104 protein-coding genes and 1 riboswitch are annotated in these 115,343 nt (G+C 50.1%); of the genes, 89 read left to right on the plus strand and 15 right to left on the minus strand.

Annotated features, from left to right (window positions below):
• The first annotated feature begins 290 nt into the window (after positions 1–290).
• The 39 genes from OLM33_01415 to OLM33_01605 all read left to right on the plus strand — a co-directional run bounded on the left by OLM33_01415 (position 291) and on the right by OLM33_01605 (position 40,046).
• Positions 291–1,442 carry an ABC transporter substrate-binding protein gene (locus OLM33_01415; GenBank protein ID MCW1712333.1) on the plus strand — a complete coding sequence of 384 codons (1,152 nt, stop codon included), beginning with the start codon at positions 291–293 and terminating at the stop codon, positions 1,440–1,442.
• Positions 1,443–1,556: 114 nt separating this feature from the next.
• A complete protein-coding gene (locus OLM33_01420) occupies positions 1,557–2,438 on the plus strand; it encodes a branched-chain amino acid ABC transporter permease (GenBank protein ID MCW1712334.1) in 882 nt (293 codons plus the stop codon).
• Between the two features lie 10 nt (positions 2,439–2,448).
• A complete protein-coding gene (locus OLM33_01425; GenBank protein ID MCW1712335.1) occupies positions 2,449–3,333 on the plus strand; it encodes a branched-chain amino acid ABC transporter permease in 885 nt (294 codons plus the stop codon).
• Positions 3,333–4,100, plus strand: a complete 768-nt coding sequence (locus tag OLM33_01430) for an ABC transporter ATP-binding protein (GenBank protein MCW1712336.1) — start codon at positions 3,333–3,335, stop codon at positions 4,098–4,100. The genes OLM33_01425 and OLM33_01430 overlap by 1 nt, the downstream gene beginning before the upstream one ends.
• Positions 4,101–4,104: 4 nt before the next feature.
• Positions 4,105–4,836, plus strand: a complete 732-nt coding sequence (locus OLM33_01435; GenBank protein MCW1712337.1) for an ABC transporter ATP-binding protein — start codon at positions 4,105–4,107, stop codon at positions 4,834–4,836.
• A 153-nt stretch (positions 4,837–4,989) separates the two neighbouring features.
• Positions 4,990–5,862, plus strand: coding sequence for a 50S ribosomal protein L11 methyltransferase (locus tag OLM33_01440; protein ID MCW1712338.1), 873 nt, complete (start codon positions 4,990–4,992; stop codon positions 5,860–5,862).
• A complete protein-coding gene (locus tag OLM33_01445) occupies positions 5,837–6,544 on the plus strand; it encodes a 16S rRNA (uracil(1498)-N(3))-methyltransferase (protein MCW1712339.1) in 708 nt (235 codons plus the stop codon). The genes OLM33_01440 and OLM33_01445 overlap by 26 nt, the downstream gene beginning before the upstream one ends.
• Positions 6,541–7,896, plus strand: coding sequence for a tRNA (N(6)-L-threonylcarbamoyladenosine(37)-C(2))-methylthiotransferase MtaB (mtaB, locus tag OLM33_01450; GenBank protein ID MCW1712340.1), 1,356 nt, complete (start codon positions 6,541–6,543; stop codon positions 7,894–7,896). Before OLM33_01445 ends, mtaB begins: the two co-directional genes overlap by 4 nt.
• Positions 7,897–8,005: 109 nt before the next feature.
• Complete coding sequence (gene rpsU / locus OLM33_01455) at positions 8,006–8,194, plus strand: 30S ribosomal protein S21 (GenBank protein ID MCW1712341.1); 189 nt, start codon at positions 8,006–8,008, stop codon at positions 8,192–8,194.
• Between the two features lie 2 nt (positions 8,195–8,196).
• Positions 8,197–8,658: a GatB/YqeY domain-containing protein gene (locus OLM33_01460; protein ID MCW1712342.1), complete on the plus strand. Its 462-nt coding sequence runs from the start codon at positions 8,197–8,199 to the stop codon at positions 8,656–8,658.
• 123 nt (positions 8,659–8,781) lie between these two features.
• Positions 8,782–9,864 (plus strand): aminotransferase class V-fold PLP-dependent enzyme, encoded by a 1,083-nt coding sequence (locus OLM33_01465; GenBank protein ID MCW1712343.1) that lies wholly within the window; start codon positions 8,782–8,784, stop codon positions 9,862–9,864.
• A gap of 198 nt (positions 9,865–10,062) precedes the next feature.
• On the plus strand, positions 10,063–10,542 hold the full coding sequence (gene nrdR, locus OLM33_01470) for a transcriptional regulator NrdR (GenBank protein ID MCW1712344.1): 480 nt from the start codon (positions 10,063–10,065) through the stop codon (positions 10,540–10,542).
• On the plus strand, positions 10,532–12,667 hold the full coding sequence (gene nrdD, locus OLM33_01475) for an anaerobic ribonucleoside-triphosphate reductase (GenBank protein MCW1712345.1): 2,136 nt from the start codon (positions 10,532–10,534) through the stop codon (positions 12,665–12,667). The genes nrdR and nrdD overlap by 11 nt, the downstream gene beginning before the upstream one ends.
• Positions 12,664–13,362 carry an anaerobic ribonucleoside-triphosphate reductase activating protein gene (locus OLM33_01480; GenBank protein ID MCW1712346.1) on the plus strand — a complete coding sequence of 233 codons (699 nt, stop codon included), beginning with the start codon at positions 12,664–12,666 and terminating at the stop codon, positions 13,360–13,362. Before nrdD ends, OLM33_01480 begins: the two co-directional genes overlap by 4 nt.
• A 144-nt stretch (positions 13,363–13,506) precedes the next feature.
• Positions 13,507–14,640 (plus strand): ABC transporter substrate-binding protein, encoded by a 1,134-nt coding sequence (locus tag OLM33_01485; GenBank protein MCW1712347.1) that lies wholly within the window; start codon positions 13,507–13,509, stop codon positions 14,638–14,640.
• A 75-nt stretch (positions 14,641–14,715) separates the two neighbouring features.
• A complete protein-coding gene (locus tag OLM33_01490; protein MCW1712348.1) occupies positions 14,716–15,609 on the plus strand; it encodes a branched-chain amino acid ABC transporter permease in 894 nt (297 codons plus the stop codon).
• Entirely contained in the window at positions 15,606–16,652 is a 1,047-nt protein-coding gene (locus OLM33_01495; protein MCW1712349.1) for a branched-chain amino acid ABC transporter permease, read from the plus strand. Before OLM33_01490 ends, OLM33_01495 begins: the two co-directional genes overlap by 4 nt.
• Positions 16,653–17,441, plus strand: coding sequence for an ABC transporter ATP-binding protein (locus tag OLM33_01500; GenBank protein ID MCW1712350.1), 789 nt, complete (start codon positions 16,653–16,655; stop codon positions 17,439–17,441).
• Entirely contained in the window at positions 17,428–18,132 is a 705-nt protein-coding gene (locus OLM33_01505) for an ABC transporter ATP-binding protein (protein ID MCW1712351.1), read from the plus strand. The genes OLM33_01500 and OLM33_01505 overlap by 14 nt, the downstream gene beginning before the upstream one ends.
• A 206-nt stretch (positions 18,133–18,338) precedes the next feature.
• The gene (gene pgsA / locus OLM33_01510) at positions 18,339–18,890 is read left to right on the plus strand and encodes a CDP-diacylglycerol--glycerol-3-phosphate 3-phosphatidyltransferase (GenBank protein MCW1712352.1); all 552 of its coding nucleotides are present in this window, start codon (positions 18,339–18,341) and stop codon (positions 18,888–18,890) included.
• Between the two features lie 85 nt (positions 18,891–18,975).
• Entirely contained in the window at positions 18,976–20,199 is a 1,224-nt protein-coding gene (locus OLM33_01515; GenBank protein MCW1712353.1) for a M20 family metallo-hydrolase, read from the plus strand.
• Between the two features lie 194 nt (positions 20,200–20,393).
• The gene (gene secA / locus OLM33_01520) at positions 20,394–23,087 is read left to right on the plus strand and encodes a preprotein translocase subunit SecA (GenBank protein ID MCW1712354.1); all 2,694 of its coding nucleotides are present in this window, start codon (positions 20,394–20,396) and stop codon (positions 23,085–23,087) included.
• A 14-nt stretch (positions 23,088–23,101) separates the two neighbouring features.
• A complete protein-coding gene (locus OLM33_01525; GenBank protein ID MCW1712355.1) occupies positions 23,102–24,928 on the plus strand; it encodes a hypothetical protein in 1,827 nt (608 codons plus the stop codon).
• Between the two features lie 39 nt (positions 24,929–24,967).
• On the plus strand, positions 24,968–26,635 hold the full coding sequence (argS, locus tag OLM33_01530) for an arginine--tRNA ligase (protein MCW1712356.1): 1,668 nt from the start codon (positions 24,968–24,970) through the stop codon (positions 26,633–26,635).
• A gap of 32 nt (positions 26,636–26,667) precedes the next feature.
• Positions 26,668–26,967 carry a septum formation initiator family protein gene (locus tag OLM33_01535; protein ID MCW1712357.1) on the plus strand — a complete coding sequence of 100 codons (300 nt, stop codon included), beginning with the start codon at positions 26,668–26,670 and terminating at the stop codon, positions 26,965–26,967.
• Positions 26,968–27,054: 87 nt separating this feature from the next.
• The gene (rpsF, locus tag OLM33_01540; protein ID MCW1712358.1) at positions 27,055–27,339 is read left to right on the plus strand and encodes a 30S ribosomal protein S6; all 285 of its coding nucleotides are present in this window, start codon (positions 27,055–27,057) and stop codon (positions 27,337–27,339) included.
• Positions 27,340–27,344: 5 nt separating this feature from the next.
• The gene (gene ssb, locus OLM33_01545) at positions 27,345–27,884 is read left to right on the plus strand and encodes a single-stranded DNA-binding protein (GenBank protein MCW1712359.1); all 540 of its coding nucleotides are present in this window, start codon (positions 27,345–27,347) and stop codon (positions 27,882–27,884) included.
• Between the two features lie 18 nt (positions 27,885–27,902).
• A complete protein-coding gene (gene rpsR / locus OLM33_01550; GenBank protein ID MCW1712360.1) occupies positions 27,903–28,148 on the plus strand; it encodes a 30S ribosomal protein S18 in 246 nt (81 codons plus the stop codon).
• Positions 28,149–28,225: 77 nt separating this feature from the next.
• Positions 28,226–29,191, plus strand: a complete 966-nt coding sequence (locus OLM33_01555) for a YybS family protein (protein ID MCW1712361.1) — start codon at positions 28,226–28,228, stop codon at positions 29,189–29,191.
• Positions 29,175–29,621: a 50S ribosomal protein L9 gene (rplI, locus tag OLM33_01560; GenBank protein MCW1712362.1), complete on the plus strand. Its 447-nt coding sequence runs from the start codon at positions 29,175–29,177 to the stop codon at positions 29,619–29,621. Before OLM33_01555 ends, rplI begins: the two co-directional genes overlap by 17 nt.
• Position 29,622: 1 nt before the next feature.
• Positions 29,623–30,978 (plus strand): replicative DNA helicase, encoded by a 1,356-nt coding sequence (gene dnaB / locus OLM33_01565; GenBank protein ID MCW1712363.1) that lies wholly within the window; start codon positions 29,623–29,625, stop codon positions 30,976–30,978.
• 90 nt (positions 30,979–31,068) lie between these two features.
• A complete protein-coding gene (locus OLM33_01570; GenBank protein MCW1712364.1) occupies positions 31,069–32,895 on the plus strand; it encodes an O-antigen ligase family protein in 1,827 nt (608 codons plus the stop codon).
• Between the two features lie 39 nt (positions 32,896–32,934).
• Positions 32,935–33,930: a glycosyltransferase family 4 protein gene (locus tag OLM33_01575; GenBank protein ID MCW1712365.1), complete on the plus strand. Its 996-nt coding sequence runs from the start codon at positions 32,935–32,937 to the stop codon at positions 33,928–33,930.
• 40 nt (positions 33,931–33,970) lie between these two features.
• Positions 33,971–34,918, plus strand: a complete 948-nt coding sequence (locus OLM33_01580; GenBank protein MCW1712366.1) for a glycosyltransferase family 9 protein — start codon at positions 33,971–33,973, stop codon at positions 34,916–34,918.
• Between the two features lie 123 nt (positions 34,919–35,041).
• Complete coding sequence (gene rfaE2, locus OLM33_01585; GenBank protein ID MCW1712367.1) at positions 35,042–36,556, plus strand: D-glycero-beta-D-manno-heptose 1-phosphate adenylyltransferase; 1,515 nt, start codon at positions 35,042–35,044, stop codon at positions 36,554–36,556.
• Positions 36,543–37,097 (plus strand): HAD family hydrolase, encoded by a 555-nt coding sequence (locus tag OLM33_01590; GenBank protein ID MCW1712368.1) that lies wholly within the window; start codon positions 36,543–36,545, stop codon positions 37,095–37,097. Before rfaE2 ends, OLM33_01590 begins: the two co-directional genes overlap by 14 nt.
• A 15-nt stretch (positions 37,098–37,112) precedes the next feature.
• Positions 37,113–37,685 (plus strand): D-sedoheptulose 7-phosphate isomerase, encoded by a 573-nt coding sequence (gmhA, locus tag OLM33_01595; GenBank protein MCW1712369.1) that lies wholly within the window; start codon positions 37,113–37,115, stop codon positions 37,683–37,685.
• Positions 37,682–38,986: an O-antigen ligase family protein gene (locus OLM33_01600; protein ID MCW1712370.1), complete on the plus strand. Its 1,305-nt coding sequence runs from the start codon at positions 37,682–37,684 to the stop codon at positions 38,984–38,986. The genes gmhA and OLM33_01600 overlap by 4 nt, the downstream gene beginning before the upstream one ends.
• On the plus strand, positions 38,964–40,046 hold the full coding sequence (locus OLM33_01605; GenBank protein MCW1712371.1) for a glycosyltransferase family 4 protein: 1,083 nt from the start codon (positions 38,964–38,966) through the stop codon (positions 40,044–40,046). Before OLM33_01600 ends, OLM33_01605 begins: the two co-directional genes overlap by 23 nt.
• 92 nt (positions 40,047–40,138) lie before the next feature.
• On the opposite strand, the gene OLM33_01610 is transcribed toward OLM33_01605, so the two are convergent.
• Genes OLM33_01610 through OLM33_01620 form a run of 3 tightly spaced genes read right to left on the minus strand, consistent with a single transcriptional unit; the run spans position 40,139 to position 42,623 of the window.
• Entirely contained in the window at positions 40,139–40,702 is a 564-nt protein-coding gene (locus tag OLM33_01610) for a flavodoxin family protein (protein ID MCW1712372.1), read from the minus strand.
• 40 nt (positions 40,703–40,742) lie between these two features.
• Positions 40,743–41,717 (minus strand): UDP-glucose 4-epimerase GalE, encoded by a 975-nt coding sequence (gene galE, locus OLM33_01615; GenBank protein ID MCW1712373.1) that lies wholly within the window; start codon positions 41,715–41,717, stop codon positions 40,743–40,745.
• 6 nt (positions 41,718–41,723) lie between these two features.
• Positions 41,724–42,623, minus strand: a complete 900-nt coding sequence (locus OLM33_01620) for a dihydrodipicolinate synthase family protein (GenBank protein ID MCW1712374.1) — start codon at positions 42,621–42,623, stop codon at positions 41,724–41,726.
• Between the two features lie 103 nt (positions 42,624–42,726).
• Between OLM33_01620 and queD the strand changes: the two genes are divergently transcribed.
• The 16 genes from queD to grdD all read left to right on the plus strand — a co-directional run bounded on the left by queD (position 42,727) and on the right by grdD (position 60,665).
• Entirely contained in the window at positions 42,727–43,089 is a 363-nt protein-coding gene (gene queD / locus OLM33_01625; GenBank protein ID MCW1712375.1) for a 6-carboxytetrahydropterin synthase QueD, read from the plus strand.
• A gap of 2 nt (positions 43,090–43,091) precedes the next feature.
• On the plus strand, positions 43,092–43,865 hold the full coding sequence (gene folE2 / locus OLM33_01630) for a GTP cyclohydrolase FolE2 (protein MCW1712376.1): 774 nt from the start codon (positions 43,092–43,094) through the stop codon (positions 43,863–43,865).
• Positions 43,865–45,064 carry a class I SAM-dependent rRNA methyltransferase gene (locus OLM33_01635; GenBank protein MCW1712377.1) on the plus strand — a complete coding sequence of 400 codons (1,200 nt, stop codon included), beginning with the start codon at positions 43,865–43,867 and terminating at the stop codon, positions 45,062–45,064. Before folE2 ends, OLM33_01635 begins: the two co-directional genes overlap by 1 nt.
• Complete coding sequence (locus OLM33_01640) at positions 45,061–45,705, plus strand: HAD hydrolase-like protein (protein ID MCW1712378.1); 645 nt, start codon at positions 45,061–45,063, stop codon at positions 45,703–45,705. The genes OLM33_01635 and OLM33_01640 overlap by 4 nt, the downstream gene beginning before the upstream one ends.
• A 16-nt stretch (positions 45,706–45,721) precedes the next feature.
• The gene (locus OLM33_01645) at positions 45,722–46,663 is read left to right on the plus strand and encodes an efflux RND transporter periplasmic adaptor subunit (protein ID MCW1712379.1); all 942 of its coding nucleotides are present in this window, start codon (positions 45,722–45,724) and stop codon (positions 46,661–46,663) included.
• Positions 46,657–47,358, plus strand: a complete 702-nt coding sequence (locus OLM33_01650; GenBank protein MCW1712380.1) for a YggS family pyridoxal phosphate-dependent enzyme — start codon at positions 46,657–46,659, stop codon at positions 47,356–47,358. Before OLM33_01645 ends, OLM33_01650 begins: the two co-directional genes overlap by 7 nt.
• Before the next feature lie 126 nt (positions 47,359–47,484).
• Complete coding sequence (locus OLM33_01655) at positions 47,485–48,117, plus strand: DivIVA domain-containing protein (protein ID MCW1712381.1); 633 nt, start codon at positions 47,485–47,487, stop codon at positions 48,115–48,117.
• Positions 48,095–50,191 carry an ATP-dependent DNA helicase RecG gene (gene recG, locus OLM33_01660; GenBank protein ID MCW1712382.1) on the plus strand — a complete coding sequence of 699 codons (2,097 nt, stop codon included), beginning with the start codon at positions 48,095–48,097 and terminating at the stop codon, positions 50,189–50,191. The genes OLM33_01655 and recG overlap by 23 nt, the downstream gene beginning before the upstream one ends.
• A 164-nt stretch (positions 50,192–50,355) precedes the next feature.
• Entirely contained in the window at positions 50,356–51,894 is a 1,539-nt protein-coding gene (gene rny / locus OLM33_01665; protein MCW1712383.1) for a ribonuclease Y, read from the plus strand.
• Between the two features lie 9 nt (positions 51,895–51,903).
• Positions 51,904–52,683, plus strand: a complete 780-nt coding sequence (locus OLM33_01670) for a TIGR00282 family metallophosphoesterase (GenBank protein ID MCW1712384.1) — start codon at positions 51,904–51,906, stop codon at positions 52,681–52,683.
• Between the two features lie 296 nt (positions 52,684–52,979).
• Positions 52,980–54,314, plus strand: coding sequence for a sodium-dependent transporter (locus tag OLM33_01675; protein MCW1712385.1), 1,335 nt, complete (start codon positions 52,980–52,982; stop codon positions 54,312–54,314).
• A 92-nt stretch (positions 54,315–54,406) separates the two neighbouring features.
• Positions 54,407–54,505, plus strand: a riboswitch (glycine riboswitch).
• 83 nt (positions 54,506–54,588) lie between these two features.
• Positions 54,589–55,020, plus strand: coding sequence for a GrdX family protein (locus OLM33_01680; protein MCW1712386.1), 432 nt, complete (start codon positions 54,589–54,591; stop codon positions 55,018–55,020).
• Between the two features lie 63 nt (positions 55,021–55,083).
• Positions 55,084–56,379, plus strand: coding sequence for a glycine/sarcosine/betaine reductase component B subunit (locus OLM33_01685; protein MCW1712387.1), 1,296 nt, complete (start codon positions 55,084–55,086; stop codon positions 56,377–56,379).
• A gap of 13 nt (positions 56,380–56,392) precedes the next feature.
• A complete protein-coding gene (grdB, locus tag OLM33_01690; protein ID MCW1712388.1) occupies positions 56,393–57,697 on the plus strand; it encodes a glycine reductase complex selenoprotein B in 1,305 nt (434 codons plus the stop codon).
• Positions 57,698–57,950: 253 nt separating this feature from the next.
• Positions 57,951–59,489: a glycine/sarcosine/betaine reductase complex component C subunit beta gene (gene grdC / locus OLM33_01695; protein MCW1712389.1), complete on the plus strand. Its 1,539-nt coding sequence runs from the start codon at positions 57,951–57,953 to the stop codon at positions 59,487–59,489.
• A gap of 12 nt (positions 59,490–59,501) precedes the next feature.
• A complete protein-coding gene (gene grdD / locus OLM33_01700; protein ID MCW1712390.1) occupies positions 59,502–60,665 on the plus strand; it encodes a glycine/sarcosine/betaine reductase complex component C subunit alpha in 1,164 nt (387 codons plus the stop codon).
• Between the two features lie 89 nt (positions 60,666–60,754).
• Here grdD and OLM33_01705 read toward each other — a convergent pair whose 3' ends face one another.
• From OLM33_01705 to OLM33_01720, 4 genes are all read right to left on the minus strand, one after another.
• Complete coding sequence (locus OLM33_01705) at positions 60,755–61,540, minus strand: MetQ/NlpA family ABC transporter substrate-binding protein (protein MCW1712391.1); 786 nt, start codon at positions 61,538–61,540, stop codon at positions 60,755–60,757.
• 250 nt (positions 61,541–61,790) lie between these two features.
• Positions 61,791–63,224, minus strand: coding sequence for an FAD-binding oxidoreductase (locus OLM33_01710; protein MCW1712392.1), 1,434 nt, complete (start codon positions 63,222–63,224; stop codon positions 61,791–61,793).
• Between the two features lie 2 nt (positions 63,225–63,226).
• Positions 63,227–64,228 (minus strand): electron transfer flavoprotein subunit alpha/FixB family protein, encoded by a 1,002-nt coding sequence (locus OLM33_01715; protein ID MCW1712393.1) that lies wholly within the window; start codon positions 64,226–64,228, stop codon positions 63,227–63,229.
• Positions 64,225–65,037: an electron transfer flavoprotein subunit beta/FixA family protein gene (locus tag OLM33_01720; protein ID MCW1712394.1), complete on the minus strand. Its 813-nt coding sequence runs from the start codon at positions 65,035–65,037 to the stop codon at positions 64,225–64,227. Before OLM33_01720 ends, OLM33_01715 begins: the two co-directional genes overlap by 4 nt.
• Positions 65,038–65,211: 174 nt before the next feature.
• On the opposite strand from OLM33_01720, the gene OLM33_01725 reads away from it, so the two are divergent.
• The 6 genes from OLM33_01725 (at position 65,212) to OLM33_01750 (ending at position 70,888) form a co-directional block, all read left to right on the plus strand.
• Positions 65,212–67,146, plus strand: coding sequence for a transketolase (locus tag OLM33_01725; GenBank protein MCW1712395.1), 1,935 nt, complete (start codon positions 65,212–65,214; stop codon positions 67,144–67,146).
• On the plus strand, positions 67,147–67,998 hold the full coding sequence (locus tag OLM33_01730; protein ID MCW1712396.1) for a tRNA (adenine-N1)-methyltransferase: 852 nt from the start codon (positions 67,147–67,149) through the stop codon (positions 67,996–67,998).
• A 20-nt stretch (positions 67,999–68,018) separates the two neighbouring features.
• Positions 68,019–68,567: an epoxyqueuosine reductase QueH gene (locus OLM33_01735; GenBank protein MCW1712397.1), complete on the plus strand. Its 549-nt coding sequence runs from the start codon at positions 68,019–68,021 to the stop codon at positions 68,565–68,567.
• A gap of 6 nt (positions 68,568–68,573) precedes the next feature.
• Positions 68,574–69,566: an AIR synthase-related protein gene (locus OLM33_01740; protein MCW1712398.1), complete on the plus strand. Its 993-nt coding sequence runs from the start codon at positions 68,574–68,576 to the stop codon at positions 69,564–69,566.
• A complete protein-coding gene (locus OLM33_01745) occupies positions 69,559–70,650 on the plus strand; it encodes a Xaa-Pro peptidase family protein (GenBank protein ID MCW1712399.1) in 1,092 nt (363 codons plus the stop codon). The genes OLM33_01740 and OLM33_01745 overlap by 8 nt, the downstream gene beginning before the upstream one ends.
• Before the next feature lie 79 nt (positions 70,651–70,729).
• Positions 70,730–70,888 carry a rubredoxin gene (locus tag OLM33_01750; protein MCW1712400.1) on the plus strand — a complete coding sequence of 53 codons (159 nt, stop codon included), beginning with the start codon at positions 70,730–70,732 and terminating at the stop codon, positions 70,886–70,888.
• Positions 70,889–70,961: 73 nt separating this feature from the next.
• On the opposite strand, the gene OLM33_01755 is transcribed toward OLM33_01750, so the two are convergent.
• Entirely contained in the window at positions 70,962–71,723 is a 762-nt protein-coding gene (locus OLM33_01755) for an HD domain-containing protein (GenBank protein ID MCW1712401.1), read from the minus strand.
• Positions 71,724–71,877: 154 nt separating this feature from the next.
• Here OLM33_01755 and OLM33_01760 point away from each other — a divergent pair, with 154 nt between their 5' ends.
• The 12 genes from OLM33_01760 to OLM33_01815 all read left to right on the plus strand — a co-directional run bounded on the left by OLM33_01760 (position 71,878) and on the right by OLM33_01815 (position 86,411).
• A complete protein-coding gene (locus OLM33_01760) occupies positions 71,878–72,684 on the plus strand; it encodes a ZIP family metal transporter (GenBank protein ID MCW1712402.1) in 807 nt (268 codons plus the stop codon).
• Between the two features lie 182 nt (positions 72,685–72,866).
• Complete coding sequence (gene lpxI, locus OLM33_01765; protein ID MCW1712403.1) at positions 72,867–73,682, plus strand: UDP-2,3-diacylglucosamine diphosphatase LpxI; 816 nt, start codon at positions 72,867–72,869, stop codon at positions 73,680–73,682.
• Positions 73,667–74,794, plus strand: a complete 1,128-nt coding sequence (gene lpxB, locus OLM33_01770) for a lipid-A-disaccharide synthase (GenBank protein ID MCW1712404.1) — start codon at positions 73,667–73,669, stop codon at positions 74,792–74,794. Before lpxI ends, lpxB begins: the two co-directional genes overlap by 16 nt.
• 1 nt (position 74,795) lies before the next feature.
• Complete coding sequence (locus tag OLM33_01775; protein MCW1712405.1) at positions 74,796–76,583, plus strand: ABC transporter ATP-binding protein/permease; 1,788 nt, start codon at positions 74,796–74,798, stop codon at positions 76,581–76,583.
• Complete coding sequence (lpxK, locus tag OLM33_01780) at positions 76,555–78,843, plus strand: tetraacyldisaccharide 4'-kinase (GenBank protein ID MCW1712406.1); 2,289 nt, start codon at positions 76,555–76,557, stop codon at positions 78,841–78,843. The genes OLM33_01775 and lpxK overlap by 29 nt, the downstream gene beginning before the upstream one ends.
• A 3-nt stretch (positions 78,844–78,846) precedes the next feature.
• Positions 78,847–79,722, plus strand: coding sequence for a 3-deoxy-8-phosphooctulonate synthase (gene kdsA, locus OLM33_01785; protein MCW1712407.1), 876 nt, complete (start codon positions 78,847–78,849; stop codon positions 79,720–79,722).
• Between the two features lie 2 nt (positions 79,723–79,724).
• Positions 79,725–80,729, plus strand: a complete 1,005-nt coding sequence (locus OLM33_01790) for a KpsF/GutQ family sugar-phosphate isomerase (protein ID MCW1712408.1) — start codon at positions 79,725–79,727, stop codon at positions 80,727–80,729.
• Between the two features lie 66 nt (positions 80,730–80,795).
• On the plus strand, positions 80,796–82,010 hold the full coding sequence (locus tag OLM33_01795) for a 3-deoxy-D-manno-octulosonic acid transferase (GenBank protein MCW1712409.1): 1,215 nt from the start codon (positions 80,796–80,798) through the stop codon (positions 82,008–82,010).
• Between the two features lie 64 nt (positions 82,011–82,074).
• A complete protein-coding gene (locus tag OLM33_01800) occupies positions 82,075–83,286 on the plus strand; it encodes a hypothetical protein (protein ID MCW1712410.1) in 1,212 nt (403 codons plus the stop codon).
• Positions 83,283–84,044: a 3-deoxy-manno-octulosonate cytidylyltransferase gene (kdsB, locus tag OLM33_01805; protein MCW1712411.1), complete on the plus strand. Its 762-nt coding sequence runs from the start codon at positions 83,283–83,285 to the stop codon at positions 84,042–84,044. The genes OLM33_01800 and kdsB overlap by 4 nt, the downstream gene beginning before the upstream one ends.
• Complete coding sequence (locus OLM33_01810; GenBank protein ID MCW1712412.1) at positions 84,041–85,222, plus strand: mitochondrial fission ELM1 family protein; 1,182 nt, start codon at positions 84,041–84,043, stop codon at positions 85,220–85,222. Before kdsB ends, OLM33_01810 begins: the two co-directional genes overlap by 4 nt.
• A gap of 115 nt (positions 85,223–85,337) precedes the next feature.
• The gene (locus tag OLM33_01815; protein MCW1712413.1) at positions 85,338–86,411 is read left to right on the plus strand and encodes a rhodanese-like domain-containing protein; all 1,074 of its coding nucleotides are present in this window, start codon (positions 85,338–85,340) and stop codon (positions 86,409–86,411) included.
• Positions 86,412–86,507: 96 nt separating this feature from the next.
• Here the strand turns inward: OLM33_01815 and OLM33_01820 are convergent, their stop codons facing one another.
• Positions 86,508–87,488 carry a threonine/serine dehydratase gene (locus tag OLM33_01820; GenBank protein MCW1712414.1) on the minus strand — a complete coding sequence of 327 codons (981 nt, stop codon included), beginning with the start codon at positions 87,486–87,488 and terminating at the stop codon, positions 86,508–86,510.
• A 174-nt stretch (positions 87,489–87,662) separates the two neighbouring features.
• Here OLM33_01820 and OLM33_01825 point away from each other — a divergent pair, with 174 nt between their 5' ends.
• The 6 genes from OLM33_01825 to OLM33_01850 all read left to right on the plus strand — a co-directional run bounded on the left by OLM33_01825 (position 87,663) and on the right by OLM33_01850 (position 94,420).
• Positions 87,663–88,709: a homoserine dehydrogenase gene (locus OLM33_01825; GenBank protein MCW1712415.1), complete on the plus strand. Its 1,047-nt coding sequence runs from the start codon at positions 87,663–87,665 to the stop codon at positions 88,707–88,709.
• Between the two features lie 130 nt (positions 88,710–88,839).
• Positions 88,840–89,916 carry an alanine/ornithine racemase family PLP-dependent enzyme gene (locus OLM33_01830; protein MCW1712416.1) on the plus strand — a complete coding sequence of 359 codons (1,077 nt, stop codon included), beginning with the start codon at positions 88,840–88,842 and terminating at the stop codon, positions 89,914–89,916.
• Positions 89,917–89,924: 8 nt separating this feature from the next.
• Positions 89,925–90,899 carry a threonine/serine dehydratase gene (locus OLM33_01835; protein MCW1712417.1) on the plus strand — a complete coding sequence of 325 codons (975 nt, stop codon included), beginning with the start codon at positions 89,925–89,927 and terminating at the stop codon, positions 90,897–90,899.
• Between the two features lie 9 nt (positions 90,900–90,908).
• A complete protein-coding gene (locus tag OLM33_01840; protein MCW1712418.1) occupies positions 90,909–91,910 on the plus strand; it encodes an ornithine cyclodeaminase family protein in 1,002 nt (333 codons plus the stop codon).
• A 76-nt stretch (positions 91,911–91,986) separates the two neighbouring features.
• Entirely contained in the window at positions 91,987–92,892 is a 906-nt protein-coding gene (locus tag OLM33_01845) for a DMT family transporter (GenBank protein MCW1712419.1), read from the plus strand.
• A 115-nt stretch (positions 92,893–93,007) separates the two neighbouring features.
• Positions 93,008–94,420, plus strand: a complete 1,413-nt coding sequence (locus OLM33_01850) for a sodium-dependent transporter (protein ID MCW1712420.1) — start codon at positions 93,008–93,010, stop codon at positions 94,418–94,420.
• A 174-nt stretch (positions 94,421–94,594) separates the two neighbouring features.
• On the opposite strand, the gene OLM33_01855 is transcribed toward OLM33_01850, so the two are convergent.
• Complete coding sequence (locus OLM33_01855; protein MCW1712421.1) at positions 94,595–95,986, minus strand: FAD-binding protein; 1,392 nt, start codon at positions 95,984–95,986, stop codon at positions 94,595–94,597.
• Between the two features lie 152 nt (positions 95,987–96,138).
• Here OLM33_01855 and OLM33_01860 point away from each other — a divergent pair, with 152 nt between their 5' ends.
• From OLM33_01860 to OLM33_01875, 4 genes are read left to right on the plus strand one after another with little or no spacing between them, the layout of a single operon-like run.
• Complete coding sequence (locus OLM33_01860) at positions 96,139–97,602, plus strand: leucyl aminopeptidase (GenBank protein ID MCW1712422.1); 1,464 nt, start codon at positions 96,139–96,141, stop codon at positions 97,600–97,602.
• 14 nt (positions 97,603–97,616) lie between these two features.
• Positions 97,617–99,254: an amidohydrolase gene (locus OLM33_01865; protein MCW1712423.1), complete on the plus strand. Its 1,638-nt coding sequence runs from the start codon at positions 97,617–97,619 to the stop codon at positions 99,252–99,254.
• A 13-nt stretch (positions 99,255–99,267) separates the two neighbouring features.
• Positions 99,268–100,602 (plus strand): L-serine ammonia-lyase, iron-sulfur-dependent, subunit alpha, encoded by a 1,335-nt coding sequence (locus OLM33_01870; GenBank protein ID MCW1712424.1) that lies wholly within the window; start codon positions 99,268–99,270, stop codon positions 100,600–100,602.
• A gap of 3 nt (positions 100,603–100,605) precedes the next feature.
• On the plus strand, positions 100,606–102,837 hold the full coding sequence (locus OLM33_01875) for an ATP-dependent RecD-like DNA helicase (GenBank protein MCW1712425.1): 2,232 nt from the start codon (positions 100,606–100,608) through the stop codon (positions 102,835–102,837).
• Between the two features lie 105 nt (positions 102,838–102,942).
• Here OLM33_01875 and OLM33_01880 read toward each other — a convergent pair whose 3' ends face one another.
• From OLM33_01880 to OLM33_01895, 4 genes are all read right to left on the minus strand, one after another.
• A complete protein-coding gene (locus OLM33_01880) occupies positions 102,943–104,499 on the minus strand; it encodes an ABC transporter substrate-binding protein/permease (GenBank protein MCW1712426.1) in 1,557 nt (518 codons plus the stop codon).
• Position 104,500: 1 nt separating this feature from the next.
• Positions 104,501–105,280: an amino acid ABC transporter ATP-binding protein gene (locus tag OLM33_01885; protein MCW1712427.1), complete on the minus strand. Its 780-nt coding sequence runs from the start codon at positions 105,278–105,280 to the stop codon at positions 104,501–104,503.
• 350 nt (positions 105,281–105,630) lie between these two features.
• Positions 105,631–105,861, minus strand: a complete 231-nt coding sequence (locus OLM33_01890) for a hypothetical protein (protein MCW1712428.1) — start codon at positions 105,859–105,861, stop codon at positions 105,631–105,633.
• A 63-nt stretch (positions 105,862–105,924) separates the two neighbouring features.
• The gene (locus OLM33_01895) at positions 105,925–106,470 is read right to left on the minus strand and encodes a L,D-transpeptidase (GenBank protein MCW1712429.1); all 546 of its coding nucleotides are present in this window, start codon (positions 106,468–106,470) and stop codon (positions 105,925–105,927) included.
• 142 nt (positions 106,471–106,612) lie between these two features.
• Between OLM33_01895 and hisS the strand changes: the two genes are divergently transcribed.
• The 5 genes from hisS (at position 106,613) to ald (ending at position 113,579) form a co-directional block, all read left to right on the plus strand.
• Positions 106,613–107,863, plus strand: a complete 1,251-nt coding sequence (gene hisS / locus OLM33_01900; GenBank protein MCW1712430.1) for a histidine--tRNA ligase — start codon at positions 106,613–106,615, stop codon at positions 107,861–107,863.
• Between the two features lie 104 nt (positions 107,864–107,967).
• Positions 107,968–109,758, plus strand: coding sequence for an aspartate--tRNA ligase (gene aspS / locus OLM33_01905; GenBank protein MCW1712431.1), 1,791 nt, complete (start codon positions 107,968–107,970; stop codon positions 109,756–109,758).
• A gap of 352 nt (positions 109,759–110,110) precedes the next feature.
• Positions 110,111–110,797 carry a metal-dependent hydrolase gene (locus OLM33_01910; protein ID MCW1712432.1) on the plus strand — a complete coding sequence of 229 codons (687 nt, stop codon included), beginning with the start codon at positions 110,111–110,113 and terminating at the stop codon, positions 110,795–110,797.
• Between the two features lie 110 nt (positions 110,798–110,907).
• Entirely contained in the window at positions 110,908–112,170 is a 1,263-nt protein-coding gene (locus OLM33_01915; protein MCW1712433.1) for a class II fructose-bisphosphate aldolase, read from the plus strand.
• Between the two features lie 284 nt (positions 112,171–112,454).
• Entirely contained in the window at positions 112,455–113,579 is a 1,125-nt protein-coding gene (ald, locus tag OLM33_01920; protein ID MCW1712434.1) for an alanine dehydrogenase, read from the plus strand.
• 99 nt (positions 113,580–113,678) lie between these two features.
• Here the strand turns inward: ald and OLM33_01925 are convergent, their stop codons facing one another.
• Positions 113,679–114,530, minus strand: a complete 852-nt coding sequence (locus OLM33_01925; GenBank protein ID MCW1712435.1) for an aminotransferase class IV — start codon at positions 114,528–114,530, stop codon at positions 113,679–113,681.
• Positions 114,531–114,647: 117 nt separating this feature from the next.
• Between OLM33_01925 and OLM33_01930 the strand changes: the two genes are divergently transcribed.
• Positions 114,648–115,337 (plus strand): amino acid racemase, encoded by a 690-nt coding sequence (locus OLM33_01930; protein ID MCW1712436.1) that lies wholly within the window; start codon positions 114,648–114,650, stop codon positions 115,335–115,337.
• Positions 115,338–115,343 lie beyond the last annotated feature (6 nt).

The raw sequence follows: 115,343 nt of genomic DNA on the forward strand, positions 1-115,343 counted from the left end.
TAGTTTTGGGTTTCATTTCTGCAAGGTTTCTCCTCGTTTTATATAGATTTCTTGCAGATATTATATCTTATAATTACTCATAAATATAGTCTGTGACTGTATTATCCACGTTATTCAGTGACGACTAGAATAATCGAAGCAGACACGAGACCTTCTTAGTATTTTTTCCATTCTTGTATTATTACTGTGCAGCTGACTGGAGGTGAGGCTCAGGAGTTAGGTTCCCGAATCACACAGCGGTCCTGAAAGTATCTGAAATATTTCCACAATATTATTGGAGGTGCAGTATATTGAAGAAGATCCTTGCGGTTATGGCAGTCATTTTTATTCTTTGTTCAGCAGGCGCGGCACTCGCAGCCGATCCCATCAAAGTCGGATATCTCGCAGCCCTCACCGGCGACTACGCAGCTTACGGAATCACTGAAGTAAACATGGCCAAAATGGTGGTCGGTGATGTCAACGCAAAGGGCGGAGTTCTCGGCCGCCCTATCGAACTTGTCATTTATGATACAAAGACACGCAACGAAGACGCAGTCAACGCTGTCCGCCGTATGATAGAGAGCGACAAGGTCGTAGCCATCATCGGAGCGAACTCGAGCGGGATCAACATCGCAACCGCTCCCATCGTTGACAAGGGCAAGACCCCGCAGATCTCAACAGTAGGGACCAACCCGCTCGTAACAGTCGACAACAAGGGAAAGGTCCGCCCTTACTCTTTCCGTATATGCTTCACCGACCCCTATCAGGGAGCTCTTGCTGCGGAACTTGCAATGACGACCCTCAAAAAGGACAAGGCAGCTATCCTTTACAACGTAGGTTCAGACTATGCACAGGGACTCAGGGAATTCTTCGTTAAAAGCTATACAGCCCTTAAAGGCAAAGTTGTTGCCGATGAGGGTTACCGTGAGACAGACGTCGACTTCCGCGCACAGCTGACGAAGGTAAAGAGCTCCGGGGCAAACGCCCTCTTCCTGCCGGGAATGGGTAAGGACATGGCCCTCATAATCAAACAGGCCCGGGAACTCGGACTCAATGACATCACCATCATCGGCGGCGACGGATACGGCGAGTTCATGAACGAGATCGCCGGGGACTCAATGAAGGGTACCTACTGGGTCAACCACACATACCTCGAAGATCCCGGCATGTCACCGATCTTTGCACGCTACAAGGAAGTCTACAAGGATGACTGTAAGGAATTCGTAAACGGAACAATGGCATATGACGCGACATACTGGCTCGTAGACGCGATCAAGCGCGCAGGCAAGGCTGAAGGCCCCGCGATAGCTAAGGCTCTCGAAGCAACAAAGGGACTCAAGCTCAACCATGCGACGCTGACGATCAATCCCAAGGATCACAACCCGCTCAACAAGGCAGGAATAATCCTCAAGGTCGGAGATGACCTTAAGGCCAAATTCTTCCAGAAAGTCGAACCCAAATAATTTCACTGAATGCTATTCCACGAGGGCTTGGGGAATCACTCCCCAAGCCCGTTCAGATCCTTGCTTCAGGTTCTGAGGACTGGTTAGGCACCAGAAAGGCAGAGGTGTTTTAAATTGGATATGATAATCCAGCAGGTCATCAACGGCCTCTCTCTCGGGTCGGTATACGCCTTGATAGCAGTTGGTTACTCACTCGTATACTCTATCCTTCTCTTTTCAAATTTTGCACATGGTGGTTTTCTCGTGATCGGCGGTTACATTTGCTATTTTGCACTGAGGGGTGCCGGGATGGGTATATTGGCAGCCTCTTTCGCCGCGTTGATCGGAGCGGGGATCTCAGCTGTCATAGTTGAGCGCCTGGCATACAAGCCGATCCGCGAGCGTACTCCCATCACACTTTATATGCTTATCGCATCGATGGGTATGAGCATCGTTATCGAGAATATTTTCGTAGTTACCGTCGGAGGCCGTTTCAGGGCGCTTCCTCCGGTGATTCCGACGCAACCGGTAAATGTCTTTGGCCTGGCAACGACCAGCGCTTTTGACCTTCTGTCGCTGGCAACCGCGGTAGTATTCCTTGTCGGCCTGCAGCTTTTCCTTTCAAAGACCAAATGGGGGCTCGCGATCAGGGCTGCATCTTACAATCTCCGTATAGCGGGGCTGATGGGGGTAAATGTAAACAGGCTGATCTCAATAGTCTTCTTCGTGGCCGGGCTCCTCGCGGGAGTCGGGGGCATATTTTTATCTGTTAGGTACACACTCTATCCGCAGCTTGGCATGATAACGACAAAAGCTTTTGTCGCAGCCGTTATCGGCGGGCTGGGTTCCCTTCCCGGGGCTGTTGTCGGGAGCCTGATCCTGGGTTTGGCAGAAATGCTGACGGCAGGTTTCATTTCCAGCCAGTTCAGGGACCTGGTGGTATTCGGCCTTCTCATCGTTACTCTCATTGTACGGCCCACGGGACTTTTCGGAAAATCCGTGGGCGAGAAAGTGTAGGTATCTGAAAATGGATGGTTACACTACCGGGATAATCACACTGCTTGCAATAAACTGCATAGCGGCATTGGGAGTATCACTCTTCACGGGCTTTACGGGAGTCTTTACGCTCGGTCATGCCGGATATATGGCGATAGGCGCATACACGGCAGCCATACTTACCGTGCAGTATGAGGTCCACTTCATCGGAGCCATAATTGCAGGGGGGATAGTTGCCATGATTTTTGCCTATCTCATAGGCATACCGACGCTCAAACTGGTCGGCGACTACTATACGATAGCCTCTCTGGGCCTTGGTGAAGCGATAAGGCTGGTCATAGAGAACTGGGAAAGCGTGACAAGGGGAGCCAGAGGCTATCCCGGAATAGAAAACTATTCCTCAATGTCTGTGGCTGTGGGCTTTCTGCTGGTGATGGGGGCAGGGATGTTCTTCCTGGTGAACAGCAACTACGGGAGGGCTTTCAAAGCATGCAGGGACGACTACGTGGCCGCTTCGCTGCTCGGTTTCAACACTGCAAGGTTCAGGGTCTTCAGTCTTGCCATCTCAGGCTTTTACTGCGGGGTCTCAGGCGCGTTGCTCGGAGGGTTCATGTCCTTTATCCAGCCTGTCATGTTCGACATGGCCAAATCCACAGAACTGGTCTCCATAGTCGTATTCGGAGGCCTGGGCTCAATGAGCGGATGCCTGATCGGAACGACCATACTGACACTGGTGACGGAGCTGTTCAGGCCGATATCGCAGTACCGCATGCTTGTCTACGGCCTGGTCCTTGTTCTGGTAATGGTCCTGAGACCTGAAGGGATCATGGGTACCAACGAGCTTACCAAAGATTACATCAAGGGCATCTTTTCCCGCAGGAAGAAGATCACTGCCGCCGACGGAGGTGTCCGCTGATGTCCGCCATGCTTGAACTTAAGGAAGTCAACAAGGCTTTCGGAGGCGTCCAGGCCGTCAAAGATATGTCATTCGTCATCGAAAATGGCGAACTTGCAGGGCTTATAGGCCCCAACGGCGCGGGCAAGACGACCATATTCAACCTTGTTACCGGTGTTTATGACGTAACGGGCGGAGAGATAGAATTCAAGGGGAAAAACATAAACAGGCTCAAGACCTTCCAGGTCATTTCGCTTGGCGTGGCAAGGACATTCCAGAACCTGAGGCTATTTACCGCATCTTCAGTCCTGGACAACGTTATGACAGCAGCCCAGCAGCATTATAGCTACAGCTTTTTCGAGGCTGTCAGCCATCTGGGAAGGTGGAAAAAGATGGAGAAGGCAGCCAGGGACGAAAGTATGGAACTGCTTGAGAGGGTAGGGCTCGCAGACCGCGCAGACCAGGCGGCAGGAACACTCCCTTACGGCATGCAGCGCCGCCTTGAGATCGCAAGGGCCATATCCCTCAGGCCCGAGCTGCTTCTGCTGGATGAGCCGGCTGCAGGAATGAACGCAGAAGAGGTCGAGCAGCTCAATGAACTCATCAGGCTCATCCATGCCGATTTCAAGCTTACGATACTGCTGATCGAGCACCACATGGACATGGTCATGGCCATATGCCCGCACATAGTCTGCATGAACTTCGGGGCTAAAATAGCTGAAGGATCTCCTGATGAGATACAGAGCCACCCTGAAGTCCTGAAGGCATATCTTGGAGAGGAGGAATAAGACTATGGAAAATGTCACCCCGATCCTCTCTGTAAAAAACCTCTCCGTGAACTACGGGGCCATCCGGGCGCTCAAAGGTGTCGATCTTGATGTATATTCCGGTGAAATAGTCGCCGTTATCGGAGCTAACGGAGCAGGGAAGTCGACCATGATGAGCGCGATAATGGGCGATGTGCCAAAGGCAGGAGGAGAGATCCTGATCGACGGGCATCCGCTCCCGTCAAGAAGTTTTCAGGTCGTTGCAGCGGGAGTGAGCCTCTCTCCCGAGGGGAGGAAAGTCTTTGCCCCGCTTACCGTCTATGAAAACCTCCAGATGGGCGCGTTCCCTCTGAAGGACCGCAGTATCGTCTCGGAACAGATCAAAAAAGTCTATCACCTCTTCCCGCGTCTGGAAGAGAGGCAGAGCCAGTATGCGGGGACACTGTCGGGAGGAGAGCAGCAGATGCTTGCCATCGGAAGGGCTCTTATGGCGATGCCCAGGGTCCTGCTCCTCGACGAGCCATCGCTGGGCCTTGCTCCGATAATAATCAGTGAGATATTCAAAGAACTTACAGAGGTCAACAGACAGCTGGGCATGACTATCCTCATAGTAGAACAGAATGCAAGGAAAGCCCTACTGCTCTCACACAGGGCATATGTACTCCAGACAGGAAAGATTGTAATGGAGGGGGATTCAAAGGAACTGCTGCATAATCCTGAGATAGAAGAGGCCTACCTGGGAGGGAAAAAGAAGTAGAAAAAGATTGCAGACGGTATATTTTTATTGAGGATCCTGCCCCATTGAGGACGGGATCCTCTTCTTTTATAGAGTCCGGATGTTTTCTTGTTCGGGAAGGTCTTAATAGAGTACAATAAAGTGCACCTTGAGCCGTGAAAGGAGTTGGGTCTGGTGGGGAAGAACGACAGCTATTGGTGGTATATAACTTTATCAGCAGAAGAGGGGCTGGAGGAAGTGCTTTTTTCCTTAGCCGACATTTCAGGAAGCATTGGGACTGAACTCCAGGAGCTTCCGCTCGGAGGGATAAGACTCAGGTCTTATTACAGAAGCAGCGAAGACCTTCACTTCTGGAAATCAAAACTTCTCGGTGCGATGCGGGAATGGGAGAACATTAAAATAGATGATTTCGGTAAAATCGAAAATCAGCCATGGAACGTAGCCTCAGAGGAGGCCTTTCCTCCTCTGTCGGTGGGGAAAAAAATGGTCGTCCTTGCCCCATGGCACAAAGGTACCGAACCGGAAGGACTCATACCCCTTTACATAAATCCGGGAAGCGCTTTTGGCACGGGGTATCATGAGAGCACACAGATCGTCCTCGAACTTATGGAGGATTTTGTAAAGCCGGGAATGACTACCGCCGACATAGGCACAGGCTCGGGGATACTGACCATATGCGCCGTCAAACTGGGAGCGGAAAAGGTGTATGCCCGTGACATAGATCCCGCTGTGATCGAAGAGGTCAGGAAAAATTTTGAACTCAACGGACTGGATCAGGACAAGATCGATCTTGCAACAGGCGATCTTCTTAAAGGATTCAGACACAGGGTGGACATACTCACTGCAAATATACTTCTCGAGCCGCTGATCACGATGGTCGGCCAGGTCCCCAAAATAATAGGAAAAGAAGGAATGGCCATTTTTTCTGGTATGCTCCTGACTGAGAGAGCGCGTTTTGTTGAAGCTATGGAAAATGCCGGACTGTCCATATTAAGGGAGCATGAGAAAGGAGAATGGTGGGGTGTCGCTGCCAAGGCTGCGTCTTGAAAAATGCATCCTAAAGGAAGGGCGCTGGCTTATTGACCGAGAACAGGCACACCATCTGATAAGAGTAAGGCGCTGCAGCACAGGTTCCCTGGCAGAGGGCCTTGCATACGGAGAAAAGATCAGCCTGCGGCTGTCATGCGAGGGTGAGGCAGTCTATGCTGAGGAATTGTCGAGGACTTCGGAGGACGGGCCGTCAACAGAGCTGCATCTTCTGCTTGCGATCCTCAAGAACGATCAGTTTGACCAGGCGCTCAGGTTCGCGGCTGAGACCGGTGTGCATACGATAAGGCTCCTCTCATGCGAAAGAAGCGTTCCAAGATACGCAGGAATCAAACTGGCTGAAAAAATGTCCCGGTGGGAGAAGATCTTGGATGAGGCGACCAAGCAGGCAGGAGCCGGATCTCCGCCACTGATAGTGCCGCCTGCAGCGCTCAGGGATCTGGATCCCGAATATTTGCCTGATCGCAGGTTTGCGGCGATGCTTTCCTTAGAGGCAGAACCTCTTTCAGAACAGGAGACAGGAGATGCTGCCGCGATCGCGATAGGACCGGAAGGAGACTGGTCTCCTTCCGAAGCGGGACTATTGCTTGAAAAAGGTTTCAGGCCGGTCAGTCTGGGAAGCAGGATACTAAGGGCAAGCACAGCTGTTGCGGTGGCGTGCGGCTGGTTCTCAATGAGATGAAGGATGATCTGAAATTGCTCTCATTATGCGACAGGACGTACTCGGTACATATTCAGGGCTGCCGGACCAACCAGTATGAGGGAGAGGCAATAGCCGCCCTGCTGGAAAAGGCGGGCGGTATCCATTCCCAGGATATGCCCGACATAACGGTTATTGTGAGCTGCACCATTACTGCGGCCGCAGACAGAAAGTGCCGTAAACTGATACGCAGGCTAAGGCGGGAAAACCCCCGTTCCCTTATCATTCTTTGCGGGTGCTATGCCCAGCGGATGTCCGATGCTGAAAGGGAGGCACTGGGAGTTGACGTTCTTGTCGGAAACCGCGTGAAGCACATGATCCCGGAGATAGCTTCTGACTGGCTCGAAAAAAAGGAAGGCAGATCGTCTCTTTCCCTTTTCAAGGAAGATATCATGACCGGCGGATCATGGGACGAACTGCTTCTCGACAGGCCCAGACTTCATACGAGAGCGTTCCTTAAGGTCCAGGACGGGTGCAGCCATTTCTGCAGCTATTGTATCGTACCCTATGTCAGGGGAAGGCCCGTGTCCAGGAATGTGAATGATGCGGTCGAAGAGGCAGAGAGGATCGTACGATCCGGCTGTCCGGAGATAGTTCTCACGGGAGTCCATCTGGGACTGCACGAAGACCTGCCGGTACTGGTAAGAAGGATCGGATCCATAGAGGGACTTAAAAGGCTGAGGTTCGGGTCGATAGAACCATTTGCTGTGGACGGTGAACTCCTGGATGCGATCGCCAAAACAGAAACATTCTGCAGACATCTGCATCTCCCTCTTCAGAGCGGCGATGACAGCGTTCTCGCTGCGATGAGAAGGGGCTATACAACAGGAGGATTCCGTGAGATCACAGACAACATCAGAGATAAGCTGGGAAATGAGATCCACCTGAGTACTGATCTTATGGTCGGATTTCCCGGTGAAGATGAAGAGGCATTTGAAAAGAGCATCAAATTTATAAAGGACATCGGCTTTGGAAAAGTGCACGTATTCAATTATTCACCAAGGGAAGGTACTGATGCTGCACTTATGCAGTGTCCCCCGGAAAAAGACGTCAGAAAAAGGATGGAAAGAGCTCTCAGTACAGCGGAGACCCTTCACAGGGATTACTGTTCCCGGTGGATCGGGAAAGAGGTCGAGATCCTTGTCGAGGAAAAAACAGAAGGCATAGTCCGCGGACTTACCAGGAACTATATAAGGGCTGACACGTTTTCAGAAAAAGCCGGAACAGGCAAAGAGGTCAGATTTATCCCTGAAAGATATGTTAAGGGTGTTTTGGCATCCGGCACTGTGGAAGGCTGCGATGGAGAATATTCCGATTTTCCAGAGTTTTTGTAACTGACCGCTTGTATCGAATTCAATAGTACGATACAATAACATGGTGTTTATCCCCCACTGCACATTTGTCTTTATGTTTTGTGAGTGGCCGAGAAAGGGGGGAATGTAGGTGACCACCGTAACGAGACGAGATAACGAGTCGATCGAAGACGCGCTCAAGCGTTTTAAGCGCGAACTTCGGAAGGTGGGAGTGCTTCGTGAAGCAAAAAAGCACGAGCATTACGAAAAACCCAGCGAGATCAAGAAACGTAAGAAGGCTGAAATGGCCCGAAACAGAGGCAGGAAGGCTGATTACTAGACATGTCGGACCTTTTGCTCAGGATCCAGAATGATCTGGTAGATGCAATGAAAAAGAGGGATGATCTCAGACTCTCGGTCCTAAGGATGCTTAAATCTGCCGCACAGATGGCCCAGATCGAAAAAGGCAAAGATATTCCGCTTACAGATGATGAAGTTCTTGTGCTGGTAAGGAGACTCATCAAGCAGCGGAACGAAGCGGCTGAAATGTACAGGTCCGGCGGAGCCCCAGACAGAGCTCAAACGGAACTCGATGAGATAAAGGTGCTTGATTCTTACCAACCGGAGCAGCTGCCGGAGGAAGAGATCATAAGGATCGTCGCAGAGATCTCTTCACAGGTCGGAGCCTCAGGCCCGAAGGATATGGGCAAAGTCATGGGCAAGGCAATGGCCGAGGTCAAAGGCCGCGCGGACGGCGGAAAAGTAAAAGATCTGGTCCTTAAACATCTTTCATCAATGTTGTAAACCAGGGAAACAAAATTAAAATGCCGGACTTGTGTTCGGCATTTTTTTCGTTCTGAGGCTCTCGGGCCATGATGATCACAGTTAAGTATCCGATACATCAATTTATCGAAAGGGGCGATCAGGATGAAGACATACGAAGTACCGCTTGTCCCGGGTCCGGTATCAGTTCCGGTAAAATTCAGGGAGGCTTATATGACTGATTTCGGAAGTTCTGACCTGGAAAAAGACTTCTATGAACTTTTGAAAGAGAACCAGAGACTTCTCAGAGAGATCCTCAAAACAACAAACAGTGTCACCATCCAGTCCGGAGAAGCTATGCTAGTTCTCTGGGGTGCACTGAAGAGCACGGTATGCCCGAAAGACAAGGTCCTGGCGCTCTCAAACGGTCTCTTTGGGCATGGTCTCGGAGAGATGGCGGAAGCTGTCGGCGCCGAGGTAAGGTATCTTGAAGCAGAAGACGGCAGGTTCATTGAAAAAAACATACTGCAACGTGAACTCGATTCATTCCGGCCTGATGTTGTGACCGCAGTGCACTGTGAAACCCCCAGCGGACTTCTCAACCCGATCGGCGATGCAGCTCCAATGATAAAAGAGAGCGGGGCCCTGTTTTGCGTTGATTTTGTCGCAAGCGCAGGAGGATCGGACGTAAGGGTGGACGAGTGGGGGATCGACCTGGGACTCCTTGGAAGCCAGAAATGCCTCTCACTCCTTCCGGACCTCTCCGTGCTGACGGTTAGCGAAAGAGCCTGGAGAGCTGCCGAAAGAGTCGACTATGCGGGCTACGACGCCGTTCTGCCGTGGAGAGATGCGGAGGAAAAGATGGAAATGCCCTGTACCCATAACTGGCACGCCAACGCCGCAATGAACCTCTCGCTGAAGTCACTGCTCGAAGAGGGACTTGAGAATTCTTTCAGGCGACACAACGAAACAGCCGTATACTGCCGTTCAAGGATAGCGTCAATGGGACTCGAGCTGTATGCAAGGGAAGAGGAGCTGGCATCGCCGACGGTGACAGCGGTCAGGATACCCTCCGGATGGACCTGGCCGCGGCTAGATGCATCGCTCAGGGAACATGGCATGGCTGTGGGTGGGAGTTACGGACAGCTTGCCGGAAAGGTGTTCAGGATAGGACACATGGGATCACAGGCAGATATCGGACTGGTACGAAAGGGCATGGATATTCTTGAGGAAGTGTTGAACAAATAGGACAAGACCTTTCTTTCTTTTTGTATGACCTCTTGAAAGCGGGCCTGCTGCAGGTCCGTTTTCAATCTTTCAGCGACTGTTCCTCTTTTTACTAAAAGTTTTATAAGTGAGTCATTTTTTGCTTTTTCTCATTTTCAATCACCATATATAGTGTTATACTTAAAAAACGTTCACATATAGTGTCTAGGGGGAATTCTGATGCGCTGTCCGGTATGCGGTGCACCTGAGACAAGAGTCATTGAAACCAGAAGCGTTGATGAGGGCAGGGTAAACCGGAGGAGGCGCGAATGCCCGGAGTGTCAGAACCGTTTTACCACTTACGAGAGGCTTGAAGAGAAAAACTACCTCTGGGTGGTCAAGAAGGACGGGAGCAGGGAGGCTTTTGACAGGGACAAACTTATGAAGGGACTTCAGAGAGCATGTGAAAAGCTGGCAGTCCCGCTTGAGAGGATAGAAGAAGCAGTTGCAGGCATTGAAGCGAAAGTAAGGGCAGGCGGACAGGGGGAGATCCCCACCTCAGTGATCGGAGAATATGCTTCAGAAGAGCTGAGAAAAATTAACAAAGTCGCTTACGTCAGGTTTGCGTCAGTTTACAGGGAATTCACTGATATCTCCAGCTTCACGCATGAGATAGCAAAACTACTGGAGGACAAGGAGGCACATCGTAATGGCAAATGATGCATTACAGGAACCGGGGTCATATTTCGGCAAACAGGGAAAACTCTTTGAGAAGCAGGGGGAGTCTACAGACCTTGCGCTTATGGTCGATGCTCTCGCCCAGGAAGAAAGCTCTCCCTGGGATGCCAGCAGGATCAGGGACGCCCTTATAATAGAGGCAGGAGTCGATCCTGCCACAGCCGAAGGCATAGCACTTGAGGTGGAAGAGGAACTCCTGAGGTATGGGAGGAGCCATGTCACGACAACGATCATCCGTGAAATGGTCAACGTCAAGCTTTTTCAGAGAGGCCTGGAGGCAAAACTTGCCGACCACAGCAGGATAGGCCTTCCTGTACACGACCTTGAGAAGATGATGCTCACCAAAAACAAGGAAAACAGCAATACGAGCCACAACCCAGAATCGATAAATCTTTCGATAGCAGAGATGGTCCTCAAGGAATACGCACTTACAAAAGTATTCACAAAAGACGTAGCCGATGCGCATCTTAAGGGAGACATCCACCTGCATGACCTGGGAATGGTCAACCGTCCTTATTGTTCCGGGCAGAGCGTCGCGTACGTTGCCCGCTACGGCCTTAATATCCCTTCTATAACAAGCGTCTCCAACCCGGCGAAGCACGCCGACGTGCTCCTTGCCCACATACTCAAGATGACATCGGTGCTGCAGAACCACTTTGCCGGAGCCATTGGATGGGACGCCGTCAACATGTACTTTGCCCCCTATCTGGTGGGGTGGACATACGATCAGCACAAACAACTTGCACAGCAGCTGATATTTGAATTCAACCAGCTGGCCGGAGGCAGGGGCGGACAGGTGGCCTTCACAGATATAAACCTTTATTACGAGATACCAAACCACTTCAGGGACGTCCCTGCGATCGGACCGGGAGGAAAATTTACCGGAAAGACATATGCCGACTACGATGCGGAATCGAAGCTCTTCCTGAAGGCGCTGTTTGACGTCTACATGGACGGAGACAGCAGAGGACAGCCATTCTTCTTCCCCAAGCCGCTGCTGCACATCACCGATTATTTCTTCAGGGAACCTGGTTGGGAAGAATTCCTTCATCAGGCCTGCGCCCTTTCGTCTGAAAAGGGTAACACATATTTTGTATTTGACCGGGGCGGAGTAGCGAAACTCTCAGAATGCTGCAGGCTCTCTTTTGAGCTGACGCCCGAGGACCTTGACGAGGCAAAGCACCCATGGAAGATGCGCTACTGTGCGCTGCAGAACGTGACACTGAACCTTCCGAGGGCAGCATACAGGTGCAACGGGGACGAAGAGGCTCTCTTTGAGATAATAGACGAAGAGATGGAACTGGCTGCGAAGGCGCATCTCCAGAAAAGGGCTTTCATAAAGAGCATACTGGACCTCGGCCTGCATGGTCCGCTAGCGGCACTCTGCGTATCACACGACGACGAGGGATACCTCAGGATGAGGAAGGCAAGCCACCTGATCGGGATACTCGGCCTCAACGAGATGGTGGAGGCTGTTACCGGAAGCCAGCTTCACGAGAGCGAACATGCGGAACAGCTGGGCAAGGCCGTGATACAGTATATGGATCTCAAGTGCCAGCAGCTATCCGAAAGGCTTGGCCTAAAGATAGTGCTTGAACAGACTCCCGCAGAGAGCACCGCACTTCGCTTCGCCAAGCTTGACCTGAGGTCATATCCCGATGTTGCCCGCCGGTACATTAAAGGAAGTTTCGAGACAGGTGAAATATATTACACAAACAGCACTCATCTCAATTATAAACTGGTCCAGGACCCTATAGACAAGGTAATGAGGGAAGGAGAGCTCCACCCGATGATCAAGGCGGGAGCCATCACCCACGTATGGATGGGAGAACACAAGCCCGATCCGGCGGCGCTGGCCTCCTTTGTCATCAAGACGTTCAGGCATTCAGAAAACGCGCAGGTCGCCTTCAGTCCCGAATTTACTATATGCAACGATTGCAACCACATTGAGAGAGGGCTTTCCGATTCCTGCTCGAGATGCGGCTCTGAAGATGTCGACGGCATTACAAGGGTAACAGGGTATTTCACAAGGACTTCTTCCTGGAACGCAGGCAAGAGGGGAGAGCTCAGAGACAGGGCAAGAGGTCCGGTCAAGGCTCCGGTATGACAGTACCTGTAGATCCTGAAAGATTTATTGCGGGGGGATATCTCCCCGCATCTTTTTTAGACTGGGACGGACATGTCGCTGCAGTGGTATTCACACGTGGATGCAATTTCAGGTGTCCCTGGTGCCATAACAGCGAACTTGTACTTGGTAAGAGCGAAAAGCTGGACTTGGTCCGGATAACAGACGATATACGCAGGAGAAAAAAATTCCTTGACGGGGTCGTCCTTACAGGAGGGGAGCCTACACTTTGGAGCGGACTCTTCGATTTTATTCGGAAAATGAAAGAGCTTGAAATAAGCGTAAAACTTGACACCAACGGCTCGATGCCTGAGATCCTTGAAAGGCTTCTTGAAGAGGACCTGGCGAGCCATGTGGCGATGGATGTCAAATCACCGATTGACAGATGTTCCCTCAAAAGAGTTACTGGAGTCGATGCGGATCCTGAGGCCATAAGCAAAAGCATTGCCCTGATAAAAAGGGCAGCACCATCATATGAGTTCAGGACGACTTTTATCGACGGTCTCCTCACCATCGAAGACATGAAGAAAATCAGAAATGAGCTGGACGACGACTCTCACTGGGTGATACAGCCATTCAGGCCAGTCGGCTGCCTTGACCCCGATTTCTGCAGCCGTCCCCCGGCAGACCCAGACAGGCTCAAGAAAGAGTTCCCGGACATCAGGGTTAGAGGATGACCTTACCATGTCTCTTTGATCATTGGGGACCATTGACAGAGACATGATGAAAAAGATCTGTGAATGAGTTATAATTGTCGGCGCACAAGCACAATTTTTCAGTTTTTGTAATAAAAAATCCAGTTGAGAAGAGGGTGTTCTGCAGTGAAGTTAACGAAGAAGATCATGGTGGCTTTTTGTATCATACTCGTCATGGCAGGAATGGCTATGGCAGCAGATACGGTGAAGATCGGAGTTTACCTCCCTGTAACAGGAGGAAACGCGATAGGCGGACAGCTTGAGCTTGACGGCGTTAAGCTGGCCCACAAGGAAGCACCGACCGTACTCGGTAAAAAGGTTGAGATCATATTCGTCGACAACAAGAGCGACAAGGTCGAAGCCGCAAATGCAGTCAAAAGGCTTGTAGAAAAAGAGAAGGTCAACGCAATAATTGGGACATACGGTTCTTCGCTTGCAATGGCGGGGGGAGAAGTCGCCGAGAAGGCCCGTATCCCGATGGTGGGTACCTCCTGCACCAACCCCCTTGTTACCCAGGGCAAAAAGTACGTCTTCCGCGTATGCTTCATCGACCCCTTCCAGGGAGCAGGCGCAGCTGCCTTCGCCAAGGAAGAGCTGAAGGCAAAGACAGCGGCATGCCTTATAGAGGTAACTGAGGACTACAGCGTGGGACTCGCGTCATTCTTCGAGCGCAGTTTTACGAAAAACGGCGGCAAAATTGTTGCGAAACTGAACTATCAGAAGGGCGACCAGGACTTCACAGCCCAGCTTACGGAGATAATCAGCAAGAACCCTGATGTTCTTTACATCCCTGCAAACTTTGCCGAAGGCGCGATAATAATGCGCCAAGCCAAGGAACTTGGCGCCAAGTTCAAAATTTTGGGCGGCGACGCAATGGACAACCCCGAAATAGTCAAGATCGGCGGAGACTCTGTCGAAGGTTTCAGCTACACTACATTCGCATATGCGCCCGAGATGCCCAAAATGAGCCCGATAGCCAAGAAATTCACAGAAAACTGGAAGAAAGCTTTCCCCGGCAAGGACCCCAACGCACTCACAGCATGCGGTTATGACAGCTATATGCTCATCCTCGATGCCATCAAGCGTGCAAACAGCGACGATCCTGAGAAGATAACGGCAGCTATCGCTGCAACAAAGAACTTCCCCGGAGTCACAGGAAATACAACGATCAACGCTTCCCACGACGCAGAGAAGTCTGTCGGGATCATGCAGATCAAGAACGGTAAGAGGATATTCCTTACTGTAGTAGAACCTAAATAATAAATTAACGGCATATGCTCCTAAGACGGGGGAGGGTTTATCCCTCCCCTTTTTCGAGAGCGGGGAGAATAAGTTATGACTCTGGACATGTTTATTCAGCACGCATTCAATGCGTTGACGCTTGGAAGCCTTTATGGCCTGATCGCTATCGGCTACACCATGGTCTACGGTATACTCAGGCTGATCAACTTCGCACACGGCGACATCTTCATGATAAGCGCCTACTTCGTTTTTTTTGCAATAACTCTGCTCAACCTTCCCTGGGTCGCAGCGGTCGTCCTTTCGATCGCGGGTACGGCACTTTTCGGAGTAATGGTGGACCGGATAGCCTACAGGCCTCTGAGGGATGCTCCGAGGATATCAGCTCTCATAAGCGCGATCGGAGTATCATTTTTTATTGAAAATATCTGCCTGGTGCTCTTTACCGGGGTCCCGAAACCGATGCCCAGGCTTGAGATGCTTGTAACTGTAATGCAGTTTGGCAATATAAGGATCCTTCCGCTGGCAATATTTGTCCCAGTGAGTTCCTTCCTGCTCGTTGCGGCTCTTTTATGGGTGCTTTACAAAACTCCGCCCGGACTGGCGATGAGGGCCATATCAAAGGACATAGAGACGACCCGTCTGATGGGGGTCAGAGTAGACAGGATAATCGCCCTGACATTCGCTATAGGCTCAGCCCTTGCAGCAGCCGCAGGCATAATGTGGGCGCTCAGGTATCCGCAGATCCACCCGTTCATGGGAGTCTTTCCCGGATTCAAGGCGTTCATCGCTGCGGTCTTCGGGGGCATTGGCTCTGTTCAGGGAGCGATGATCGGAGGTCTCCTGCTTGGATTCATTGAGATAATGATAATAGCGTTCTTCCCGGCACTTTCGGGTTACAGGGACGCTTTTGCCTTCGTGCTGCTTATAATGATACTTTTCGTAAAGCCTACCGGGCTGATGGGTGAGAAACTGGAGGACAAGATATGATGGAGAAAAAAACAAAGATCATTCTCAACCTCTCACTGACCCTTATGCTTGCGGTCTTTCTATGGTGGGCGCAGGGCAACCTCGACGGTTACAAGGTACAGGTGCTTAACCTGATAGCGGTCAACGCTATCCTTGCACTCAGCCTCAACCTGATTTACGGCTTCACAGGAATGTTCTCGCTCGGCCATGCAGGTTTCATGGCGATAGGGGCCTATGTTAGCGCCATCCTGATCCTTCCTGCCGCACAAAAAGAGATGATGTACATACTTGAACCGATAATATGGCCGTTTTCCGTCCTGGAGGCACCCTTCTTTGTATCAGTCCTAGCGGGCGGCCTTGTCGCCGCGGTGCTGGGTCTTCTCATAGCCCTGCCCGTCCTTCGCCTGGGTGGAGACTATCTGGGGATAGCCACGCTCGGTTTTGCCGAGATAATAAGGGTGGTATTCACCAATATTACTCCTGTAACGAACGGAGCGCTGGGGCTGAAGGGAATACCTCCATATGCCGATCTGGGGTGGAATTATTTCTGGTGCATCCTTACCTTCTACGTGATAGTAAAACTCCTCTCCAGCAACTTCGGGAACTGCCTCAGGGCCATACGCGACGATGAGGTCGCTGCAAAGGCCATGGGCATAAATACCTTTAAGTGCAAGGCGATATCATTTGCTGTAGGCGCTTTTTTTGCCGGAGTGGGGGGGGCGCTGATGGGAAGCCTGATCACGACGATCGACCCCAAGATGTTCAACTTTCAGCTTACTTTCAACATCCTTATGATAGTTGTTGCAGGCGGACTTGGGTCGATAACAGGATCGATGGTCGGAGCGGTCGTCATAACAGTTCTGCTTGAATGGCTCAGGTTTGTCGAAGACACGATCGAGATAGGTTCCTTTGTGATCGCTGGCATCCCCGGAATGAGGATGGTCATCTTCTCACTGGTCCTTCTTTTCATTATCCTCTACCGCAGGGAAGGGATAATAGGGGGGTACGAGTTCAGCTGGGACAGCGTGGCCGGATGCTTCGGGAACAAAAAGGAGGACGAATAGATGGCCAGATCCGTTCTCAAAACAGAAAAAGTGACGATACGGTTCGGCGGACTGACAGCCGTCGGAAACTTCACCATAGATATCGGCGAGGGAAGCATCTCCAGCCTGATCGGTCCGAATGGTGCGGGCAAGACCACATGCTTCAACATAATCACCGGTTTTTACTCTCCCACTGAAGGCAAAGTCTTTTTTATGGGCAAAGATATAACCGGAATGAAGCCGCATGATGTGTGCAGAGCAGGTATTGCCAGGACATTCCAGAATATAAGGCTATTTGCGGGAGGCACTGTCCTTCAGAACGTAATGACGGCATGCTGGGTGCGCCAGAGATCGCCATGGTGGACAGCGCCGCTGATGCTTCCGGGTTTTCTCAGAGAAGAGCGCGGAATAAGGGAAAAATCGATGGAACTTCTGAATGCGGTCGGACTGGGGCATCTTTCAAAGGAGATAGCTACCGGACTGCCTTACGGAGCCCAAAGAAGGCTTGAAATAGCAAGGGCGCTTGCCACTGAACCCAAACTCCTGCTGCTCGACGAACCTGCAGCCGGAATGAACCCCCAGGAAAGCCGGGAACTTATGGATTTCATAAGGCAGATAAGGGACAGGTTCGAACTTACCATCCTCCTTATCGAGCACGACATGAAGGTCGTCATGGGAGTATCCGAATGGATCAGAGTGCTCGACTACGGACAGCTGATCGCAGAAGGCACCCCTGCAGAGATACGTTCCAACTGCAAAGTTATTGAGGCATACCTCGGAAAGGAGGCTGCCGTCTGTGCTGAAAATTGAGAACCTCAACGTACGTTATGGGGGCATACATGCCATAAGAGGTATATCGATGGAAGTCCCCATCGGGAAAATAGTAACTCTGATAGGTGCCAACGGTGCAGGAAAGAGCAGTACCCTGAGATCTGTTGCCGGACTGGTAAAGGGTAAGACCGGAAGCATATCTTGGAAGGGCAAAAACCTCCTGGGACTCCTCCCGGAAGAGATACTGATGTCGGGAGTAGCACTGTGTCCGGAAGGCAGAAGGATCTTTCCTCAGCTTACCGTCCTTGAAAATTTAAAACTTGGCGGCTACGTACGCAAAGACAAGTCAGGTCTTGAGAACTCCATTGAAAGGGCATTCGGACTTTTCCCGAGGCTTAAGGAAAGGGCCTGGCAGAAGGGAGGGACCCTTTCGGGCGGGGAGCAGCAGATGCTTGCCCTTGCAAGGGCAATGATGAGCGACCCGGAACTTATTATGATGGACGAACCGTCCCTCGGACTTGCCCCTCTTCTGGTAGAAGAGGTCTTTGAGATAATCCGCGAGATCAACAAGGAGGGCAAGACGATACTTCTTGTCGAACAGAACGCCTTTGGAGCCCTTAATGTCGCTGACTACGCCTACGTCCTTGAAGTCGGGGCAATAACGCTTGAGGGCAAAGGCAAAGACCTGTTGAAAGACCGGCGGGTCATAGATGCCTACCTTGGGGGCTGACGTTATTTCCTACATGCAAAAAATTATTAGGATAGTTCCCGCTGCAGGATGGCCGCAGCGGGTTTTTTAATTGATAGACCCAATTAAGCATAAACCGTAACCGCTTTATAAAATACTGATTTATCAATGCTGTTAAAAGCAGTCGTTGTAGTATAAAATGTAACTGCAAAAACAAAAAACACAATATTCCTAAAGCGGAGGAAGCCATGAAAATACCTTCTGCACTGAACCTGCCAAATCTGCTCAGCATATCGAGAGTCTTTCTCGTTCCTGTTGTGATGGTATTCCTTACATTGAGGACTCAGTTCGGATTTATCGAAGGGGTCAGCATAGGAGATCTTCTGGCCGGTGTTATCTTCATAATCGCTTCCCTGACTGACGCAGCCGACGGCTATATTGCAAGAAAAAGGGGTATAGTGACTAACCTGGGTAAATTTATTGACCCGCTTGCTGACAAAATAATGGTCGTTGCTGTCCTGGTCGCACTTGTAGACCTTCACAGAGTCCCTGCATGGATGGTGGTAGTGATAATCTCAAGGGAGTTTATAGTTACCGGACTCAGAATGATAGCGGCCTCAGAAGGTGTCGTGATCGCGGCGTCAAAAGGCGGCAAGCTGAAAACCGTGAGCCAGATAATAGGGATAATACTGCTTATTTTCAATCTGCCCGGAGGCCTTGCAGTGATGTGGGTCGCCATGGTCCTCACGATATGGTCGGGAGGGGACTATCTGGTCAAATGCATTGACCTGCTCGACTGAGCCGTTTTTTTGCAAAAACAGCATCCGGAAGAAATAATGTATGAGCCGAATTTTTGATTCGGAACAAAGGGGAGGAATTTATAACATGAAGGATGACCTTTATAAGACCATTGAGAGATTCGAACCGCAGATGGTATCGCTGCTCTCCGGACTGATCGGGATACCGGCAATAAGCCCGCTTGGCGGAGGTGCCGGAGAATACAGGAAAGCGGCATACATTGCAGAGAGCCTGGAAAAGATGGGTTTTGGAAAGCCCGAGGTATACAACGCTGCGGATCCGGCAGCCGAAGAAGGGGTAAGGCCGAATCTTATCTTCAGGATACCCGGAAAAACATCGAGACGGCTCTGGATCGTTTCACATATAGATGTGGTCCCGGAAGGTGACAGGGGATTATGGGACACAGATCCCTTTAAAGCAGTCGTCAGGGACAGGAGAATATACGGGAGGGGATCCAACGACAACTGCCAGGAACTGGTCTCGTCACTTTATGCGGTTGCAGCCCTGAAGGAGCTGAAACTAACCCCTGAATTTGAAGTCTGCCTCTGTTTCGTAGCGGACGAAGAGGTAGGAAGTGTTCACGGGATAAGGCATCTGATCAAAGAGGGTCTTTTCAGCCCTGATGATCTCGTGATAGTTCCTGACGGAGGCAATGAAAAGGGCGATTTTATCGAGATAGCGGAGAAGAGCATCTGCTGGATAGAGTTCACTGTAGAGGGGAAACAGGTGCATGCGAGCAAACCGGGGCTTGGCAGCAACGCCTGCAGGGCTGCTAACGAGCTTTCATGTGCTCTTGATTCGGCGCTTCACAAAGCATTCCCCGATGAGGATAAAATATTTGACCCCTCAGTTTCAACTTTCGAACCCACGAGGCGCAATGCCAACGTGCCGAATGTGAACACAGTTCCAGGACGTGAAGTTTTCTGTTTTGACTGCAGAGTTCTGCCGAACATACCTCTTGAAGAGGTGCTGAAGGTCGTTGATGCCGAGATCAGAAAAATCCGGGAGAGAAGGAATGTCGGAGTGACATACGAATTCCTCCAGAAGGAGCAGGCGCCGGCTCCCACGCCCACCGATTCACCAGTTGTCAGGATGCTTAGGGAAGCAATAATGGACGTTTACGCATTCGAGCCCCACGTGGGCGGAGTCGGGGGAGGGACATGCGCTAAATATTTCCGTGATGAAGGGATCCCGGCCGTTGTATGGTGTCAGGAAGCCGACGTTGCACATATGCCCAACGAGTATGCCGAGATAGACCACATGGTAAACGAAGCGAAGGTCTTCGCCCTCATGATGCTTAACAAGAACTGACCGAATATAACATCGGTGTAAACAGGAAAGGGGCCGGTCTGCCTATCGCAGCCGGCACCGTTTTTATATGTCGGCTATGGATCATATAGGTCATATTGCTTTGACTGCCGCATACATAAAAGGATATAATCATCCGATGGGAAAACATATCCAAACAAAAGGTACGTCTTATGTTTCTGAGAGGTGGATTATGAATGGGATTGTTTAGCGGTGTCATAAAGGCACTTGGATTGGATCCAAATGACAGAGCGATAGCCCGTTATGAGGAAAAAGCTTCAATAATAGATTCCTTCGAACCGCAGATAAAAGAGCTGACAGATGAGGAACTTGCAATGTCATCATCGTTGTTCAGAGACAGGCTGGAAAAAGGTGAGACGCTTGATGACATACTCCCGGAAGTCTTCGCAAGGGTGAGGGAGGTCTCAGTAAGAACTCTGGGCCTGCGTCATTTCAAAGAGCAGCTCATGGGTGGGATCGCTCTCCATGAGGGCAGGATATCCGAGATGAAAACGGGAGAGGGTAAAACACTTGTCGCGACTTTGGCGGTAGCATTGAATGCCATAGCCGGACACGGAGTCCACGTAGTAACGGTAAACGACTATCTAGCTGCACGCGATGCCGAGTGGATGGGACCTGTTTACAGAGGCATGGGACTTTCGGTGGGTGTCATATCTCCCTTTATGGATCAGGAAGACAGGTTTGATGCATATCGAAAGGACATTACATACGGCACCAACAGTGAATTTGGATTCGACTATCTCAGGGACAACATGGCGATACAGAAAGAACAGCAGGTCCAAAGGGGACACCACTACTGTATAGTCGATGAAGTTGACTCGATACTGATAGATGAAGCAAGAACTCCTCTGATCATCTCCGGACCCTCGGAAGACGATACCGAACCCTACCGTACCGCTGACAGAGTGGCAAGGGACCTTATTAAGGGCACCGATTTCGAGGTCGAGGAAAAGGAGCGCAATCTTGCACTCACAGAGGCCGGCATCGCAAAAGCCGAAAAGTTGATGAATCTTCCAAACCTCTTCACAGATTTCGCAAACTCATCTCTTTCACACAAGATAGTCCAGTCACTCAAAGCGCACCATCTCTTCCAGAGGGACGTACATTATGTGGTCAAAGAGGGAGAAATAGTTATCGTCGACGAGTTTACAGGAAGACTGATGTTCGGCCGAAGGTACTCAGACGGACTTCACCAGGCTATCGAAGCCAAGGAACGGGTTAAGGTCGGAAGGGAAAATCAGACGCTTGCCACCATAACGCTGCAGAATTATTTCAGGATGTACGAAAAACTTGCCGGGATGACGGGCACAGCATTGACTGAGGCGGAGGAATTCAAGGAAATATACGGGCTTGAAGTAATCGTCATGCCGACCCATATGCCCATGATAAGGGACGATCATCACGATGCGATATACAGGACCGTAGCAGAAAAATACAACGCGGCAGCAAATGAGGTCTCAGAAGCCTATGAAAAGGGGCAGCCCATACTTGTCGGCACCACCTCGATAGAGAACTCCGAAAAGGTCAGCAGGCTGCTCAGAGCAAGAAAAATACCCCACAGCGTCCTTAACGCAAAGGTACACGACAAGGAAGCTTCGATAGTTGCCCAGGCGGGACGCCTGAAATCAGTCACAGTGGCTACCAACATGGCAGGCCGCGGAACAGACATAGTGCTCGGGGGCAATGCTGAATTCCTTGCCAGGGAAGAGATGCACAAACAGGGGCTCGATCCTAAGGAAAATGAGCAGGAATACAGACAGGTCCTGGAAGAATTTAAAAAGATCTGTTCGGAGGAGCATGATGCGGTGATAAAGGCCGGAGGCCTTCGGATCATAGGTACCGAGCGGCATGAATCAAGACGTATAGACAACCAGCTCCGCGGGCGTTCAGGAAGGCAGGGCGACCCAGGAGAGAGCCGCTTCTACATCGCGCTGGAAGATGACCTTATCCGCCTCTTTGGCGGTGACAGGATACAGGGCATAATGGAAAAGCTTGGAATGGAAGAGGGAGAGTGTATCGAACACAACCTGCTCTCCAAGGCCATTGAGAATGCGCAGAAAAAAGTTGAGGAGATGCATTTCGACATAAGAAAGCAGCTCCTGGCCTATGACAACGTAATGAACCAGCAGCGTGAAGCATTATACAAGGAGAGAAGCGAGATACTGAACGACCCCGATATCGCTTCAAGAACTCTTGGCGTACTTGAAGACACGGCCCTCTCGCTCCTCGAAAAGGTATTTGAGGACAATGATTCGGGAGAACCCGATATACATTCAGTAAGCATCAGACTTAACGCGCTTTTCTGGCCCGGGATGTCAAAGCATATTGAAAACGTACAGACTAAAGAGGACTTAGAAGAGTCAAAACCTGTAATTCTTGAAGAGATAAGGTCAAGGTTCAGCCAGAAGATCAATGAGCTCGGCCCCGAAGTGTCGGAGCAGATCTTCCGCTATATTTTCCTGGAGATCCTTGATACCAACTGGAAGGAGCATCTGCTTGCCATGGATGAGCTGAGAAGGGGGATCGGCCTGAGGGCGATAGGCCAGAAAGACCCTCTCCTTGAATATCAGTTCGAGTCTTTCAGCCTCTTCCAGACGATGCTTGTTCAGATCAGGGAGGGTATCACTGAGTTTGCACTAAGGGTGTCCGTCGTGAACAAGGAGAAAGAGAAGAGCCGCGCAAGATGGATAGAGAGCCGGGATGCCCTTGATATCCCGGAGATATCGGGGTACAGCGAAGAGATGGAAAATCCGGGGGCACTGGCTACCGCGCAAAAGACTCAGCCCATAGTGAACGTTGGGAAAGTAGGACGCAACGATCCCTGCCCATGCGGGAGCGGCAAGAAGTACAAGCAGTGCTGCGGCAGATGACCGGGAGGTATCTTATGAGACGAGTTTTTAGTTGGACTTCGGTATTTTTGTCAATGCTCGCCCTGTTGCTGGTCCTTCCTGCCGCAACTGAGGCCTGGAACACCGGCGAGGAGATCAGAAGGCTCAACAAGGAAGTTCCCTCCATAGAGGGTTTCAGCGGAGCTGCATCGGTAGTCTGGCTAAAGAACAACGATTTCAGGATGCTTAACGACGGAACGATGGAAAATACGCATTATTATGTGGTGCTTGCAGGAGAATATATACCCGAACAGGTCAAGGAGATCCGGCTGCCTGTCCCTCCCGAGGGTTCTGTTGAGATACTTGAGGCCTCATGGTACAACCCGATGACTTCCATGAAGGAGGGTGATCTGTCCCTCTCGGAGGAAAAGCTTGACGGAGGAGCGGCGGTAAAAAAGGTCATTACCCCGGATGAAGCCGTGGGGAGAGTCATAGTGCTCATCGTGAGGACTAAACATGAAAAGCGTTACGGTGTCGATGAAACCATTGATATGGCGGGCCCCCTTCCTATCTGGGAGCAGAATGTAACGGCAGAGCTTCCGGAAGGAAGGGAACTCTACTGGCACGGAAGGGATATCAAGGATCCTCTGGTCACAAAATCGTCCGGACAGCAGAAATTCAAATGGACAGTTATGAATCAGGAAAAATGGGAGGGAGAAGGTTTTGTGGTTTACAAGAGACCCAGCCTCTCCTTCAGTTCAAAAAAAGGAATAAATCAGAGCCTTTTGGCAATGGATGAGTTAGTTAAAACATTTCCCCATATAAACATCCCAAAATCAATACTCTCAGGGGACAGGGCAAAAACTGGACTAAGGCTTATGGAGTGGATCAGTGGACCGTCGAGGAAACTGGCAGGTTACCCGCGCAACTGGGTCAGGTCTCCGGAAAACATCCCTGAAGCCGGCCCTTGGACCCCATGGGAGCAGACCATTCTCCTTAATAAATGGCTTGGCAGCCTTGGCTGGGATACAAAGATATGGTGGCAGACATCAGTGGAACTCGACGCAGAGAGCCCCGGCTCCACGAGCTTATGGACCGCTCCGGTCCTTGAGCTCTCTCCGACCGGCGGAAAGGCTGAATTTTATCAGGCAGGCCAGACATCAGCTTACGGGGTGACGGCCCCCTCTATAGCAGGAGCGCTTCTCTACAGGCTTAAAGACGGCAATGTGGAAAAAAAGAGGGTCAGTTCAGGAAGTCCGGCGGATCATAAACTGGAGTTCTTGTGGAGACTTGACCTCAACGAGTCAGGTTCTGCAGAGGGGATACTCAGCATAACTGTCAGCGGTGGCTGGACTCAGCTTATGTCTGACGGACATCTCCCTTCACAGAGCGGACTGAGCGATTTTGTGAGAAGGCGAGTCAACTTTGCAATTCCGGGGATGGTAATGGATCCTCTTTCTGTCGAACCCACAAAAACAGGATACAGGCTTGATTTCAAAGTCAAGTGCGTGCCGGGGATAGTTCTGAAGGACGACCTGCTGCTTCGCCTTCCCGGAGGAGTTCCCGCAAGGGTAGGGGAGATGATAGGCAAGGAGAACAATTATACCCTGCGTTTTCCCTTCATAATAGATCAGAAGATAAGGATGAATATGCCTCCGGGATATAAAATGATCCAGTCACCTCCGCTCAAAAAACTGGGTGAGGGAACAAAGGCCGTGCTCAGGGAATCAATAATACACTGGCCCAAAAAAGCGGAACTGATAGCTGACAGTACCTGGACAGTAAAAAGCGTAACAGTAGACGACCGCCTGGGGGCAATTTTAAAGGAAGAGCTTGCGGCGTGCATGAGATGGCCTGTACTCGACCTTCCTTTCAGGAAATAAAAGTCTTAAACCATTAAGGAGTGCTTGAACTTGCAGAACATGACAGAGGAACTGAAGAAGATACTTGAAAATGCTGTCGAAAAGATAGCCCGGGATCTAAATAAGGAGATACCCGATGGCTTCATTGTGCGCCTTGAGCGTCCAAGACAGACCGGGCACGGCGACTGGGCGACCAATATAGCGATGCAGCTTGCAAAGCCTTTCGGCCTGAAGCCCAGGGAACTTGCGGACAAGATGATCGAAGAGGTTCCTCTTGGAGAGACAGTTGAGAAGGCTGAAGCCGCGGGGCCGGGCTTTATCAACTTCACGCTCGCCTCAAACTGGATCTCGGAGGCTGTGAAAAGTGCGATATCTAAGAATGAGAATTACGGCAGGGTCGATTCGGGCAAAGGCCGGAGGGTCCAGGTCGAGTTTGTAAGCGCCAACCCTACCGGTCCGCTGCACATGGGACATGGCCGCGGCGCAGCCGTGGGTGATATTACAGCCTCTATACTCGACTTTGCGGGTTGGGATGTAGAAAGGGAATACTACATAAATGACGCGGGCCTTCAGATGGAACTTCTTGGCAAATCGGCCCAGTCGCGTTATTTCGACGCCCTCGGAAGAGGAGAAGAAGCTCCGATGCCCGAAGACGGATATCATGGGGAATACATGACGGAAATAGCCGCATCGTTCGTTGATAATTACGGAGATTCCCTTGCACAAAGGCCCCTCGAAGATACAGTTGAATTTTTTTCGGTCGAGACTGGCAAGATCGTCACTGAGATGATCCGTAAGGACCTTGAAGAGTTCGGGGTGACCTTTGACGTCTGGTTCTCAGAAAAATCACTTTATGACAACGGGCAGGTCGACCCTGCTATGGAAGAGCTTAAGAAGAGGGATTTTGCCTATGAGGAGGACGGGGCCCTGTGGTTCAGGTCCACCCTTTTTGGGGACGACAAGGACAGGGTCCTCATAAGGACTAACGGAGTGCCGACATACTTTACATCTGATGTGGCTTACCTGAAAAACAAATATGACAGAAACTTTGAAAAGCTCATCTACGTCTGGGGAGCCGACCATCATGGATATGTCCCCAGGCTCAAGTCGGTGAATAAGGCTTTCGGCCATCCGGACGAGGCGGTGGATGTGCTGTTGATCCAGATGGTGAACCTTCTCAGGGACGGAAAACCGGTCCAGATGTCCAAACGTGCCGGGACCATAATTACCCTGAGAGAAATAATGGACGAGGTGGGCGTAGATGCCACAAGGTTCTTCTTCGTCATGCGCCGCTGTGACAGCACTCTTGATTTCGATCTTGAACTGGCCAAGAAGGCTACTTCAGAGAATCCCGTCTTCTATGTACAATATGCTCACGCCAGGATCTGCAGCATATACCGTGAATTGGCGGAAAGGGGGATAACTCTTCCGTCAATTGACGAGTTCGATGTTTCTCAGCTCACTGACCAGACAGAGATAAACCTTGCGAAAGCGATATCGAGGCTTCCCGAAGAAGTGGAAAAGGCTGCGGACGAGTTTGCGCCGCACAGGATAGCATATTACGCAACAGAACTTGCGGAGGCTTTCCATTCCTTTTACAACAGCCAGCGGATACTCGGTGTTGATGAGCCTCTTATGAAAACACGCATCCTTCTGATGGAAGCAGCCAAGATAGCTCTTAAGAACGTTCTTGTTATCCTTGGAGTCTCTGCTCCTGAAAAAATGTAAAGGATCACCGTGGATCAACCGGCCGGCAGACAATGAAAGCTCCAAGATTGCGGTGGATCATATTTGCCGCAGCGATCACTTTTCTGATAGCGGTGCTTCTTACCTCTTTTTTCAAAGAGCTCGAAAAAATAGACGTACTTTCGGATACTTTGGATAAAAGAATGGAAGAACTTGTCACGGAAGAGAGGAAGTCACAGGAGCTGAAGCAGAAAATCGAATACTACAGCACACCTGAGGGAATAGCGAGGCTTGCAAGGGAACAGTTCAACCTTGTACTTTCTGGCGAGGTCATGTACAAGATCGAAATAACCTCGAACGATGTCTTGCACTAGCCGGACTTAAGTGCTATAGTTTCTGATTGTATGTCCCTGTCTCTTTCTTGAAAAGAGACCAGAGTCCAAAGGGAGGAGGTGAAGTACGTGCGATCTTACGAAATGGTTTTGATTCTTCAGGCAGATCTTGAAGACCATAAAATGGTTTCAGAAGAGATTGCCGAGGTCGTGCGCGGTTTGGGAGCAGAGTTGGAAAAGGTGGATATCTGGGGCAAAAAGCGTTTTGCCTACCCCATCGAAAAACAGCTCGAGGGTTTCTACGTTCTGTATACGTTTAAACTCGACCCGGCACAGGTGAAGGAGATGGAACGTCTCCTCAGTCTGAGACCCCAGGTTATACGTCAGATGGTCGTCAACCTGGAGGAGAAGTAAGCGTTATGGCTCGCGGGTACAACAGAGTTATCATTATGGGTAACCTGGCAAGAGACCCAGACGTGAGATTCACTCCAAGTAAACAGAAGGTAGCCAGGATCACTGTAGCGATCGGTCGTCAGTGGAAAAATAAGACGTCAGGAGAACTGCAGAGCCACACAGATTTTATAAACGTGTCCGCATGGAACTACGTTGCTGATATCTGCGACCGCTATCTGAAGAAGGGCCGCCCTGTTTTGGTCGAAGGACGCCTGAGCGTCCGTGATTTCGACGATGCCAAAACGGGACAGCACCGGTGGGTGACCGAAGTCGTCGCTGACAATATTGTTCTCCTTGGTTCACCGCGAAGGGAAGATGAAGGGGTTTCCGGATCCTCTTCCAACTCAGAGCAGAATTATGGGAATGCCAGAATGCATTCAGACGCTGTTTCCGGCGGAGACATGGGAAGCCTGAGAGAAGAGGAAGGATTCGAAGATGAATTCCCCCTTGATTTTTCTGAGATGGGTGGGACCGAGGGACCTGGAGACGTGCAGATACCATTCTAGGAAGGGGTTGAGTCTTTGATGGAAAACAGTTCGAATTTTAACCGCAAACGCCGCAAACGCCGGCCGAAGGTTTGTCATTTCTGCGTAGATAAGATCGATCACGTAGATTACAAGGAAGTGGAAAAACTTAAAAAATATGTTACAGAACGCGGTAAGATAGTGCCGCGTCGTGTGACCGGGACCTGTGCGAAGCATCAGCGCCAGCTCACAAGGGCTATAAAGAGGGCAAGAATTATTGCTCTTCTGCCTTTCACATCAGATTAAAAAACGAGTCTGTGCTGTATAATTGGAGAGGGCCGCAGGGCTCTCTCTTTTTTTATTGTATTTACGGGGGTCGGAATGTGAGATTTAAAATTATGTTTGAATGGCTGTCCTGGATACTGTTGAGTCTGGTGATGTTCTCCGGAGGCATGTATGTAGCATTTGCAGCACCATTTCTTATTGTGATCGCACCTCTTCCGTTCATGGTCCTCGGGATAAGACAGGGTTTCCGTGAGTCGCTTCTGGGCGTGATGTTCGGTTCCGCATCAGCTTTGATGATGTTCGGATACCTTCCGGCTTTCATGTACGCCCTGGAATTTGGGGTCCTTGGAGCTGTGTTCGGGTATGTAGCCCGCAGGGTCGAAAAGGGTGTCGATTTTGTCCTGATCTCCGTTGCAGCTTCGATAATTGCGAAGATGATCCTTATTATGGCCTTCACTGCTGTTTCAGGAATGAACCCCGTTGCTATGTCGCCCGAAACGGCAGAGGAGATAGTTTCATCTCTGGCAAAAGCGCTCTCATCTGGCGGGATCGGCACATCTGAAGAGGTCATAAAAAATTACTCTCTGGCAATGGTTGAAACAGTCTCGCTCCTGATGCCGTCAATGATCATTTTTTTCTCCGCCATCGATACTTTTGCCACATACGGAGCCGCCTCGTACATAATGAGAATGACCGGATGGGGAGCACTCGCTGCGTTGCCGGGATTCGGAACATGGCGTTTCCCGAGAAATCTTTTCTGGGCGCTTGCTGCTGCAGTGATAATGGACCTGGCCGGCAAAGCCTTTCCCGATGAGAGAGTCTACATGGTGATATCTGCAAACTTGATGGAGGTCCTGAGAGCCATTTTCATGGTGGAAGGCCTTTCACTATGTTGGTACTATATGACATACAGAGGTATCCCAAAAGCTGTCAAAGTACCTGTTTCGCTCTTCGGTGCCCTCTTTTCCCCTGTTTCTTATATTTTATCTATGGTAGGCATCTTTGATATCTGGTACGATTTACGTGCCCGAATAAGGAGGAAGAACAATGAAAGTGATTCTTAAACAGGATGTCAATAAAATAGGGAAGAAGGGCGATCTTCTTGAGGTTGCCGACGGTTACGGCCGTAACTTCCTGATTGCCAGGGGACTCGCGGAGGAGGCAACGGAGGGTAAGATCCGTGAACTTCAGCAGATGCAGATGACTCAGAAGATCAAGGATGACAAAAAACTAAAGATCGCCGAGGAATCGAAAAAGAAACTTGGCGGCAAAGTAGTAAGAATAAAGGTCAACACCGGAGAGGGAGGCAAACTTTTCGGAAGTGTGACCAATGCTCAGATAGCAGATGCCCTCACATCCCAGTACGGTGTGCCTGTCGACAAGAAAGACCTGAAAATAGAAGAAACAGTCAAACAGACCGGTGAATACAGGTTTAAGGTCAAACTTTACGCGGGTGTGGATGCCGAGATGACACTTAAGGTGGAGTCAGAGTAAATTGAGCACAAACAGGGAATTTGACAGAATACCGCCTTTCAATCTTGAGGCTGAGCGTTCAGTTCTCGGCTCATGCCTAATTGACAGGGATTCCCTGCTGATAGTCATAGAAAGCCTGCGGACCGATGACTTCTATGATCCCAGACACAGGACAGCCTTTGAGATAATCGCTTCCATGGCTGAACAGGACTGCGCCGTAGACTCACTGACCTTCAGGGAAGAAGTTAAGAAGCGCGGCCTTGAAGATCGTCTGGGCGGGCTCCCTTTCGTGGCAGAACTTATGGATGCGGTCACAACGACTGCAAATGTGGAGTACCACGTAAGCATTGTGAGGGATAAGTCTGTACACAGGGGTCTGATCACCGTAGGAAGCGACATCTCGAGGATGGGTTTTTCCGAGGAGATCGGAATAGACGAAGCCCTTGAGACCGCAGAACAAAAGGTCTTTGAGATCGCGAGGACAGGAAGATCCGCCAGGCTAAAGGGCGCAAGGGAAGTAGTTTCCTCGGCCATTGGTGAGATAGAGAAGAGGCTGGCCGGAGGCCTTGAAATCACGGGAGTCCCGTCAGGATTTACTGATTTTGACAAACTCTCGGGCGGGCTTCAGCCAGGGAGCCTTTATATACTGGCTGCAAGGCCTTCCATGGGTAAAACAGCCTTTGCCCTCAATGTCGCTCAGCATGCAGCGCTTCAGGAAGACATACCTGTCCTCATGTTCAGCCTTGAAATGTCAGCAGAACAGATAGCTCAGAGGATGCTCGCAGCTGAATCGGAAGTCAATCTGAGGGAGATGTTCGAATCGCGCAGGGTCCAGAACGAGCAGTGGCAGAAGCTGTCAAAGGCTGCGGGCAGACTTTCGAAAAGCCCTATTTATATTGATGACAGTTCTACGCTGAACACGCTTGACCTCAGAGGCAGGTGCAGGAGATTTTTTGCCAAGCATAGAGCAGGGAAAGGACTTGTAGTGCTTGATTACCTTCAGCTCATGAACGTTGCTCGGAAGATTGAAAACAGACAGCAGGAAGTTTCTGAGATATCAAGAGCGCTCAAGGGCATAGCCAGGGAGTTTAAAGTGCCCGTACTGGCACTTTCGCAGCTTTCAAGGGACGTGGAAAAGCGCGGAGGCAGCAAAAAACCACAGCTTTCAGACCTTCGTGACAGCGGAGCGATAGAGCAGGACGCGGACATGGTAATATTCCTGTACAGAGAAGCATATTACGCTCAGGAGGGTGAGACGGTCGACCCCACATCTGAAGTCATCGTGGCAAAGAACAGAAACGGCCCGACCGGCAAGGTAGACCTGATATTTTTCAAAGAGTGTGCAAGGTTTGCAAGCAAACTCAGCGGAAATTACTGACAGTGAAGGGACTGATTTTTTCCCTCACTGTTTCCTCATATTGTCCACGTGTATTTGCTCGTGGCACATTTCGTTGAAGGGGATCTGCAAGTGAAGTCAAAGACTTTATCCGAACCGGGATCACCGGCCAACGGTATTTATGCTGTTCACCCGAGGATCTTTTATTTTCTGATATTTGTCTCTTTGGGGCTGCCAAATCTGATATATTCAGGCATTACCTGGTTTGATACGCTCCACATAATGAAGTGGACCTTCGCGATGGTACCTGTCGCGATAATTTCAGTCGTTGGCGGTATTTCCCTTACACTGTACGGGAATGAACGTATAGATTTCAGGATAGATCTCTTTGGTTTTTTATGGCTCATCATGCTCGGATATATTTCTGTCCAGACAATCTGGGTAAATATTTCCTCGTGGTCCACATTCATGAAGGAATGGTTCTTCTTCGCGACCCTGACAGCCATCTATATTTTCTCCTTCAACCTCTTTAAAGATGCAAAAGCACACAGGACCATCCTTTGGGTCGCGAACATCAACGCCGGTATTAATGTGGTCTTCGCGGAACTGCTGATCAGAAATATGAACGGACCTTTCCCCTTCATCATGAACGTACCGGGCAACTACATCGGAAACACAGGCCAGCAGGAAATGTTCGGACTGTGGATGGCAATGGCTGTAATGAACGGCATATACCTCAATGCAGCTTATTCAGAAGTTTCGGATGACTTGACGCACAACAAAAGATGGGCGGGTATGATCAGGTACATGAACCTTGGGCTTTTGGCACTTAATTCATGGGGCATGTGGAATTCCACGACCAGGGCAGGCTTTCTCTCCCTTATCACCGGAACTTTGATCATATCCATAATATTTATGCAAAACGGCAGAAAACAGATGCTGAAAAAGGTCGGACAGGGCGTAGGAATAGTCCTGCTGATGCTTGCACTCAACATAGGGATGAGCTATTTTGGGTTTGGCCGTGCCTATGCTCTCCTCAACAAGACCATGGACATGGTAATGGACACCCGTAGCTTTGGCAAAAGGCGTGGAATATGGAAAACAAGCTGGGCGATATTTATGGGACACCCGGTAAAAGGTGTGGGCATAGGCCATTATAAGTGGCACTACCTTGAGGGACAGAGGCTTGCTTTCCAGAAAGACCCGGATATGGAGTGGCAGTTCACATACTGGGCACATAATGAGTACCTGCAGTGGTTTGCCGAGTTTGGCATCTTTGGGACTGTGCTCCTTGTTTCAGCTGCTGCCTGGTGGATATGGAGATTCATCAGCTTCCTCTCGCAGAAGAAAATTCTTTCTCTGGAAGCCTCATGGGCCTGTGCGATGCTTTTTCTGATATTGTTCGACGCGATATTCAGCAGGCCCTTCCACAGGATAGAGAACGCAGTATGGCTCTCCCTTGCTTTCGCGATAGCGAACAGGGAGCTGCTTCCGCTGAGCTACTCCTGGTCAGAGGTCAGGCATACATCGATATACAGGGTATTGGGGATCTTTATCTGCACGATATCAGTATTCGGCCTGGTATTTCTTGGGAACGGACTTGCGGGCGATAAATACCTGAGGTATGCAGCAGATACCGATCAGGCTGAACTGCAGGCCGAGTTCATAAAAAAAGCAAGAGCCAAAGCAATGACAAAAGATGAGGCTGAAGAACAGTATGCCAACCATCTGATGGCAGTTGCAAAGGTGACCAGGGATCCCCAAGACTGGGCAAATGCGATAAACCAGATGTACAGATCCTTCACCATAAGGCCGCAGGCCAAACAGCTGATGGAGCTTCTGAATCTGGCGAGGCAGATCAGAAACCAGGAACTGCTCAAGGTATTGGTCCCATATCTTCCTCCGGCCGGGATAAAAAATGTATCGGGGAGTCTATCTGAAAGCAAACAGCCTGAATAAGGCAGGGCAGGTGACAGAATAATGCGCATCATCCAGGTATTGCCTGAATTGGATATAGGCGGTGTCGAGCGCCATGTCATCGACCTCTCCAACGAACTTGCAGAGAGAGGGCATGATGTTCTGGTAATATCAAACGGAGGACAGATGCAGAGCCAGCTCTCTGACAAAGTACTTCACTGGCAGCTTCCCGTACATAAGAAGAATCCCTTCACTGCATTGTGTTGTTCGGGGAAAATATCCTCCCGGATAAAGAGTGAAGGATGGGAACTGATACACGCACATTCGAGAGTCCCTGCATGGATAGCCCTGTGGGCTTCAAGATCAACAAATATTCGATTTGTAGTTACCGCTCATGTTGATTTTGGAAACAAAAACCCATTTATTTATTATCCATATCGAAGGGCCGACAGGGTGATCTGTGTAAGTACTGCTGTAAAAGAGGGCATGAAAAACTGTTTCTATGAGAATGCCCAAGTGATTTTAAACGGTCTTGATGATCCTAAGCGTTATTGGTCTGAGAAAAGTGAAGAAGTTGTGAAATTGCTTTTTGTTGGCAGGCTATCACCTGTGAAAGGGCTTCATGATGTCTTGAGGGCCCTGCCCCAAGACCTTAAGTGGACGCTAGACGTGCTTGGAGATGGTCCGCAGAGGAAAGAACTGGAATCTCTGGCAAAAGAGCTTCAAATATCGGACAGGGTCTTTTTTCGAGGGTACTCCGACATGGTCGATCATTATATGGCAAATTCGTCATGTCTTCTGTTTCCGTCATATACAGAAGGAATGCCTCTGACGCTCGCGAGGGCAGTGCAAATTGGGATACCGGTAATTGCTTCGGATATTCCATCGGTGACTGAGATGGCTGGATCAAAAGAAGGACTTGTACCCCCGGGGGATATTCCTCAATGGCATGCCGCGATAAAAGATTTTATCTGTACGGGGAGGACTAAAATAATGATACCTGTTTCCAACATTCCTACATTAAAAAAAATGATAGATTCAGATGAGGCGGTATACAAGGAATTGATCAACAGTTGAATATGGACTTCTTACAAAATTATGATCCGGGGAAAAACAGATGAAAAATAAAAAAGTCTTGTTTTTGAAATTTTCATCACTTGGCGACGTTATAATATCAAATTATTACGCAAAAGAAATTAAACGCAAACATCCCGATTGGCATCTGACATGGTTGGTGGATTCACTTTATAAGGACATAGTGAAATATCAGCCTTGGGTAGATGATTTGATGACCTGGGACAGGCAAAAAGAAGGTAACAAAGGATTCATAAAAACGATCAAAGATGTTCGTTCAAGAGGATTTGATATTCTTATTGATATGCACAATACTGACAGGAGTAGTTTTTTTTCTTTTTTCTCAAATATCCCTCAAAGATTTTCAGACAGGTACAGGCTTCCGCTTGCGCATACCGTTCACTCTTTTGACTCGATTTACGATAATACCGACGACATCTCTGCTTGTCCGAAGTATCTTTATGCTCCGCCAATTGCGGACCGTATAAAAAGCATGTTGTATCAAGAGAATGATGAAATGATAATAACAGCAGCGATTGGCGCCAGCTATGAGAAAAAAAGATGGCCGGTGAAAAACTGGATCGTATTTTGCAAGACAGCAGCAACGTCAGGGTATTCCCTGTATCTTACCGGCAACGGCCCCGAAGAAGAAAAAAATGCTGATATAATTGCTGATTCAGTAGGGAATAACAATCTGAAAAATTTAGTCGGAAAACTGTCGGTCACAGAGCTTGTGCAGGTTATTGACAACAGTTGTGTTACTGTTTCGGGAGATACGGGAGCCATCCACATTGCCAGAGCTCTTGGAAAAAAGACGATAGCAATGTTTGGACCTTCATCAATAAACGATGTTTTATATGTTGAAAGTTTAAAAAACGTTTTTTATTGTGATTGTCCGGATAAAGGATGCCATAATTTTGAATGCAGCAAACCCTGTATGGATACTATTTCTCCAATTGCTGTTTATGACTGTCTGGCTAATTTAAAATAAATTTGGACACCAAAGTTGCTGTTATAATATTTTTATATTCATAGCAATAATGTCCTGTTGTATATTCTTGTTTGTCAAATTTGCTGATCGGAGTGATGGTCTTTGGACCGATCGAAAACTTTTTTGGATCATTTGCCATCAAGCACATACAAACACATTCAAGGCTTTTGTAATGGAGGGTGTAAAAAAGGCAAGATCCTGCTTTTCGGTGATTATATGCTGGATCATTACGTTTACGGATGTGTTGAAAGAATCTCTCCGGAAGCGCCTGTTCCCGTTGTAAAATTCCAGGAAGAAAAATTTGTGCCGGGTGGAGCAGGGAACGTTATAGCCAATTTGGCGGGGCTTGGCATAAGTGTTTGTGCGTTAGGAAGATTAGGTATAGACATTTATGGGAAAAAATTGAAAGTTATCTTCGATAACATGGGAGTAGATACTTCTTATTTATATAACCTTGGCAATACTACTCTTAAAACCAGAATAATAGGTGATAAAAGGCAGCAGATGTTAAGGTTAGACAATGACATAATTGTGAGCCCATCAGAGAAAGAGATCAAGAATATTGAAACAAACTTAATTAAGATGATCCAAAAAGAGACAATAAGCTGTCTTTTGATATCAGATTATGCAAAAGGTTTTTGCTCTGATGAGTTATGCGTTAGATCGATCAAGATATGCAGGGAAAACAATATCCCTGTGTTTATAGATCCGAAAAAAAATAATTGGAACTGCTATAGCGGTGCTTTTTTGATAACTCCGAATATTAAGGAATTAAGTTCCGCAGCTGGAAATTTTGTCATCAATGAAGATGATGAAATTGAAAAAAATGCTAAGGCTGTTATTTCAAAATATGAAATCGACAACATCCTTGTAACACGTTCTGAAATGGGGGCCTCGTTAGTAAGCAAAAGTTCGGTCGAACATGAAAGAGCATCTGCCGTAGAGGTCTATGATGTATCAGGTGCCGGAGATACGATGATATCGACTCTGGCAGCCTTTTTTACAAGCGGTGCAGACATCTCCGAGAGCGTAAGGATAGCTAACCTTGCTTCGCAGATAGTGGTAGGCAAATTGGGAACGTATCCCATAAAAAAAGAAGATCTGATGGAATTTGCAGCTCAGTCTGTTTCTTGCCAGACGACTGAAAAAAATGTGGATAGCAGGAAAGTGCAGACAAAATCGGCAAATTTCACACGGGCAGAAGAAATTAGTAAAAAATTAAAAGAAATGGGCAAAAAAATAGTCTTTACAAACGGGTGCTTTGATATACTGCATGCGGGCCACGTAAAACTGCTGACCAAAGCCAAAGGATTAGGCGATTATCTGATAGTGGGACTCAACTCGGATGAATCTGTCAAAAGACTTAAAGGAAATGACAGGCCGATAAACGATCAGGAATCTAGGATCAAAGTATTGGAAGCAATGGAGGCAGTTGATCTGGTCGTCTTATTCGATCAGGATACTCCGGAGGAATTAATAAAATTGACAGGGCCTGACGTTTTGGTCAAGGGTGGAGATTACCGAAAAGAAGACGTCGTAGGGGCAGGATTTGTGAAGTCTGTGGTAATTGTACCGCTCGAAAAGGGTTTTTCGACAACCGGAATTATCAATAAAATTGGTTGTGATGAAGATAAGTAAAAATAAATATATTATCCTTGACCGTGACGGTACCTTGATCGAAGAGAGAAACTATCTTCATGACCCCGATCAAGTGTCACTTTTACCGGGTGTTATTGATGGATTAAAAAAACTTGCTTCAGCAGGATATAAGTTTATTGTCCTTACAAATCAATCTGGGATCGGACGCGGTTATTTCACAGAGTCAGATATGTTTTCTGTCAACGAAAGGCTATCCTCTATCCTTTCAAGCGAAGGGATAGAAATCACAAGGTTTTATTATTGTCCTCATAAGCCTGAAGACGGGTGCAGATGCAGAAAGCCCAAGCCTGGTATGGTGTATGATGCATGTTCGGAGCTTGGATTAACTATTGAAGACATAGATTGTGTAATTGGAGATAAAAAAAGCGATGTGGAACTTGCAGACAACATCGGTGCTGCTTCGGTATTGGTGTTGACAGGATATGGAAGAGCAGTCTTTCAAAAAGAGGTACGTGCTTCGTTCGTAGCCGAAAATATTGATAAGGCAGCAGATATTATAATCAAAGATTTGGGGATGTAATGCATGCCGGATAAAATGGTTTTTTTAAAAAATACAGCCGATCATAAAGCACTTATTGATAAGCTTGAGCTATTGGATGAAACAGTGTATAAGGTGGCTGAACTCATTGCAGGAACATTCACGTCAGGAGGGAAGCTGATCATCTGCGGCAACGGAGGGTCGGCGGCAGATGCGCAGCATATGGCAGCTGAATTATCCGGCCGGTTTCTGAAAGACCGAAAGGCACTTGATGCAGTTGCCCTGAACTGCAATACTTCCGCTATCACAGCGATCGCCAATGATTATTCTTTTGGTGATGTTTTCGCAAGGCAGGTCGAAGCGCATGGTAAGAAAGGCGATGTACTTCTTGCAATATCAACAAGCGGAAACAGTTTAAACATAATAAATGCAGTCAGCAAAGCTAGGGAGAACGGATTGGCAACGATAGGGCTGACCGGGTTGGTCGGCGGCAAGATGAGTGAAATGACCGATTTGACGATCAGTGTGCCCTCATCCTCAACTCCGAGGATCCAGGAGGCCCACCTTCTTATCGAACACAGTATCTGTGAAATCATTGAAAATATGGTCTGCGAAGGCAGCATAGAATGAACAGCATACCAGAAACCGGGCGCCCCTTTGCTCTCCTGAACTATGAAACTTTTGCATTCTGGGCTTATACAGCTGGAGTTGCAACCACAGCATTTGGTCCCATCGCACACTATATTGGATGGACATTTGCTTTGGCAAGTCTTATCTATGGGAAGTTGAGATACAACGCCTCGCTGTCAGTGAAGTTGGGATCGGGAAGTAAAAGGATAATGATTTTTCTTGTTCTTTTTTTGATCTGGTCAATGTTTGCGCATATCCCATATGTCGACAGTTTTTACGTATGGGGCAAAGGGGCATCTATACCCCTTGAATTTTTGACCGGCCTATATCTCGCAATGAGACTGATAAACAATTCAGAAAGACGAAATATCTTTGGTTTGGCTGTCGTTGCGATAAATGTCGTCTTTTGCTTTGATGTGATGTTCAGGCCGTATTTTTTTGTTTTAGGGTGGAACTCTTCACTTGATAACGGTAATGCAGTCGCTCTATATTCTGTCCTGACAATGCCAATTTTCTTTTGTTATGCATTTTGGTATTATAAAAATAACATTTTGATCAAATACATACTTTCTATGACAAGTGTCCTATTTATTATATTTTCTTTTTCTTCAGGGGGATGGATAACGGCCATCGCTGAGATGGGGATATTCACGTTTTATGCTGTCGTATCGGGTAAAGTTAGGTTTAAATCTATTATCCTGCTGACACTAACTACCGTCTTGGTTTTTTATGCATTGATTTCTGTTTTTGATAATGGCCCTTTTGAGTCATTTAAAAGAGAGCTAAATCAAATAATGTCGGTAAACGATGTGGATGTTCTGACCAACCACAGGATAGACACTTGGAGGGCTTCAATTTACATGACTCAACAACACCCTTTCGCCGGAAGCGGATGGGCAACTTTTGAAAAGACGTTCACGCAACAGAAAGGAAATATGACGGGCATTCTTCACCAGCAATGGGCTGAACCCATACCTCACCCCCACAATATGTTCCTTTCGATTTTATACGCAGGAGGGCTACCGTCGTTATTGTTTTTTGTTGCAGCATTTGTTCTCTCAATAAAAACTGCCTGGTTGGGACTCAAAAGAGCTGTTGTTTCGAATAATATCCCCTGGCATCTGATTTGTTTTATCCTGTTAGTTTCACAGGCTATATACGGTACAAATGGGGATGTATTTGCAGCCAGAAGGGATATCGCCGTGATCTTCTGGGCCTGTTGGGGCCTGCTGCTTGCTATCCCGAACCATGCGGAACTGTCAGATAAGGAGGATAACATTGAAGATCCTGCATTATGTTGATGAAAACAGGCTTGCATGGGGCGAGACATGGATACAGCTGATAAAAGAGCTGGAGGTAAAGGGTGCTCAAAACCATGTAATATGTAAGTCGGGGGGCACATTATCCGGAAGGCTGAAGGAAGAGGAACTGTCCTTTGATACTTATGATATTCCCATCCAATGTCTCCCCTTCACAGCGTTTGGTTTCAGAAAGATAATAAAAAGCTTGGAACCCGACATAATACATACCAGACTGTCTTCTGCCGCAATGACCGGGGGTTACTGGGGCCAAAAATTTTCGGTGCCTGCCGTGCACACAATAGACAAATATCCTAAACCGTACTATTACAAAAATGGCGCACTTCTGATCCCATGTTCAAACGCGGTGAAAAATCATATGATCTCGGTTGGCTTTACTGAAGACAAAATGAAAGTAGTGCATAATCCAATTGACGTGACCAGGTATATTCGGGATCAAGAAACAAGGATAGAAATGAGAAAAAAACTGAATTTTGAAGATAAGACCGTTATCATGTCTGCAGGAAGATTTGTTGACTGGAAAGGTTTTGAGTATGTCATAAAAGCATATAGTGAGATCCTTCGCTGCACAGAGGATGGCTCCAGGGGGAAAACGCGTCTTTTTCTGGTGGGATCAGGGCCTGAAAAAAAGAAATATCTGGAATTGGTAAAAGATCTGAAAATTGGAGAAAACGTATTATTTAATGACTTTGTCCAGGATATCCGCCCATTTCTTTGGGCATCCGATGTTTTTGTTCAACCATCTCAGCTGCCGGAAGGATTCAGCCTCATGCTCCTTGAGGCTATGGCGTCTTCTCTGCCTGTAATTACAACAGACATCGGAGGCAGTCTTGATATCATTAACGACAGAGAAAATGGCTGGCTGACCGGTACGAATGATTTTGACAAGATGGCACAGATACTTAAGCAAGTTCTCTCAGATACTGATTACAGGGAAAGAGTTTCGCTAAACGCAGTTAAAACAGCCTCATATTTTAATGTTTCAAGAATCGCCGAAGAAACTATGAGGATCTATGAAATGGTCCTGGACAGCAAGTGCTGATGACGTTATTAAAGTTGACCTTTGCGGTCGAAATTAATAAGACCAGGAGCAGAAAAAGTTTGCATCTCTGCTCCTGATTTGCATATTTCCCCTTAAATGGACAAACCTAGTTCCTTTGCTTTGTTTATCCACTTTGTCCCTCTGGTTTCGATATCACCTTTTGAGTAGATGTCAGGAGCGCAAATCTCTCCCAGGACTTCCCAACCCAGGAAATTGGTTGCCAGTTTGAATGAAGCACGCATTCCATCGAAAACCTTTTCTTCCGTATCTCCTCCGGCAGCGATGAGTATAGCTTTTTTTGAAGGCGTCGTACGGAGAGCACCGGGCATGTAGTAGGGCAGGAGCCTGTCCCATACGGATTTGATCTGTGACGACCAGGAGTAAAAATAGAGCGGAGAGACGAAAGCTATCACGGAAGCCTCTTCTATCTCAGGGTAAACCTGATCCATGTCATCGTTCTGTATACACGGTTTGCCGGTGCTCCAGCATTTCCTGCAGTCGAGGCACCCTTTCAGGGTCAACGCAGCAAGATGGACTTTTTTGACTTCATATCCTTTTTCAATAGCGCCCTCCGCCAGGGCGTCTGCGATTTTTTCCGTGTTGCCGCCTATTCTTGGGCTTCCCAATAGCAGGGTGATAATTTTTTTATTTTCCATGTTTATTTCTCCCTTCTGTCAGATAAGATCACAAATATTGTCAGGAATTGCTTTTATGCCATTCCAATGCAGTTTTGACTATGTTATCAATTGAGGAAAAACTGCAATTCCAGTTAAGGATTGATCGTGCTTTCGAAGGATCAGCAACAAGGATCGGCGGGTCACCATCTCTTCTTGTAACGAAGATCTTTTCAATTTTTTCCCCTGAGATTTTTTCCACCGAACTAATAACATCCATAACGGAAAGAGCTTTCCCGGTACCTAGATTCGCGTAAATGCTATTTGATCCTTTTAAAAGAAGTTGAAGTGCTTTTACATGTGCTGTAGCCAGGTCGGATACATGAATATAGTCTCTTAGAGCTGTTCCGTCAGGAGTTTCATAATCATTTCCAAAAACTTTTATGTTATCTTTTCTTCCTATGGCTGCTTGAATAGCCAAAGGAATGAGATGTGTTTCCGGATCGTGAAGCTCGCCCGTGTCGCCATCTTCATCGGCTCCGCAAGCATTAAAATATCTTAGTGCAGCATTTTTGATCCCGTAGGCAGAGTCAAAATCTTTCAAGATCTCTTCAATAAATAATTTGCTTTTCCCGTAGGGATTTATCGGTCTTTGAGGGTGTGACTCATCTATCGGGGTGTATTCAGGATTTCCATATGTTGCAGCAGTGCTTGAAAAAATAATTTTTGAACACCCGGTGTTTTTCATGCACCTAAGAAGTGAAACAGTACCTGCAGTATTGTTTCTGTAATATGCTTCCGGATCTTTTACTGATTCGCCCACATAAGTAAGTCCGGCAAAATGAAATACAGCAACGGGCGAGTACTTGGCAATAATAGGGGCAAGTGAGCCTTCATCAAGGACATCACATTGGAAAAATGGTCCCCATTTGACAAGCTCTCTGTGTCCCCTTGATAAATTATCAATAGTTACAGGGGTGAAACCATTTTTTGCAAGTTCCTTACAGCAGTGACTTCCAACATATCCAGCGCCGCCGGTCACAATGCAGTACTCCACTTTCAATTATCCTCTCCAGGTCTCGTATTTATCGAGGCCCGAATCGTCAAGTATTGACATGATCTCTTTCTTAACTTCTTCCGATACCGGAAGCAGCGGTGATCTGCACGGTCCGCCCCTCATTCCTTTGCTGTCAAGTGCCGCCTTCAGTCCCGGAACTCCGAACCGGCGTGTTAGCGCGTCGCTTACCGGAAGAAGCCTGGACTGCAGTTCCATTGCCTCTTTCATGTTGTTCTCATTGAAAGATGTGTATATCTTCCTGCATGTGTTCGGATATAGGATAGAGGCAGCCATCGTGCCTCCGCAGGCTCCCATCGCCAGGGCTGCAAGAAACCAGTTTCCCGTTCCCCCAAATACCGAGAAATCCTCATGCGCTGCCGAGGCTAGGTATCCCAGCTTGGTCATGTTCCCCGAAGTGTCTTTTATCCCCTTGATATTGGGATGTCGGGATGCTGCGATCATTGTCTCCGTTTCAATGTCCACGCCGGTGTTCGCCGGCATGTTGTAAAGAAATATCGGAACGGGTGAATTATCGGCTACTTCGTTGAAGTAGTTGAGTATCGCTGTCTGATTTCCTTTGAAGTAGTGGGGAGGCAGGAGCAGAAGCGAACCTGCGCCGGCCGATGCCAGTGCTTTGGCGCAATCGATAGTCTCACGCGTTGATGGGAAATGTGCTCCGGACATCAGCTGAAGTTTGCCCTGTGATTCTTCCGCGGCTATCTCTGTCAGGACGATACGCTCATCGAGCGTCACAAAAGGCATTTCTCCGTTCGATCCGCATATCACGATCCCGTCCAGAGCAGACTCTTTCCATATCCTTAAGTTGATCCTCCACGCTTCTATGTCAAGCGATCCGTCCGACTTGAAAGGTGTCGGGACAGGTGCGAAAATACCGGTCAATTTCACTTGTAATGCCCCCTTTTCGTTTGATAGAGTATATCATCTATTAAAGCAGTGGTACAATCTATCAGAACATAAGATTACCTACGATCTGCGAGGTGTATGCCCCATGTTTCTATGCAGGGAATTCAAGTTTGATGCAGCTCATAATCTTGTAAACTACCACGGAAAATGCGAGACCCTTCACGGACACACATACAGGCTTGCTGTTGTGCTTAAAGGTGCACCTGATGATGAAGGGATGGTATTTGACTTTGTCGAGCTTAAAAAACATGTTTCCGACCTTGTACTCTCTAAGCTCGACCACGCTTACATCAACGATGTCCTGCCACAGCCAACGGCGGAATATATTGCGCAATGGATATTCAGAAAGCTTGACATGCCGCTTAAGCGGGACAACTGCGAACTCTACGAGGTAAGAGTATGGGAGACGGAGAGTTCATCCGTAATATGCCGCCGGGAGGATGTCTAGAGGTGCGCGACGTTCAGAGCGAACATGACAAGAGGAATGTGGCGATAGATAAAGTCGGCATAAGCTGTCTCTCATGGCCTATTCAGGTCCTTGACCGTTCGGACGGGACGCAGGAGACCGTTGCCAATGTCAGCCTGTCCGTATTCCTGCCGCGTGACTACAGGGGGACTCACATGAGCCGTTTTATCGAGGTGCTTGGAGAGCAGGAGGACCAGGTCACATTTCATAATATGGAGAACCTTCTCAAAATGCTTCAGAGTCGGCTGGATGCGGATGAAGCTCATGCCGATTTTGAATTTCCTTACTTTATCACTAAAAAGGCCCCTGTGAGCGGAGCGCTCGGTCGGATGAGATACGATGTCCGTTTTATGGCGGAACGTAAGGGGTGCAAGTTCGACCTTATTACTGAATTGACTGCCCCTATCCAGACTTTATGCCCCTGTTCAAAAGAAATATCCGACAGCGGAGCGCACAACCAGAGGGCGCACGCAAAGATGGCCGTAAGAATGAAAACTTTTGTGTGGCTCGAGGAGCTGGCAGAGATAGCGGATAAATGTGCCTCTGCGCCGGTATACAGTATACTGAAACGGGAGGACGAGAAGGCTGTGACAGAAAAAGCCTACGCCAACCCGCGCTTTGTGGAGGATTCTGTCCGCGAGCTCGCGATAGCGATGGAAAATGACCATAGGATAACGTGGTACAGTGTTTCGGTCACGAGTCACGAAAGCATACACAACCATGATGCTTTTGCCAGCGTCGAGAGGAGCAAAATTTAGTGCCTTCAGAAAAAAGACTTGCGAGAAGGGCCGTCCTTGATGAATTCGGACTTGAAAGAGCAAGGGCGATGCACCCGTGGATATTCAGGGGCAACCTGAGGCAGATCCCGCAGTGTGCTCAGGGGGACATGGTCGCGTTTACCGACATGTCCGGCGTGATCAGGGGCTGGGGACTCTGGAGCGACAGCGCCCTCTCAATACGGGTACTGACGTATGGAACAAAAGAACCTGACCAGATGGGACTCTTAAGGGAGAGGCTGACCTCTGCCCTGAACTGGCGAAAATTATGGTGTCCCGGTGAGGAAGCTTTCAGATGGGTACACGGAGAAGCAGACGGTCTGCCGGGGATCATTGCAGACCTTTATGGTGATGTTCTTTCCCTTCAGGTCTCGGCAGCGGGATGGTACAGGCATATCGACAAGGTCGCGGCCGTTTTCAGGAAAGTCCGCAAACTCTCAGCGATAGTGCTTCGCAACGAGACAAAACACCTCGAAAAAGAGGGTATACCAAAAGAGGTCAAACCCCTTTTCGGAGAGATGCCTAAAGAGCTCATTAAAATAAAAATGGGATCCATATACGAACTGGTAGATATTGAAAAAGGTCAGAAGACCGGGGCATATTTGGATGTCAGGGGAGTTCCCGATATGATATCCCCCCTTTTCAAGGGCGCCAGGGTGCTGGACTGCTTCAGCTATCAGGGACACTTCGGACTGCATGCGCTTGCTTCAGGGGCTTCTGAAGTCGTAGCAATTGAACAGTCCCAGTCAGCGATAGATATTGCACAAAAAAATCTTGAGATCAACCATTTGCCCAAAAAGATGGAATGGAAATGCGGAAACGCGTTTGACATAATGAGAAGGATGGACAGCGACAGAGAGAGGTTCGATCTGGTCGTAATGGATCCTCCGCCCTTTTCACCCGCTAAGGGACAGGTCGGATCTGCGCGCCGCGGATATAAGGAACTTGCTGTAAGAGGTTTCAACAGGATAAAGGATGGGGGGCATATGGTCTTTCTCTCGTGCAGCCATGCCTTTTCAAGGGAAATGCTGCTTTCTGTGCTGAATGATGCAGCGACGGATGCCTGCGTATCGTGCCGCATAGCGCTGGAGATCCATCAGCCTTTTGACCATCCGGCACTTTCCTCTGTACCTGAAACAGATTATCTTAAAGGCTTTGTTCTGGGGGTAAGGGATCAATGACACATGACAAGAAGATCAGGGCTGTCCTTTTCGACTTTGACATGACTCTGGTCGACAGCAGCTACGCTATACACCATTGTACCAACTTGCTTGCAAACCATCTCGGTTTTAAAGAGATATCGAGGGGAGAAGTCCTCTCCGCGATAGGTATGACGATAGAGGACAGCTGGCGGATGTTCTGGGGTGATTTCCGCCAGGAGTGGGTGGACTTCTACCGCGCCAATTACAGGGAGGAAGAGCAGTCGAGGCTGAAATTTTTCCCGAACACCACGAGCACACTGGAAAACCTGCGGTCGATGGGAATTAAGGTCGGGGTAGTATCAAACCGCCGCTATGCAAGAAGGCCTGTCGAATATATGGGACTTACTCCGATGCTTGATGTCGTCGTCGGACTGGAGGATGTTGAGCGGGCTAAACCGCAACCGGACTCACTTCTCAAAGGGTTTGGGATACTTGGACTGTCTCCTTCGGAAGGATTCTATGCGGGGGACACGGACATAGACATGATGACCACGGTTGCTGCGGGCTGCAGAGGCATAGGGTTGACGACCGGGAATTTTAACGGAAGGGCACTGAAGGAAGCTGGTGCATGGCATGTAATGGACGACCTGGGGGAGATCCCTTCGCTTTTCGTGGAGTGACAGAAGGTTTTTATAGATGGTAAGACGTTTCGAACCGGAGGAACCAAGACGATTCAGGCCAATGTACTGGCTTATGGTCCTTCTCGTTATTGTTTTATGGATATGGGCGTTCAAACTCTATTTTGACAGATATGAATATCTCCATCCTGATATAACCTGGGCTATACCCGGGATCGACGTTGAACTGGTCAGGATAAGCGGGATACTTTTGTGGAAAGAGGTCCCTGTCGGCGCTTCAGCAGAGGGTATAGTGACATATCCCCAGGGTACCGGACCAGTGAGGGTCGCAAGAGGTACTGTAGTCGCGAGAATATCATCGGGGAACCGGGTCTCTGAAGTCAGGGCATATCAGCAGGGGTACTTTCTGGCAGCGCTTGACGGAATGGAGCAGAGCTGGCGTTACTCTGAACTGTGGCCGGGCTTTCAGCCGCTGCCCAAACCAGGCCCGCTGAACCGTTTAAAGGACGGTCTGCTCGTGGGAAAGGGGCAGGCTGTCGGAAAGCTGATCGAACAGCCTCAGGAGCTCAGATTCATAGGGTACACGCCTATAATCGGCAATATGGCCGAACAGATAAAAAGCAATAAACTCAGAGTAAAAATGGACGGAGTAGACACAGTTTCCGCGGCAGACATAAGGGTAAGCACGAAAGCGGGAAACAGGACAAAACTGTATCTTACGCTGCCTTGGTTTCAGCCTGATGCCGTCCTTTCAAGAAAGTATACACTTACAGTGGAAGCAGGCAGAACAGAGGGAGCTCTCGTACCGCAGGCTTCAGTCCTGGAACGGGACGGAGAGCCGGGTGTCTATATGGTCAGGGGTTCGAGGGTGGTCTTTGTTCCCGTGAAGGGTAAAAGTGTAGACAGCAGCATGTTCATAATAACTGAAGGGGTCTCTGTAGGAGATGCCGTAGTAGAAGACGCATCTGCCGCTCGCGAGGGGAGGATCCAGCTTTGGTAGATCATATTGATCGAAACATTATTGATATCCGTGAAAAAATAAGGTCGGCAGCAAAAAGGAGCGGCCGTGACCCGGCGGAGATAAAGCTAATGGGAGTAACGAAAACTCACCCTGTGGAATACATTTTGTCTGCTGCGCCAAAATTGGATATCATCGGAGAAAACAGGGTACAGGAGGCATCAGACAAGAGATCAAAGTGGCCTTCGGAAATTAGGACACCATGGCACCTTATAGGACACCTCCAAAGGAATAAGGCCAGAAAAGCGCTTGAGATCTTTGATCTCATAGAGACCGTCGACTCACTTGACATTGCAAGGATGCTTGACAGGATACTTGCAGAGACCGACGTATCGGGATTCCCTGTTTATCTTGAGATAAATATGTCGGGAGAGCTTACAAAAAGCGGAGTCGCGTCTCAGGAGGCTGCCAGTCTTCTGGAAAGAGTGATGCAGTATTGTCCGCGCCTTTCAGTGGAAGGGCTTATGACGATAGGCCCGAACACAGAAGCAGAAAGAGAGATAAGAACCGCTTTTCAAGGCCTTCGTCTTTTGAGGGACAGTTTGGCATCGGAATCGGGCCTTCTGCTTGATGAGCTGTCCATGGGAATGAGCGGCGACTATGAGATAGCGGTCGAAGAAGGAAGCACTATTGTGAGAGTAGGTACTGGAATATTCGGGAAGAGGTCAGCGAAATAATATTTTCTGGCTGTGTCATTCCGCTCCTGATCGGCCAGACTGTATAATTATCCATGATATCATCTATAACAATGATCAAACAGGTTTTTATGAGTTTTTTAAAAGCAAAAAAGGACGGTGGATTATATGGTCGAACTTTTGACATCTCTTGACGTGGTCAATCAGTCTTTCAAAAAAAGCATGAGAGGCTACGATCCGGCAGAGGTCGATGAATTCCTTGACAACGTAGCAGAGACCCTTCAGACATATGCACAGAGGACAAAAGATCTGGAGCGTGATCTTCATGCAAAAGAGGAGAGCCTCGGTGAGTATGAGAAAATGAAGGACATACTTCATGAAGCGCTCCTTATGGCACAGAAAAGCGCAGATGAAAAGGTCAGAAGCGCACAGGAACAGGCATCAAAAATTATCTCCGAGGCAAAAGAAAAGGCCGACATGATATGCAAAGATGCGGCCCAGGAAGCTGACCGTCTACGCGACGGGGTATCCCAGATAAGAAACGTAAGGAATCTCTACGAACAGGAGTTCAGGGGACTGCTCGCAAAGTTTGACAACATGCTTAACCAGAGCATCAATTCTTCGACTCTGACCGCTGCGGTAAACTCCATCCTTGAAGACATTCCCGTCCTTGATGATCAGAAGGAGAAGGAGACCGCGGCATCCACAGACAGGGGAGACCTTGAGACAGCCTACGCAATGCTTGGAGTTGACCCAAAGCAGATAATGGATCAAGAACGTGTCGGAGAGGATAATAACTGACAGTTCTGTGGCTGCTGACATCAATGATCCTGTCATAAACATAAGAGGGATCGGTCCCCGCAGGGCCGGCCTTTTGGAAAAACTGGGCATCCGGACAGCAAATGATGTTTTGTGGTTTTTCCCCAGACGGTATGCGGACAGAAGAGAGATTTGCAAAATTACTGAATTGCGACCTGACCGCAGCTCTGTCGTCATTGTGAAAATCAAAACAGTAAACTGTAGAAGGAGTTTCAGAACAGGCATCCAAATTTGTTCATGTGAGGCGGAAGACGGGACAGGAACTCTCTCAGTAATATGGTTTAACAGGAAAGGCCTTGGTAATATTCTTAAAGAGGGGACGTCCGCAGTTCTTTTCGGGCTCCCTTCTTTTTGCGACGGAAGGATAGAATTCTCAAATCCCGAATTTGAAGTTATCAAAGACGTATCCGATACCGCAGGCTTCACGGGAATAGTTCCTGTGTATCCCTTGACGGCAGGTCTGCCTGAAAGATGGCTCAGAAAATTCATCGATAGTATCCTCGAAAGTCACCTCCCGCAGGTGAAGGAATATCTTCCTCAGAGCATAATTGAAAAAAGAGGTCTGCCGGACATAAGGGAGGCCCTGCACGGGATGCACAGGCCCGAGTCCGAAGAGCACTGGAAAGACTGCCGCAACAGACTGGCATATGAGGAATTCCTATTTTTGCAGACAGCTCTTGTCTTAAGAAAAGAGAGGCTCAAAAGATCCGGAGGGGCAGCGAGGATAATCCCGAGAGGGCCTTATTACTCAGCTTTTATGTCCTGTCTGCCATTTGAACTTACTCCTTCACAGACAAAAGTTCTTTCTCAGATATTTGAAGATACCCAAAGAGGGCATCCTATGTCACGCTTGCTGCAGGGGGATGTGGGCTCCGGGAAGACTGTCATTTCACTTGCCCTCGCTGCTGCCGGAGCTGATGCCGGTATCCAGACGGCGATAATGGCACCTACTGAAGTCCTCGCTGAGCAGCTTTACTCACAGGCGCAAAAGTTTCTTTCCGGAATAGGCATAGAATGTGCGTTGCTGAAAGGTGGGCTGAACAGATCTGAAAAGACACGTCTCACTGACTCCATACGCGAAGGCCTGACCAAAGTCGTAGTAGGGACCCACGCGATGATCCAGGATGGGGTGGAGTTTCCGTATCTTGAGACGGTCATCATTGATGAACAGCAACGTTTTGGTGTGATGCAGAGAGGAGAGATGCTTAGCAGGGGAAAAACCCCTCACCTGCTGATGATGTCAGCTACTCCCATTCCGAGGACGATTTCGGCATGCCTTTTTGGCGACATGGATATTTCAGTCATAAGGGAAAGGCCGGAAGGAAGGCAAAAAATCGAGACAAGGCTGATAGATTTCACAAAGATAAGGGACCTGATGCAGTTTATGATCGATGAATCCGCTGCAGGAGGCAGGACGTACTGGATCTGTCCAAGAGTCGAAGAAGACGGGGAGAATTATATTGCCTCTGTGGAAAAGAGATATAAATTTCTGAAAAAACACCTTGGCCCGTTGGGGATAGGCTTCATACACGGAAAAATGGACAGCAGACTGAAGAGCTGCGAACTAGAGAAGTTCAGAGTGGGAGAGATAAAGGTGCTTGTAGGCACAACTGTCCTGGAAGTAGGGGTGGATGTGCCTGAAGCTTCTGTTGTGGTAATAGAATCCCCCGAAAGATATGGCCTTTCCCAGCTGCATCAGATGAGAGGGAGAGTGGGAAGAGGCAGCCGGAGAGGGGTATGCCTGCTGCTTGTAAATAAGATAGAGGAGGATGTCGCTGACAGGCTTAGGATAATGCTTGCGACAGATGATGGGTTCAAGATAGCAGAGGCAGACCATCTCTTAAGAGGACCGGGAAAGATCAGCGGATACGAACAGCATGGAGCTTCAGAGTTCAGAACAGCAGATATTTTCAGAGACAGCGTATTGCTAAAGAGGGCCAGGGAGGATGCTCAATTTCTTGTTTCAGACGAAAGGGCCCTTTTAAACGAGAAGGGATTCAAAGATAAACTTGATATTTACCTCAGCAGGGGCACAAGCGTGCCCCCGAAAGCATGATATACATATAACTACCACTTGTGAAGTTAGGTTTTATTCTGTAGAATACAACCCATCGGCGTGAAATAAAGCAACAGGCAATATGATCGATCTGAATAGAATGTTCCTGATTTGCATCTTTTGCACCAACCGGACCATGACAATTGAAATTGAGGTGATAGATAATGACATTGACAGTAATTTTGAGTGTGATAGCAGGACTCGCTGTCGGAGTCCTGATAGGATTTATGTACCAGAAAAACGCAGCAACCAAGAAATACAAGGGAGCTCTTTCCGAATCAGAGAGGATGATCTCCGAAGCAGCCAAAAAGGCCGAGCAGATGAAGCGGGACATCGTTTCAGAAGGAAAGGAAGAGATCCACAGATTAAGGCAGGAGCTCGACAGGGACACCAAGGAACGCAGAAACGAGCTGCAGCGCTCCGAGAGGCGTCTTGAACAGAAAGAAGAAAATCTTGACAGGAAGATCGAAAGCATCAGCCGAAAAGAAGAGGAACTGGTCCAGAAACATGAACAGGCGCAGGAAAAACTCAACCAGCTCTCCGTAAAGGAACAGGAACTGATCTCCAATCTCGAACAGACAGCACAGCTTACACGCGAACAGGCCAGAGACCTCCTGCTGACCGAAGTTGAGTCCGAAGCGAACCACCTGATAGGTCTCAGGCTTAAAGAACTGGAAGAACGTGCGAAGCGTGAAGCAGATCGCAAAGCTCAGGAAATTATTGCAACCGCAGTCCAGCGCTGCAGTGTTGAATTTACGTCTGACGCAGTGGTCAGCGTTGTAAATCTTCCTTCCGACGAGATGAAGGGCCGTATCATCGGCAGAGAGGGCCGCAACATCAGGACCTTTGAAACCCTTACAGGCGTAGACCTGATAGTTGACGATACCCCCGAAGCCGTTACATTGAGCAGTTTTGACCCTGTGCGCCGTGAAGTCGCAAGACTTTCGCTTGAAAGGCTTGTAGTTGACGGACGCATCCATCCTGCCCGGATAGAGGAAATTATTGAACGAGCAGAAAAAGATGTCCAGATCCAGATCCTTGAGACTGCAGAACAGGCATTGCTTGAGACCGGCATCAAGAACATGCACATCGAACTTACCAAGATCATCGGTCAGCTCAGATATCGTACCAGTTATGGCCAAAATGCGTTGGCTCACAGCCTTGAAGTGGCCCATCTTGCAGGCATAATGGCGGCAGAAATGGGACTGGATGAGCTTAAGGCCAGAAGAGCAGGACTCCTGCATGATATCGGGAAAGCCGTTGACCATCAGGTGGAAGGACCTCATGCAAAGATAGGTGCTGATCTTGCAAAAAGATACGGAGAAGCCCCTGATATCGTTAATTCGATAGCAGCTCACCACGAGGATGAGGAACCGCAGACTATTTATGCCGTCCTCATAGCTGCCGCCGACGCGGTAAGCGCCTCACGGCCCGGAGCCCGCAGGGAGAGTCTTGATGCTTATGTAAAGAGGCTTGAGAAACTGGAAGAAGTTGCCAAGTCATTCGGAGGAGTCAGTAAGGCTTTTGCCATCCAGGCAGGACGCGAAGTCCGTGTAGCTGTATCTCCCTCGGTCACAGACGACGGTGCTATGCAAAAACTTGCATATGACATAGCCCGTAAGATCGAGGAAGAAATGAGATATCCCGGCCAGATCAAGGTGACGCTGCTTAAAGAGACGAGAGCTGTCGAGTATGCCAAGTAGGTGAAGCAGATGCGGATCCTTTTTATCGGAGACATAATGGGAAGGCCCGGGCGGAAAGCTGTCCCCCGGGTTTTGCCTTCTCTGCGCGAGGAATTCGGTAATTTCGACTTTATCATCGCCAACGGAGAAAACAGCGCTGCCGGTTTCGGCCTTACCGAGACGGTGATGAACGAACTTTTCTCAATGGGGATAGATATCCTGACAAGCGGCAACCACGTTTGGGACAAAAAAGACATCCTGCCCTTTTTGGACAGCGAGAAAAGGATACTCAGACCTGCTAATCACCCTGAGGGTACTCCCGGCCGCGGCTGCGGAGTATTTGAAAAAAGCGGCAGGAAGCTTGCGGTGATATCCCTTCAGGGACGAACTTTCATGCCCCCCCTTGACTGTCCTTTCCGGACAGCCGAAAGGCTGGTTGAAAAATTGGAGACCAGGGCGATCTTTGTCGATTTCCATGCTGAGGCATCGTCAGAAAAAAAGGCCCTTGCCTGCTGGCTGGATGGAAAAATATCTGCCCTTGCAGGAACTCACACGCATGTACAAACATCGGATGAGCAGGTGCTTCAGGGTGGCACGGCATTCATATCCGATGTAGGCATGACAGGGGGCCATGGCGGCATAATCGGGATGACAGCCGAATCTGTGATGCCTAAATTTTTATACGGCATGCCGAGCAAGTTCGAAGTCTGCGATACAGACGTAAGGTTCCAGGCCATAGTTGTCGATATTGATGACGAAACAGGCAGGGGGATGGATATTTGCAGGATCGACGCACCATGTGAAAGTTGATGAATACTATTTAACGCTGATAATTAAGCAATGGCGGGAGACTACCTTTTATGGTTTTCCCGCCATTATTTTATGGGGCCGGCCTTTTTTTATGGTTTGATTTTGATCTGTGGAATCGTTGTTTTGTTGTGAAAATAAAAAAATAATTTAAAAATACCTGCTATTTAGTCTAAGTATGCCCAGAATATAACCATTTTACAACTTGAATTATTGACTGTAATATGTTATACAACTTAAGCGCTGAAGGGGCTTTGCTTTAGCTGTGGCTTTTTTAATCATCGAAAGGAGAGGATTTTATGTCAGAAAACAGAGAACAGTGGGGCAGCCGGTTTGGTTTTATTATGGCTGCTGCAGGTTCAGCGGTTGGTCTTGGTAATATCTGGCGGTTCCCCTACATCACGGGGAAATATGGCGGAGCGGCTTTTGTCCTTGTTTATCTTGCGGTAGTCGTTTTTATCGGTATGTCTGTAATGCTGGCGGAGTTCGTTATCGGGCGCAATGCTCAGTCTGACGCGGTTGGTTCCTTCAGGAAACTCGGAGGCGGAGCCTGGCCCTTCGTAGGATGGATGGGCTGCTTCTGCGGATTCGTGATCCTGTCTTATTATGCAGTAATTGCCGGCTGGACAGTAGCTTACATGTTTAAATCCTTCGGCGGACTGATGTCGGACGCAGCTGCAGGAAAAGCAGGAGATGTATTCGGAGCATTCGTCTCCGACCCGGTGCAGTCCATAGCGTATCATATCGCTGTGATGGCAGTTACGACCGGGATAGTATTCAAAGGTATCAGCGGCGGGATAGAAAAGAGCTGTAAAGTCCTCATGCCTGCGCTCTTTGCCATACTGCTGATACTGATCGTTCGTTCGGTAACACTCCCGGGTGCCGGCGCCGGGCTTGAATTCTATGTCAAACCCGATTTCTCAAAGCTTTCAAGCCAGGCTCTGCTTGCCGCGGTCGGCCAGGGCTTCTTCTCGCTCTCACTTGGCATGGGATGCATGATCACTTACGGAAGTTATCTCGGAAAGAATGATTACCTACCCTCAATAGCCAGAACGGTCGTAATGCTTGACACGTCAGTTGCTATCCTTGCGGGTTTTGTAATTTTCCCCGCGGTGTTTGCTTTCGGTATCGAACCCGGCGCAGGCCCTGGACTTACGTTTGTAACACTTCCGGCAGTTTTTGCGAAGATGCCTATGGGATCCGTCTTCTCATTTGCATTCTTCCTTCTTCTTTTCATAGCTGCCCTTACATCTGCCATATCACTGCTTGAAGTGGTTGTTACATACGCCATCGACCAGATGAAATGGAACAGGGCGAAGGCAGCGATAGTCATGGGAACAGCGATAGCCCTTCTGGGCATCCCTTCAGCCCTTTCAGTCGGAGGACACATTCCCCAGATCGCAGGGAAAGACTTCCTTGATGCGGCAGACTTTATCACCAACAACGTGATAATGCCGCTCGGCGGGATCTTTATCTCTGTCTTTGTCGGATGGGTGTGGTCAGACGGCGCAAAGGCCGAAGTCACGGACAACGGGAAGCTCGTCTTCCCGATGTACACAGCATGGCTTTGGATGTGCCGCGTAGTGGCCCCCGTATCCATCGCAGCAATATTTATAACCGGTCTTAAGTGGTAAACGTTATTTAATCTACAGAAATACCTGATATCAAAAAGAGGGCCACGGTTGTTGACAAGACCGTGGCTCTTGCTATACTTTGGACAATCTGGATGAACGCAGCAAGAGAGACCTCTGGTACAGCCGGGGGCGCCGAAGGGGCAAAGCGATTTAAAGCTGAAACTCTCAGGCATAAGGATTGCTGCCGGACAGTACTCTGAAGACGGCTAAAGGTCGTTATTATGGCTTTTAGGGAACGGGGACAGAGGATCTCTTGCTGAGAGGCGGGGTTCCTGTGGACTTGTTCCCTTTTTTTTATACATGTCTCACAAACAATAAAAACCTCGCCGCCTGCCTGGAAGAGGCGCAGTTTGTGGATGGGCCCGCGCTTTCGGTGTTGAAAAGGGCAAGGGATCTGATCCACAGCGGATGGGAGCTTGAGGCGAACCCCCTTTACGGCAACCTTAAACCTAATCAGCAGCCCTACAGGACATTGGTCCTTAAATCTAAAAAAGGGAAGACCGGGCTTCTGGTCGACCATTATTCTCTTCAGCTTATCGAATCAGCGATCGCAGTCTACTCTGACTGCAAAATAACCAGAGTGCCAGGCGACATGCCTGAGGATATAGACAGCGATTACAAGTATGTGGATTTTACTTTGATGGAGGAAACACTGAAAAACTGCGGACTGCTGCGTAAGAGCCTTAAGAGGACAGCCGGGAGGTGAAGGAGAGGTATCTCGCATTTTGAAATCACAAAGGCATCGACACTATCTGTAAGGAGGAATTCTATGAAACTGGAACTTATGAAAGTAAATGTCAAAAGCGTTGGCTGGGGTGACAGGACAGAAGTCCTAAAAGACGGAACGCTAAAAGTAAATAAAAAAGAACTTCTTGCCCATGTCACGGACGAAGAGAACCTTAAAAGCATAGGTGCAGAAATCGCTCTTCCGGGAGAAAGCGTGAGAATAACCCCTGTCAAGGACGCGATCCAGCCAAGATATAAAATAGAAGGCTGCGGACAGGTCTTCCCGGGAATGGTCAGCGATGTTGAATCCGTAGGCGAGGGAAAGACACTTGTCCTTGAAGGAGCAGCTGTCGTAACATGCGGGAGGATAGTAGGGTTTCAGGAAGGCATTGTAGACATGTCAGGAAAAGGGTCTGAGTATACTCCTTTCTCCAAAACGTGCAATGTTGTCCTGGTCTTTGAACCCCAAGAGGGCATCGAGGTCTATGCCTATGAGAAAGCGTGCAGGCTCGCAGGCCTGAAGGCCGCGATGTACCTTGCGAAATGCGTGTATGAATCAGGAGGGACACCGGATAAGACCGAGACGTACGAGATACCTCCTTTCACCCGCAGCATGAACGCCTTTCCGGGCCTCCCTAAGGTGGCGTACCTTTACATGCTCCAGACACAGGGGCTGCTTCACGATACCTATGTTTACGGGATCGATGCGAAGAGGATACTGCCTACCATGATCCATCCTAACGAAACCATGGACGGAGCCATAGTTTCAGGCAACTGCGTCTCTGCATGCGACAAGAACAGCACCTACGTCCACCAGAACAATCCGGTCATCAGATCTCTCTACGAGCGTCACGGTAAGGATATCAATTTCGTCGGGGTCATCATAACAAATGAAAACGTCACCCTTGCTGACAAGAGAAGAAGTTCGTCATACGCAGTGAAGATCGCCGGAATGTTCGGGGTCGATGGCCTTGTGATCAGCGAAGAGGGTTTCGGAAATCCCGATGCTGACCTCATCATGAACTGTCACAAGGCGGAGAAGGCAGGAATAAAAACGGTCCTGATAACCGACGAGTTCGCCGGAAGGGACGGGGCAAGCCAATCCCTCGCAGATGCAGCGCCGGAGGCAAATGCTGTTGTTACGGCAGGTAACGCCAACATGATCGTTGTCCTTCCTCCGATGGAGAGGGTCATTGGTTTTACTGAATATGTAAATGTAATAGCCGGAGGCTTTGACGGATCACTTAAACCCGACGGGTCGATAGAAGTTGAACTTCAGGCGATCACAGGCGCGACATGCGAGCTGGGATTCAATAAGCTCGGGGCAGAGACCTGGTAGGGGAGGTTAAATAATGACTTACAGGATAGTTCACTACATTAATCAGTTTTTCGCCGGAATAGGCGGAGAGGAAAAAGCTGGTGTCGGACCCGAGTCCCGCAATGGAGCACTTGGTCCCGGGATGGCCTTTAAGGCTGCTTTCGGAAATGAAGCGGAGATAGTCGGCACAGTCATATGCGGCGACGGATATTTTGCCGAGAACATGGATGAGGCTGCAGAGAAGATATTAAAGATGATCTCAGATCTCAAACCTGATGCGGTCATCGCAGGACCGGCTTTCAACGCAGGACGCTACGGGACGGCATGTGGTGCCGTCAGCGAGGCAGTGTCCAAAAAACTTGGTATACCGGTCGTTACGGGCATGTACCCCGAGAATCCCGGAGTCGACATGTACAGGAAGGGCATCTATATCGTTGAGACCTCTGACAGTGCAAGAGGCATAAAGGACGCAGTCCCCGCGATGGCGAAACTGATCATGAAGTCACTCCGCGGAGAGCTTTTGGGAAGCCCTGCCGATGAAGGCTACATTGAACGCGGTGTAAGGGTCAACCGTTTCAATGACAGGATAGGTGCCGCGCGTGCCGTGGATATGCTTGTCAAAAAACTGAAGGGCGAGGAATTCAGGACAGAATATCCGATGCCGGTTTTTGACAGGGTACCGCCGGCAGAGCCGATAAAGGACATGAAAAACGCTGTGATAGCGCTTGTTACGTCCGGCGGTATCGTCCCGAAGGGCAATCCTGACCACATCGAAGCCTCAAGTGCCTCAAAGTACGGCACTTACAGTATAGCCGGGGTGCAGAGCGCTGACGAAGTAGCCTACGCAACTGCACACGGAGGCTATGACCCGACATATGCCAATACCGACCCTAACCGTGTACTTCCGATAGATGTGCTGAGGGAGATGGAAAAGGAGGGGGAATTCAAGAAACTCTACGACTATTTCTTTACTACAGTCGGGAATGGGACGCCGGTCGCAAATGCCAAGAAATTTGGATCTGAGATAGGGGCGAGACTGAAAAAAGACGGCGTTGATGCTGTGATACTCACCTCCACCTGAGGAACTTGCACCCGTTGCGGAGCAACGATGGTCAAGGCAATTGAGTCCACAGGCATAGCAGTCGTTCACATTTGCACGATAGTCCCGATCTCACAGACTGTCGGAGCAAACAGGATCGTTCCTGCGGTAGCAATACCATATCCTCTGGGCGATCCCTCAAAGAGCCGCGAGGAGGAGAAGGTGATCAGAAGGGGCATTCTTGAGAAAGCTCTCGAAGCTCTGAAGACACCGATCAGGGAACAGACAGTATTCAACTAGCCGATCCCTGCGGCCTGAAAGACCTATATTCAAGATGACGGCAGGATGGTCCGCTCTGCAATGACTGTTCTGTCGTCACTTGTAAGTTTTTATATTTTCAATATTATGTTAGGCAGAATATAATTTGTGGGTGTTTTTGTGAAATTTTTATTCGACCAAATAAAGACTCCCAATTTTTAAAAAATTATAATTAAAATAGATGCACTGCAATAACCTGACAATAATTCAGCGGTCAAATATGGAGGAATGCCAGATGCCCAACGCAGCAGTCAAAGGAACATCATATTCACTGAACCATACTCCCGAGCTTGCGCTCCACTACGGGAATACCCCCTTCGTCGAGAGGGAATCACATCCTGATTCGGAATTCCTATCCCTCCTTCCCGATCATGTCCAGAACTATGACGAGTGTTCAAGATATGCACCCAACCTTGCTTATGTTGGGGCTATGGAACTTGAGGAACTTGAAAAAAAAGAACAGCCCTGGTATGAAAAACTGGAACCGGCATCAGTGAGGTACGGCAAATACGGGGAAATAATGCCTGAGGACGAAACGATCGGTCTGCTGGATCTCTGTGACGTTTTCGATCTCGTATGGTTGGAGAAGGATTTTGCTGCCGGAGTAAAGGAAAAACTGGGAAAGAATCCTGTCATAAGGGAAGACATGCTCGCCCGGATCGAATCCGGCCACGAAATAGAAGAGATCGAGCGTGAAATTGCTAATGCGGCCGCCCTCCCCCTCTATTTCGGGGGCAAAATAGCCGGATGCAGCAGGAGGGGCCATGAGTTCGACCCAAACCTGACAGCTTACGAACTTCTCGTAAACATGACCAGCAAGGCCAGTGCCGTTCTCTCGCTGCTGCACCTGATCAAAAACAGCGGCATAAGCGCCGGGGACGTAGATTTTGTAATCGAATGCTCCGAAGAGGCAGCCGGAGACATGAACCAGCGCGGAGGAGGGAACTTTGCGAAGGCCATCGCGGAGATAGCGGGATGTGTTAATGCCTCAGGCTGTGATGTCAGAGGATTTTGCGCGGGACCGGTAAATGCCGTTCTTGCCGGGGCTTCGATGGTGGCGGCCGGGACGCGCAAAAACGTCGCGGTAATAGCTGGGGGAGCCATTCCCAAGCTCTACATGAACAGCAGGGACCACGTCAAAAAATCGCTGCCCGCACTTGAGAACTGCCTTGGCTCATTCGGGGTCTTTATAGTCCCCGACGATGGCAAGCTTCCTGTCATAAGGCTTGATGCCATAGGGAAACATACGGTGGGAGCAGGGGCCTCGCCCCAGACGGTCACAAGTGTACTTACCCTTGAACCGCTGCAGAAGGTGGGGCTCTCACTGACCGACGTGGACAAATATGCTCCTGAGCTCCACAACCCCGAAATCACACTGCCTGCCGGGGCCGGAAATGTTCCTGAAGCAAACTTTAAAATGATAGCGGCGCTCGGGGTAATGAAAAAACAGATCGAGAAGACCGATATGGCTGATTTTATAAGCAGCCGGGGAATGAAGGGCTTTGCCCACACCCAGGGGCACATACCCTCGGGTGTCCCCTACATGGGGCATGCTGCCGAGGCCATCAGTTCCGGAAAGATCAAAAGAGCCATGATAATAGGAAAGGGGAGCCTATTCCTCGGCAGGCTTACAAACCTTGCCGACGGGGCCTCCTTCCTTATGGAAATGCCGGTTTCCGGTAAAACTGAGGGTGAAAAGGGCGTCACACGAGAAGAGATCCGCGAGCTGATCCTTGAAGCCCTGGGAGAACTTGCGGCAGGACTCAAAAAGTAAGGGTGCAGAGAGATGGATGAAAGAAAGAGGACAAGGGAATTGATAGGCGAAGTCCTTGCTGAACTCGTTGAGGAAGTAAAAGGCGGTTGCGTCAAAAAGGTCAACATTGGACTAATGTCATACGGAAGCGAGCTTGGGAGCGGGGAACTTCTAAGGGGAGCCTCTCTTGCCATGCAGAACGATCCCTCTCTTAATGTGGTGCTGATAGGTCCGAAGTGCGAAGGGTCGGAAAGAATGGCATGTATAGAGACACCTGCATGCGAGGCGGATATATCCAAGGCCATGGAAGACGCGCTTCAAAAAGGCATCATATCGGGCGCAGTTGCCCTGCACTACCCCTTTCCCCTTGGCGTTGCTACGATAGGCAAAGTTCTGACACCGGCCAAGGCGAGGCCGTGCTTTATTGCCTCGTCCACAGGCACATCCTCATCCAACCGTGCTGAGGCCATGGTAAGGAACGCCATATATGGGATCGCCGCAGCAAAGGCGGACGGTATCGTGTCTCCTACTGTAGGCATACTTAATCTTGACGGAGCCCAGACCGTTTTCAGGGCCCTCCATAAATTGAACGAGGGAGGCTATCCGATCAATTTCGGATCAAGCATGAGAAAAGACGGCGGGGCCATATTGAGGGGCAACGACCTCCTAGCAGGTTCGGTGGATGTATGTGTGACCGACACGCTGACCGGGAATGTCCTGATGAAACTTTTCTCGGCATGGAACACGGGAGGCAATTACGAAGCTCTTGGCTGGGGATACGGTCCCTCGGCCGGAGAGGATTGGGACAGGGTCGTCTCGATAATATCGAGGGCCTCAGGGGCCCCTGTAATAGCGTCAGCCCTTTCCCTGAACGCAAGGTGCGTGAAAGGCGGTCTGCCGGGGCTTGTCGCAGCAGAACTGGAATCGGCAAAAAAGGCGGGCCTGGCGGATATACTTTCATCGATCCAGCCCAAACAGCCGTCGGCAGAGGAAGATGTCAAGGCTCCGCCGGCAGAACCGACGGACGAGGAAATTCACGGGATCGACGTCCTTGAGATAGAAGACGCTGTGAAGGCTCTGTGGAAAGAGGGCATTTATGCAGAATCCTCGATGGGCTGCACCGGCCCGGTAATAAAAATGGCAGCTTCCAGGATCGAAAAGGCAAAAGCGGTGCTCAAAGAGAACGGCTACATTTAAGCTTAAGGATCAGCATAAAAAAGATAAGGCCGGGATTTGATTTGGCATCCCGGCCTTATCTTTTTCCGGAGGTACTTAAGTCATCTTTTTTAGAAAGCCGGAACTACTCCCTTGGGAGAGAGTACATCGTTGATGTACTTTTTGACTTCAGGTGAGTTGAGGGCCTTGGAGAGGGCCTTTGTCGCCGGGGTATCCCTGTCAGGAGACCTTACGGCAAGGACTACCGCGTACGGCGAATCCTTGTCCTCAAGCGCGAGGGCCTCCTTTGTCGGATTGAGACCTGCGTCGACTGCAAAGTTCATAGTGATCACTGATAGCGTTGTATCGGGAAGGCTTCTTGGAAGCTGCGGAGCCTCAAGCTCGATAATTTTCAGCGATTTTGGATTTTCGATTATGTCTCTTGCCGTCAGGTCCTTCTTCGCCGGGTCCATTTTCAGCAGACCTTCGCGCTCCAGCAGCTTATATGCGCGGTATCCGTTTGTTGGGTCGTTAGGGACTGCCACGACCGCACCCTTTTTTACATCCTTCAGTGATTTGATCTTCTGTGAATATATTCCTATCGGAAGGAGATGGACTTTTACCAAAGGTACTATGTCCAGTTTTTTCTCCCTCTTCATGTTTTCAAGATAGGGGACATGCTGGAAGAAATTGGCATCCAGGTCCTTGTCCTGAAGCGCGTAATTGGGCTGGACGAAGTCAGTGAACTCTTTGATGATAAGCTCATATCCGTCCTTTTTCAGGACCTCTTTTGCCACTGCCGCTATGTCTTTTGCGGGAAAGGGCGTGACACCTATCACAATTTTTTTATCTGCAGCAAAGGATGCCGCGGGGATCAGTATTGCTGCCATTATTGCGATGATCAAGACTTTCTTCATTTTTTATCCTCCTCGTATATTATGATCTCTAAAAATTAAAGGGCCGAACCCTTTGCGGGTCCGGCCTTGATATGGCAAGTGCTGACTAAGCGCCGACCATTTCAGGACAGGATCCGCCGATGCCGCGTATCATCATGCACATTGCTCCGAATACGATATTATGAAGCATAACGTTTCCTCCTTTGCCCGGCCGGGGAATATTCAAATTGCGGAAATTTTATATTGATGCTCTGTAAATGTCAACTAATTTTTATTGATCTCCCAGGGAGAAAAACATTTTGCCCGGGTTAAGAATGTTAAGCGGATCAAATGAGCGCTTGATGCCCCTTAAGAGATCGAGTTCAGCGGGGGATTTGCTCTGTGTGATTATATGCTGCTTGACATGTCCGACACCGTGCTCGCCGCTGCCGACGCCTCCCAGTTCTATCGCCTCTTTTATAAGCGCTTCGAAGAATTCTTCAGAGTAAATTGCCCACTTTTCCGGAGTCATCCCCTCAGGCTTTATGGGAATAGGATGAATATTTCCGTCGCCGATGTGGGCAATTATTCCCATTTCTAGGCCCCATTCCCGACCCGCGGCGTCTATCCTCCTGAGCATTTCCGGTACGGCGGAGAGAGGGACCATCAGGTCTCCTGAACTGCATGCGTGGGGATCTTTGGCCCTCATGCCCTCAAGGCCGTTCTGCCTGACGTTCCACATTGCCGCGGAATCTGTCCTGCTCTCTGCCACAAAAACTTCGAAAGCCCCGCAGGACAAACAGATCTTGCCGACTGCTTCATAGCTCTCTTCAAGCTGTTCTTCGTTGTCGCCCTCGATCTGTATGATAAGATACCCCTCGCTCCTCTCCTGTTCAGGCAGCCTGCAGCCTAGGTATTCTGTCGTGTATCTTACAAGGTTCCTGTCCATGAACTCACAGGAAATGATTTTTTTCCCTGAACTGATCACCTTGGAAACGCTTTCGACCAGTTTTTCGATATCGGGGTAACATGCGAGGAGATTGACCGTCTTTCCCGGTTTGGGTTCGAGGTTCACGATCAGCTTTGTGACGATGGCAAGCGTACCCTCGCTTCCTATCAGAAGCTGAAGGATGTTGTATCCCCAGGAATCTTTCCTGTATCGGCCTCCCAGCTCCATTATCTCCCCCGACGGAAGGACGGCCTCGGCTCCCAAGATGTGCCTCCTGGTGCTGCCGTATCTTACGACCTTTCCTCCGCCGGCGTTAGTTGCAAAATTGCCCCCTATGAAACTGGTCTCGGTACTCATTGGGTATCCGGCGTACAGAAAGCCCTTCTCTGCCGCCGCCCTGCAGAGATCGTTTGTGACGACCCCCGGTTCTACGACTGCAACCCTGTTGACGGGGTCTATCTCAAGTATCGCGTTCATCCTTTCAAGAGAGAGGACTATTCCTCCTGCCAGTGGAACAGCCCCTCCGTTCAGGCCGCTCCCGGCTCCCCTCGGAGTAACAGGTATCCTGTAATGTGAGGCGATCTTCATCACTGCGCTGACCTGTCCCGTGTTATCAGGACGGACTACAGCCTCCGGCATGTGTCCCCATATCCTGCCTGCCTGATCCCACGAATAATTTTCCAGAAGATCCCTGTCGTCAGTTATGATTCCTCCTGTACCGAGGACGGATGCGAGTTCGCTGATCATTTTCTCCGTCAGTCTGCCGTAGGTATCCATCTCTAGCTCTGCCTTTTCTTCAGGGAATCTATAAGGGCATCAAGGACCTCCGTTGCGTCGCCCTGAATGCTCAGGTCCGCCACTCTGAAGATCGGTGCCTCGGGATCATGGTTGACTGCTATTATCGTTTCCGCACCTGACATTCCGGCAATATGCTGGACTGCACCGGATATCCCAAAGGCCAGGTATATCCTTGGAGTGACAGATTTGCCGCTGAGTCCTACCTGGGCAGAATAGGGCGCCCAGCCCAGATCGACCGCCATGCGTGAAGCTCCGACGGTCCCTCCCAGGAGTCTTGCAAGTTTCTCAAGCTTTGCAAAATTTTTCGCGTTTTTCATGCCCTTGCCGCCGGAGATGATTATCTCCGCTTCCTGAATTGGCAGTCCTACAGATGTTTCGGGCGTGAACCCGAGGAATTTCAGCGCAGATCCGAGCAGATCCTGAGAGGGGGATATTCTTATCAGCTCGCCTTTACGCGACCTGTCGGGTTCAAGGGGTCTTTTAGATTTTGGTCTCACTGTACACATCTGGGGATCCCGTCCCTTTGTCTTTATGTCAGCCATGACGTTGCCACCGATGGCGGGTCTTGTCTGGATCAGTCTGCCGGATCCGGGGTCTATCGAAAGTTCAGTGCAGTCCGCCGTAAGTCCGCAGCCGATCCTGGCGCTGAGCATCGGCATGACTGTCCTGCCCCTTGTCGTAGCCGAGGCGATCAGTATGGAGGGGCTGTATCTGCCGGTCAGATCTTCAAGTATGCTTACCTGCGCATCGCAGAGAAAATTTTCAAACGACGGGTCGTCGACTATGTAGACCTTGTCCGCCCCTGCCGTGATAAGTTCTTCTGCCCTCGAAGATACTCCGCATCCCACCAGGATGCTTGCGAGAGGGGCGCACATAGAATCTGCGAGCTCCCTTCCCCAGGCAAGAAGTTCCTTTGAGACCGGATGTATAACTCTTCCTCTGACTTCTGCCAGTGTCCAGACTTCATTTTTTGTGCCGTTCATCTTGCCGTCTCCAGACAATTTTTCTCTTCAAGGAGATCCACTATAGCTTTGACAGCGTCCTTCGTACCGGCCGATGATGATATCTTTCTTCCCTCTCTTGTCATCTGAGGGTATGTAACATTGATGACCCAAGTCGCAGAACCCTTCAGGCCCGTCGAATCCTCGTCAAGGCCCAAGTCATCCGCATTTATCACGTGGATCTCCGTCTTTTTGGCGCGAAGCTTGCCTCCAAGAGTGCAAAGCCGGGGAATGTTCATCTCCTTCACAGGCATGACCATTGCGGGTATCGGGGCTTCAAGTTTCTCATGCCCGCCTTCTACAGACCTTGTAACTTTTATATGCCCTTGATCCAGTTCATCAATGGAGCTCACATAAGTTAAGGCCGGCATGCGGAGAAATTCTGCGACAGCCGGCCCGACCTGTCCGGTCTCTCCGTCCGTCGCCCTTTCGCCAGCAAGTATCAGATCAAAGGGGCCCAGTTTTTCAAGCGCTTTCGCCAATGTCCTTGATGTTGCGAGAGTATCAGATCCGCCGAACCTTTTGTCCGAGATAAGGACGCCATTGTCACAGCCCATAGAAACAGCATAGGCCGCGGCTTTTTTTGCCTGCGGGGGACCCATGGTCACAGCTGTTATCTCTGTGGTGCCTTCCGGCATGCACTCACTGATCCTGACAGCCGCCTCGACTGCGTGCAGATCCAGCGGATTGAGTTCGGCCTCTACTCCTTCGCGGACCATCGTTCCGGTTTTTTCATCTATTTTGACATTGTCGGCTGCCGGCACCTGTTTGACCAGTACTGCTATCCTCAAAGTTATTCCTCCTGCCTGACTTTCAAAGCTGCTGTAAGGGATCGCATCAAGTATAAAGCGATTCGTTATTATAAACTATCAAAAATATTTTTCCAAATTATCAATATTCAGGTTACAATTGTCCTGTCTGTGTTTTAACCAATTTCCCTGTTTATTGAGAGGAGTTATCAAGAAATGGATCCGACAACAGAAATGAGAAACTTCAAAGCTGCTAAGATCACCCCGGAAATGACATCTGAACTTAAGGAAAGGGCGCGTAAAGGAAGAGTATGGTCGGTAATAGCGACCTCGGCCGCAAAGAGCGGACATCCCGGCGGAGCGCTTTCTTCAATGGACATATACATGACGCTTCTTGCCTCTGCCGATGTCACACCGAATAAGTCAGACTGCATGGAACGCGACAGGATAGTAATAAGCCACGGTCACACATCTGCAGGATTTTACTCGGCGCTTGCCGCATACGGATTTTTCAAGCCGGAAGAGATGTATTCAAATTTCAGACGTACCTGCAGCCCTTTCCAGGGGCATGTTGAGAGGGATGTCCCCGGAGTTGACTGGGGGACAGGCAACCTGGGACAGGGTCTTGCGGCGGGAGTCGGTTTCGCGCTTGCGGCCAGGGCCCGCGGATCAAACTCCAGGACATGGGTCGTGATGGGCGACGGGGAGCAGGTAAAGGGGCAGGTGGCCGAAGCCAGAAGGATCGCCGCGAAGGAAAAGCTGAGCAGCCTGACGGTACTTGTCGACTGGAATGACATACAGATCAGCGGACGCATTGAGGAAGTTATGCCCGTGAACATCCCGGATCTCTGGAAGGCCGACGGATGGCATGTCATTGAGTGCGACGGACACTCATACTCACAGATATATGACGCGATGAGACGCGCTGCCGCACATGAGGGATGCTTCGTCATACTCTGCAGGACAGTCATGGGAAAAGGTGTCTCATTCATGCAGAACATTCCGGATTACCACGGCAAGGCGGCCTCAGGCGAAGATCTTGCTACGGCACTCCGTGAACTCGGCGCAGATATGGAGATGTTCGAGAAGGCGCTCGAGATCAGAAAGGGAGATCTTCCCAAAGGACGCAAGGCGGAGGTGTGCATACCGGACTTGGATACGGGGACTCCTCTGACATATACGAAAGACGACAAAAAGGACAACAGGGGCGCATTCGGAAAAGCCCTGGCCCAGGTAGGCGAACTCAATTACAAAAAAGAGGGGCGTACTCCGATAATAGTCTTTGACTGCGACCTGGCGGGATCTGTTAAAGTTGACGGTTTTGCAAAGGCATGTCCCGATAATTTCATACAGGCAGGCATCCAGGAACACTCGACGGCGACAGTTGCGGGAGCGGCATCTGCGGCCGGAGTCGTTTCCCTGTGGGCGGGTTTCGGCGTTTTCGGCGCAGATGAAGTCTACAACCAGCAGAGGCTGAACGACATCAACAAGGCATCGGCAAAAACTGTCCTCACCCACACTGGGCTCGATGTCGGCGAAGACGGGATGACCCACCAGTGCATTGATTACGTCGGCCTCTTCCGCAACACTTTTGGATGGAAGGTCATTGTCCCTGCGGATCCCAACCAGACGGACAGGGCCACAAGATGGATGCTGAAGGAACCCGGCAATGTCTGTATGGCAATGGGCAGGAGCGTACTCCCCGTCCTTCTGAAAGAGGACGGTACACCATTCTACGGAGAAGGCTATACTTTCACATATGGCGATGTAGATGTTCTGAGAGAGGGGAAGGATGCGGCAATACTTTCAATGGGACATTTCGCCGGCCGTGCGCTGGCAGCGCATGATCTTCTTGCGGCGGAAGGGATCAGCGTGAAAGTCCTTCACTGTGCTTCTCCCCTTGGAATGGATGCAGGGAAACTCTTCGACCTTGTCGGAGATATGCCTCTTATCACCTGCGAAGACCATCATGTCAACACCGGAATAGGATCCATAGCGGCAATGATGGCAGCCCGTGCAGGCAAGGCTCTCACGATGGTAAATCTTGGCGTGACCCACTATGGGTGCTCAGGCCCCGGCAATGAGGTGATGGCGGAGATGAAACTCTCTCCGAAGGACATATCCGAAGCTGTAAAAGGATCGCTGAAATAGATGATACAGGCGGGAGATCTGGTATTTATCTGGAACCCTAAAAAAGGGGACAATTTCCTCATAAAAGTGACTCCGGGGATGTCGCAGGGGACACATTTTGGGCAGATCAAACACACAGAGCTTATGGAACGCGAGTACGGCGAGGGGATCGTTACTCCCAAAAGAGAGGTATATTACCTGCTGAGGCCTACCCTTGCCGGATACACGAGGAGAATCAAGAGGCAGACCCAGATCGTCTTTCCGAAAGACGCCGGGTTTATACTCCAGCACCTGAACATCTTTCCTGGCTGTACGGTCGTTGAGTGCGGTACAGGCTCGGGAAGCCTCTGCTGTACTTTCGCCCACTTCGTGGGTGACGAAGGCAAGGTATGCACCTATGACCGGAGAGAGGAATTTTCGGCGCTTGCAAAGAAGAACGCCGAAAAATGGGGAGTTGCCCACCGGATCGAGTTCAACGTAAGGTCCCTCGATGATGGCTTCAAGGAGAGGAATGCAAACGCGGTATTCCTCGATGTTCCGACTCCATGGGAGTACATAGACAAGGCATATGAGGCGCTTGCGCCGGGGAACCACCTCGGGATACTTGTGCCGACAACGAACCAGGTCTCAGATACCATTGTCAGGCTCAATGAATTCGGATTTGCCGACATTCAGGTAGTCGAACTCATGCTGCGCTACTATAAGACCGAACCGAACCGCATAAGGCCGGAAGATGTCATGATCGGACACACCGGCTATCTGATATTTGCGGTCAAGACCCTCCCATTGAGGGAAGAGGTCACTGCAGACACAGAAAATGACGAGGCTGAAGCCGATCCCGAAGCCGAAGGAACCGAGGAGGATCAGAAATAAACAGCGTTCTGACCTGCCGGATGGATGAAAACAAGAAACTGATCCTCCATATATGCTGTGCTCCGGATGCCACCGTTCCTGGTGAAGAGCTTCTGAAAGAGGGGTATCGGACAATTGGGTTTTTCTATGGCAGCAACATACACCCGGAGGAAGAGTTCATCAAAAGGGCAGATGCTGTCAGATCTCTCTGCCGCATAAAAGGGATGGACTGCCACATTATGGGATATGATCCGCAAACGTGGATCTCACTTACAGAAGGATTTGCTTCAGAGCCGGAGGGTGGCAAAAGATGCCCTCTCTGCTTTGAACTCCAGCTGGGGGCAGCAGCCAGATACGCCGTGAAGATTGAAGCAGGCTGCCTGACGACCACACTTACAATAAGTCCTCATAAGGATCCGCAAGTTATAAATAAAATTGGCGAAAAGGTTGCATCTGAGCATGGTCTGCAATGGATCCACAGGGTTTGGCGAAAAAATGATGGGTTCAAACGCTCGGTAGAGGAAAGCAAATTGCTGGGACTTTACAGACAGGATCACTGCGGATGTATCTATTCGATCAGGAACAGGTGAGCGGCTGTGGACGAAATTAAAAAACTCCCATCAGGGAAACTTTCTCCGAAGGCTCTTGAACGCAACGTTCTGCGCTATGTCGGGGCAGAGAGAAAGGAACTTCTCATAGGCCCGGCAGTTGGTGAGGACGCAGCGGTCATAGAATGGCCAAGAGGAAAGTATCTGGTCTTTTCATCCGACCCGATCGTCGGAGCTGAAAAAGGCGCTGGAAGGCTGCTTGTCCGGATCAACTCCAATGATATCGCATCAAAGGGAGGAGACCCGGCATATCTTGCAGTTACGCTCATCCTTCCTCCTTCATGGGGAGAGGAGGGGGCGGCACGTATAATGAAAGAGATACATGAGGAATGCCTCGCCCAGGGGATCGCTGTCGCCGGAGGCCATACGGAATTCAACGACAGATACGAGAGACCGGTCATTATGGGAGCCTTAATAGGAACAGCAGACAGGGTGCTTAGAGCCGGCGACCTCCGTCCGGGAGATGCCCTTATCGCCACTAAGCATATAGGAATAGAGGGGATGTCAATACTTGCCTCGGACAAGCCTGAGCTTCTGAAACACTTCATGTCGGAGTCCGAGACAGAAGAACTTCTATCCTGGGCTGAAAAGACTTCTGTGCTTGAAGAGTCAAAAGCCTTGAGAGAAATAGCGAAGTTCATGCACGATCCGACAGAGGGCGGCTTCATGGGAGGAGTCGGGGAGATATCCTCGCTTAGCGGACTTCAGGCTGAGATAGACTACTCTTCCGTGCCTGTCCATCCCCTGACAAAAAGAGCCGCGGAGAAGCTTGGATTCGACCCCCTGCGGCTGATAGCTTCCGGCAGCCTTCTCGCTGCCGTGCCTGAAGACAGGACGGCGGAGGCACTGGAGCAACTTGCAAAGACAGGCATTGAGGCAGCTGTAGTCGGCTCAATGGGAGATAGGTTGGTGAAGCCTGTTCCTGAACCGTCCGAAGAGTTGTGGAGACTTCTCAAGATGGAAGGACCTGAGTATGAGTAAAGGCTATATAGTAAAGAGAGCTGAAAGGCTCAGGAAAGAGATGGCAAAAACCGGTACGGATGCCTTTGTCGTCATCACGGATGAGGGCTTCAACTGGGAGACCCTATACTACCTGAGCGGTTTCAGGGGAACATCAGGTGCGCTGGTGATATACAAGGATTCTGCGGAGCTCATACTTGACGGCAGGTACAGGGAACAGGGAGAGACCCAGTCGCCCCATCCGGTCCTTGCCCAAAAGAACAGCCTGACAGACGATGTTATTGGGAGCATATCCGCTCACGGAGCACAAAAGATCCTTTGCGAAGCATCAAAGACATCCCACGCCACATGGGAAAAGCTATCTTCAGCAAAAACGACCAGGTGGAGCGACGCGACCCACATCATATCCGAACTTAGACGCTCAAAGGACGGGCACGAGGCAGAATGTATCATGAAAGCCGGAGAGATAGCAGCAGAGGCCTTTTTGCTTACCCTTGAAAGCGTAATGCCCGGAATGACAGAGAAAGAGTTTGAGGCACTGCTCAATTTCCACATAAACAAATTTGGAGGCGAGACCGGATTCGACATGATAGTCGCATCAGGAAAAAGAAGCTCAATGCCTCACGGAAGGGCCACCGGAAAGAAAATGGCAGATGGCGAATGGGTAACTGTCGATTTTGGAGTGAGGTACATGGGGTACTTCTGTGACATAACAAGGAATTTTTCTTTGGGTGAACCAGATCAGCGCGCTGTACATTATCATGACATCCTGTTCAGTGCCCACGAGGCCGCAGCCAAGGCTCTCTCTCCGGGGGCCGCGGGAACGGATGTATATAAGACGGCTTTCGATGTCATAGAATCCGTGGGACTTGGCAGATACTTTACTCATGGACTGGGGCACGGTCTTGGGATCGAGATCCATGAGCCGCCTTATCTTTCCTCTAAATATTCATACGAACTGAAACCGGGAGATGTGGTCACTGTAGAACCCGGGATATATATTCAAGGCTGGGGAGGATTGAGATTGGAAGACAATTATCTTATAATTGACAGAGGAGCAAAGAGGCTTACAGAAAAACTTGATCAGTCTTTCTACCGTATTTGAAAAACAATGTTAAAATGATAATGATTTCAGTATTAGTGGCCATTGGCAAAGGCCCAACCTAAAAGGAGGACTATGGACTATGAAAAAGTATTTGTGCACCGTTTGCGGTTATGTTTATGATCCGGAAGCAGGAGATCCTGATGCAGGAGTCGCCCCTGGAACGCCATTTGAGGAGATCCCTGATGACTGGGCCTGCCCTGTATGCGGTGTAGGCAAGGATATGTTCGAAGCTCAATAACTGCAGGTCAAGTCAACAAAGGCATCGGCCATTATAAGGGGAGACTCCTGTTTATCTGGTGTTCTCCCCCTTTTTATGTCATAGAATAGATCCGGTTTACCAATTTATCAACTAGGTTGTTTATTCCATAGGGGCTGAGGTCTTCACGGATCCTCTCTATTATCCCTTCTTCTTTTAACGTAGCAACTGATATGGGGAAGTTAAGGTCACACCCCCACGTAAGCTGGATCAATCTGTAGTCCTGAAGGGATCTGGCATTTGAATAGGAGCCCGTACCGGTCTCCCTTATTTCTTCAACCAGTCCGGGTGAAAGCCCTTCGGACATCCGGTGCCTTGGCAGCATCTCATAGATAGTGCCGTTGTCCATGCGTTCTTCCACCATTCTGTAAATATCTATCTTGTCTGCATCCCTGACAAGGCATGACCATTTATACGCTCCGAGCTTAAGGTCGGAAGGGACTGTTTTCTTGTTGTGGAACCTGACTGCGGCAATAATGTTATCCCTGAAATTTTCAGGGATACCCTCCCACTCAAACTTTTCCGTTATTATTTCTGCCCCCAGGTCTCCGTGGTCGACGCTTGCGCTGTCAAAGAATGTGCTGTACATGCTGTACTGTGGGAATCTTCCCACATCGTGCAGAAGCCCTGCGGTAAATGCAAGCCAGTTGTCGCCGTATTCGTCCCATCCCATGGAGTCTGCTATTTCAGAGCATATGGCAGAGACCCTCCTGCTGTGTTTGAGCTTGAGATCAAGCATTGGGTGAAGTGCCCCTCTGACCTTATAATCATCTGTGAAACCTTTGAACCATTCATTTGTCCTATCGGCAGAAAACACTGGCTTCCCCTCCCGCATTCTGAGAGAATATTATATAACAACTATGAAATAATTATTGATAACGGGCAGCAGTGTCCGGGTAATAGGGGAAATGACTGCAAGGACCCCAAAGCAAAAGTCATATACAAAAATCGGATCAGGAGGAGACATGCCTATGGATTGGTTTGTGGGAGCTTCAGCTCCGGTACAGGCATTATTGGCAGGCTGCTTTACATGGGGGCTGACGGCATTGGGCGCATCGGGAGTTTATCTTGCGAAAAGGCCCGATCAGAAGGTTCTTGACGTAATGCTGGGGTTTGCCGGAGGAGTTATGATAGCAGCCAGCTTCTGGTCACTTCTCGCCCCGGCAATATCGATATCCGAAGAGCTGGGATATCCCGGATGGCTGCCCCCCTTCATCGGATTCCTTCTCGGAGGCATCTCAATGAGGCTTCTTGACATGCTTATGCCGCACCTTCACCCCGGAATGGCAGAGACTTCCCCTGACGGTCCCCCGTCAAGGATGAGAAGGACCACTCTTCTTATCCTGGCAATAACTTTGCACAATATACCGGAAGGAATGGCCGTAGGGGTAGCCTTCGGAGCCATAGGCCTCATGCCCGAAGCGACAATTGCAGGGGCAGTGGCTCTTGCATTGGGGATAGGGCTCCAGAACTTTCCGGAAGGGCTTGCCGTATCCATGCCGCTCCGCCGGGAGGGACTCAGCAGGAATAAGGCATTTTTATTCGGCCAGCTTTCCGCAGTAGTCGAACCAGTATTTGCCCTGCTCGGTGCGGTCCTGGTGCAGATAGCCCGCCCTGTCCTTCCCTATGCTCTGGCTTATGCTGCCGGTGCTATGATATTTGTTGTGGTCGAAGAGGTCGTTCCGGAATCACAATCCAGCGGAAACGGAGACCTCGCGACCATGGGGGTCCTCTTCGGCTTTGCCGTGATGATGGTACTGGATGTAGCCCTGGGATGACAAAAAGTTCAAATGACAGCACAGGGTAATATCGGACGGCTTCCGGCTATACGCTACGGCAGGCCTCTGTGCTATACTTTTCCGATGGCTCCGAAGATCTGAGTGACTAAAATCCCTTTATATGAGTGACAATTATATAGTGCTTGATCCAGCATAAGATACGTTATATGGAGGAATAATTGATGGAAAACAAGATCGCCCTGATAGCGGGAGACGGAAATCTGCCTGTAGTGATAGCCAGCAGGCTCACCGACATGGGGACGCCTCCGGTCGTTTACTCAGTCAGGGAGAAAGTTGGCGACATATCAAAATTCGCACTTGAAGTTGTAAATATTGTCAAGCCCGATATCGGATCCACCATTAAAGATATGAAGAGCCGCGGAGTAAAAAAAATAATAATGGCCGGACTCATATCCAAGACTCTCGCATTCAAGCCCTCACTTTTCGATCTTACCACGCAGAGATTTCTTGCGAGCCTTGTCTTCAGGGACGACCACTCATTGTTGGGAGCCCTTGTGGATTTTCTTGAAAAATCAGGATTCGAGGTCATGAGTTACAGGGAGATAATCCCGGACCTGCTTGCAGAGCCGGGATACATTGCAGGCAGAAGACCCACAACGGACGAGAAAGCTGATGCGGAGTATGGATTCTCTATCTGCAGGACCCTCGTACCCCTCTCTTTCGGACAGACCGTGGTCGTTAACAAACGTTCGGTCGTTGCCGTCGAAGCTATGGAGGGGACTGATGCCACGCTTCTGAGGGCCGGCTCTCTCTGCACCGGCGGAACAGTGGTGAAGATGATGAGGCTTGACCAGGATGAACGGTATGACATTCCGACCGTGGGACCCAACACGCTGAGGAACATGGCACAGGCAAAGCTTACCTGTCTTGTCCTGCATGCGGGATGGACTCTGATAATGGATCCGGAAGAGTTCCGTTCCGTTGCGGAAAAAGAAAAAATTGCCGTAATTGGTATTGAACAGTGTCGATCTTCCTGAGTTCGGGAGAGGCATCCGGAGACCACTACACGGCCTCTGTTGCCAGGGAGCTGCACAGGCTCGGCTATAAAGGAGATATATGGGGCATGGGAGGCAAAGAGCCCAGAGAGGCCGGAGTGAGGGTCGAATGGCCCGGAGAAGAGCTTCAGCTCCTAGGCATAGCAGAGGTCCTCTCATCAATACCCTCGCTGTACAGACAGCTCAATGATATGGCGGAGAGAATAATGAAGGAGGGGCCAGAAAGCGTCGTTATAGCCGACAGCCCTGACTTCAACATACGGCTGGTGCAGAAGCTGAGGTCAAAGGGATATAAAGGGAGGGTATTTTACATCTCTCCGCCTACTGTATGGGCCTGGAGAAGCGGTCGTGTCAAAAAGATCGCTGCTGTAGTCGATGAGTGTTTTCCGCTTTTCAGGTTTGAGCATGAATTTCTTTTGAAAAACGGCTGCAGCAGCTATTGGACCGGACATCCCATGACAGAGGAATTTGCTGACAGGGCTGCGCTGGCGGGCAATCTTCCGGAAAGCCTCAGGGATGACAAAAGGCTTGTGGCGTTTCTTCCGGGAAGCAGGGGAGTCGAGATAAAGAACCTTCTGCCGCTGATGGAGAAAGCAGCCTCTGAACTTAAAGAGAGGGGATGGCGGCCGGTCTTTTCGATCGCCCCAGGTCTGAATGAGAAGAAAAGAAGAGCGATGAAAGAGCATCTTGAAGGCAATAAATTTGACTTATATACAGGTCCGGGGAGGGATCTCCTCGCCGCCTCGTATTGTTCTGTAGCAGCAAGCGGGACCGTGGCAGTCGAGGCAATGATGCTGGGCTGTTACATGGTAGTGGCATACAGGCTGAGCTCATTCTCGGCATTTGTGGCAAGGCTCCTTGTAAGAACAAAATATTACACTATCCCCAATATACTTCTTGACGCCGAACTCTTCCCGGAACTGATGCAGGAAGAGGCGACGCCGAAAAATCTTGTCAGGGAGACCATGAGGTGGCTTGAGGGCGACGATGATTTTAAGGCCGGAATTGGCCGGAAGATGGAGCTTGCAAGGAAGATGCTTGGGGAGACGGGAGTCTGCGAATCATGGGCGAAAAGGATAATGGGGGCGGCATGAGATGCTCTCACTGAAAGACAAAAAAGCCTGGTCATCATACATCCGTCTGCTGAGTTACTGCAGGCCTTATAAAATGAGGCTTGCGGCTGCTCTGGCCTGTATGGTGCTTTCCGCGATATTCGGGATCATCCCGCCGTGGCTGATAAAAAACGTCGTGGATGATGTCCTCATCAACAAGGAATCTTCCACACTCGACCTTTTGGCTTTCGGTATCGTCGCGCTCTATATCCTTAAGGCCCTCTTCGGTTACGGTCACATGTATCTTATGACGTGGGTCGGCCAGAAGGTCGTAATAGACATAAGGCTGGAATTATATGACCACACACAGAGGCTTTCCCTGGCCAAACTCTACAGCAAGCGCTCCGGAGAATTTCTCTCAAGGATAACCAACGACGTGGCGACGCTCCAAAACATACTCGCAGCAGTCGTTGTCGATTTCGTGGTCCAGGGCTGCACTTTTATCGGGATAATCTGCTTCCTCCTCTTCATAAACTGGAAGCTTACGCTTGTTACTTTCGTGGTCACCCCGCTGGCAGTTCTGGTGATAGACAAAGCCTCATCCAAACTGCGCGAAGTGGGGGGGACCATACAGGAAAAGCTCGCGATGGTCGCGGCCATAGCTCAGGAAGCGCTCTCATCCATAAGGATAGTCAGAGCTTTCGTGACGGAAGAAAAAGAATATGCGAGGTTCGAAGATGAGAGCAACAGGCATTTCAAGGCTGTGATGAAGGGAACGCAGGTCAGGGGACTTCTTGAAGGAATAGTCGAGGTCATCCTTATTGCCGCGCTTGCCTTTATCCTGTGGTTCGGAGGAAGGGATGTCATAAAAGGCAGGCTCACGGCCGGCGAACTCCTTGCGTTTCTTACGTACATAGGACTTCTTGTTCAGCCGATAAGGGTACTCAGCAGGGTGATAAGCACAATACAGCAGGGTGTGGCATCTGCTGACAGGGTATTTGAGATACTTGATGAGAAGAACGAAGTCCCTCTGCCCGATGACCCTGTGGTCCTTAGTCCGATGGAGGGACGCATCTCTTTCAGGGACGTCTGGTTTGCATATAACGACAAGGCCTGGGTGCTCAAAGGACTGGATTTTGAGATAGTAAACGGGCAGAAGGTAGCCGTAGTTGGATCTACCGGTGCGGGAAAATCGACGCTGGCAGACCTGGTGATGAGGTTTTACGACCCTCAGAAGGGCCGGATATTGATCGACGGTACAGACATCAGGCAGCTGGACCTTAAAACGTACCGAAGACAGATAGGTGTCGTCCCCCAGGATCCTGTCCTCATGAAGGGTACCCTCGCATACAACATAGGATACGGATTTGAGGGGGTCACTGACGCCGACCTGATCAAAGCTGCGGAGATCGCAGGTATTCTAGATTTTATAAGGAGCCTTCCTGACGGATTTGATACAGGCGTGGGTGAGAGGGGAGTTACATTGAGCGGAGGACAGAGACAGCGTATCGCCATCGCCCGGGCTGTAGTAAGGGATCCGAGGATACTGATAATGGATGAGGCGACATCTTCGCTCGATGCGCTTGTTGAACAGCAGGTTCAGGATGCCATGAGAAAGGCCATGGAAGGCCGGACCTCGATAATAATTGCACACAGGCTTTCAACTATACGCGATGCCGGCAGGATCGCGGTCCTTTCAGGCGGAAAACTTGTGGAACAGGGCACACATGAAGAACTGATCTCAATGAAGGGACACTATCACAGGCTCTTCATGGCGAGCAACGGAGAACACGGCGAAGAAAATGTCAAAGTTGCTGCGCAGTTATCTTAGATATGCCAGGGGGGAGAAAAAGATCTCTCCCTGGGTACTTTTATACCCGCTCCAGTTTATCACCCGTATGTGGATGAAGCTAAGGATAAACTTGTACGCAAGGGGTCTGCTGAGTGTTACCGAGCCTCCGCTTCCAGTCGTGAGCATTGGCAACAACAGCCTGGGAGGAACCAACAAGACTCCCATGACAGAGCTTGTCGTCAGGCAGTTTCAGGAAGCGGGCATAGAGGCCGGGCTGGTAAGCAGGGGATACAGGACCAGGGAACATGGTCCGATCTGGATAGGACAGGACGAGGAGAGCACCCATAGGGATACGGCCGGGGACGAACCGCTCATGCTTGCAAAGAGGCTTCCGGGAGTGAAGATAGTCGTATCCAAGGACAGGGTCCAGGGCGTTACCCTTCTTGCCTCGCTGGGTGCCAAGGTCGCGGTCACGGACGACACCTTCCAGCACAGGAGGATGGCGCGTGATGTGGACATAGTGCTTGTTGACGCTACATGCCCCTTCGGAAACGGCAATGTTATCCCTGCCGGCTCAATGAGAGAGCCCAAGTCAGCTTTCAGCAGGGCCGACATCCTTGTGATAACCAAGGCGAACCAGGCTGATCCGGAACAGCTGGCTTCGACCAGGGCGGAACTGGAGAAGCTTCTTGATCCGCGAAAGATATTTACGGCAGAGATCAGGATGGAATCATGGATAGAGATCCGGGGAGGAAGGGAACGGACCGCTCCGGCAGATGACAGACCGAAGGGCAGTTTTCTAGCCTTCTCGGCGATAGGGAGTCCCGCGGGGTTCTACCGCTTTCTGGAGCAGGAAGGCATATCGATAACAGCGCACCGCACTTTCAGGGACCACCATATCTTTACAGCAAACGACATTGAAAAACTTGTTGAACTTGCAGTCAGCTTGAATGTGGACGGGTTTATCTGCACGGAAAAGGACCTTGTCAACCTTCCGTCCGATCTGGATCTGGATATCCCCATATATATTCCCCGCATCGTAGTATCATTGGATGATGACCTTGGGTTCAGGACTAAGGTCATGGATAAGCTGAAGCCCAATCTGATGGTGGCATCCAACGGGTATGGCGAGGATGCGATCGGTGTTGTGCTTGCTAAAAAAATGAAAAAACGCTTCAGCTCGGCGGAAGTCTCTGCATTTGCTTTCGTTGGATCGGGCACGCATTACAGGAACGAAGGGTTCAGGGTGCTTTCCCCTTCGATAGAAATGCCAAGCGGAGGAGTAATAAAATACAGCATCATTGAGTTTATCAAAGATCTGAGGCACGGCCTGGGGAGTTCAATAACATCGCAGATGAGCGCCCTTTCGTCCCTTTACAGTAGATACAGGACTCCGGTCTGCGTAGGCGATGTATATCTTCTTGCAAGTATGCTCTGGGGACAGGGCATGAAACCGGTGCTTGTCGCAACGGCAAAATCCGTCCATCTGAGCGGACATCTGTCTGTTGAGCAGTTCCTGCTTAGGCACAGGAGCAGGTTTGTATGGACACGGGACTCTGAGACTGCTGAAGAGCTCAGGGCAGGTGGCGTCAATGCCGAATTCTGCGGCAACCCGGTCATGGATCTGATAGACAAGGAGAGGCCTGAAGCGAACGTTTGGAACGGCATGGAGGGGGCCAGGGTGCTTCTTCTGCCCGGCAGCCGTCCCAGAACTTACGATGATGTTAAACTTATACTTGATGCTGCAAAAGAACTTTCAGAGAGAACAAAGTGCAGTTTTGTCATGGTCCCTGCCCCTATGATAGATGTCGGCAAACTGGTCGAAAACCTTGAGGGATGGATATTGATGCCTGAAAACTGCATGCTCGTGTCTGAAGAGACAAAAGTCAGGATCTTCATCGGAGAAGTGGCGGATGCTGCCGTTCGGGCCGAGCTGCTTATAGGGCTGGGAGGTACCGCGAACCAGCTGTGCGCGGGCCTGGGCGTACCGGTGGTCTCAATTCTTGAGAAGGGCAAGCTGATACAAAAAAAACTTCTCAAAGAGGCTGAAGTGCTTGTAAAAGCGGATCCCCTGGAACTGGCAAAAGCTGCCGAAAAAATACTTTCCGACCCCGATCTGAGGAACAGTATGAAGGATGCCGGGATACGCAACCTGGGCGGGACAGGTGCTCTTGACCATGTTGTCGAGTATTGCGCATCCGCGCTTGGATGGGATAATAGATGCACCGTATACGAGAAATACCGTTCCTTTATCGAGAAAAGGAATGGAGTGGGATCGACCGCTGAAAAGGAGTTGTAAGGAATGAACAATGACCCGTCACAGAGGATAACGAAAGTCAGGGTCCGAGACATCACAGTAGGAGGAGATAAACTTGCGGTGGCGGCGGGCCCGTGTGTGCTTGAGAGCTATGACGGAGCATACGCCATAGCTGAGGAGATGAAAAAACTCTGCCTGGAATTTGGCTTCGGTTATATATTTAAGGCCTCATTCGACAAGGCAAACAGGACATCGATCGCGAGCTACAGGGGACCGGGGATAGACGAAGGGCTCCTCTGGCTGAAAGATATAGGAAGCAGGCTTGATATACCGGTGGTGACAGATATGCACGAACCGTGGCAGGCTGAAAAGCTTGCTGAAGCAGTGGACCTCATCCAGATCCCCGCTTTTTTGTGCCGCCAGACAGACCTGCTGGTCGCGGCAAGCAAAACAGGCAAGCCCCTCAACATCAAAAAGGCTCAGTTTATGGCGCCCGAAGACATGCGATCGGTAGTGAACAAGTGCCGGGAGGCCGGCAACGAAGAGATCATCCTCTGCGAGAGGGGAACGGCCTTCGGCTACCATGAACTCTCCGTGGATTTCCGTTCGTTTCCCGTAATGAGAGGCCTGGGTTTTCCCGTAATGTTCGATGCCACCCACAGTGTGCAGAAGCCGGGAGGACAGGGGGACAGAAGCGGAGGGGACAGATCCTTTGTCCTGCCTTTGATCCGTGCCGCGGTCGCAGTAGGGATAGACGCCCTCTTTATGGAGGTCCATCCCGACCCGGATTCTGCGAAGTGCGACGGCCCCAATATGGTGCCTCTTCGCAGTATGCGTGAGGTGCTGAGGCAGACTTCTGAAATCGACAGGATCGTAAAAGAAAAGATCGGATTTGCTTCTCTGGACTGGGCAGGTGAATAGATATGGACCTTCCGTACGAACGCGAAGAAAAGAAATTTTCTGATGAGGAGATGCTGAAAGCAGGGAGAAACATCCTCCAGAAGGAGGCGGAGGCACTGGTGTCAGCGGCATCAAGGGTCAGCAACGAGCTTGTTTCTGCGGCGCACCTTCTTAGCCGCTGCAAGGGACGGGTAGTGGTGTCCGGCCTGGGCAAGTCGGGGCATGTCGGAAGGAAGACTGCAGCAACATTCGCATCGCTGGGGGTCCCGGCCTTTTTTCTCCATGCAACGGAAGGGGCCCACGGGGACCTCGGCATGGTCTGCCGTGAAGATCTGGGCTATTTCCTGAGCAACAGCGGCGAGACCAGGGAACTTATTGACATAATCCCATATTTTAAAAGGTTGGGGGCACCGATAATAGCAGTGACCGGAAACAACTCCTCCACACTTGCGAGGGAGGCTGACGTTGTTTTGAACTGCCACGTTGAATCGGAAGCCGATCCCCTCGGTCTTGCCCCGACAAGCAGCACGACGCTCCAGATGGCCCTCGGTGATGCTGTTGCTGGAATGGCGACTCTCCTCCTCGGTCTGGGGAAAGAGGATTTTGCCCTCTTCCACCCGGGCGGATCGCTTGGCAAAAAACTTCTCCTGAGGGTAAGGGATCTTATGGGGACCGGAGATAAACTCCCGGTGACAAAGGAATCCGCACTGGTCAGGGATGCGCTTTTTGAGATAACCAGCAAGGGCTATGGCGCAACTGCGGTCGTCAATGACGACGGCAAACTGGTGGGTGTGTTTACTGACGGCGATCTGAGGCGTTTTATTGAAAGGGAGGGAGTGCAGGGGCTTGACCTGCCGGTACATCTGGGCATGACTCGTACTCCAAGGGTCATATCTCCCGAGAGACTTGCCGTTGAGGCCGTCCGTATAGTAGAAGAGTGGGAAGTCTCTGCTCTGATCGCGGTCGAAGACGACAAGCCGGTAGGTATGGTCCACATACATGAAATACTCAAGGCGGGGGTGGCCTAGCTGTCGCTTCTCAGATCGCTCTATCAGCCCCTCATCGATTCAGTATTCTTTCTCTCATGGCCTAAACTGAAAAATAAGTACAGCGAAGGCTATGAAGAGAGGAGGGGGTTTCAGTCAGCTGAATTGCTTGAAAAGCTTGCGGGAAGAAGGCCCTTTTGGGTCCACGGAGTCTCTGTCGGCGAAGTACAGGCGCTGATCCCTGTCATAAGGTCATCAAGAGACTCAGGATATAACGGACCTATCGTAATATCAACGACGACTGAAACGGGAAAAGAGATGGCCTTTCGTCTGGGAGAAGGCCTATTTGACCGCCACATATACTATCCCTGGGACAAAAAAGATTTTGTTCAAAGGTCTGTCAGAAGTATGGACCCATGGGCATTCGCCACAGCAGAGACCGAACTGTGGCCCAATATGCTGTGGGAGCTCAGGGATGCTTCCGTGCCCGCTTTCCTGGTTAACGGAAGGATCTCTGACAGGACATGGAAACGCATGAACGGGCCTTTAGCGAAAAAAATCGGAGCATCGGTCTACAGTCTCTTTACAGAGATATTCCTGAGAGAGAAGAGAGACGTTGAGAGGCTCATTTCAATAGGGGTCCCCGAAGCAAAACTCGATCTGCTCGGAGACACGAAAACTGATGCCCTTTTGTCAAGAAAAGACAAGCCTGCAGCTGAGAGATGGAAGAAAATTTTTGAGGCTGACAGATATAAAATATTCATAGCGGGAAGTACACACACCGGAGAAGACGAGCAAGTCCTAAGGGCTTTTGAGATCCTAAGAGGAAGGTTCGGCCGGACAAAGCTGATCGTCGCTCCCAGACATCCGGAAAGGGCTGAAGAAGTTCTTGCTCTTGCAAAGCAGAAGTTCAGTGCGGGTCTGCTGTCATCCGAAGACTGCGGCAATGATGTCATCATCGTAGACAGGATCGGTGTGCTTTTTGAGCTTTACGGGACGGCAGCTTCTGCGTTTGTCGGCGGAAGTTTTGCGGATAAGGGCGGACAGAACATCCTTGAGCCTGCATCATGGGGCATCCCTGTGCAATATGGTCCCCATATGGAAGACTTCGCCGAGGCGTCAGATGAGTTCATAAAACTCGGCATAGCGACACAGGTGCCTGACGCCGGGAGCCTTGGCGAGGTATGGTCAAAGATAATGGAAAGATCCGGCGGTGAAGAGGGCGAGCGCATCAGGAGGATCAGTGAACAATATTTTGAGCGCTCTTCCGGATCTTCTGTGAAGACATGGGAGCGTATTTACAGATACCATGATCCGGTCTGAACGCTGTACGGCCTGAGTGGCCGATCGATAGGAAAAGATCTGCTGACAGCAGGGAGGGGTATAAATGGAAATTAACAGGGCTCTTTTGAATGACTTTTTCAACGGACTGGATGAACGCTCCAGAAAAGCGCTTGACTCTGCAGTAACAAAAGTGGTCGAAACGAAGAAAAAGAACGGGAAAGTCGCCGTCGTGACAGGAAGCGGCCCCAATATCCACGAAGGGGTCACTACGCTTATCGCGGAACTGATAGGCAAGGGGATCATCGACGGAGTTACTACAAGTTCCGCCGTGATCAACCACGAGATGGGCGGAGCCCTGGACAGGGTAAAGATGTGCGATGCGTCTCAGCTCGGACTGGACCGTACGAAAATGCCGAGGGGCAATGTATTTGAATTCACAGACCTTTCGGAAGAAGAGACTGACATTTTACGCAAGGAAATGCTGCTTGACGAAGACCTGCTGAAAAAGGGTAAGTCAGCGGAGGGCAGGATGGTCATAAAAGCGGCGGGAAACATGGCTTACCCCATGGGACTGAGGACTGAAAAGATAGCGGAAGAGATACTCACACTCTCAAGGCTGTCCGGACTCCCCTTTGAAACGATAGCCGGCTGGGGCTGTGACAGCAGGACCATGCTGGGCGTAGGAGCCGAGAAGGGAGTGCCTGTGCTTGTAACGATCCCGCAGATGGTTGGCGGGGGTCATGTGGGACTTGCGGTAGGCGACAGCATCCCTGTAGCGGAGCGCTCAAAAAGGATAGCTGACATGCTTGGAAAGGCTGATGTCATAATAGAATCCGCAGTTGCACTGACTCAGGAGATCCACGACGGCCCCTTCGAAACGTACACCGGACACGGCATCTGGTCATGGTGGCAGGGACAGCCTGTCTACAGCCTCGAGAAGAAGACTCTGATCAGGTTTGACCTGGATGAAAATCTTAGGCTTGCACAGGATCTGCAGAGAGAGAGCTCTATGATACAGGAAGCGATAGACAAAGGACTTCCAAAGACAAAAATATCAAAAATACCTTTCAGGATGGAAATGTCTGCATTTGCCCGTCACGAAGGAAGCATTCCCGTCATCGGAGACATCGGGATGATCTGGCCGGTCTTTGCTCTCAGGATAGCTGACGGGCTCGGGATAAAGCTGGACTTCATCAGCTATAAGCAGGAGACGGAAGAGGGCAGGGAGATGCGTGAATGGATAGTCAGGAACGTTAAGTCCCTGGACAGAGGAAAGATGCTTGAAAAATTCAGGGAATGGGATGCGAAGAGATGAATTTACCAAGGATACTCGGTGTGATACCTTCCAGGTTCGCATCTACAAGGCTGGCCGGCAAACCGCTTCTTGATATCTGCGGGAAACCGATGGTAGAACACGTTTACAGGCGAGCTGTGGCTTCGGGCGTTTTTTTCAGAGTCGTGATAGCGACCGATGATGAGAGGATATACAACGCGGCCGAAAAATTCGGAGGAGACGTCCTGATGACGAGGGCAGACCACCCTGACGGTTCCAGCAGGGTGGCAGAGGTCGCAAGATCCATAGATACCGACTACGTTATAAATATCCAGGGAGACGAACCGATGCTCGATCCAAGGATGCTCAGGGAACTTGCCGAGGGTATAGTATCCGACCCCGGAGCCGATTCGGCTACTGTGTGCGTTCCGATCACGGACGACAAAGACTTCAGCAACCCCAATATCGTCAAGGTAGTTACAGACCAAAGAGGCAGGGCGCTCTATTTCAGCAGGTCGCCCATACCTTTCAGGCGAAACGACACTGAATGTCCGGTATGGGAGCACCTGGGGATATATGCCTTCACTAAGGAATTCCTGCTGAAATTCGTCGAACTGCCCTCAACTCCGCTGATGCAGTCAGAATCATTGGAGCAGCTCAGGATATTGGAACACGGTTACACGATGGCAGTGATAGCTACAAAATATCCATCACTGGGCCCCAACGTCAACACAGAGGAAGACCTGCAGACAGTCAGAAAGATCCTTGCGGAAGAAAAGGAAAAGAACAAATCGCAATGAGCGAAGGCAAAAGCATCAGGCTGATAGTCATCCTGAGCGACGGCATCAGGGGCCATCTGAACCAGAGCCGCGGTGTTGCGCTCTGGCTGTCGGGTATGACAGGCGCCGAGATACTGGAAACAGAAGTTCCGATACTCAGCGGAGCTGCAAGGACCAGGGCGAAGGCCGCGGCGAGAAAACTGGTAACGGGAAACAGGAGAGACGCCAGGGACTGGCTTGCCATGGCTGACGGCGATGCAGTAGTCAGAAGGGTGGGGCAGTGGTTTGCAGAGAGGGACATACGTGAGGGCACAAGGGAAGTCCTGCTCATCTCAGCAGGCAGCACCCCCGCGCCATATAACCTGGCCCTTGGCTACATATGGAGATGTGCGTGCGCGACTGTAATGACTCCCGGTGTTGTAGGTACTGATCCTTTTGACTTTGCCATAGTACCTGAACATGATTATCCCGAGAGAAAGCCTAATGTGCTTGTAACGCTTGGATCTCCCAACCCGATCATGAAAAGTGAGCTAAAAAAAGAGGGCGAAGCGTTGCTTAAGGAATTTCCGCCCCATTCCTCAAAAATATGGTCGATCCTTATAGGCGGAGATGACGGGAACTATTCCGTTACTCCAAAATGGATAAAAAAATATGTCGGGCACATAATGAAAATAGCCGAGCAGGAGGGGGCCGACCTTTATATCACCACCTCCAGAAGGACCCCTTCAGGAGCAGCAGCAGAACTTAAATACTTAGCATCACACTCTGTTGCTGTCAGATACCTCCTTATCGCGTCCGAAAGCGATTTCAACCCTATTCCCGCAATGCTGGGCTTCTCGGCGGAAGTCTTTTGTACCGAAGACTCTGTCAACATGGTATCTGAGACAGTCACGGGAGGGCACAGGGCCGTTCTGTTAAGAGTAGAACACAAAAAAGGGATAAAAAAGATCCTTCAGGATGTGACGGCATGGCTCGTCGGAGTCGGTGCCCTGGCACCGAATATGCTGTGGGGCATCCCGAGGTTCGATCTTGTCTTTGAACATTTCGCAAGGCATGACGCCCTTCTTGAGTTCAGGGAGTGGATAAAAAAGAGGCACGAGAGTTTCCTGGTTCCTCAGGACGAAGATGAAAGAAAGATGTGGGAAGAATTCAACGAGGCAAAAAGAGCTGCAGGGTGGATATATGAGAACTGGCAATGAGATTCAAAACAGTAATTTAACAGATTAAAAACAGAAATATTTTGTTATGATACTGACTTAGATATTGAGGACCGAACCAGATATGAAAAGCATCAAGCATGAAAGGAATGATGATATGAAAAAGATATCCGGTACGATTTTGATCGCATCCATGGCACTTGCTCTCATGACCCTTCCCCTTTCGGCACAGACATCCGTACCTGCGGCCGGCACGACACAGCCCGCAGCTCCGGTCCAGCAAAAGACCGAAACACCGTCGGTCCAGACGGACCCGGCACAGAAAACAGCGGCCCAGCCTGCAGAGAGCATTCCCCAGGTAAGGCCCCTGAAACCATCTCCGATGGAAGTGGGGGAACCCGAGACAGAAGAATCACTTCTGGTCTCTGCCGAGTGGCTGAAGAAAAATAAGGGGCAGGTCATCCTTGTGGATGCAAGACCGGAAAGCCTTTATACGGGAGGACACATACCAGGTGCGGTCAACGCGAGCTGGACATATTTTGCAAACATGAACGCTCCGACCGGCACAAAAAAATGGGGAACGATATGGCAGCCTGCGACAATGGCAAAGAGGATCGGAGCCCTGGGAATAAACGGCAAGAAACCGGTCGTTGTATACGATGACGCAGGAGGCTGGGGGCAGAGCGGCTGGACCCTATGGATACTCAGGATGAGCGGCATCAAGAACGCAAAGATACTTGAGGGTGGCTTAACCGCCTGGAAGAAAACAGGAGGCGCAATCTCCAGATCTGTCCATAAAAACAAGGCTGTATCATTTTCGATCAAACAATTCAAGGAACATTATCTTGTAGACACAGACTGGATAAACAACAATATGGGCAAGAGCGGGTTAGTCCTGCTTGATGTCCGGACACCCGCAGAGTATCAGGGTAAAATAAGGCCTTTCCAGGAGAAGAGAGCGGGACACCTTCCGGGAGCAGCCAACATAGAGATGCAGAATTTTGTGAACGGTGATTATCATTTCAAGGAAGCCGAAGAGATCGTTGAGCTCCTTCAGAAACACGGCATAACGCCTGATAACGAGATAGTAGTCTATGACACGGCCGGAGTAAGGGCATCCTTTGTGACGATGGCTCTCCGCTATGCCGGATTCCACAAATCACAGTGCTATGACGAAGGTTTCCAGGCATGGGCAGGCAACGCGGAACTTCCGCTCGAGAGGGCAGAGTGATCTGCCTCTATTAGGCCATTTTTTTGGTCATGCTGTGAAAAATGCGCCCCCGGAATGGATCCCGGAGGCGCATTAAATTTTTTCTGAATTGCGGGATCAATATCTGGTGAGGATATCCTTTAGCTTTTCCTCGTCGATGTTCCCCCCCGAAATTACTATCCCCGTCTTTCTTCCTTTAGGGTCGATCTTTCCTGCGAGAAGGGCCGCGACTCCCACTGCGCCTGCACCCTCAACTATCTGATGGTGTTCTCTGTGCAGGAATGCAATGGCTTTTGCAATGTCTTCCTCTGTTATCTCAAGGATGCCGGCCACGCGTTTTTTCGCAAGGGAGAGCAGGCTTTGAGGTATGTAGCCTGCAAGCCCGTCAGCCAGGGTCTCAAGGTATTCCACTTCTTTTACGATGCCGTCGGCCCATGAGACCACCCATGGATTTGAGGCGACTGACTGAACACCCCATATCTCGACGTCCGGGTTCAGCCCTTTTGCGGCTATCGCTATCCCATTCATCAGTCCGCCCCCGCCCGCCGGTATGATAAGAAGTCCGATGTCGGGCTCATCTGTGAACATTTCAAATCCCGCGGTGCCCTGTCCGGAGATCACCGTCGCATCCTCAAAAGAGGAGACATAGGTCATTCCCGTTCTATCAGCCTGTTCGTGCGCGGAATGCTCTGCAAAATCATAATCCCCGCTGGTCACCACAAGTTCGACGTACTCGCCGCCCCTTCTCTTTATCGCGGACTTTTTTGTTTCCGGGCATACGTTAGGGACGAAGATCTGTGTCCTGATCCCGAGTTCTTTAGCTGCAAGCGCGACTCCCTGTCCGTGGTTCCCACTGGAACATGTCACGACGCCTTTAGCCCGTTCTTCAGGAGTAAGGGAATTCATCTTATAGAGGGCGCCTCTCAATTTGAAAGAGCCGCAGAGCTGCTGGTTTTCCCATTTGATGTAAACAGGCGCGCCGCATATCTCGCTCAGCGGGAATGAATATTCTGTGGGAGTGTGCCTGACGCGGTTTTTCAGGAAACGGTATGCCTTGACAACATCAGTAATGCCCGGATCGATCGGTAGTATGTTCAATATCAAGATCAAGTCCTCCTTCTGTCTTTGAGTCTTTACGTCACCAGACCTGTGCGGCATTAAGATATCTATCTTTTCTCTAACTGTGCCGGACAGGTCTCGTGACAAATTGACATCGATATCACAGTAACTATAATCCAATGTATAAGACTTTAAAAGGGATGATCAGAGTAAATGAAAATACTTTTTATTGGATTTGGAAATGTGGCAAAAGAGATGGCCAGGATATTCACCGAAAAAAACCTTTACCCTGCCCTAGATATCTCACCTGAAGTCATTGGCATTTTCACAGGCCGGCACGGAGGTCTGGAGAACAGTGAAGGCATCGGCTTAAATACCGTACTTGCGGAACTAAGACAGAACAACAGGCTTGCCGCGGACGAGAGTGAACTCTCCCCGCTTACTCCTCTTGAGGCTGCCGAAAAACTTGATTATGATGTGCTGGTGGAGCTGTCCGCACTTTCGATCAGGGGAAGAGGCGAGCCGGCCGCCTCCCACATCAGGGCAGCGCTCAAAAGGGGAAAGTCTGTAGCTTCGGCAAACAAGGGCCCTGTGAGCTTCCGTTACGGGGAGTTAAGGGATCTTGCGGAGAAGAACGGAGCCCTCTACCTGTTCGAATCTGCCGTGATGGACGGGGCGCCTCTGTTCAGCTTCTGTCGCCGCTGCATGAAGGGTGCGACGGTAAGGGGTTTCTCAGGGATACTCAACGGGACCACCAACTTCATACTTTCACACATGGAAGAGGGAGGTTCTCTGGAAGAGGGCATAAAAACAGCACAGGAAGCAGGCATAGCGGAGGCAGACCCTTCGATGGACGTTGACGGATGGGATCCTGCCGCAAAGGCCGCGGCCCTGGCAAATGTCCTGATGGGCTCTGATATCACCCCCCTGGATGTTGAGAGGGAAGGGATCAGGTCCGTCACGCCTGAAATGGCTCAGGACGCGGTCAGTAGAGGCATGAGGCTCAAACTTATCTGCAGGGGCAGCAGAGAGGGGAATACCGTCCGCACCTCTGTAAGAGTAGAGGAGGTAAGCAGGGACGACATATTTTGCCTCATATCCCATTACGGCTCCGCTGTACGTATAGAATCGGACCTGATGCATCCAAACACGATAGTGCAGGAGTGTCCTGACCTTCTGGATACGGCATATGGTGTGATAGAGGACCTTATAACAATAAGGGATCACATTAAAAGTCGTAACGATCGACGGCTGGAATAGCTGATCTCATATACGCAGGCCCTGCATTTCCCGGTTAGACCTTTGTGTATATTTTACTTGTCTAATGTGCTGACGTATCAGGCTTGATATAATATGAATATTTGGATCATACCGAGAAGGAGTGATTGAAATGTCATACCCGTTACTCAGAGTTCATCTTGATGTCATGGAGTGCAACATAAACAGGATCGTATCAAAGTGCGCCGAACACGGGATATCCGTCTGGGCTGTCACCAAAGGCCTCTCATGCCCCCTGGAGCTCGCCAGGCGGCTTTCGGGAACAAAGATAACCGCATTGGCAGACAGCAGAATAATGAATATAAGCAGAATGAAGAAGGATGGCATCAAAGCTCCTTTTGCCCTGATAAGGATACCCATGCGGTCAGAGATCGAAGATGTTATAGCGCTCGCCGACTATTCCCTTGTCTCAGATATGGGAACTCTTGAACTGATGTCTAAGGAATGCGAATCAAAAAGGAAGGAACATTCCGTCCTCATTATGGCAGACATGGGAGATCTAAGGGAGGGGTTTTGGCCGGATGAAGCCGAAGCTATAGCGGCGGGTCTGAAAAAGTTGAGCCCAGCGCTCAAAATTGCCGGAATAGGAGTGAATTACGGCTGTGCCAGCGGAGTCCTTCCGTCGAAGGAAAGCATGGCGAGATTCCTCTCCTTTGGCGAAAAGATCGAATCCGAGCTTGGAAGGAAGCTCGAAATATTTTCCGGAGGTGCGACTACACGATCACTTATAGCGATCGACGGAGGACTGTTCCCGAAGAGGATAAACAACCTGAGAATAGGTGAAGGATACCTTCTTGGATCGGACAAATCCTCGGGGGTGATAGTTCCATGGCTTAGGCAGGATACCATGGAACTCGAAGCGGAACTGGTCGAAGTCCGCCGGAAACCCACAAAGCCCATAGGCGAAATAGGCAGGGATGCATTTGGAAACGTACCCCATTTTGAGGACAGGGGGAACAGGTTCCGCGGGATACTTGCAATAGGGAGGCAGGACGTAAACATCGGAGGACTCACTCCGCTTGATGACGGTGTCGAGATAATCACTGCTTCGAGCGACCACCTCCTTGTAGACATCGAGGACTGCCAGAAGAGGCACAAAGTCGGGGATATACTCCGGTTCAGCCTCGACTATCCTGCTATGCTCTCTTCGTCGACATCTCCTTATGTGACAAAAATATATGAAGGGTAGTGCTCTGTATGGCATATGAAGTTACGATAACAGATATCCTCCTTGCCGCAAGGTTCCTAAAAAACAGGACCAGACAAACGCCGCTTGAATACTCTCCGGCACTGAGCAAAGTTGCCGGCGGAAAGGTCTGGCTCAAGCTGGAGAACCAGCAGATCGCAGGATCTTTCAAACCGAGGGGCGCTTTCAACAGGATGTTTGCCATGACCCAGGAAGAGAGAGATAAGGGGGTCATAACCTGTTCAAGCGGGAACCATGCGCAGGGGATAGCAATGGCTGCGAGGGACCTTAAGGTAAAAGCAGTCATATGCGTTCCAGGCCAGTGCCCCCAGGTAAAGCGGGAATCCATACTTGAGAAGGGCGGCGAATATGTAGAACTCCGCATTATTGGCACATACTATGACGAGGCGGAGATAGAGAGCATGAAGATGGCCGAAAGAGAAAACCTGGTCTTTATCTCAGCGTTTGACGATCCCTATGTATCTGCAGGACAGGGGACGGTCGGACTGGAAATGATCCGGGATGAACCGGAGCTAGACGTCATACTCTGTCAGATAAGCGGAGCCGGACTGATACGCGGAGTCGCAACGGCTGCCAAGGCGCTGAGGCCCGGGATCAAAGTCTGGGGTGTTCATGCCAAGGCGAACCCCGCATGGCCTGAAGCTGTCAAAAGGGGCAGGGTAGAGCTTACGGACGAAGAGGTCAGCCTCGCTGACGCACTGGGCGGCGGAGCATGTCAGAACCATCTGGCTTTTGTCCTCAGTGAACTGGAGGGGCTCATAGCTGTCTCAGAAGAGGATATAGCCAGGGGGATCCGCTTTATGTTCGAAAAGCACCATCAGCTCGTCGAGGGGGCGGGCGCCATTGCGGTCGCGGCTGCACTTGCCGGAAGCGTCGACCTTAAGGACAAAAGGGTCGGAATAGTTGTCTCCGGAGGCAATATCGGAGAGGAAAAATTTCTGTCCGCTATGAATTGCGGAAGATAGGAGACACCTATGTACAGGCTCAGGATATTGGATGCGGCGCAATTTATATCCCTGGTCACAATGGATGACGTGATACCCGGAGTAAAAGAGGCCTACAGCCTCTTCTCGTCAGGGAAGGCAGGACTTTTCCCGATAATCACACATGAATTTGATCCGGGCAGGACGGATATGGACATCAAATCGGCATACATGGAGGGATCCGGGATATATGGGCTAAAGATACTGGGATGGAACAGGGACAATCCGTCCCAGCTCGGAGTGCCGGCACTTGCAGGGCTGATAGTTGTCATGGATATCGAACGTCAGCAGCCTGTCGGGATACTTGAGGGCACCCCGGTGACATTTTTGAGGACTGGGGCGGCAGGGGCGATCGGGGTGGAAACTCTTGCCAGGCCTGAGTCGGAAGATGCTGTTGTGGTTGGTTCAGGAGCTCAGGGAAGGGCTCAGTTGATGGGGCTTTCAAAGGTAATGCCGAAACTGAAAAAGGTCGGCCTTTTTGACGTCCTCGACTCCTCTGCTGAAAAGATGGCAGAAGAGGTCAGATCGCAATACCCGGGGATCAAAATAACTGCATTCCCCTTTGCATCACTGGAGGATCATGTGAGAAATGCAGACATTATTGTAACATGCACGCCGTCTAAAAAAAGTTTCATCAAAAAGGACTGGCTAAGAAAGGGTTCTCACATTAACACCATCGGAGCGGACATGCCGGGGAAACAGGAAATCGATCCGTGGATAACGGCAAATGTCAGGGTCTTTGGTGACTCAAGGCACCAGGCCGCCCAAAAGGGGGAGTGCCAGCACGCTGTTTCGGCCGGGCTGATCAAACCGGATGACATAACAGAGATAGGAGAAGTCCTCAACGGGACTAAGCCCGGAAGGATGTCCCCGGATGAGATAACGATGTTTGACGCAACAGGAATGGCGCTTCAGGATCTTATCGCTGCAAAGGCCGCGCTTGAAAGGGCGGAGGCTCAAAATATCGGCACGGTCGTGGAGATGGAACAGTAACTGCCGGCGAAGCAATACAACAAAAACGCTTTGAGAAGAGGCAAAACAAAAAAAGACAGCGAGGTAGATCCACAAAATGAATAAATACTGGCACGGAGTTGCCATGACGCTTATCGCTGCAGTATGCTGGGGCATAATGAGCCCGATCGCAAAGGTCCTTGCAGGTGCAGGAATAAGTCTTATGTCTGTTATGGCGTTTCGTGCCCTTTTTGTTGTAATTATAATGGGGCCATATCTCTGTTACACTAAAGGCCGGGAAGTATTCAGACCTGACAGTAACATGCTCTCTTTCTACTTCCTCTCAGGATTGCTTTCCGTGGTCTTTTCCGGAGGGGGATTCCTGATGTCCTTAAAATACCTCTCCGTGGCTGAAGCACTTATCATTCACTACACATTTCCTCTGGTGACACTCCTTGGCTCGTTATGGATAACACGTGAGAGGCCGACCACTCTCCAGGTGATCTCAGGCTTTCTAATAATCGCCGGTGTATATTTGGGTATGGTAGGAGGAGAAAAGACCTTTTCGGGAATATCCGTCCCAGGTTTGATGTGGGCCCTTCTTGCAATAGTGGGCATCTCAGGACAGGCACTTGTCGCACGAAGAGTATGCAAAGGACAAAAGACAGACCAGATGACACTGCTCTTTTTCGCACATCTACTTGGCGGCATCGTTCTTGCCGTCGGCAAAAGCGCTCTTGTCGGATGGGACGACATTAACAATTTTACGCCGCCTCTTTTCGCACTTATGGCATTCCAGGCCTTTTGCGGCAGCCTTCTTGCATACGGGCTCTTCTATACTGCGCTGAAGTATGTGCCGGCTGCGACTGTCAGCCTTCTGTGCACGCTTGAGATAGTCGTTGCAGTAGGCCTGACGTCCCTGCTGTTGGGGCAGTCGCCTTCTACGCAGGAAGTGATGGGCTGCGGAATTATAATTATTGCAATTGTCTGCGCTACTGTCAGAACTTGTAAAAATATATGTTGATCGATTTTAACTAATATTTATCCCCCTTCTTCGACAATTAGGTGTAAAATCAAGTCGAATTTTTAAAAACGCATTATTTTATTCTTTGCGATATCAAATTGAGGGGGAGATCTTATTGTCATTGGAAACAAAACAAAGAGACGCTTTCAGTTCAACTCTGGCTGCATTGATGGTATCCCTTGGTTCTGCCGTCGGCCTGGGAAATATCTGGAAATTCCCGTACATGACAGGCACGGGCGGAGGCGGGGCTTTTCTTGTCCTTTACCTCTTTTTTGTCTTTATGGTCGCAGTCCCGATTATGATAAGCGAGTTTGTCATAGGCCGCAGATCAAGGATGAATCCTGTCGGTGCCTTCAGAAAACTGGATAATGATCCAAGGTCGCCCTGGTCGGGTATCGGCTTTATGGGAGCCCTTGCCGCATATCTGATAATGTTCTTCTACAGCTGTGTGGCGGGATGGGTATACTATTACACATTTAAGGCGGCAACAGGAGCCTTCGCAGGCATTACGGCCGAGAAGGCCGGGGCTATGTTCGGCAGCGCCATCGGTGCAGGCACGGCGGGCGGCAGCTTCTTCTCGGCAGCGGTACTCTCACCGATATTCTGGCAGGTCCTTGTCCTTTGTGTCATAGGCGCAATTATTTCCCTTGGTGTCTCGAGCGGCATAGAGAAGGCTATCAGGATAATGATGCCTGTACTTTTCATACTTCTCATAATTTGTGCGATCAGGGCCCTGACCCTGCCCGGAGCTTCAGAAGGTCTCCGTTTTCTTTTCCATGTGGATTTCTCTCAGATCACTCCTTCGGTCACGCTTGCGGCAATGGGGCTTGCCTTCTTTAAACTCTCTCTGGGAATGGGGACGATGATAACATACGGATCCTATTTTACTGCCGATTCGGATCTCTCAACAGCTCCTCTCAAGATAGCCATCGCTGATATCTGTGTTTCGATGCTTGCGGGACTTGCCATATTCCCAACGGTATTCTCCTTCGGAGTCGAACCTGGGGCAGGGCCGGGTCTGCTCTTTATCACCATCCCACTGGTTTTCTCGCAGATGCCCTTGGGACAGGTGCTGCTTTTCGCATTTTTCCTGCTTACATCATTCGCAGCCAATGGTGCGATGCTCTCACTGGTAGAAGTTCCTACGGTCTGGATGTCGGAAGAATTCAACATGCCCCGTAAAAAGGCCGCGATCCTCAACTGCGCCATAATTGCCGTGGTAGGGGTCCTTGCGGCGGGATCTGCAGACAGCTCGAGCTTCTTCGGGGGCATCAAGGTCATGGGAAGGGGATTCTTCGACCTCTTCGACTTCATATCATCCAACATTTGTCTGCCGTTGGGAGGGCTCTTCATTGCTCTCTATGCGGGATACAAAATGAAGGAAAAGGATCTCAGGGATGAACTGACCAACCACGGGAAGCTGAACAACGAGGGCAAGGTGATACTGATCAGATTCCTTCTTCGGTACGTGACTCCCCTTCTGGTGCTGATAATATTCCTAAACTCTGTAGGAGTGCTGAAATTCTGACATTAGCCCGATAATATATTTATCGCTTGATATGGAGACAGGCGCATGCCCAGGGGCATGCGCCTGTCTGTTTTCTGCAGAAGCAACGGATACGGTCCTGCAGGTCTGATTTTCAGTCCACTTGATCCAGGACATCAAATATCAGTTCAGATAAGAAATTTGTTTACAATTTATTTATTTCTCCTCAAGCATCGCCCTTGCCGCCCAGAGGCCCGATGCCGATGCCTGTATTACCCCTCTTGTGACTCCGGCTCCGTCGCCGGCTGCGTAAAGCCCCTTTATCGAAGTTCTGAGTCCGCTGTCGAGAGCTACTTTAAGGCTGTAAAACTTGACCTCTACACCGTAGAGTAAAGTGTGTCCGCTGTTTACTCCCGGAATTATGTTGTCCAGGGCGGCAAGCATTTCCATTATGCCTACCAGGTGCCTGTAGGGAAGGACGCAGGCAAGGTCGCCGGGCTCCGCGCTCGTAAGGGTCGGCCTTACAAGTCCCCTGGCTATCCTATCCGGTGTCGAGCGTCTGCCTTTACGGAGGTCGCCAAGCCTCTGGACGATTATCCCCCCGCCAAGCATATTTGCCAGACGTGCGATGTGGCTTCCGTAACCTATAGGATCCCTGAAAGGTTTTGTGAATTTCGTCGAGACCAGTACAGCAAAGTTAGTGTTCTCGGTCTTGCATTCATTCCCCTGGTTCGAGTGGCCGTTGACTGTGAGGATCTCATGGTGGCTCTGGTATTCCGAAGTGACTTCGCCATGGGGGCACATGCAGAATGTGCGCACTTTGTCGTCAAAGGTAGGAGTGTCGAGGAGTGCCTTGACCTCGTAGAACTGGTCCGTTATGTCCTCGGCCCAGGCAGAGGGGATCTCGACTCTGACGCCGATGTCTACAGGCAGCGACTCGATCTCCAGACCAAGTTCCTTAACGGTCTTTTCCATCCATGCAGCTCCCTCGCGTCCGGGTGCAAGAAGGACCCTGTCGGCGTATACCTCTTCTCCGCCGGCAAGCAGGACGCCTGAAACGGATCCGTCGGGATCCAGGATGACTTTTTCGACCATTGTATTGGTTCTTACCTCGCAGCTGCCCTTTATGGTCTCATATATCGCTCCCAGTATTTGCTTGGACTTGTCTGTTCCCATGTGGCGTATCGTTGCGGGGATAATGTCCAGGCCTGACTGAAGCGCTTTGGTGATCACCCTCTTCGCAAGGTCGCCGCTCGGTTTGAATAGGGTGCTGCTCGCACCGTGGTCAAGGTAGACCCTGTCCGCTTCATCGATAAGTGAAAGCAGTTTCTGGCGTCCGCAATACTCCTCCAGGTTGCCGCCGAATTCCGGTGTCAGCGTGAGCTTGCCGTCACTGAAGGCCCCTGCGCCGCCCCATCCGCATACAACATTGCATGGATTGCAGTGAACGCATTCCGGTGCGCCCTTTTTCATAGGGCAGATACGGGCATCTATAGATCTTCCCTTATCTATCAGAAGGACCTTCTGTTCGTTTTTTATAAGTTCCAGTGTCGCGAACAAACCGGCAGGGCCTGCTCCGACAACTATCACATCATATTTGTTTACCATTATTCATTCCCCCGTGTAAAGCAGAAGATCGACCCTGATTAGTATAGCAGAAAAGGCAAGTTAAGCAGAAAGTACATCAACATTAAGATTAAATAGTGATATTATTATGATGTTCAGAATACAAACAAGTTACTTTTTTTGGAGGGAATATAGTGAACATTGTTAAATGTGAAAAGGGCTTCGATCATGCCGGTGTCGAGCTGATTGGGATACTCGCTGAAGAGGCCTCGCCTGAGTCTGTCTTTCTTGCCCCCCTTGAAGGGGAGATGCTCGAACTATGCCGCAGCGCCGTAATAAACGAAAAGTTCAAAGGGAAGGCCGGCACGATGATAAAGATCCCCGTTTTGCACGGGTCGGTCAAATATGTCGTTGTACACGGATTGGGAAATGAAAAAGAGACCTTCCAGGAAAATATAAGGGAGGGAAGTTTTTCGGTATTGAGGACTGCTGCTGCCAAAAGGTGTTCGAACGTACTTCTGGTCATGCCCCGGGCGGAAGAGAGGATATCTTCCAGGTCTGCCGCAGAGGGATCCGTTCTGGGATGCTACGTTTTTGATAAATACCTTTCTCAGGAAGAGGACGAAAAACTTATATCCCCCGACTGTCTCTACGTTGCCGGGGCCGACCAGGAGGGGCTTTCCGAAGGCAGGATCCTGGCAGAGGCACAGTGCTACACAAGAGATATTGCCAACGAACCCGGAAATGTCATAACGCCTGTCGCACTTGCGGAAAAAGCCGTCTCCCTTGCGGAAGAGCTTGGCCTAAGATGTGAAATATGGGATGAGGCGAAGATCCTTAAAGAGAAAATGGGAGCTTTCCACGCAGTTGCGAAAGGCTCCGCCAATCCGCCCAGGTTCATAACCCTTACATGGTCTCCGGAAGGAGAGTGCAGGGGACATGTCGTACTTGTGGGAAAGGGGCTTACCTTTGACAGCGGCGGTCTCGATATCAAGCCTGCTGACTACATGACGACCATGAAGGGCGACAAAAGCGGGGCTTGCGCCGTCCTCGGAGCTGTCAGGGCCGCCGCCGGCTTAAAGCTTCCATGGAAAGTCACGGCAATAATAGCTGCGGCAGAAAATATGCCGGGAGGAAGCGCGTACAGGCCTGACGACATACTGCGCGCCCGGAACGGAAAGACGATCGAAGTCAACAACACAGATGCCGAAGGCAGGCTTACCCTCGCCGATGCACTCGCTTTCGCATCGGAACTGAAGCCCGACAAGATAGTTGACATTGCTACTCTTACCGGCGCCTGCGCCGTAGCGCTGGGGACCAACACGGGAGGCCTCTTCACAAATAACGATGCCTTCGGGGAAGAGGTGCTGGCTGCCGCAAAAATGGCAGGCGAACGTTTCTGGAAACTGCCTATGGACGACCCGACCCTCAGAAAAGCAATAAAGTCACCTGTCGCCGACCTTGTTAATTCGGGAGGAAGGTACGGAGGGGCGATAACAGCGGCGATGTTCCTCGAGGCATTTGTAGGCAAGGATATCCCTTGGGTCCATCTGGATATCGCTGCAGCCGATTTTATTAAGGAACAGAGAAGCTACTATGTCAAAGGCGCATCGGGTTTCGGGACAAGGACCCTGACAACGCTCATCATGACGATGTAAAGGTGGTACGACCGATGGGGGATGTACAGAGAAATGATTCCATAGCACTTATCAACGGCGTTGTCTACCCGATGACATCCCCGGGCAGGGCAAAGGCGCTGTACGCAAAAAACGGCATCATACAGGCTATCGGAAGCGATAAAGAAATACTCTCGCTGTGCGACAGCAGGACTACTGTCCTGGATATAAAGGGAAAGTATCTGATGCCGGGCATGACGGATACCCACAACCATCTACTGGCTACCGGCAGGAGCCTTGAGACCCTTAACCTCTCGGGAACGTCCTCTGTCGAAGAGATCATAGCGAAAAGCCTTGACTTCCTTTCGGGATCACCGATAAGCAAGGGACAGTGGTTTTTCGCGCGCGGGTGGGATCAGAACCATCTTGAGGAAAAGAGGTTTCCCAACAGGCACGATCTGGACAGGATAGCTGCAGATATCCCGCTTTTCTTTGAGAGGTCGTGCGGACATATTGCATCGCTGAACTCCAAAGCACTTGAGATACTGAGGATAGGAAAGGGATTCAAGATATCGGGCGGTGTAGTCAATTCGGATGAAAACGGCGAGCCGACGGGAGTAGTCAGTGAAGCGGCGGTGAACTGGGTCAGGATGAACATTCCGGAGTCGTCCGACGAGACGCTTGCCAGATGGTATAAGAGAGCCGCCGAAGAGATGGTCAAGCTTGGCATTACCTCGGTCCAGACCGATGATCTTGGTATAGTCGGAAGCACAGACAGGATCTTCAGGCTTTACGAACAGATGGAGCTGGACGACAAGATGCCTCTCCGAATTGCGGAACAGTGGCATCTGAGAGATGAAACCGAACTCTCGACCTTTATCGAATGCGGTTATCACCAAAGGAACGGGATCAGCTATTTCTCTTCCGGCCCCCTCAAGATCCATGTTGACGGCACACTGGGTGCCAAGACTGCCGCTCTAAGAGAGGAATATTCGGACGAACCCGGCAACAGAGGCATATACGCGAGGTCGCAGGGTGAACTTGACCGTCTCACCGTGATAGCCCAGGAAGCAGGGATGCAGGTGGCATACTACGCGATCGGAGACGGCGCGATAGAAAGGTGCCTCAATTCCGTTGAATCTGCCAAAGGACCTGCGTCAGATAATGCGGGACCGGTATCGCACAGAATAGTCCACTGCCAGGTCGGAGCCAACGACATATACAGGAGGATGGCAGACCTGGGTGTTATGGCGGACATCCAGCCGGCGTTTGTGACATCAGACTGGCCGATAGTAATGTCAAGGCTCGGAGCGGAGAGAGCCAGATGGAGCTATGCATGGAAGACTCTCCTGCAGTTCGGTATAACAGTGGGAGCGGGATCAGATTCACCTACAGAGCCTCTTGACCCGCTTCTCGGCATAAGAGCCGCAATATTGAGAAAAGACCTTTCAAACCAACCGGAACACGGATGGCTTCCTTCAGAAAAGCTTGACAGAGTCGAGGCCTTTTCCATGTACACAAAGGGAGGAGCGCTGGTATGCGGGGAAGAAGACTTCCGCGGAACACTCGAGGTTGGTAAGGCTGCGGATGTTATCGCCTATATGGAGAACCCGTTCAAGATAGACGACGATGAGATCCAAGATCTTGAAATAGGATTAACGGTAGTGGACGGGAGGATACGCTATATTCGTTAGGAGGGGTCCGGATATGCTGACGCTCAAAGATTTCCTTGCGAAAGAAGTAAGACCTGCACTGGGATGCACTGATCCGGGGGCGGTAGCACTGGCTGTGGCCAGGGCCTGCAAAGAACTCCCAGTCAGGGAGGAGGTGGCTTCCATAAGGGTAACAGTCAGCGGAAGCATCTACAAAAACGGAATGGCGGTCGGCATACCGGGAACGAGGGGTGCAAGGGGGAACGCAATGGCAGCCGCCATGGGCGCGATCTGCGGAGACCCGGACCTCGGCCTTGAAGTGCTCAGAAACAGCACTGCGAAGGATGTTGAGAAAGCCGAAAAGTGGGTCAAGGAAGAGAGAGTGACGATCTACTGCGATCCCGACAGAAGCGGTGTCTATGTGCTTGCCTCCATCTTTACGCCCGGACATAAATCTGTCTGTCTTGTAAGCGGGAATTACAACCATATAGAAAAAGTCATACTTGACGGCGTTACTGTAATGGAAGACTTATCAGACCCTTCCGCATCCTTGATAGGGTTTGAAGATGACGGTTTCCCGGGGATATTCACGGAGGCTCTCAAGCTGGCAGACGAGATGGATGAAGATGACAAAAAATTCCTTCTGTCAGGCATCAAGATGAACATGGCAGTGGCCGTGGGAGGTTACAAACCCAGCGAAGTCTGTTCGACCTGCGGGGAATGTGTGCAGGGAAGCCGCTTTGGCAGAACACTGAGGGAAATATATGGCAATGCAGAGTCTGAAGATATCGCACTGAAGATAAGGAGCGTAACCGCGGCTGCAGCTGATGCAAGGATGTCGGGGATACTCCTGCCTGTAATGAGCAGCGCCGGCAGCGGCAACCACGGGATCACAGCGATCCTTCCGATCGCAGTTCTGGGAAAACATCTTAACAGATCTGACGATGAGATAGCGAAGGCTCTTGCCGTCAGCCATATATCAACGAGCTTTGTCAAAAGGCGTCTTGGGCGGATGTCAGTCGTCTGCGGCTGCTCGGTCGCTGCCGGAGCAGGTTCTGCCGCGGGGATGACCTGCCTGATGGGCGGTACTGAGGTCCAGATGGCAGATGGGATGCAGCTGCTGCTTTCAAACCTTGCCGGCATGCTTTGTGACGGGGCAAAGGAGAGCTGCGCACTTAAGGTGAGCTCAGCATCGACCGAGGCATATTTTGCTGCCAGATGGGCGTTGGCCGGACAAAAACTGGGGATCCCGCAGGGAGTCTTCGGGGAGTCGCTCGAGCAGACCATCGAAAACGTTGCCCGGGTCACCCGTGAGGGAATGAAAAATGTGGACAGGGTAATAATTGAGATACTTGACCAGCGTCATCGCCCTTCAGCCGAGAACTTTTAGCAGATGGTACACAACGGACGCCGGTATCCCTCGGATGCAGAAGAAACAAAGGAACTAACCGGTCAGATAGAAAGAGTGACATACAATGACGCGGAGAGCGGCTATGCCGTTCTCCGCATTGCTGTGAAAGGTTATCCCGATCTGGTCACCGCAGTTGGAACGATAGCTTCCCCCGCTGTTGGTGAGGTCCTGAACATGCGAGGTGTATGGATCGAGCATCCAAAGTTTGGATCACAGTTCAAAATTATGGAATATAAGTCCTTCGCGCCCTCATCCGTCAAAGGAATGGAAAAATACCTGGGCTCGGGCCTTATTAAGGGAATAGGCCCTTCAATAGCGGAAAAGATAGTCTCTCTTTTCGGAGCGGATGCATTCGAGATACTTGATTCGCACCCTGAGAGGCTGATTGAGATAGAGGGGGTTGGTGAGAAGAAAGCCGCGGCCATACAAGAAGCCTGGCTGGAACAGAGAGAAGTGCGCGGGGTCATGCTTTTCCTTCAGAGCCACGGTATAGGGACAGGTTATGCGCTGAGGGTCTTCAGGCATTACGGAAGCGCCTCTGTACGGGTACTGGAGGAAAATCCCTACCGGCTGGCAATAGACATATTCGGGATCGGGTTCATGACTGCTGACAAGATCGCTTCAGGCATGGGCTTCAGCAGGGAGTCCCCGCTGCGCATCAGGGCCGGAGTGCTTCATGTCATGAACGAGCTGACCAGAGAAGGACATGTATTTGTCCCTGTAGAGGAACTTACCGCATCCGCTGCGGAGATCCTTTCCGTCTCTTCCGAAGTGGTCGAAAAAGGTATAGAGGATGCAAGGCTGAACCAGGAACTTATCATCGAATGGTATACTGACGCAGATAAAAAGGACGACTGCGCAGTCTATCTGCCCGCCTTTCATTATGCCGAAGTTCATTCTGCGAAGAATCTTTGTTCGATCCTGTCGTCACCCTTCAACGGGCAGTACGCCGATCCCGAGGTGGTCATACCATGGGTCCAGAGGGAATTGGGGATCAGCTTTGCCGGCCGGCAGACTGAAGCCCTGAAAACGGCTCTCAGTTCACAGGTCATGGTCATAACCGGCGGCCCGGGCACAGGGAAAACGACTCTGATCAAAGCTATTATGAAGATCAGGTCTGCCAGGGGTTTTAAAATCATGCTTGCCGCCCCGACGGGAAGGGCTGCCAAAAGAATGACCGAGGCTACTGGCCATGAGGCGAAGACTATCCACAGGATGCTTGAATACACAGGCAGCACGATGTCCGGCGGAGACTTCATGAGGAATGAGACGAATCCGCTGGACTGCGACCTTCTTGTAGTGGACGAAGCCTCGATGATCGACCAGGTCCTCTTTCACCATCTTCTTAAAGCTGTTCCCAAAGGATCATCCGTCATTTTTGTCGGGGACGTTGATCAGCTGCCATCAGTAGGCCCGGGCAATGTCCTGAAGGACATAATTGATTCGGGAGTCTGCCCTGTCGTCCATTTAAATGAGATCTACAGACAAAGCCGGGAGAGCATGATAATCGTCAACGCTCACAGGATCAACAGCGGTGAAATGCCCTTCCTTGATGAGAGGGGAGAGGTTTCCTCCCTGAGCGATTTCTATTTTATTGAGGAAAGCGACCCGGATAAGGCGCTGGAGATAATAAAAAGGCTGGTTACCCTGAGGATGCCACAGAAATTCGGGCTCGATCCCGTGAGGGACATACAGGTCCTCACCCCTATGCACAGGGGATCCGTGGGGACTGCAAGGCTGAATTTGGAGCTGAGAGAGGCCCTGAATACCTGTCAGGGGTCAAAAGTTTTGAGGATGGGCAGGACTCTCCAGGAAGGCGATAAGGTAATGCAGATACGCAACAACTACGAGAAGGACGTATATAACGGCGACATCGGCACGGTCGTCAGGATAGACGGGGAAGAGAGCAGGGTCATTGTCGAAATGGACAGCGGCCGTGTATCATACGATTTTTCGGAGCTGGACGAACTGACCCATGCATATGCCGTATCCATCCATAAATCACAGGGCTCGGAATACCCGGCCGTCGTGATCCCTATAATGACCCAGCACTACATGATGCTCCAGAGGAACCTGCTTTACACGGGCATCACAAGAGGCAAGAAGCTGGTCGTTGTCATTGGCACGAGAAAAGCTGTCGCGATAGCCGTAAAAAACGACAAGACGCGTAAAAGATATACCCGGCTTGCAGAGAGGCTGAAAAGCTGCTTTTAAGGGATGAGGTGCGTTCTCGGAGATGGGGTTGTGGAAACAGGACGAAAAGAAGATAACGGGCCGGCGGTGTCTGCCGGCCCGTTATCTTGCTGTAACATCGTCTGTTTATATATAGCGTGTTGATGAACGGTAAATATTTTCCCTATGGCCGTATTTTCCGTCCTTTTCCACCGCGGCCAGCCTTCTTTCCGTATAGCGGGCGAAGCGCACGAACGGAAGTCCCAGCAGGAGATAGATGACGGCTACGATTATGCCTGGGCCGAAGTAGTCATAATAAGTGGCCGATATCTGTCCGTATGCCTTTGTCAGGTCGACCATCGTTATGATCGATACCAAAGAGGAGTCCTTGAGCAAAGAGATAAAATCGTTCGTGATGGGTGGTATGACCACCCTTACCGCCTGCGGAAGGATGACCTCTCTCATGGCCTGCCATCTCGTCATACCCAGGGCAAGGGCCGATTCCCACTGTGTCCTTGGTATGGCAAAAAGCCCGGAACGGTAGATCTCGGCTTCATACGCAGCGTAGTTCAGTCCCAGTCCGATCGCTCCGGCCCAGAAGGGCGAGAACTTTACCCCGATGCTCGGAAGCCCGTAGAAGATGAAGAACAGCTGGATCAGAACGGGAGTCCCTCTGACCACTTCAATGTAGAGAGTGGCCACAGAGGCTATCCATTTGGGAGCAAAGACCCTTGTAATCGCCAGAGTAAGTCCAAGAGTGATCGCAAGTATCATTGCAGTGATGGAGACCTGCATCGTTACGATCGCGGCACGTCCAAAAGCGGGCAGCGCATCACTGTATCTTTCCAGGCGCTTGGCAAAAGTCAGCTGCGGCCTGTGTGCCTCAGCCCATTCGTTGTACCTTGAAGCCTCGATCTTAGACGGGCTGTAATCGTTGAACTCTGCTGCCATTTTGGGCGTCCATAAGTTCCATCTGTCGTATATCTCGCGGAGCTTGCCTGAATCGCGCAGCGCGACAAGGGCCTTGTTTACTTCTGTCAGGAGTTCCTTGTCTTCCATACGAACGGCTATGGCATACTCAAGTTCTCCGACCTCGGGTCCTACAAACTTTATCTCCGGGTTGAAACCTGCTGAATAGAGAGCTATGGGATGATCGAAAAATGCGGCGTCCAGCCTGCCGTTGGCGAGATCTTCGTAAGTGTTCGCCTCGACGTTGTATGTCCTTATGTCGATTTCGCCGACCTCTTCAAGCAGTTCCTGAGCGAAGCTTTCCTTGAGAGTCCCGACCTTCTTGCCCCTGCAGTCCTCAAGGGTCTTTATTGAGTTGTCTTCCTTGCGAACTGCAAGCTGAAGGAAAGTTTTGTAATAGGGGATCGAGAAGTTGACTACCTCTTTGTGCTCAGGCGTCACTTCAAGTCCGTTTATCGATATGTCGTAAAGCTTCCTGTTAAGTCCGGGGATCAGATTTTCCCAGGCGTTGTTCACATAGACCGGTTTTCTTCCCATCTGCTCAGCAAGGGCTTCAACGATGTCCACCTCAAAACCCATCAGTTCATCCGTGTTTTTGGGGTTTGGGAACATGTAGGGAAAGCCGCCCTCGGAATCCCCGCCCCATGTCAGTTCCTTCTTGTCCTCTGCCAATACAGGGGACGATGAAGAGAGCATGAGCATAAAGAGCACAAGCAGCAGTATCAGTTTTTTCATCTTATGCTACCCCCGTATTTACGAAGTGGCGCAGGAAAGCCTTTGTCCGTTCGCTCTTAGGGGAAGTGAAAAGTATATCCCCATCGTCGTACTCAACTATCTCGCCGTTGTCCATGAATATTATGTAGTCAGAGGCATCCCGTGCAAACTTCATTTCATGTGTGACTATGATCTGAGTCATACCCTCGGAGTCGAGGTCCTTCATAACCTGGAGGACTTCTCCGACCAGCTCGGGATCCAGTGCGGATGTAGGTTCATCATAGAGCATTACCCTGGGGTTCATCGCAAGCGCCCTGGCAATAGCAGCTCTCTGGCTCTGGCCTCCGGAGAGTGTAGATGGATATTTTGAAGCGAAACCCTTGAGTCCGACCTTGTCAAGGAGGTTTATTGCCAGTTCATGGGCTTCATCCTTAGGCTGTTTTTTGACGACCATTGGAGCGAGCATTATATTTTCAATGATCGTCTTGTGCGGGAATAGGTTGTAACTCTGGAAGACCATGCCGACTTCGCTTCGTATCTCGTGGGCGATGTCGAGCATTTTTTCATCGGGGACCTGCCCCGGGCTGCGCGAGATGGTCACGCCGGCAATGGATATGGAACCTGAGTCAAGCAGTTCAAGGCAGTTCAGGCAACGCAGGAATGTCGACTTGCCGCATCCCGACGGACCGATGATGGATGCCAGGTCGCCCTCGCGTATGGTGAAGCTGACATTCTTCAGCACCTCACCGTCTTCAAAGCCCTTACAGAGGTTTTCTACTACAATGAGCGGTTTATTGTTTATATTCACAATTCATACCCCCTTAAAGAATAGTGTTGACACTTTCTTTTAGGGGTCATATTCGAAGTTGTTTTCCATATATGGGGGAGGCAGTGGAAATTGCTGCTGCGCTGCTGAGTGCGGACATATTATTTGCACAGGTCTTGATAAGAAGTCTGCTGAAAGCATTTATGTGTCTGACACACCAGACACCAGTGTTTATTTTCAATTTTTGTCTCACGTCCCTTCCGTGTAATGACATTTGGAAACATGTGCTCAGTTTAAATGTTTTTGTTCATAAACGCAATGATCTGCATCAGAAAGTTTTGTTGAAAACTTTTCTGTTTTACAAGACCTCTTTTACAAAAACTGCTTTATTCTTCGTAACCAAGCTCGTTCCTTGTCTTTTCGATATCTTCCCTGGTTTCCTTTATCCATCTTTCTAAAGTTTCGGTTTTGATCTTTTTTGATTTCGGGTCGTTAAGCAGGGTGTCCAGTTTTTTCTCCTGGATCCTCAGCCATTCGATCTTTGCCTCTCTGTGAAGGATATCAGATACGAGGCTTCCCCTCTCACCGTCATCCTCTTTTACAAATGCGCGGCTCACAGACGTATTCATCTCCTTTTATAAATTGCCCGGGATCAGTCCCGGGGCATGCCCCTGGTACCGTTAAATCGTTTCCTTATAAAATTTTCTGGTCTCGTCCCTGTCCAGTATCACTAGCTTCATTTTAGGGGTCACATCTTTTGTCAGCTCTTCAATATCTCTGTTTCTCAGCCTTATGCAGCCGTGCGTGGTCCATTTGCCTATTGAAGAAGGGTTGTTTGTGCCGTGTATCGCGATCTGCCAGTTGTTGTAGAAAGATATCAGCTTTGATCCATAGACGCCTGCCTCGGGCTCTCCCGGCTCATTGAACCACGCAGGGTCGTAGACAAGCTTTGTCGCATCCTGGACCACCCTGTACACAGTGAATGTCCCAGTAGGCGTTATAAGGTCAAAACGGGATTTTTTCTCCGTGCCCCTGCCCTTGCCGATAGCGATCTGCCACGTCTTGAGCGGGTCCTGTCCTTTATAAAGAGTCAGCCGGAGCTGCTCTTTGTTTATTCCGATCCATTTTTCCCCTTCCCGCGGCTGCCATTTCGGGGCGGCAAGGCTTTCGCCAGCATACATTATAAGTAATGAAAACATCGTGATAATTATGAGGGTCTTCTTCATAAAAACACTCCCAAGCAAAAGATGCGAGGTCAATTATAACAAACATTGAGAAATTTGCTACTTGTAAGGTTTGCGTAAAATGAAGTATCATAACAGTTTGAACAGTTTGAAAAACAAAAATTTTTATCAGGAGGCGGCTGTTGTGGACATTATCAGGGCACCGCGCGGAACAAGAGACATACTCGGCGATGAATCGTGGAAATGGGCATATGTGACAGGCATTTGCCGCGATGTGGCGGATGATTACGGTTACAAGGAAGTCCATCTTCCCATATTTGAACATACAGAACTCTTCTGCAGGGGCGTAGGGGAGACGACGGATGTAGTTGAAAAAGAGATGTACACTTTCGAGGACAAGGGCGGGAGGAGCATAACGCTCAGGCCCGAGCTCACGGCATCAATGGTACGTTCATACCTTGAGAATGAAATGTACAAGGGAACGCAGCCTGCAAAGCTCTGGTCGATAGGCCCGATGTTCCGTTACGAAAGACCGCAGAAGGGGCGCTACAGACAGTTCGTGCAGCTTGATATTGAAGCGCTGGGAGCGCAGGATGCCTATGTTGACCTTGAGGTGATAGACTTTTCGATGGAACTCTATCGCCGCCTTGGCCTTTCCAACCTTCAGGTGGTACTCAACTCAGTCGGCTGTCCGAAGTGCCGGCCTGTTTACAGGAAAGCGCTCCAGGAGTTCCTGAAGGGCAGATTCGACGATCTTTGCGACACATGCAAGAGCCGTTACGACAGGAACCCTCTCAGGATCCTGGACTGCAAAAGCCCGATATGCAAAGAGATAACTGAGAATGCTCCCGCAGTGATGGAGCACCTTTGCGGTGAATGCAAAGAACATTTTGAACAGCTGAAGAACGGCCTTGACCGTATCGGAGCTGTTGTGAAAATAGACAACAGGCTGGTAAGAGGGCTCGATTACTATACCAAAACGGCATATGAGATCCTTTCCGGAGACCTAGGCTCACAGAACGCCGTATGCGGAGGAGGAAGGTACGACAATCTCTCAGAGGCGATCGGCGGGCCTCATGTTCCGGGAGTAGGATTTGCATCCGGTATAGAAAGAGTCGTACTGACAATGGAAGCACAGGGCTGCAGCTTCGGGAAAGAGCCTGCCAACAAGGTCTATGTTGTTGCTGCCGAACCCGAGGTCAGGATGGAGATCATGAATCTTGTCCGCACGCTCAGGCAAAACCGCATCTCTGCGGACATGGACTACATGGGACGAAGCATGAAGAGTCAGATGAAAGCTGCCGGCAACACTGCCAAGTTTGCCTGTATCATCGGACGAGAGGAGCTCGACAAAAAGCTTATCACACTGAAGGATCTCAAAGAGGGAACTCAGGAAGAACTCAGCCTTGAGACGATGATCAATAAGCTCAGATGAAATAAAAGAGACTGGACCCCTTTTTTACCGAGAAGGGGTCTCTGCTTCTGAAATTATTTTGCGCCACGACATTTTTCAGACCATTTTTGAAAGAGGGAAAACTTATGGAAAGATATTATGACTCATCCTGGCAGAGGACCATGTTCTGCGGGCAGGCGAGGCTGGAAGATTCAGGCAGAGGGGTCATCCTTAACGGATGGCTGCGCTGCCGCCGTGACCTTGGCGGTATCATTTTTATAGAACTTTGGGACAAGACCGGAGTCACACAGGTCGTCTTTAACCCGGAACTCAACGCGGAGGCCCACAAGAGGGCATCTTCACTGAGAAACGAATATGTCCTTGCAGTTAAGGGAACAGTCCGAAAACGCCCCGAAGGCACAGAAAACCCTGAGCTGGCGACAGGTTCGGTAGAACTTCTGGTGGATGATTTCATAATATTGGCACCTTCAAAACTTATACCGTTCGAAATGGACAACGCAGACTCAGTGAACGAAGACCTCCGGCTCAAATACCGCTACCTTGACCTGAGGCGCGAGACCATGCAGAAAAACCTGATGACCAGGCACAGGGTCACCAGATACACCCGAAACTACTTCGGGGACAACGGGTTCATGGAGATAGAGACTCCAATGCTTACAAAGTCCACCCCTGAAGGGGCGAGGGACTATCTGGTGCCCAGCCGTGTCAACCCCGGAAAATTTTACGCTCTGCCGCAGTCTCCGCAGCTTTTCAAGCAGCTGCTTATGGTAAGCGGCTGCGACAGGTACATGCAGATAGTCAAGTGCTTCAGGGATGAGGACCTGAGGGCCGACAGACAGCCCGAATTCACGCAGATCGACGTTGAGATGAGCTTCATAACGGAAGAAGACATCATTAAGATGACGGAAAACTACCTTGCCGGCCTCTTCCTCGAGATACTCGGCGAGAAAGTTGAAACTCCCTTTCCCAGGCTGACATGGAAAGAGGCCATGGATCTCTACGGCAGCGACAAGCCCGACATGAGGATCCCGATGCAGATGACGGATCTTGCCGAAGTCTTCGCCGGAGGTGAAAATCCATTCTCAGCGCTGGTCGAAAAAGGCGGCACGATAAAAGGACTGAGACTTCCCGGAGGGGCTGCGCTCTCACGCAAGGAGCTATCAGATCTTGAAAACAGGGCAAAAGCGCTCGGAGCAAAGGGAATGGCGAACTTCCAGATCAAAGAGGGCGAACTGAAGGGCCCGCTTGTCAAGTTCCTTGATGAAGATCGGATATCAATGCTCAGGTCGCTTTCGGAGATCGATGACGGGGACGCGCTTTTCATAATGGCAGACGAGAAATGGCGCAAAGCCTGTGAAATACTGGGGCAGATCCGTCTTGAGCTTGGCAGGGAGAGAGGAATGGCTGAAGGGTCTTTCAGGTTCCTCTGGGTAACTGAATTCCCGCTTCTTGAATGGGATGAAGAGACCGGAAGATATACGGCAGTCCATCATCCCTTTACTGCTCCCATGAACGAAGATGTAGAATTCCTCCTCGCCGAGCCCGGCAAGGTGCGCTCCCGCGCATATGACGTAGTCCTCAACGGGAACGAGATCGGCGGAGGCTCAATAAGGATACATGACCCCGAGATGCAGGCGAAGGCGTTCCAGGCTCTTAATTTCACACCTGAAGCGGCAAAGGAGCGTTTCGGATTCCTTCTCGAAGGCCTCAGCTTCGGAACACCTCCACACGGAGGCATCGCCCTGGGTCTTGACAGGCTTGTGATGCTTATATGCGGGTGCAGGTCTATAAGGGACGTGATGGCTTTCCCGAAGAACCAGAAGGCGCAGTGTCCGATGACAGATGCTCCCAACTTTGTAGATGAAAAGCAGCTTGACGAGCTTGCCATAAAAACCGTAGATCCGATGTTGCTTTAAGCGGTCAGATAACTTATCAGATCAGTTAGGCTCCCGGACGCATAGTCCCGGGGGCCTTTTCTTTTTGTGCCTGAGGGAGGGCGCCTGTTCTTATAAGGTATAATTTATCATCTCCACCGTCTTTCCCGCATTATTTTGGTGTAACTGCCAGCTGATTCGCGCAACTCGTAACTCGTTGGCTCTCTGGCCGTGAGCGGGAAACCAGCACCTTAAAGATTTTAAACTCTCAGATCACCGCTCACGAATATGCAGAAAAGATATAAAAAGAAGATCAAAGTTCAATATTAAAAACAGGTGGGAAAGTTCAGGTATAATTTAACAAGATAAAATAATAATACTGGAGGGATGACATATGGCAAAGGTCCGTTTTTTGGGACACAGTTCCTTTTACATTGAAGGAGAGGGTCTGAAGGCCCTGATAGACCCCTTCCTTGAAGGCAACCCCTCAGCGGCTGCCAAACCCGAAGAGTTCAGCGGCATCAACGCGATATTCCTCACCCACGGCCATGGCGACCACATGGGCAGCACCATTGAGATCGCGAAAAAAAATGATGCGGTCGTATTTACCTGCAACGAAATGGCAGGGTACCTTTCCTCGAAGGGTATAAAGACCGAGGGCATGCATATCGGGGGAAGGGCCGTCTTCCCGTTTGGAAAGGTAAAACTGACCCCGGCATGGCACGGATGTCCCATCGTGGAGGGTAAAGAAGTCAGGTACGGCGGAGTTGCCTGCGGTTTTGTAATAGAGGTGGATGGCAAGAAAATTTATCATTCGGGCGATACCGGCCTGACAATGGAAATGTCGCTGCTTGAGGATGAAAATATCGACGTGGCGCTTTTGCCAATAGGCGGTTACTACACGATGGACGTCGAAGATGCGGCAAGAGCGGTAAGGATGATAAAGCCGAGGGTAGCGATACCGATGCACTATAATACCTTTCCCAGGATCGAAGCTGATCCGGAAGAATTTGCAGGCCTTGTGGGCGAGATGTTCACCGCAGTAAAGATACTGGCTCCCGGAGAAGAATACGAGTTCTAAATATATATACAGACTGTTCTGCCTCTTCTGGCGAACTTGCATTAATCTTTTGTTGGGATACAATTAGATGAGGACCAAAATATAAGTATTCCGGCCGGGAGGAGATTCCTATGGATGTAAATAGCAAGTCGTACCAGGAACTGTTGAAGAAAAGGCCCCTTAATGTTCAGTCTCGCTTTGGCAGTGAGGCAATGGGTCTTGTGAGTGGGAGAGATATCGTTGCGGCAGCTAAGGAAGTCGATTCTATCGTGCTGGCGGCAAACGCCAGGCACCCACTTGTGATCAAGGCTGTTCTGCAGGCTGCAAAGAAGAAAAATGCAGCTGTTTTGATCGAACTTGCCAAGTCTGAGTCCACTTACTGCGGATCGAATTACGACAACATCCCTGACTACGCGCTTAAGTACTCGTCAGAGATGGGGCACGGAGCCGTATTCGGCCTTCACGTCGACCACTACGCCATCAAGGGGCATGAAGATGTTCTCAAGGGAGTCGCGCATCTTTCAAAGATCCTTGTCAACGGATTTACCTCAGTTGCGATAGACGCATCCCACCTTGACGACTATGACAACTTTGTCGCAACCAGATCGATCGCCGGATGGCTCCCGTCAGAACTCGGACTTGAAGTAGAAGTTGGCGAGATCAAAGGTCCCGGTGAACTTTCGACAGTAGAAGAGGCAAAGTATTTTATCGGAGGGCTTAACGCCTGGGGCATATTCCCGGACTACCTTGCGATTTCAAACGGAAGCCTCCACGGAACATACGACCCGACCGTCGGCCAGATGGAAGGTATAGACCTGACCAGGACGAAAGAGATAGCCGACGTGATCGCCCCATACGGAGTTACGATCGCGCAGCACGGAATTTCCGGAACGCCTCTCGACAAGGTCTCCACCTTCAGAAAGTACGGCATCAGGAAAGGCAATGTTGCAACCCTCTTCCAGAACGTCTACTTCGGGATCAAAATGGACCCCGAGACCGGCAACGCCATAACCGAGGGCGGTACCTACACGAAAGAGGCCGACAGAGGCATCTCAGCAGAACTCTGGAACGAAATAGTCACGGCTGGCGACAGCAAGGGCATGAGCAGGAAGAGCGGCGACTACAAAAAGCTCAACCTTCCCTTCTGTGACAGGATACTTGCAGAGCCGCAGCCGGTAATCGACAGGATCGTCGATGAAATGCAGTACTGGGCTGAGAGGTTCATAGTTGCATTTGGTGCCGAGGGAAGCGCGGATGCAGTAGCCGAGGTGATGTCACGCCGTCCGGACCAGAATGCGTCGCCTGACAGGAAAGTCCTTGGATGCAGGTCGGACTTCACGGCAAGGAACGCTCCCGGAAAAGGTGCCAACGACGGAAACAATTACGACGACTAAATTTTAAATTGAGTTAATAAATTGTTTGGCGGCAGAGTGCATGGTATTGTGCACCTGCCGCTTTTGTTTTGCAACAATTTTTTATGCTGATCTAAATACTAAAATTTAAATAAATTTTAAAATTTCTTAAAGAACTAAGTTTTACTGATAATACTTATAATTATTACTATTTTTCTTAGGTAAATATTTTAAAGTTGCACATAATGTAATATTCTGAACATTGTGGTATGATTTGCTCGTAACGGTTTTCATTATCTTATTCTAACAGGGAGATGATATTTGATATGAAGATCGGATGTCCAAAGGAGATCAAGAACCGCGAATACAGAGTGGGACTTACTCCGGCTGCTGCTTCAACCTATGTGGGCGCCGGCCATGAGGTCTTTGTCGAAAAAGGTGCGGGACTTCAGGCAGGCTTCAGTGACAGCGAATATATTTCTGCAGGCGCTAAGATCTTTGACTTGGCCGAACATATCTGGGAATCCGCGGATATGATCGTCAAAGTCAAGGAACCCCTCAAACCTGAATATGGCCTTATGAGGGAATCTCAAATCATTTTCACTTATTTTCATTTTGCTGCGTGCGAGGAGCTGACCAAGGCATGTCTTAAGTCAGGATCGACATGCGTTGCCTATGAACTTGTCTCAGAAGAATGGGGTCTTCCCCTCCTTCAGCCTATGAGTGAAGTTGCGGGAAGAATGTCTGTGATAATGGGAGCATATTATATGGGAAGGCCTTACGGCGGAAGCGGACTTCTTCCGATGGGAGTTCCGGGAGTTTCTCCTGCAAATGTATTTGTTATCGGCGGCGGCACTGTCGGAGTAAATGCGGCTAAGGTCGCATCCGGGCTTGGAGCCAAAGTTACGATAGCGGACATCAACCACAGAAAGCTCGCCTACCTGGCAGATGTAATGCCTTCTAACTGCGTCTCTGTCTACAGTGACTCGATGACCATTGCCAACACGATAAAAGAATCGGACCTTGTGATCGGAGCTGTCCTTCTGCCCGGCGGGGCAAAGGCGCCAAAGCTTGTAAAGAGGGAGCACCTCAAAACGATGCGGCCGGGATCCGTCTTTGTTGATGTGGCGATCGACCAGGGCGGGATAGGCGAGACCTCCCACCCTACCAGCCACGACGATCCCGTATTTATCGAAGAGGGCGTAGTCCATTACTGCGTTGCTAACATGCCGGGCGCATACGCAAGGACTTCGGCCATAGCCCTTTCAAATGCAACGGTCACTTACGGAGTGCAGATAGCATCTCAGGGGATCGTAAGGGCCTGTGAGGAAAACAGGGCTATCTGCAAGGGGCTGTCCATCCACAGGCACAGGCTTACTCTGCCTGTAGTAGCCGACACCTTCAAAATGGACCAAGAATATACGGAGGCTCTAGCCGCATTGAAGCTGTGAGGTATTGACCTTTAGTGCTGATTCAACAATAGTTGTACAAAGAATAAAACAGAGGGCGAAACTTCTTCTTGGTTTCGCCCTCTGTTTTATAAAGTTTGATCACATCCATCTCTTAAGGTTTGAGAGGAAAAGTTTGTGTACATGCTTTGAAACCGGTCCGGGGTGCCCGTTTCCTATAGTCTGGTCACCGACGCTTATCACCGGAAGGACCTCTTTGATAGATCCTGAGATGAATGCTTCTTCCGCCTGTGAAAGTTCGCTTTCAAGAGGACACCTTTCCTCGACAGTGAAGTTGTTTTCTTTCAGCAGGGTGATCAATATTTCCCTCGTTATGCCCCTGAGGACCTTTCCGACCGGAGCAGTAACTATCTTTCCGTCCTTGCAGAGAAAAAAGCTGCTGGCCGTGGCTTCCGTTATCTCTCCGTTGACTATGTAGAGGGCCTCAAACTCGTTTGGTTTTGCCCCTATCATCGGGACATATCCTGTCAGGTAGTTTGTGCTCTTTGTCTCGGGAAAGGGCCGTTGCGAGTAGACCGGCCTCAGTGCTACTCCTCTGTTAAGTTCTTCCTGGGTCATCACGTGGGCTTCTTCAAAAATCACAAAAAAATCAGGCTCCGGAAAATGGCCGTGATCATTAAACCTTCCTCCGGTAATGTATGGTTTTATTACCAGGTCCTTATCGGGGAGTGAATCGCGGCAAACTCCTCTTTTAATGATATCGGGAAGTTCCCTGATTATTGCTTCCGCCTCTATGCCGCACCTCTTTGCGCTCTCGCTCAGCCGGTCGATATGCTCGTTGAGAGCGAATATATTTTTCCCGTATGTCCTTATTGAATCAAAAACGCCTATCCCGCGAAGAATAGCGAGGTCTGTAACAGGGATGCGGCATTCCTCCAATGGCATGAACGAACCCCTGTAGAAGCAAATAGACATAAGCACCAATCCCTTCATAACATATATCCCATCGTACTTCCGACTTAGGAACATTATCACTCAACGAAATAAATTGCAATCGAAAATAGTGAGGACTATAATTCATCAAATAAATTCGTTTGAGGAGTGTTCTTAATGTCAGAAAAGATACTGGGGGTCCTTGGCGGCATGGGACCTGCCGCTTCGGCGGAATTTTTGAAGATACTCGCGGAAAAATATCCTGCCGAAAAAGATCAGGACCACCCTGTCGTATATATGATATCGGACCCGAAGATACCCGACCGGGGAAGCGCGATCGAGGGAAAGGGGGAAGACCCTTCACCATACATAATAAACGATCTGGAAAAGCTGATCGGATGGGGTGCGGGGTTGCTTGCGGTACCATGCAACACTGCCCATTACTTTATCGACAGATTCAGGGACCGGATAGGAGTCCCGATCGTTCATATAATCGAGGCCACAGTGGAAGCTTCGATGGAGAGGTCAGCAGGGGGCGCCTGGATGATATCGACGATAGGCACGGCAAGGTCGGGACTTTACCAGAAAGCGGCTGCCGACAGGGGATACCGCCTTGTGATACCGCCTGAAGATGTGCAGAGAGAGATCCAGGAGGCGATAGTCTTCGTCAAGTCAGGAAAGATGGAGAGTGCGGCACGGGCGATAGAAAGGGCCGTAAAAAAACTATGGGAGATCGAAGATCTGCCAATTGTCACCGCGTGCACAGAACTGCCGCTCGCATACGATGCGTCGGATCTTCCAACGGAGAAAAACATATCGAGCCTTGACGCGCTTGCCGAAGCCTGCATCAGGGCCCTGACGGAATAAAACATG

The sequence above is a fragment of the Synergistaceae bacterium DZ-S4 genome, from assembly GCA_025943965.1.
In the GTDB taxonomy this organism is placed as follows: Bacteria; Synergistota; Synergistia; order Synergistales; family Synergistaceae; genus Caenicola; species Caenicola nitritireducens.

Coding starts and splice junctions, on each gene's coding strand:
- OLM33_01425 (MCW1712335.1), top strand. CDS start 2,449: ATGGATGGTTACACTACCGGGATAATCACACTGCTTGCAATAAACTGC.
- OLM33_01430 (MCW1712336.1), top strand. CDS start 3,333: ATGTCCGCCATGCTTGAACTTAAGGAAGTCAACAAGGCTTTCGGAGGC.
- OLM33_01435 (MCW1712337.1), top strand. CDS start 4,105: ATGGAAAATGTCACCCCGATCCTCTCTGTAAAAAACCTCTCCGTGAAC.
- mtaB (MCW1712340.1), top strand. CDS start 6,541: ATGAAGGATGATCTGAAATTGCTCTCATTATGCGACAGGACGTACTCG.
- OLM33_01460 (MCW1712342.1), top strand. CDS start 8,197: ATGTCGGACCTTTTGCTCAGGATCCAGAATGATCTGGTAGATGCAATG.
- OLM33_01465 (MCW1712343.1), top strand. CDS start 8,782: ATGAAGACATACGAAGTACCGCTTGTCCCGGGTCCGGTATCAGTTCCG.
- nrdR (MCW1712344.1), top strand. CDS start 10,063: ATGCGCTGTCCGGTATGCGGTGCACCTGAGACAAGAGTCATTGAAACC.
- nrdD (MCW1712345.1), top strand. CDS start 10,532: ATGGCAAATGATGCATTACAGGAACCGGGGTCATATTTCGGCAAACAG.
- OLM33_01480 (MCW1712346.1), top strand. CDS start 12,664: ATGACAGTACCTGTAGATCCTGAAAGATTTATTGCGGGGGGATATCTC.
- OLM33_01490 (MCW1712348.1), top strand. CDS start 14,716: ATGACTCTGGACATGTTTATTCAGCACGCATTCAATGCGTTGACGCTT.
- OLM33_01495 (MCW1712349.1), top strand. CDS start 15,606: ATGATGGAGAAAAAAACAAAGATCATTCTCAACCTCTCACTGACCCTT.
- OLM33_01500 (MCW1712350.1), top strand. CDS start 16,653: ATGGCCAGATCCGTTCTCAAAACAGAAAAAGTGACGATACGGTTCGGC.
- pgsA (MCW1712352.1), top strand. CDS start 18,339: ATGAAAATACCTTCTGCACTGAACCTGCCAAATCTGCTCAGCATATCG.
- OLM33_01515 (MCW1712353.1), top strand. CDS start 18,976: ATGAAGGATGACCTTTATAAGACCATTGAGAGATTCGAACCGCAGATG.
- secA (MCW1712354.1), top strand. CDS start 20,394: ATGGGATTGTTTAGCGGTGTCATAAAGGCACTTGGATTGGATCCAAAT.
- OLM33_01525 (MCW1712355.1), top strand. CDS start 23,102: ATGAGACGAGTTTTTAGTTGGACTTCGGTATTTTTGTCAATGCTCGCC.
- argS (MCW1712356.1), top strand. CDS start 24,968: ATGACAGAGGAACTGAAGAAGATACTTGAAAATGCTGTCGAAAAGATA.
- OLM33_01535 (MCW1712357.1), top strand. CDS start 26,668: ATGAAAGCTCCAAGATTGCGGTGGATCATATTTGCCGCAGCGATCACT.
- ssb (MCW1712359.1), top strand. CDS start 27,345: ATGGCTCGCGGGTACAACAGAGTTATCATTATGGGTAACCTGGCAAGA.
- rpsR (MCW1712360.1), top strand. CDS start 27,903: ATGGAAAACAGTTCGAATTTTAACCGCAAACGCCGCAAACGCCGGCCG.
- rplI (MCW1712362.1), top strand. CDS start 29,175: ATGAAAGTGATTCTTAAACAGGATGTCAATAAAATAGGGAAGAAGGGC.
- OLM33_01580 (MCW1712366.1), top strand. CDS start 33,971: ATGAAAAATAAAAAAGTCTTGTTTTTGAAATTTTCATCACTTGGCGAC.
- OLM33_01590 (MCW1712368.1), top strand. CDS start 36,543: ATGAAGATAAGTAAAAATAAATATATTATCCTTGACCGTGACGGTACC.
- gmhA (MCW1712369.1), top strand. CDS start 37,113: ATGGTTTTTTTAAAAAATACAGCCGATCATAAAGCACTTATTGATAAG.
- OLM33_01600 (MCW1712370.1), top strand. CDS start 37,682: ATGAACAGCATACCAGAAACCGGGCGCCCCTTTGCTCTCCTGAACTAT.
- OLM33_01610 (MCW1712372.1), bottom strand. CDS start 40,702: ATGGAAAATAAAAAAATTATCACCCTGCTATTGGGAAGCCCAAGAATA.
- queD (MCW1712375.1), top strand. CDS start 42,727: ATGTTTCTATGCAGGGAATTCAAGTTTGATGCAGCTCATAATCTTGTA.
- OLM33_01640 (MCW1712378.1), top strand. CDS start 45,061: ATGACACATGACAAGAAGATCAGGGCTGTCCTTTTCGACTTTGACATG.
- OLM33_01645 (MCW1712379.1), top strand. CDS start 45,722: ATGGTAAGACGTTTCGAACCGGAGGAACCAAGACGATTCAGGCCAATG.
- OLM33_01655 (MCW1712381.1), top strand. CDS start 47,485: ATGGTCGAACTTTTGACATCTCTTGACGTGGTCAATCAGTCTTTCAAA.
- rny (MCW1712383.1), top strand. CDS start 50,356: ATGACATTGACAGTAATTTTGAGTGTGATAGCAGGACTCGCTGTCGGA.
- OLM33_01670 (MCW1712384.1), top strand. CDS start 51,904: ATGCGGATCCTTTTTATCGGAGACATAATGGGAAGGCCCGGGCGGAAA.
- OLM33_01675 (MCW1712385.1), top strand. CDS start 52,980: ATGTCAGAAAACAGAGAACAGTGGGGCAGCCGGTTTGGTTTTATTATG.
- OLM33_01685 (MCW1712387.1), top strand. CDS start 55,084: ATGAAACTGGAACTTATGAAAGTAAATGTCAAAAGCGTTGGCTGGGGT.
- grdC (MCW1712389.1), top strand. CDS start 57,951: ATGCCCAACGCAGCAGTCAAAGGAACATCATATTCACTGAACCATACT.
- grdD (MCW1712390.1), top strand. CDS start 59,502: ATGGATGAAAGAAAGAGGACAAGGGAATTGATAGGCGAAGTCCTTGCT.
- OLM33_01705 (MCW1712391.1), bottom strand. CDS start 61,540: ATGAAGAAAGTCTTGATCATCGCAATAATGGCAGCAATACTGATCCCC.
- OLM33_01710 (MCW1712392.1), bottom strand. CDS start 63,224: ATGGATACCTACGGCAGACTGACGGAGAAAATGATCAGCGAACTCGCA.
- OLM33_01715 (MCW1712393.1), bottom strand. CDS start 64,228: ATGAACGGCACAAAAAATGAAGTCTGGACACTGGCAGAAGTCAGAGGA.
- OLM33_01725 (MCW1712395.1), top strand. CDS start 65,212: ATGGATCCGACAACAGAAATGAGAAACTTCAAAGCTGCTAAGATCACC.
- OLM33_01730 (MCW1712396.1), top strand. CDS start 67,147: ATGATACAGGCGGGAGATCTGGTATTTATCTGGAACCCTAAAAAAGGG.
- OLM33_01735 (MCW1712397.1), top strand. CDS start 68,019: ATGGATGAAAACAAGAAACTGATCCTCCATATATGCTGTGCTCCGGAT.
- OLM33_01745 (MCW1712399.1), top strand. CDS start 69,559: ATGAGTAAAGGCTATATAGTAAAGAGAGCTGAAAGGCTCAGGAAAGAG.
- OLM33_01750 (MCW1712400.1), top strand. CDS start 70,730: ATGAAAAAGTATTTGTGCACCGTTTGCGGTTATGTTTATGATCCGGAA.
- OLM33_01760 (MCW1712402.1), top strand. CDS start 71,878: ATGGATTGGTTTGTGGGAGCTTCAGCTCCGGTACAGGCATTATTGGCA.
- lpxI (MCW1712403.1), top strand. CDS start 72,867: ATGGAAAACAAGATCGCCCTGATAGCGGGAGACGGAAATCTGCCTGTA.
- OLM33_01775 (MCW1712405.1), top strand. CDS start 74,796: ATGCTCTCACTGAAAGACAAAAAAGCCTGGTCATCATACATCCGTCTG.
- lpxK (MCW1712406.1), top strand. CDS start 76,555: ATGTCAAAGTTGCTGCGCAGTTATCTTAGATATGCCAGGGGGGAGAAA.
- kdsA (MCW1712407.1), top strand. CDS start 78,847: ATGAACAATGACCCGTCACAGAGGATAACGAAAGTCAGGGTCCGAGAC.
- OLM33_01790 (MCW1712408.1), top strand. CDS start 79,725: ATGGACCTTCCGTACGAACGCGAAGAAAAGAAATTTTCTGATGAGGAG.
- OLM33_01800 (MCW1712410.1), top strand. CDS start 82,075: ATGGAAATTAACAGGGCTCTTTTGAATGACTTTTTCAACGGACTGGAT.
- kdsB (MCW1712411.1), top strand. CDS start 83,283: ATGAATTTACCAAGGATACTCGGTGTGATACCTTCCAGGTTCGCATCT.
- OLM33_01810 (MCW1712412.1), top strand. CDS start 84,041: ATGAGCGAAGGCAAAAGCATCAGGCTGATAGTCATCCTGAGCGACGGC.
- OLM33_01815 (MCW1712413.1), top strand. CDS start 85,338: ATGAAAAAGATATCCGGTACGATTTTGATCGCATCCATGGCACTTGCT.
- OLM33_01825 (MCW1712415.1), top strand. CDS start 87,663: ATGAAAATACTTTTTATTGGATTTGGAAATGTGGCAAAAGAGATGGCC.
- OLM33_01830 (MCW1712416.1), top strand. CDS start 88,840: ATGTCATACCCGTTACTCAGAGTTCATCTTGATGTCATGGAGTGCAAC.
- OLM33_01835 (MCW1712417.1), top strand. CDS start 89,925: ATGGCATATGAAGTTACGATAACAGATATCCTCCTTGCCGCAAGGTTC.
- OLM33_01840 (MCW1712418.1), top strand. CDS start 90,909: ATGTACAGGCTCAGGATATTGGATGCGGCGCAATTTATATCCCTGGTC.
- OLM33_01845 (MCW1712419.1), top strand. CDS start 91,987: ATGAATAAATACTGGCACGGAGTTGCCATGACGCTTATCGCTGCAGTA.
- OLM33_01855 (MCW1712421.1), bottom strand. CDS start 95,986: ATGGTAAACAAATATGATGTGATAGTTGTCGGAGCAGGCCCTGCCGGT.
- OLM33_01865 (MCW1712423.1), top strand. CDS start 97,617: ATGGGGGATGTACAGAGAAATGATTCCATAGCACTTATCAACGGCGTT.
- OLM33_01870 (MCW1712424.1), top strand. CDS start 99,268: ATGCTGACGCTCAAAGATTTCCTTGCGAAAGAAGTAAGACCTGCACTG.
- OLM33_01875 (MCW1712425.1), top strand. CDS start 100,606: ATGGTACACAACGGACGCCGGTATCCCTCGGATGCAGAAGAAACAAAG.
- OLM33_01880 (MCW1712426.1), bottom strand. CDS start 104,499: ATGAAAAAACTGATACTGCTGCTTGTGCTCTTTATGCTCATGCTCTCT.
- OLM33_01895 (MCW1712429.1), bottom strand. CDS start 106,470: ATGAAGAAGACCCTCATAATTATCACGATGTTTTCATTACTTATAATG.
- aspS (MCW1712431.1), top strand. CDS start 107,968: ATGGAAAGATATTATGACTCATCCTGGCAGAGGACCATGTTCTGCGGG.
- OLM33_01910 (MCW1712432.1), top strand. CDS start 110,111: ATGGCAAAGGTCCGTTTTTTGGGACACAGTTCCTTTTACATTGAAGGA.
- OLM33_01915 (MCW1712433.1), top strand. CDS start 110,908: ATGGATGTAAATAGCAAGTCGTACCAGGAACTGTTGAAGAAAAGGCCC.
- ald (MCW1712434.1), top strand. CDS start 112,455: ATGAAGATCGGATGTCCAAAGGAGATCAAGAACCGCGAATACAGAGTG.
- OLM33_01925 (MCW1712435.1), bottom strand. CDS start 114,530: ATGAAGGGATTGGTGCTTATGTCTATTTGCTTCTACAGGGGTTCGTTC.
- OLM33_01930 (MCW1712436.1), top strand. CDS start 114,648: ATGTCAGAAAAGATACTGGGGGTCCTTGGCGGCATGGGACCTGCCGCT.